General features: G+C 73.9%; 86 protein-coding genes and 2 pseudogenes (2 of these 88 only partly in view). 49 read left to right on the top strand and 39 right to left on the bottom strand.

What is annotated here, in order from left to right; all coding sequences use genetic code 11:
* A protein-coding gene (locus K4S16_RS11260) for a pyridoxal phosphate-dependent aminotransferase (protein WP_149258768.1) crosses the window boundary here: on the bottom strand, nucleotides 1–1,053 show its 5' portion. It extends 285 nt beyond the left edge of the window; the window shows 1,053 of its 1,338 coding nt (coding positions 1–1,053); it begins with the start codon at nucleotides 1,051–1,053; its stop codon lies beyond the left edge, outside the window.
* 144 nt (nucleotides 1,054–1,197) lie between these two features.
* On the opposite strand from K4S16_RS11260, the gene K4S16_RS11255 reads away from it, so the two are divergent.
* The 5 genes from K4S16_RS11255 (at nucleotide 1,198) to K4S16_RS11235 (ending at nucleotide 7,282) form a co-directional block, all read left to right on the top strand.
* Nucleotides 1,198–2,124, top strand: coding sequence for a LysR family transcriptional regulator (locus K4S16_RS11255; protein WP_149258767.1), 927 nt, complete (start codon nucleotides 1,198–1,200; stop codon nucleotides 2,122–2,124).
* 211 nt (nucleotides 2,125–2,335) lie between these two features.
* Complete coding sequence (locus K4S16_RS11250) at nucleotides 2,336–3,130, top strand: VC0807 family protein (protein ID WP_235036714.1); 795 nt, start codon at nucleotides 2,336–2,338, stop codon at nucleotides 3,128–3,130.
* 191 nt (nucleotides 3,131–3,321) lie between these two features.
* Nucleotides 3,322–4,488: an Ig-like domain-containing protein gene (locus K4S16_RS11245; RefSeq protein WP_235036713.1), complete on the top strand. Its 1,167-nt coding sequence runs from the start codon at nucleotides 3,322–3,324 to the stop codon at nucleotides 4,486–4,488.
* A 193-nt stretch (nucleotides 4,489–4,681) separates the two neighbouring features.
* Nucleotides 4,682–5,878, top strand: a complete 1,197-nt coding sequence (locus K4S16_RS11240) for an Ig-like domain-containing protein (protein WP_149258764.1) — start codon at nucleotides 4,682–4,684, stop codon at nucleotides 5,876–5,878.
* 60 nt (nucleotides 5,879–5,938) lie between these two features.
* Nucleotides 5,939–7,282, top strand: a complete 1,344-nt coding sequence (locus K4S16_RS11235) for a glycosyltransferase family 4 protein (RefSeq protein WP_235036712.1) — start codon at nucleotides 5,939–5,941, stop codon at nucleotides 7,280–7,282.
* On the opposite strand, the gene K4S16_RS11230 is transcribed toward K4S16_RS11235, so the two are convergent.
* Nucleotides 7,252–7,761, bottom strand: coding sequence for a DUF664 domain-containing protein (locus K4S16_RS11230; protein ID WP_149258762.1), 510 nt, complete (start codon nucleotides 7,759–7,761; stop codon nucleotides 7,252–7,254). The two genes, K4S16_RS11235 and K4S16_RS11230, sit on opposite strands and share 31 nt — an antisense overlap.
* Nucleotides 7,762–7,892: 131 nt before the next feature.
* Here K4S16_RS11230 and K4S16_RS11225 point away from each other — a divergent pair, with 131 nt between their 5' ends.
* Complete coding sequence (locus K4S16_RS11225) at nucleotides 7,893–8,960, top strand: DUF3533 domain-containing protein (RefSeq protein ID WP_149258761.1); 1,068 nt, start codon at nucleotides 7,893–7,895, stop codon at nucleotides 8,958–8,960.
* On the opposite strand, the gene K4S16_RS11220 is transcribed toward K4S16_RS11225, so the two are convergent.
* A complete protein-coding gene (locus tag K4S16_RS11220; protein WP_149258760.1) occupies nucleotides 8,943–10,220 on the bottom strand; it encodes a HAMP domain-containing sensor histidine kinase in 1,278 nt (425 codons plus the stop codon). The two genes, K4S16_RS11225 and K4S16_RS11220, sit on opposite strands and share 18 nt — an antisense overlap.
* Entirely contained in the window at nucleotides 10,217–10,873 is a 657-nt protein-coding gene (locus tag K4S16_RS11215; RefSeq protein ID WP_200841801.1) for a response regulator transcription factor, read from the bottom strand. Before K4S16_RS11215 ends, K4S16_RS11220 begins: the two co-directional genes overlap by 4 nt.
* A 179-nt stretch (nucleotides 10,874–11,052) precedes the next feature.
* Between K4S16_RS11215 and K4S16_RS11210 the strand changes: the two genes are divergently transcribed.
* From K4S16_RS11210 to K4S16_RS11195, 4 genes are read left to right on the top strand one after another with little or no spacing between them, the layout of a single operon-like run.
* A complete protein-coding gene (locus K4S16_RS11210; protein WP_149258758.1) occupies nucleotides 11,053–11,616 on the top strand; it encodes a hypothetical protein in 564 nt (187 codons plus the stop codon).
* Nucleotides 11,616–12,656 carry a peptidoglycan-binding protein gene (locus tag K4S16_RS11205; RefSeq protein ID WP_149258757.1) on the top strand — a complete coding sequence of 347 codons (1,041 nt, stop codon included), beginning with the start codon at nucleotides 11,616–11,618 and terminating at the stop codon, nucleotides 12,654–12,656. Before K4S16_RS11210 ends, K4S16_RS11205 begins: the two co-directional genes overlap by 1 nt.
* The gene (locus K4S16_RS11200; protein ID WP_149258756.1) at nucleotides 12,653–13,342 is read left to right on the top strand and encodes an ABC transporter ATP-binding protein; all 690 of its coding nucleotides are present in this window, start codon (nucleotides 12,653–12,655) and stop codon (nucleotides 13,340–13,342) included. The genes K4S16_RS11205 and K4S16_RS11200 overlap by 4 nt, the downstream gene beginning before the upstream one ends.
* An 11-nt stretch (nucleotides 13,343–13,353) precedes the next feature.
* Nucleotides 13,354–14,559, top strand: coding sequence for an ABC transporter permease (locus K4S16_RS11195; RefSeq protein WP_235036711.1), 1,206 nt, complete (start codon nucleotides 13,354–13,356; stop codon nucleotides 14,557–14,559).
* Between the two features lie 433 nt (nucleotides 14,560–14,992).
* Here K4S16_RS11195 and xylA read toward each other — a convergent pair whose 3' ends face one another.
* A complete protein-coding gene (xylA, locus tag K4S16_RS11190; protein WP_200841800.1) occupies nucleotides 14,993–16,150 on the bottom strand; it encodes a xylose isomerase in 1,158 nt (385 codons plus the stop codon).
* A gap of 10 nt (nucleotides 16,151–16,160) precedes the next feature.
* Nucleotides 16,161–17,543 carry a xylulokinase gene (gene xylB, locus K4S16_RS11185; RefSeq protein ID WP_149258754.1) on the bottom strand — a complete coding sequence of 461 codons (1,383 nt, stop codon included), beginning with the start codon at nucleotides 17,541–17,543 and terminating at the stop codon, nucleotides 16,161–16,163.
* Between the two features lie 89 nt (nucleotides 17,544–17,632).
* Here xylB and K4S16_RS11180 point away from each other — a divergent pair, with 89 nt between their 5' ends.
* Nucleotides 17,633–18,838, top strand: a complete 1,206-nt coding sequence (locus K4S16_RS11180) for an ROK family transcriptional regulator (protein WP_149258753.1) — start codon at nucleotides 17,633–17,635, stop codon at nucleotides 18,836–18,838.
* On the opposite strand, the gene K4S16_RS11175 is transcribed toward K4S16_RS11180, so the two are convergent.
* Both K4S16_RS11175 and K4S16_RS46785 read right to left on the bottom strand, forming a co-directional pair.
* Nucleotides 18,835–20,358: a glycoside hydrolase family 43 protein gene (locus K4S16_RS11175; protein WP_149258752.1), complete on the bottom strand. Its 1,524-nt coding sequence runs from the start codon at nucleotides 20,356–20,358 to the stop codon at nucleotides 18,835–18,837. The genes K4S16_RS11180 and K4S16_RS11175 overlap by 4 nt on opposite strands.
* A complete protein-coding gene (locus tag K4S16_RS46785; protein WP_149258751.1) occupies nucleotides 20,355–23,801 on the bottom strand; it encodes a glycoside hydrolase family 3 N-terminal domain-containing protein in 3,447 nt (1,148 codons plus the stop codon). The genes K4S16_RS11175 and K4S16_RS46785 overlap by 4 nt, the downstream gene beginning before the upstream one ends.
* Nucleotides 23,802–24,047: 246 nt before the next feature.
* Between K4S16_RS46785 and K4S16_RS11165 the strand changes: the two genes are divergently transcribed.
* The 4 genes from K4S16_RS11165 (at nucleotide 24,048) to K4S16_RS11150 (ending at nucleotide 28,371) form a co-directional block, all read left to right on the top strand.
* Complete coding sequence (locus K4S16_RS11165) at nucleotides 24,048–25,349, top strand: extracellular solute-binding protein (protein WP_149258750.1); 1,302 nt, start codon at nucleotides 24,048–24,050, stop codon at nucleotides 25,347–25,349.
* Nucleotides 25,346–26,335, top strand: a complete 990-nt coding sequence (locus K4S16_RS11160; RefSeq protein ID WP_149258749.1) for a carbohydrate ABC transporter permease — start codon at nucleotides 25,346–25,348, stop codon at nucleotides 26,333–26,335. The genes K4S16_RS11165 and K4S16_RS11160 overlap by 4 nt, the downstream gene beginning before the upstream one ends.
* Entirely contained in the window at nucleotides 26,332–27,159 is an 828-nt protein-coding gene (locus tag K4S16_RS11155) for a carbohydrate ABC transporter permease (protein ID WP_149258748.1), read from the top strand. The genes K4S16_RS11160 and K4S16_RS11155 overlap by 4 nt, the downstream gene beginning before the upstream one ends.
* Before the next feature lie 144 nt (nucleotides 27,160–27,303).
* Complete coding sequence (locus K4S16_RS11150; protein ID WP_149258747.1) at nucleotides 27,304–28,371, top strand: lytic polysaccharide monooxygenase; 1,068 nt, start codon at nucleotides 27,304–27,306, stop codon at nucleotides 28,369–28,371.
* 149 nt (nucleotides 28,372–28,520) lie between these two features.
* On the opposite strand, the gene K4S16_RS11145 is transcribed toward K4S16_RS11150, so the two are convergent.
* Together K4S16_RS11145 and K4S16_RS11140 are read right to left on the bottom strand one after the other, a co-directional pair.
* Nucleotides 28,521–30,248, bottom strand: coding sequence for a glycoside hydrolase family 6 protein (locus tag K4S16_RS11145; RefSeq protein WP_149258746.1), 1,728 nt, complete (start codon nucleotides 30,246–30,248; stop codon nucleotides 28,521–28,523).
* Nucleotides 30,249–30,291: 43 nt separating this feature from the next.
* Nucleotides 30,292–31,785 carry a cellulase family glycosylhydrolase gene (locus K4S16_RS11140; protein ID WP_149258745.1) on the bottom strand — a complete coding sequence of 498 codons (1,494 nt, stop codon included), beginning with the start codon at nucleotides 31,783–31,785 and terminating at the stop codon, nucleotides 30,292–30,294.
* A 295-nt stretch (nucleotides 31,786–32,080) separates the two neighbouring features.
* Between K4S16_RS11140 and K4S16_RS11135 the strand changes: the two genes are divergently transcribed.
* The 7 genes from K4S16_RS11135 to K4S16_RS11105 all read left to right on the top strand — a co-directional run bounded on the left by K4S16_RS11135 (nucleotide 32,081) and on the right by K4S16_RS11105 (nucleotide 42,969).
* Complete coding sequence (locus K4S16_RS11135; protein WP_235036710.1) at nucleotides 32,081–33,118, top strand: LacI family DNA-binding transcriptional regulator; 1,038 nt, start codon at nucleotides 32,081–32,083, stop codon at nucleotides 33,116–33,118.
* Between the two features lie 110 nt (nucleotides 33,119–33,228).
* Nucleotides 33,229–36,153 carry a glycoside hydrolase family 48 protein gene (locus tag K4S16_RS11130; protein WP_235036709.1) on the top strand — a complete coding sequence of 975 codons (2,925 nt, stop codon included), beginning with the start codon at nucleotides 33,229–33,231 and terminating at the stop codon, nucleotides 36,151–36,153.
* A 142-nt stretch (nucleotides 36,154–36,295) separates the two neighbouring features.
* Complete coding sequence (gene dinB / locus K4S16_RS11125) at nucleotides 36,296–37,471, top strand: DNA polymerase IV (RefSeq protein WP_235036708.1); 1,176 nt, start codon at nucleotides 36,296–36,298, stop codon at nucleotides 37,469–37,471.
* A 163-nt stretch (nucleotides 37,472–37,634) separates the two neighbouring features.
* Nucleotides 37,635–38,312, top strand: coding sequence for a GntR family transcriptional regulator (locus tag K4S16_RS11120; RefSeq protein ID WP_149258743.1), 678 nt, complete (start codon nucleotides 37,635–37,637; stop codon nucleotides 38,310–38,312).
* 118 nt (nucleotides 38,313–38,430) lie between these two features.
* Nucleotides 38,431–40,236, top strand: a complete 1,806-nt coding sequence (locus K4S16_RS11115) for a histidine kinase (RefSeq protein ID WP_149258742.1) — start codon at nucleotides 38,431–38,433, stop codon at nucleotides 40,234–40,236.
* Nucleotides 40,227–40,901, top strand: a complete 675-nt coding sequence (locus tag K4S16_RS11110) for a response regulator transcription factor (RefSeq protein ID WP_149258741.1) — start codon at nucleotides 40,227–40,229, stop codon at nucleotides 40,899–40,901. The genes K4S16_RS11115 and K4S16_RS11110 overlap by 10 nt, the downstream gene beginning before the upstream one ends.
* A 301-nt stretch (nucleotides 40,902–41,202) precedes the next feature.
* Nucleotides 41,203–42,969, top strand: coding sequence for an ATP-binding protein (locus tag K4S16_RS11105; protein WP_149258740.1), 1,767 nt, complete (start codon nucleotides 41,203–41,205; stop codon nucleotides 42,967–42,969).
* Between the two features lie 33 nt (nucleotides 42,970–43,002).
* Here K4S16_RS11105 and K4S16_RS11100 read toward each other — a convergent pair whose 3' ends face one another.
* The 6 genes and pseudogenes from K4S16_RS11100 to K4S16_RS11075 form a co-directional block, all read right to left on the bottom strand.
* On the bottom strand, nucleotides 43,003–43,632 hold the full coding sequence (locus K4S16_RS11100) for a TetR/AcrR family transcriptional regulator (RefSeq protein WP_149258739.1): 630 nt from the start codon (nucleotides 43,630–43,632) through the stop codon (nucleotides 43,003–43,005).
* Between the two features lie 13 nt (nucleotides 43,633–43,645).
* Nucleotides 43,646–44,005, bottom strand: a pseudogene (locus K4S16_RS11095) (oxygenase MpaB family protein); the annotation flags it as partial.
* Between the two features lie 77 nt (nucleotides 44,006–44,082).
* Nucleotides 44,083–44,478, bottom strand: coding sequence for an STAS domain-containing protein (locus K4S16_RS11090; protein ID WP_149258737.1), 396 nt, complete (start codon nucleotides 44,476–44,478; stop codon nucleotides 44,083–44,085).
* Between the two features lie 112 nt (nucleotides 44,479–44,590).
* Complete coding sequence (locus tag K4S16_RS11085; protein ID WP_149258736.1) at nucleotides 44,591–46,228, bottom strand: ABC transporter permease; 1,638 nt, start codon at nucleotides 46,226–46,228, stop codon at nucleotides 44,591–44,593.
* Nucleotides 46,225–47,127, bottom strand: coding sequence for an ABC transporter ATP-binding protein (locus tag K4S16_RS11080; protein WP_149258735.1), 903 nt, complete (start codon nucleotides 47,125–47,127; stop codon nucleotides 46,225–46,227). Before K4S16_RS11080 ends, K4S16_RS11085 begins: the two co-directional genes overlap by 4 nt.
* Nucleotides 47,120–47,794 carry a TetR/AcrR family transcriptional regulator gene (locus tag K4S16_RS11075; RefSeq protein WP_235036707.1) on the bottom strand — a complete coding sequence of 225 codons (675 nt, stop codon included), beginning with the start codon at nucleotides 47,792–47,794 and terminating at the stop codon, nucleotides 47,120–47,122. The genes K4S16_RS11080 and K4S16_RS11075 overlap by 8 nt, the downstream gene beginning before the upstream one ends.
* 127 nt (nucleotides 47,795–47,921) lie before the next feature.
* Here K4S16_RS11075 and K4S16_RS11070 point away from each other — a divergent pair, with 127 nt between their 5' ends.
* From K4S16_RS11070 to K4S16_RS11060, 3 genes are read left to right on the top strand one after another with little or no spacing between them, the layout of a single operon-like run.
* Nucleotides 47,922–48,971, top strand: coding sequence for an iron ABC transporter permease (locus K4S16_RS11070; RefSeq protein WP_149258734.1), 1,050 nt, complete (start codon nucleotides 47,922–47,924; stop codon nucleotides 48,969–48,971).
* Nucleotides 48,968–49,984 carry an iron chelate uptake ABC transporter family permease subunit gene (locus K4S16_RS11065; protein WP_235036706.1) on the top strand — a complete coding sequence of 339 codons (1,017 nt, stop codon included), beginning with the start codon at nucleotides 48,968–48,970 and terminating at the stop codon, nucleotides 49,982–49,984. Before K4S16_RS11070 ends, K4S16_RS11065 begins: the two co-directional genes overlap by 4 nt.
* Before the next feature lie 52 nt (nucleotides 49,985–50,036).
* Complete coding sequence (locus K4S16_RS11060; RefSeq protein WP_149258733.1) at nucleotides 50,037–53,399, top strand: non-ribosomal peptide synthetase; 3,363 nt, start codon at nucleotides 50,037–50,039, stop codon at nucleotides 53,397–53,399.
* A gap of 12 nt (nucleotides 53,400–53,411) precedes the next feature.
* Here K4S16_RS11060 and entS read toward each other — a convergent pair whose 3' ends face one another.
* Nucleotides 53,412–54,656 carry an enterobactin transporter EntS gene (entS, locus tag K4S16_RS11055; RefSeq protein ID WP_149258732.1) on the bottom strand — a complete coding sequence of 415 codons (1,245 nt, stop codon included), beginning with the start codon at nucleotides 54,654–54,656 and terminating at the stop codon, nucleotides 53,412–53,414.
* A gap of 72 nt (nucleotides 54,657–54,728) precedes the next feature.
* Here entS and K4S16_RS11050 point away from each other — a divergent pair.
* The 6 genes and pseudogenes from K4S16_RS11050 to K4S16_RS11020 all read left to right on the top strand — a co-directional run.
* Nucleotides 54,729–54,836: pseudogene (locus K4S16_RS11050) on the top strand (aspartate 1-decarboxylase); the annotation flags it as partial.
* Between the two features lie 35 nt (nucleotides 54,837–54,871).
* On the top strand, nucleotides 54,872–56,440 hold the full coding sequence (locus tag K4S16_RS11045) for an AMP-binding protein (protein WP_149258894.1): 1,569 nt from the start codon (nucleotides 54,872–54,874) through the stop codon (nucleotides 56,438–56,440).
* 105 nt (nucleotides 56,441–56,545) lie between these two features.
* Entirely contained in the window at nucleotides 56,546–60,100 is a 3,555-nt protein-coding gene (locus K4S16_RS11040) for a serine/threonine-protein kinase (RefSeq protein WP_149258731.1), read from the top strand.
* Between the two features lie 54 nt (nucleotides 60,101–60,154).
* Complete coding sequence (locus K4S16_RS44270; protein WP_160160880.1) at nucleotides 60,155–63,736, top strand: serine/threonine-protein kinase; 3,582 nt, start codon at nucleotides 60,155–60,157, stop codon at nucleotides 63,734–63,736.
* A gap of 95 nt (nucleotides 63,737–63,831) precedes the next feature.
* Nucleotides 63,832–64,425 (top strand): PadR family transcriptional regulator, encoded by a 594-nt coding sequence (locus K4S16_RS11025; protein WP_149258730.1) that lies wholly within the window; start codon nucleotides 63,832–63,834, stop codon nucleotides 64,423–64,425.
* Nucleotides 64,409–65,032 (top strand): GyrI-like domain-containing protein, encoded by a 624-nt coding sequence (locus K4S16_RS11020; RefSeq protein WP_149258729.1) that lies wholly within the window; start codon nucleotides 64,409–64,411, stop codon nucleotides 65,030–65,032. Before K4S16_RS11025 ends, K4S16_RS11020 begins: the two co-directional genes overlap by 17 nt.
* A gap of 39 nt (nucleotides 65,033–65,071) precedes the next feature.
* Here K4S16_RS11020 and K4S16_RS11015 read toward each other — a convergent pair whose 3' ends face one another.
* Both K4S16_RS11015 and K4S16_RS11010 read right to left on the bottom strand, forming a co-directional pair.
* Nucleotides 65,072–66,733: a TROVE domain-containing protein gene (locus K4S16_RS11015; RefSeq protein ID WP_160160879.1), complete on the bottom strand. Its 1,662-nt coding sequence runs from the start codon at nucleotides 66,731–66,733 to the stop codon at nucleotides 65,072–65,074.
* A gap of 390 nt (nucleotides 66,734–67,123) precedes the next feature.
* Nucleotides 67,124–67,705 carry a DUF6939 family protein gene (locus tag K4S16_RS11010; protein WP_149258727.1) on the bottom strand — a complete coding sequence of 194 codons (582 nt, stop codon included), beginning with the start codon at nucleotides 67,703–67,705 and terminating at the stop codon, nucleotides 67,124–67,126.
* A 310-nt stretch (nucleotides 67,706–68,015) separates the two neighbouring features.
* Between K4S16_RS11010 and K4S16_RS11005 the strand changes: the two genes are divergently transcribed.
* Both K4S16_RS11005 and K4S16_RS11000 read left to right on the top strand, forming a co-directional pair.
* Complete coding sequence (locus tag K4S16_RS11005) at nucleotides 68,016–69,014, top strand: RNA polymerase subunit sigma-70 (RefSeq protein WP_149258726.1); 999 nt, start codon at nucleotides 68,016–68,018, stop codon at nucleotides 69,012–69,014.
* A gap of 5 nt (nucleotides 69,015–69,019) precedes the next feature.
* Entirely contained in the window at nucleotides 69,020–69,799 is a 780-nt protein-coding gene (locus tag K4S16_RS11000) for a DUF6069 family protein (RefSeq protein WP_149258725.1), read from the top strand.
* Nucleotides 69,800–69,845: 46 nt separating this feature from the next.
* Here the strand turns inward: K4S16_RS11000 and K4S16_RS10995 are convergent, their stop codons facing one another.
* The 5 genes from K4S16_RS10995 to K4S16_RS10975 all read right to left on the bottom strand — a co-directional run bounded on the left by K4S16_RS10995 (nucleotide 69,846) and on the right by K4S16_RS10975 (nucleotide 74,031).
* Entirely contained in the window at nucleotides 69,846–70,577 is a 732-nt protein-coding gene (locus K4S16_RS10995) for an isochorismatase family cysteine hydrolase (protein WP_200841799.1), read from the bottom strand.
* A gap of 79 nt (nucleotides 70,578–70,656) precedes the next feature.
* Nucleotides 70,657–71,274, bottom strand: coding sequence for an exonuclease (locus K4S16_RS10990; RefSeq protein WP_149258723.1), 618 nt, complete (start codon nucleotides 71,272–71,274; stop codon nucleotides 70,657–70,659).
* Between the two features lie 105 nt (nucleotides 71,275–71,379).
* Nucleotides 71,380–71,859 (bottom strand): macro domain-containing protein, encoded by a 480-nt coding sequence (locus K4S16_RS10985; RefSeq protein WP_149258722.1) that lies wholly within the window; start codon nucleotides 71,857–71,859, stop codon nucleotides 71,380–71,382.
* 63 nt (nucleotides 71,860–71,922) lie between these two features.
* Complete coding sequence (locus K4S16_RS10980) at nucleotides 71,923–72,705, bottom strand: Fpg/Nei family DNA glycosylase (RefSeq protein WP_149258721.1); 783 nt, start codon at nucleotides 72,703–72,705, stop codon at nucleotides 71,923–71,925.
* 24 nt (nucleotides 72,706–72,729) lie between these two features.
* Nucleotides 72,730–74,031 carry a salicylate synthase gene (locus K4S16_RS10975; RefSeq protein WP_235036705.1) on the bottom strand — a complete coding sequence of 434 codons (1,302 nt, stop codon included), beginning with the start codon at nucleotides 74,029–74,031 and terminating at the stop codon, nucleotides 72,730–72,732.
* An 86-nt stretch (nucleotides 74,032–74,117) separates the two neighbouring features.
* Here K4S16_RS10975 and K4S16_RS10970 point away from each other — a divergent pair, with 86 nt between their 5' ends.
* From K4S16_RS10970 to K4S16_RS10955, 4 genes are all read left to right on the top strand, one after another.
* On the top strand, nucleotides 74,118–86,165 hold the full coding sequence (locus tag K4S16_RS10970; protein ID WP_149258720.1) for a non-ribosomal peptide synthetase: 12,048 nt from the start codon (nucleotides 74,118–74,120) through the stop codon (nucleotides 86,163–86,165).
* A gap of 69 nt (nucleotides 86,166–86,234) precedes the next feature.
* Nucleotides 86,235–87,254: an iron-siderophore ABC transporter substrate-binding protein gene (locus K4S16_RS10965; RefSeq protein ID WP_200841798.1), complete on the top strand. Its 1,020-nt coding sequence runs from the start codon at nucleotides 86,235–86,237 to the stop codon at nucleotides 87,252–87,254.
* A gap of 14 nt (nucleotides 87,255–87,268) precedes the next feature.
* Nucleotides 87,269–88,534, top strand: coding sequence for a lysine N(6)-hydroxylase/L-ornithine N(5)-oxygenase family protein (locus K4S16_RS10960; RefSeq protein ID WP_200841797.1), 1,266 nt, complete (start codon nucleotides 87,269–87,271; stop codon nucleotides 88,532–88,534).
* Nucleotides 88,535–88,549: 15 nt separating this feature from the next.
* Nucleotides 88,550–88,756 (top strand): MbtH family protein, encoded by a 207-nt coding sequence (locus K4S16_RS10955; RefSeq protein ID WP_149258718.1) that lies wholly within the window; start codon nucleotides 88,550–88,552, stop codon nucleotides 88,754–88,756.
* Nucleotides 88,757–88,822: 66 nt separating this feature from the next.
* Here K4S16_RS10955 and K4S16_RS10950 read toward each other — a convergent pair whose 3' ends face one another.
* Nucleotides 88,823–89,686 carry a PHB depolymerase family esterase gene (locus K4S16_RS10950; RefSeq protein WP_149258717.1) on the bottom strand — a complete coding sequence of 288 codons (864 nt, stop codon included), beginning with the start codon at nucleotides 89,684–89,686 and terminating at the stop codon, nucleotides 88,823–88,825.
* A gap of 288 nt (nucleotides 89,687–89,974) precedes the next feature.
* Between K4S16_RS10950 and K4S16_RS10945 the strand changes: the two genes are divergently transcribed.
* The gene (locus K4S16_RS10945; RefSeq protein ID WP_200841796.1) at nucleotides 89,975–90,982 is read left to right on the top strand and encodes a PP2C family protein-serine/threonine phosphatase; all 1,008 of its coding nucleotides are present in this window, start codon (nucleotides 89,975–89,977) and stop codon (nucleotides 90,980–90,982) included.
* Nucleotides 90,983–91,213: 231 nt separating this feature from the next.
* Nucleotides 91,214–92,860, top strand: a complete 1,647-nt coding sequence (locus tag K4S16_RS10940) for a long-chain fatty acid--CoA ligase (protein WP_235036704.1) — start codon at nucleotides 91,214–91,216, stop codon at nucleotides 92,858–92,860.
* Nucleotides 92,861–92,889: 29 nt separating this feature from the next.
* On the opposite strand, the gene K4S16_RS10935 is transcribed toward K4S16_RS10940, so the two are convergent.
* Nucleotides 92,890–93,492, bottom strand: coding sequence for a TetR/AcrR family transcriptional regulator (locus tag K4S16_RS10935; RefSeq protein WP_149258715.1), 603 nt, complete (start codon nucleotides 93,490–93,492; stop codon nucleotides 92,890–92,892).
* Nucleotides 93,493–93,729: 237 nt separating this feature from the next.
* On the opposite strand from K4S16_RS10935, the gene K4S16_RS10930 reads away from it, so the two are divergent.
* The 5 genes from K4S16_RS10930 to K4S16_RS10910 are packed head-to-tail and all read left to right on the top strand — an operon-like array spanning nucleotide 93,730 to nucleotide 98,510.
* Nucleotides 93,730–94,509, top strand: a complete 780-nt coding sequence (locus K4S16_RS10930; RefSeq protein ID WP_149258714.1) for an ABC transporter ATP-binding protein — start codon at nucleotides 93,730–93,732, stop codon at nucleotides 94,507–94,509.
* A complete protein-coding gene (locus K4S16_RS10925) occupies nucleotides 94,502–95,209 on the top strand; it encodes an ABC transporter ATP-binding protein (RefSeq protein ID WP_149258713.1) in 708 nt (235 codons plus the stop codon). Before K4S16_RS10930 ends, K4S16_RS10925 begins: the two co-directional genes overlap by 8 nt.
* Nucleotides 95,209–96,087: a branched-chain amino acid ABC transporter permease gene (locus K4S16_RS10920; RefSeq protein ID WP_149258712.1), complete on the top strand. Its 879-nt coding sequence runs from the start codon at nucleotides 95,209–95,211 to the stop codon at nucleotides 96,085–96,087. Before K4S16_RS10925 ends, K4S16_RS10920 begins: the two co-directional genes overlap by 1 nt.
* A gap of 4 nt (nucleotides 96,088–96,091) precedes the next feature.
* Nucleotides 96,092–97,282: a branched-chain amino acid ABC transporter permease gene (locus tag K4S16_RS10915; protein ID WP_149258711.1), complete on the top strand. Its 1,191-nt coding sequence runs from the start codon at nucleotides 96,092–96,094 to the stop codon at nucleotides 97,280–97,282.
* A complete protein-coding gene (locus K4S16_RS10910) occupies nucleotides 97,200–98,510 on the top strand; it encodes an ABC transporter substrate-binding protein (RefSeq protein ID WP_149258710.1) in 1,311 nt (436 codons plus the stop codon). Before K4S16_RS10915 ends, K4S16_RS10910 begins: the two co-directional genes overlap by 83 nt.
* 73 nt (nucleotides 98,511–98,583) lie before the next feature.
* Here K4S16_RS10910 and K4S16_RS10905 read toward each other — a convergent pair whose 3' ends face one another.
* The 7 genes from K4S16_RS10905 to pfkB form a co-directional block, all read right to left on the bottom strand.
* Nucleotides 98,584–99,345, bottom strand: coding sequence for a DeoR/GlpR family DNA-binding transcription regulator (locus tag K4S16_RS10905; RefSeq protein ID WP_149258709.1), 762 nt, complete (start codon nucleotides 99,343–99,345; stop codon nucleotides 98,584–98,586).
* Nucleotides 99,346–99,411: 66 nt separating this feature from the next.
* Nucleotides 99,412–99,690: an HPr family phosphocarrier protein gene (locus tag K4S16_RS10900; protein ID WP_149258708.1), complete on the bottom strand. Its 279-nt coding sequence runs from the start codon at nucleotides 99,688–99,690 to the stop codon at nucleotides 99,412–99,414.
* 11 nt (nucleotides 99,691–99,701) lie between these two features.
* Nucleotides 99,702–100,742 carry a zinc-dependent dehydrogenase gene (locus K4S16_RS10895; protein WP_149258707.1) on the bottom strand — a complete coding sequence of 347 codons (1,041 nt, stop codon included), beginning with the start codon at nucleotides 100,740–100,742 and terminating at the stop codon, nucleotides 99,702–99,704.
* On the bottom strand, nucleotides 100,739–101,221 hold the full coding sequence (locus K4S16_RS10890; protein ID WP_235036703.1) for a PTS sugar transporter subunit IIA: 483 nt from the start codon (nucleotides 101,219–101,221) through the stop codon (nucleotides 100,739–100,741). The genes K4S16_RS10895 and K4S16_RS10890 overlap by 4 nt, the downstream gene beginning before the upstream one ends.
* Nucleotides 101,214–101,531 (bottom strand): PTS lactose transporter subunit IIB, encoded by a 318-nt coding sequence (locus K4S16_RS10885; protein WP_149258705.1) that lies wholly within the window; start codon nucleotides 101,529–101,531, stop codon nucleotides 101,214–101,216. Before K4S16_RS10885 ends, K4S16_RS10890 begins: the two co-directional genes overlap by 8 nt.
* A complete protein-coding gene (gene mtlA, locus K4S16_RS10880; RefSeq protein ID WP_149258704.1) occupies nucleotides 101,531–102,685 on the bottom strand; it encodes a PTS mannitol transporter subunit IICB in 1,155 nt (384 codons plus the stop codon). Before mtlA ends, K4S16_RS10885 begins: the two co-directional genes overlap by 1 nt.
* A gap of 63 nt (nucleotides 102,686–102,748) precedes the next feature.
* Complete coding sequence (pfkB, locus tag K4S16_RS10875) at nucleotides 102,749–103,687, bottom strand: 1-phosphofructokinase (protein ID WP_149258703.1); 939 nt, start codon at nucleotides 103,685–103,687, stop codon at nucleotides 102,749–102,751.
* Nucleotides 103,688–103,918: 231 nt separating this feature from the next.
* Here pfkB and K4S16_RS10870 point away from each other — a divergent pair, with 231 nt between their 5' ends.
* Genes K4S16_RS10870 through K4S16_RS10860 form a run of 3 tightly spaced genes read left to right on the top strand, consistent with a single transcriptional unit; the run spans nucleotide 103,919 to nucleotide 107,804 of the window.
* Nucleotides 103,919–106,009 carry a phosphatase PAP2 family protein gene (locus K4S16_RS10870; RefSeq protein ID WP_160160878.1) on the top strand — a complete coding sequence of 697 codons (2,091 nt, stop codon included), beginning with the start codon at nucleotides 103,919–103,921 and terminating at the stop codon, nucleotides 106,007–106,009.
* Nucleotides 106,009–106,893 (top strand): DMT family transporter, encoded by an 885-nt coding sequence (locus K4S16_RS10865; protein WP_149258701.1) that lies wholly within the window; start codon nucleotides 106,009–106,011, stop codon nucleotides 106,891–106,893. The genes K4S16_RS10870 and K4S16_RS10865 overlap by 1 nt, the downstream gene beginning before the upstream one ends.
* Before the next feature lie 11 nt (nucleotides 106,894–106,904).
* Nucleotides 106,905–107,804 carry an alpha/beta hydrolase family protein gene (locus tag K4S16_RS10860; protein ID WP_200841795.1) on the top strand — a complete coding sequence of 300 codons (900 nt, stop codon included), beginning with the start codon at nucleotides 106,905–106,907 and terminating at the stop codon, nucleotides 107,802–107,804.
* A 7-nt stretch (nucleotides 107,805–107,811) separates the two neighbouring features.
* Here K4S16_RS10860 and K4S16_RS46420 read toward each other — a convergent pair whose 3' ends face one another.
* From K4S16_RS46420 to K4S16_RS10835, 5 genes are all read right to left on the bottom strand, one after another.
* Nucleotides 107,812–108,975 (bottom strand): helix-turn-helix domain-containing protein, encoded by a 1,164-nt coding sequence (locus K4S16_RS46420; protein WP_160160877.1) that lies wholly within the window; start codon nucleotides 108,973–108,975, stop codon nucleotides 107,812–107,814.
* 119 nt (nucleotides 108,976–109,094) lie between these two features.
* Nucleotides 109,095–110,399 (bottom strand): acyltransferase, encoded by a 1,305-nt coding sequence (locus K4S16_RS10850; protein ID WP_149258699.1) that lies wholly within the window; start codon nucleotides 110,397–110,399, stop codon nucleotides 109,095–109,097.
* 201 nt (nucleotides 110,400–110,600) lie between these two features.
* Nucleotides 110,601–111,377: an SAM-dependent methyltransferase gene (locus K4S16_RS10845; protein WP_149258698.1), complete on the bottom strand. Its 777-nt coding sequence runs from the start codon at nucleotides 111,375–111,377 to the stop codon at nucleotides 110,601–110,603.
* 287 nt (nucleotides 111,378–111,664) lie between these two features.
* Nucleotides 111,665–112,294, bottom strand: a complete 630-nt coding sequence (locus K4S16_RS10840; RefSeq protein WP_149258697.1) for a GNAT family N-acetyltransferase — start codon at nucleotides 112,292–112,294, stop codon at nucleotides 111,665–111,667.
* Between the two features lie 61 nt (nucleotides 112,295–112,355).
* Entirely contained in the window at nucleotides 112,356–112,799 is a 444-nt protein-coding gene (locus tag K4S16_RS10835; protein WP_149258696.1) for a DoxX family membrane protein, read from the bottom strand.
* Between the two features lie 260 nt (nucleotides 112,800–113,059).
* On the opposite strand from K4S16_RS10835, the gene K4S16_RS10830 reads away from it, so the two are divergent.
* The gene (locus K4S16_RS10830) at nucleotides 113,060–113,590 is read left to right on the top strand and encodes a DUF2269 domain-containing protein (RefSeq protein ID WP_149258695.1); all 531 of its coding nucleotides are present in this window, start codon (nucleotides 113,060–113,062) and stop codon (nucleotides 113,588–113,590) included.
* Here the strand turns inward: K4S16_RS10830 and K4S16_RS10825 are convergent.
* Nucleotides 113,585–114,499, bottom strand: a complete 915-nt coding sequence (locus K4S16_RS10825) for a LysR substrate-binding domain-containing protein (protein WP_149258889.1) — start codon at nucleotides 114,497–114,499, stop codon at nucleotides 113,585–113,587. The two genes, K4S16_RS10830 and K4S16_RS10825, sit on opposite strands and share 6 nt — an antisense overlap.
* Before the next feature lie 80 nt (nucleotides 114,500–114,579).
* On the opposite strand from K4S16_RS10825, the gene K4S16_RS10820 reads away from it, so the two are divergent.
* Nucleotides 114,580–115,343, top strand: partial view of a DMT family transporter gene (locus tag K4S16_RS10820; RefSeq protein ID WP_149258694.1) — the 5' portion only. Its footprint extends 184 nt past the window's final position; 764 of the gene's 948 nt are visible here — the first part of the coding sequence; it begins with the start codon at nucleotides 114,580–114,582; the stop codon falls past the right edge of the window.

Genomic DNA, 115,343 nt, shown 5'->3' with positions numbered 1-115,343 from the left:
CTCCAGCGCGTCGCGCATCGGGCCGAAGTCGGGGTAGACGTAGAAGGCCGCTTCCGGACGCGTGACCCGCGCTCCGGCCGCGGCGAACCGGTCGGCCACCGCGCCGGTGACCGCGGCGTGCAGGCGCCTGCTGCGGTCGACGTGCTCGACCAGCTCGGGAGGCTCGGCGAACGCGAACGCGGCGGCGTGCTGCATGGGGGCCGGGGCGCTGGACCAGATCTCGCTGGCCACCCCGAGCAGGCTGTCGCGCAGCGCCCGGCCGAACGGCCCGTCCGGCAGCCGCGCCACCCCGATCCGCCAGCCGCCGGCCGCCAGGCTCTTGCTCAGCGCCGTCGTCACGACGGTCCGCTCGGGCGCGTACCGCGCCGGGCTCGGCACCGCCGCACCCGGCGCGTGCACGAGGTCGCGGTAGATCTCGTCGGAGATGACGACCAGGTCCTGCTCGCGGGCGACCGCGCACAGCCGCCGGACGGTGGCCTCGGACGCGAGGGTCCCCGTCGGGTTGTCCGGCAGCGTCACCACGACGGCGCGCACGTCGCGGCCCCGGGCGCGGGCCCGCACCACCGCGTCGGCCAGCAGGGCGGGGCTCGGGACGCCGCCCTCGCCCGGCGGGGTCGCGACGCGGATCGGGTCCAGGCCCGCCAGCGACGCCTGCGCCGCGTAGCTCACCCAGCTCGGCGCGGCCACGACGACGTCGCCGCCCAGCGCGGTGAGCAGGGCGAACAGCAGCGGCTTGCTGCCGGGGCCCGCGACGACCGCGCCCGGGTCGGTGGGCAGCCCGCGCCGGGCCCAGTACCCGGCCGCGGCGGCGCGCAGCGCGGCGGTCCCGGCGACCGGCCCGTAGCCGCCCCGGCCGGCGGCCGCGCCGAGCTCGCGGGTCAGGGCGGGATGTATCGGGATCCCGGCCTCCCCGAAACCGAGGGGGAGCACGCGTTCGCCCCGTCTGCGCTTGCGGGCTATGGCCTCGTTGACCGCGAGCGTCGCCGAGAGAGGGACCGGGCGCGGCTCGAACGACAGCGGCCGGACGGCTGCGGACTGGTTATGGGCAGGCATGAAGGCTCCAAAAGGGCATGGCTGTTCCACGGTGGGTGACCGTGGAATCCCCGTCTGTGCGACCCGGCCGGGTTCGACTAACTCTTGCCCGCATTTAGCATCATTACAAGCGAGTCTCACCGATGGTGACCGTAAGATGGGCTGATGCTCGAACTGCGCCGCTTGCGGTTGCTCGCCGAATTCGCCCGCCGCGGCAGCATCGCGGCCACCGCCGCGGCCCTCGGGTACACGCCCTCGGCGGTGTCCCAGCAGCTGGCCGCCCTCGAGCGGGAGGCCCGCGTGCCGCTGCTGGACCGCACGGCCCGCAGCGCGGAGCTGACCGACGCCGGGCGCCGCCTCGCCGAGCGCGCCGAGGAGATCCTCGCCCTCGTGGAGACGACCGAGGCCGAGCTGTCCGCCCAGGCCGGCGCCCCCACGGGACGGGTCGTGGTCACCGCGTTCCCGACCGCGGCCGTCGCGTTCGCCCCCGCGCTGGCGCACAGCCTCGGCGACCATCCCGGCCTCACGTTCGTGCTGCGGCAGACCGCGCCCGGCGCCGGGATCCGCCAGGTGCAGAACGGGGAGGTCGACATCGCCCTCATCGACGACTGGACGGGCAAGGTCCCCGACCAGTCGCCCGCCGCGCTGGAGTTCTTCCACCTGCGCCGCGACCCCCTCGTCCTGGTCGTCCCGGACACCCACCCCATGTCCCGGCCGGACCGGCCGGTCGACCTGCAGCAGCTGCGGGAGGAGCCGTGGATGGCGGCGCCGCCGGGGGAGCCGTCGCGGCAGGCCGTCGAGCGGCTCCTCGACACCGTCGGCGGCGCCCGCCCCGTACCGTGGGAGTTCGAAGGCCTCCACACGATCCTGAGCCTGGTGGCCCGCGGTATCGGCATCACCGCGGTGCCGGCGCTGGCGCTCGCGGCCGGCGACCAGGGCGTGGCGGTCCGGCGCATCCCCGAGTGCACGCTGGCCCGCGAGGTCTACGCCGTGACCCGCACCGCCAGCGTGCGCAGGCCCTCGGTGGCGGTCACGCTGCGGGCGATCTACGCGGCCGCGAGGAACGTGCAGCCGACCGCGCCCGAGTCCTGAAAAGCCTTTGGCGATACCCGGAAGAAATCCCTCGTGACGTCTCCGGAAACTCGGAAATAAGCCGGGTGGGACCTGTTCCGACGTGGCCGGATCCGGCCGTGATTCGCACCACAGGGGTCCCGGAGCCGAACTAAGGAGGAAGGGAAGCAAGGTACGAATCCGTTGAAACAGGACGGACGTGCCCGGATCTTCACGTACGGTGGGGCGAATCGTGAGCACATCCGAGTCCATGTACACCGACCGGGGAGCACAACGCTCGATGGAAGGACCGGCGACCATGACCGCGGAACCGCCAGGGCTGGTGCGGGCGCCCAAGCCGCAGGACGGCCAGGGGCACGCGGGCGGCCACCACATCTTCGAACTGCCGCGGGTGACCGCGCTGCTGATGCACGCGCTCCCGCGCTTCATCGAGGGCGTCATCGCCCCTGTCGCGGTCTTCTACGCCGCGCTCATGCTCCTCGGCCTCAACGGCGCGCTCATCGCCGCCGTCGCCTGGGTGTACGGAGGGATCGTCTACCGGTACGTGCGCGGGCACCCGGTGTCGGGGATGCTGATGCTCGCCGCGGTCGGCGTGACCGTGCGCGCGGGCCTGGCCGCCGCCACGCACAGCGCGGTCATCTACTTCCTCCAGCCGACCCTCGGCACGCTCGCGGTCAGCATGGCCTTCCTCGCCTCGGTGCCGCTCCGGCGGCCGCTCGCGATGAAACTCGCCAAGGACATGGCGCCGATCCCCGACGCCTTCTACAAGCACGAGCGGGTCCACCGGTTCTTCCTGCGCATCTCGCTGCTGTGGTCGGGCGTGCTGCTCACGAACGCGGCCGTCAGCCTCTGGATGCTCTTCAACGAGTCGATCGGCATGTACCTGTGGATCCGCACCGGCATCGTCGCGGGACTGGGCGCGATCGGCATCGCAGTCTCCGTCTGGGGCTTCAAGCGGCTGGTGCGCCGCCTCAACGGCGAGCCCCCGCCGGCGCCCCTCGCGATCGCCCCCGCGGTCGGCGCCTGACCGGTCCCCGCTCCCGGCTTGACCGGTCCTAGGCCCCCGCACCCCCGCTTGACCCTCCTTCGACCCCCGCCGAACCCATCTGGCCAGCGAAACTTCGCTGATGTCCGAACCTGTGCCTGATTCAGGGCGTCTCCATCCTTAGATAGATTTCACCTGCACGGGGTGAACACATGGGGTTGGGGGAGCCAGTGGTGGCAAAGGGTCGGTTTGGGCCTGTGGTCGCGGTCGGGACGGGAGCGGTGGCGCTGCTCGTGACCGGCTGCTCGATCGGCGGCGAGGGCAAGCTCGCCTCGGGCGGGTCGGACTCGACCGTGACGATCACGCCGGCGAACGGCACCGCCCAGGTCAAGCCGGACGGGACGATCGAGGTCAAGGCCTCCGGCGCGAAGCTGCGGAACGTCACCGTCCAGGGCGGGGGCGCCGCCATATCCGGCGGCTACGGGGACGGCCGCAAGACGTGGCGGTCCACCCGCACCCTGACGCCCGGGACCTCCTACACCGTCACGGCGCAGGCCGGCGAGGGCGGCAAGGCCCGCACGGCCACCAGCACGTTCACGACGCTGAAGCCCGCCGAGACCCTGTCGATCGCGGACGTCACCCCGAACCTCAGCGGGGAGAAGGTCGGCGTCGGCATGCCGATCTTCGTGCGGTTCGACCGGCCGGTCACCGACAAGGCCGCCGTGGAGCGGACACTGCACGTCACGGCGGAGAAGCCCGTGGAGGGCGCGTGGCGGTGGGTCGGGTCCGACCAGGTCATCTACCGGACGAAGACGTACTGGCAGCCGCACCAGACGGTCCGCTTCCGCGCCGACCTGGCGGGGGTGAACGCGGGCGGCGGCGTCTACGGGGCGAAGGACGCCAAGGCGACCATCAGCATCGGCGCCGCGCAGATCACGACCGGCGACATCGGCGACCACCACATGACGGTGACGCGGGACGGCAAGAAGCTGCGCACCATCCCGTTCAGCGCGGGCAACGGCGAGACCCGGGAGTTCACCACCACCAGCGGCGTCCACCTGCTGATGGAGAAGGGCAACCCGGTCACGATGACGTCCCCCGGGCGTCAGGAGGGCGACCCCGGCTACTACAAGACGGTCGTCAACTACGCGGTCCGCTTCTCCAACAGCGGCGAGTACGTGCATGCGGCGCCCTGGTCGGTCGGCTCGCAGGGCTCGGCGAACGTCAGCCACGGCTGCCTGAACGTCAGCCCGGCCAACGCGAAGTGGTTCTACGACACCATGCAGCGCGGCGACGTCATCGACCTGACCGGAACCGACCGCGAGGTCGAGTGGGACAACGGCTGGAGCGTCTGGCAGCTGTCGTTCGACAAGTGGCGGCAGGGCAGCGCCCTCCGCTGAGACGGCCGCCGCGGCCAGGAGGGGCTGGCGGCCCCGCCTCCGTTGCAACGCTTTGATCTCGGGGGCCTGCAAAAACCCTGAGACATGGCATGATCGCCGAATTTTGTCGCTAATGTCGCTGTGGTACACGGCGGGGTTCTGGAGGTCAGCGGTGCAGCGGAGGTTTTCCGCAGGGGTTCGGGCGGGTGCGGGAATGGCTGGGGCCGTGCTCCTCCTCACGACGGCCTGCAGCGGCGGCGGAGAGAAGGACTCCGGCGTCACCGTCGGAGAGAAGGGCGACGCGAGCGTCCCCCAGGTGACGATCAGCCCGGGCAACGGCAACACCAAGGCCAAGCCGGAGGACGGAGTCGTCGTCACCGCCGCGGGCGGGACGCTGGAGCAGGTCACGGTCACGCTCAAGGGCAAGCCGGTCGACGGCGCGATGGCCGCCGACAAGACCAGCTGGAAGTCGCGGACGCTGCGTCCGGGCGCCAAGTACCAGGTCGTGGCGGTGGCCAAGAGCCCCAAGGGCAAGACGGCCACCGTCAACGCCGCGTTCGCCACGCAGAAGGCGGCGAACGAGCTCAGCATCGTCGACGTCACCCCGAGCAAGAACGAGAAGGTCGGCATCGGCATGCCGATCCAGGTCGTCTTCAACCGGCCGGTCGCCGACAAGAAGGCCGTCGAGAAGGCCCTGGAGGTCAAGTCGACGACGCCCGCCACCGGCGCCTGGTACTGGATGAACGACACCACGGTGATCTTCCGGACGAAGAACGGCACCTGGTGGGCGCCCAACCAGAAGGTGGTGCTGACCGCCAAGCTGGCCGGCGTGAGGTCGGGCAAGAAGACCTACGGCGTGTCGGACTTCGCCCGCCCGTTCCGCATCGGCGACTCGCACCTCGTCACCGTCAGCACCAAGACGCACAAGCTCGTGGTCAAGAAGAACGGCAAGAAGATCCGCAGCTGGGGGATCAGCGCCGGCCGCGGCGGCCGGGTCGTCAACGGCGTCGACACCTACCTCACCACCAGCGGCATCCACCTGACCATGGGCAAGGAGAATCCGGCGATCATGACGTCGGAGTGGATGGGCGTCGACCCGAAGGACAAGAAGAACGGCGGCTACAAGGAGGTCATCCCGCACGCGGTGCGGATCTCCAACAGCGGCGAGTACATCCACTCGATGGCCGCCACCACGTGGGCCCAGGGCCGCCAGAACGTCAGCCACGGCTGCGTCAACTCCCCGCCCGCCGACGCCCGCTGGTACTACCAGTGGTCCTACCGCGGCGACCCGGTGATCATCACCGGCAGCAAGCGGAGGCTGGAGCCGCTCAACGGCTGGAGCTACTACCAGATGTCCTGGGACCGGTGGGTGAAGGGCAGCGCCCTCAACCGAACCGTGACCACCGGATGACCATGACCGTGCCCCGCCCCGGGAACGGGCCGGGCACGGTCATCGGAGATCGGGGGCACGGTGGAGGAGTCGGCCCGCCCGCTGCGGCTGCGGCGCCGCGTCCGGCGCAGGGCGCAGCGCGGTCTGCGCCGCGCGGCGCTCTGGACGCTGCGGCCCCTGCTGAGGCGGCGGCGCGTCCCGCCGCCCGGTGACCGGCTCCGCGTGCGCGTCCTGCTGCAGAACGCGCACGGCACGGGCGGGACGATCCGCACGGTGCTGAACCTGTGCGGCCACCTGGCACGCGACCACGACGTCGAGATCGTCAGCGTGCTCAAGCGGAGCAGGAGGCCGTTCTTCCCCGTCCCCGCCGGTGCGACGCTCACCTACGCCGACGACGGCTTCGCGCCCAAGGGGCGGGCGGCCCGCGTCCTGGCCAGGCTCCCGAGCCTGCTGACACCGGCGGACGAGGCGTCGTTCCGCCACATGAGCCTCTGGACGGACGTGTGCCTGCTGCGGTGCGCGCTGCCGCCGGCGGCGCCGCCCGACGTGCTCATCGGGACCAGGCCGTCCCTCAACCTGCTGGCGGCCGAGCTGGCGCCGGCCGGGACCGCGACGATCGGCCAGGACCACATGCACCTCGGGGCCTACCAGCCCGCCCTCCGGCGCCAGATCCTGCGCTCCTACCGGCGGCTGACCGTCGTCTCCACGCTCACCGAGGCGGCGTGCGCCGAGTACGAGGCCGCGCTCGCGGGGTCCGGTGCGCGCGTCGTGTGCATCCCCAATGCCGCGCCCGCCCTGCCGGACCGGCCGTCCCGGCGGGCCGGCAAGGTCGTCCTGGCCGCCGGGCGGCTCGTCCACACCAAGGGCTTCGACCTGCTCATCCGCGCGTACGCGCCGATCGCCGCCGACCATCCGGACTGGACCCTGCGCGTCTTCGGAGGCGGGCCGCGGCGCGACCGGCTCCAGGCGCTGATCGACGAGCTCGGCCTCGGCGGCAGGGTCGAGCTGCACCCCCGGACCCGCCACCTGTACGCCGAGATGGAGCGGGCGTCGGTCTACGCGCTGTCGTCGCGCCGCGAGGGCATGCCCATGGTCGTCATCGAGGCCATGGGCATGGGCCTGGCGGTCGTGGCGTTCGACTGCCCGGTCGGCCCCGCCGAGATGATCGGCCACGGGCGCGACGGGCTGCTCGTCCCCGCCGGGGACGTGGACGCCATGACCGGGGCGCTCCGCCGGGTGATCGCGGACCGCGGACTGCGGGACCGGCTGGGCGAGGCGGCCCTGCGCTCGGTGCGGTCCCACCACCTGGACCGCATCGGTCCCCGCTGGTCGCTCCTGATCTCCGAGCTCGTGCCGGCCGCCCCGGCGCCGGAGCGGCCCCGGCGGCCCGGAGGTCAGACGCCCCTGAGCAGTCCGCGGACGTAGGCGGCCTGGCCCGCGTGCTGGAGGTCGTCGGAGACCACGCTGACCAGCCGCACCGCCAGCGTGACCGGCGGGTCCCACGCCCGGTCGACGATCCGGGGCAGGTCGGCGTCGGTCAGCCCGGCCACGTACTGGACGGTGCTGTCGTGCACGGCGTCGTGGTATCCCGTCAGCAGGTCCGCCGAGTCCACCCGGACGGCGGCCACCTCGTCCGGGCCGTGGCCGTACCCGGTGTCGGACGCGTCGAACGGCAGCCCGAACCGGTCGGCCCAGCCGTCCCGCGTCCAGACCTGGGCGGTGCCGGCGACCCCGGCGACATGGTCGTCCTGGATGCGGGTGAGATGCCAGACGAGCCACGCGATCGAGTTGGCGCCCTCGGCGGGGCGCTCGGCGAGCCGCGGACCGCCGAGGCCCTCGACCGCCCCGTGGACGGCCTCCTGGATCCGGTCGAACGCGTCGGTGAGCAGTTCAGCACTGGTCATTGGTCCGACGCTACCTTGATCGGGCCGGGGATTCAGGTCCGCGGGCCCCGCCGTCCGGACGCGTCGCCGGCTCGGGTGCCCTGGCCGGCGTTCGCGCAGTTGGCGGGGGGCCGAATGGGTAGACGACCGGCATGAGCACTCGCGCGCCCGACCGGCGGCCGCCCGACCGCGGATTCGGGCCCGAACTCCGCGACGCGGTGACGCTGCGCGGCGTCGCCCTGGTCACCGGCGTCCTGCTGCTGCAGTTCGGGTTCATCCTGTCCTACATCGGCGCGTTCCATTCGCCGACGCCGCACCGCATCCCCGTCGCGGTGGTCGCGCCGCCCGCGGTGGCGGGACAGGTCGCCGAGCAGGTGAACGCGCTGAAGGGCAGGCCGCTGAAGGCCCGCACGGCGGCCGGGGCGGAGCAGGCCCGCCAGGAGATCCTGCGCCGCGAGGTCGACGCCGCGATCATCGTGGAGCCGCGGGGAGGCACCGACACGCTGCTCGTCGCGTCCGCCGCCGGACCGGCGCTGGCCGGCACGGCCACCGACGTCGCGAACCGGTTCGAGACCGTCCGGCACCGGCAGGTGAGGGTCGTCGACATCCGGCCGCCCGACCCCGAGGACGGCCGCGGCCTGTCGTCGTTCTACCTGGTCATCGGCTGGGTCGTGGGCGGGTACCTGGCGGCGGCGATCCTCGGCTTCGCGGGCGGCGCCCGGCCGGCGAACGGGCGCCGCACCGTCATCCGGCTGGGGGCGCTCGCCCTGTACGCGGCCGTGTCGGGGCTCGGCGGCGCGGTCATCGCCGGTCCCGTCCTCGGTGCGCTGCCCGGCCACTTCTTCCAGGTGTGGGGCATCGGGGCGCTCGTGGTCTTCGCCGCGGCGGCCTCCACCGCCGCGTTGCAGACGCTGTTCGGGCTGCTCGGGATAGGCCTGGCGATCCTGCTGTTCGTCGTGCTCGGCAACCCCAGCGCGGGCGGCGCCTACCCGGTCGCGCTGCTGCCGCCGTTCTGGCGCGCCATCGGCGGCTGGCTGCCGACGGGCGCGGCGACGACGGCCGTCCGCAACACCGTCTACTTCGCCGGCAACGCCACGGCGTACCCGCTGTGGGTACTGGCCGGGTGGGCGCTCGGCGGGACGGCCGTCGCCCTGGCCGTGTCCGCGCTGCGGCCGGCGGCGGCCCACACCCAGGGGACCGCCTCAGCCCGGAGCGGATGAGGCGATCCCTCCGGCGGGGGCCGCGAGCGGCGGGCCGTCCACCCGGCCGGGCAGGCGGACGGTCACGACGAGGCCGCCTTCCGGGCGCGGCGCCGCGGTCACCGTGCCGCCGTGGGCCGTCGCGGTGGCCCGGACGATCGACAGCCCGAGCCCCGAGCCCCGGTCGGAGCGCACCCGGTCGTTGCCGAGCCGCCGGAACGGCTCGAAGATCGTCTCGACCTCGTAGGCGGGCACGACGGGACCGGTGTTGGCGACGGTGAGCTCCGCCCAGCCGTCCCGGCCCCGCGTGGCGACGTGCAGTTCGCCGCCGTCGCGGTTGTGCCGGATCGCGTTCTCCACCAGGTTCTGCACGAGCCGCTCCACCAGCACCGGGTCGCCCGACGTGGAGGCCGGGCCGAGCAGGCGGTCGGCGGTCACCCCGCGGGCCCGCGCCTCGGGGGCGGCCTGCCGCAGGACGTGCCCGGCGACGTCCGCGAGGTCGAGCGGCCCGGCGTCGACCACGACGTTCTCCGTCCCGGCGAGGGTGAGCAGCCCGTCGATGAGCCGCTCGTGCCTGCCGTTGACGACCAGCAGCGACTCGCCGAGCCGCTTGACGTCGTCGGTGGCGTCCGGGCGGCGCACCGCCACGTCGATCAGCGTCCGGTTGATGGCGAGGGGGGTGCGCAGCTCGTGCGAGGCGTTCGCGACGAACCGGCGCTGCCCGTCGAAGGCCCGCGCCAGCCGGCCGAGCATGGTGTCGAAGGTGTCGGCCAGCTCCTTGACGTCGTCGCGCGGCCCCTCGTAGGCGATCCGCTCGGTGAGGTCGTGGCTGCGCGCCACCCGCCGCGCGGTCTCGGTGATCGCATGCACGGGCCGCAGCGCCCGGTCGGCGAGCAGCCAGCCGAAGCCGAGTCCGGCCGCGCCCACCAGCCCGAGCGCGATCCCGCCCTGGGTGAGCAGCGCGTTGAGCGTCTCGCGCTGGTAGTCCTCGCGCCCCTTGATCAGCGCGCCCTGCACCTTCTGCACGGTGAGCTGCGAGGCCTCCCCGGGCGGCGGTGCCGCGGCCGCCACTCCGGGGACCACCTCCTTGGGCGCCGCGCTGAAAACGCGGTCCGCCGCGGGTTCGCCTTGCCTCTGCAGGTTGTTCTGCACGAGGAGGTAGGTCAGCCCGAGCAGCACGATGCCCGCGCCGAGGAAGAGGCCCGTGTAGAGGATCGTCAGCCGCAGTCGGATCGTCGGCCGCAGCCGGTCCGTGAACCCTGCGGCACGCGTGGCTCTCATGGAATCCGGTACCCCACTCCCGGGACGGTCTCGATGACCGGGGGATCGCCGAGCTTGCGGCGCAGCTTCATCAGCGTCACCCGGACGGTGTTGGTGAAGGGGTCGGTGTGCTCGTCCCAGACCTTCTCCAGCAGGCGCTCGGCGGACACGATCGTCCCGTCCGCGCGCAGCAGCTCGGCCAGCAGCCCGAACTCCTTGCGCGCCAGGTGCACGTACCGGCCGTCGCGGTACACCTCCTGGCGGGACGGGTCGAGCCGGATCCCGGCGCGCTCCAGCGCCGGCGGCGCCGCCGGGCGGGCCCGCCGGCCGAGCGCCAGGATCCGCGCCACCAGCTCCTCGAACGCGAACGGCTTGGTGAGGTAGTCGTCGGCGCCGAGGCGCAGCCCGTCGACGCGGGCCGGGACGGTGACGGCGGCGGTGAGCATCAGCACCCGGACGAGGGCGCCGGACTCCACCACCGCGCGGCACACGTCGTCGCCGTGCACGACCGGCAGGTCCCGGTCCAGGACGAGCACGTCGTATTCGTGCACGCCGAGCCGTTCGAGCGCGGCGTCCCCGTCGTAGACCACGTCCACGGCGAGGGCCTCCGCCCGGAGCCCCTCGGCGATCGAGTCGGCGAGCATCCGCTCGTCCTCGGCGACCAAAACCCGCACGTCTGCCGTCCCCTGCCGTCGACCGGCGCGCCCTCCGGCGCGTCCTGCCGCCCAAGTCTCGGGAAGGGGGCGTAACGCCGGCATAACGCGATCCGGTTACGCCGGGGTTACCGGCCCGGGGATGGACTTGCGGTCGCCGCCGGCGCTCCGCCCGGCGGAGTCGACAAGGAGACCGACCGATGCGACGACAGACGCTCGCGGTGCTGGCGCTCGTCCCGGCCCTCGCCCTCGGCGTACAGGGCTGCGGGGTCCTGGACAAGGACGCGAAGGCGACGGGCACCGCCAAGAAGGCCAGCGACCTGGAGAAGATGCGGAAGTTCGCCCAGTGCATGCGCGACAACGGGGTGGACATGCAGGATCCGACCGACGACGGCCGGGTGGAGATCCGCTCGTCCGCCCAGCCGGGGCCGCCCGACCCGAAGGGCCCCGGCAAGGCGCCGAAGACGAACGGCAAGGCCGAAGCGGCGCAGAAGAAGTGCGCGCACCTCATGCCGAACGGCGGCAAGCCGCCGAAGGCCAGTCCTGAGGACCTCGCCAAGATGCGCGCGTTCGCCAAGTGCATGCGGGACAACGGCATCAGCAAGTTCCCCGATCCCGAACCGGATGGCGGCATCAAGATCCAGGCAGGCGGGGGCACCGGGCTCGACCCCCGGAGCCAGACGTTCAAGAAGGCGCAGGAGGCGTGCTCGAAGTACTCGCCGGACGGCGGCAAGGGACCCTCCACGACCGTTGGCAGGGGCTAGTGGCCAGGACGCGCACCATCGCGCTCGGCGCGGCCGGGGTGGTCGTGGCGGGCGGCGCCGGGCTCGCCACGGTCGGCCTCGGCGGCGGCGAACCCGCCGCCGACCGCGGCGCGCCACCGCCCGCTACGGCGGCGATCGAGCGGACGACGCTGGTCGAGACCCAGAACGTGGACGGGACGCTCGGCTACGGCGGCGCCCGCACCATCACGGGAACGGGGCACGGCACCCTCACCTGGCTGGCCGGGGCGGGGTCGGTCGTCTCCAGGGGCAGGTCGGTGTACCGGGTCGACAACAAGCCGGTCCCGCTGCTGTACGGAAGGCTGCCGCTGTACCGCACGCTCGCAGATGGGACGGAAGGCGCCGACGTCCTGCAGTTCGAGCGGAACCTGCGAGCACTCGGCTACACCGGCTTCACCGTCGACAAGACCTTCGACGGCTCCACCGCCGCGGCCGTGAAGCGCTGGCAGGACGACCTCGGGGTGACCGAGACCGGCCGGGTCGAGCCGGGCGCCGCCGTCGTCGCGCCGGGGCGGATCAGAGTCGACGAGCGCAAGGCGAGCGTCGGCGACCGCGTCGGCGGCCCCGTCCTCACCTACACCGGAACGAGCCGCGTCGTGACCGTCGACCTGGACGTGGAGTACCGGCGGCTCGCGAAGAAGGGCGGCGCGGTGGAGATCGAGCTGCCGTCCGGTGACACGGTCAAGGGGACGATCACCTCGGTCGGGAAGGTCGCCACGCAGGCGCAGGACGACCAGCCGGCGACCGTCGAGGTGCGGATCGCGGTCGCGGGCGGGAAGGAGATCGGGTCCTACGACAAGGCGCCCGTCGCGGTGCATCTCACCGCCAACCGCCACACCGACGTCCTCGCCGTGCCGATCGCGGCGCTGCTCGCGCAGGGGGACGGCGGTTACGCGGTCCAGGTCGTGGAGGGCGGGCGGGTCCGGACGGTGCCGGTCGAGACAGGCGCCTTCACCGACGGCAAGGTGGAGATCTCCGGATCGGGGCTGTCCGAGGGGATGAAGGTCGGAGTGCCCTCGTGAGCCCGGTCGTCGAACTGCGCGAGGTCACCAAGACCTATCCGGGCGGCGTCACGGCGCTGGACGCGGTGTCGCTGACCGTCGAGGAGCGCGAGCTGGTCGCGATCGTCGGGCCGTCCGGGTCGGGGAAGTCGACGATGCTGCACCTGCTCGGCACGCTCGACCGGCCGAGCGCGGGCACCGTCCTGGTCGAGGGGACGGACGTGTCGCGGCTGCCGGACCGGCGGCTGTCGGCGCTGCGCGCCCGGCGGATCGGCTTCGTGTTCCAGCAGTTCCATCTCGCCGCGGGCGTGAGCGCGCTCGACAACGTCGCGGACGGGCTCCTGTACGGGGGCGTGCCGCTGCCGCAGCGGCGCCGCAGGGCCCGCCGCGCCCTGGAGCGCGTCGGGCTCGGGCACCGGCTCGACCACCGGCCGCACCAGCTGTCCGGCGGCGAGAAGCAGCGGGTCGCGATCGCCCGCGCCGTGGTGGGGGAGCCCGCGATGCTGCTGGCGGACGAGCCGACCGGCGCGCTGGACTCCGCTTCCGGCGCGGGCGTCCTGGACCTGCTGCGGGAGCTGTCCGACGCCGGCACGACGGTCGTGCTCATCACGCACGACCGGGACATCGCCGCCCTGCTCCCACGGCAGGTGCGGATGCGCGACGGCAGGATCGTCCACGACGACGCACGGGTGGAGGCGACACGGTGAAGGGCGGCTCGGTGAAGACGACTCCCCGCGGGGACGGGCCGGTGCGGCTGGGGCCGCGCGACGTGCTGCGCGTCGGCGCCGCCGGCCTGCGATCCCGGCCGATGCGGGTGTTCCTGTCGGCCCTCGGCATCGCGATCGGCATCGCCGCGATGGTCGGCGTGGTCGGCATCTCGACCTCCAGCCGCGCCCAGCTCGAGGCCACCCTCGACCGGCTCGGCACCAACCTGCTCACCGTGGCGCCCGGCCGGGACTTCTTCGGCGAGGACTCGAAGCTGCCGAAGGAGTCGGTCGGCATGGTGGGCCGGATGCCGGACGTGGAGTCGGCGTCCGCGACGGCGAAGCTGGCGGACACCCACGTCTACCGCAACGACCGCATCCCGGAGGGGGAGAGCGGCGGGATCAGCGTCCTGGCGGCCCGTCTCGACCTGCCGAAGACCGTCGGCCTGACGGTCTCGGCGGGCACGTGGCTCAACGCGGGCACGGCCAAGTACCCGGCGGTGGTGCTCGGCGCGGAGACGGCCGGCCGGCTGGGGGTGTCGACGCCGAACGTCCAGGTGTGGCTCGGCTCCCAGTGGTTCACGGTGGTCGGCATCCTGGAACCGAACCAGCTGGCGCCGGAGCTGGACTCGGCCGCGCTGGTCGGCTGGGAGTCGGCGGCGGCGCACCTCGGCTTCGACGGCCACCCGACCACCGTCTACACCCGGGCCCGCAAGGACGCGGTGGTGAAGGTGCGGAACCTGCTGGCGGCGACCGCGAACCCGCAGGCGCCGACCGAGGTGCAGGTGAGCCGCCCCTCGGACGCGCTGACCGCGCAGGACGCCGCCGACAGGACGTTCACCGGGCTGCTCCTCGGCCTCGGCGGCGTTGCGCTGCTGGTCGGCGGCGTCGGCGTCGCCAACACGATGGTGATCTCGGTTCTGGAGCGGCGCGCCGAGATCGGGCTGCGCCGCTCGCTCGGCGCGACCCGCGGCCAGATAAGGCTGCAGTTCCTCACCGAGTCGCAGCTGCTCGCCGCACTCGGCGGCGTCGGCGGCGTGGCCATGGGCGTCGTGGTCACCGCGGTCTTCGCGGTGACGCAGGGCTGGCCGACGGTCGTCCCGGTGTGGGCGATGGCCGGCGGCATCGTCGCCACCCTCCTCATAGGCGGCGCCGCCGGCATCTACCCGGCCCTACGCGCAGCCCGCCTGGCCCCCACCGAGGCCCTGGCAACCCCGTAACCACCAAGGCAGGAACCCCAGCCCCCAAGGCAGGAAGCCCGGCCACCAAAGCAGGTAGCTCAACCATCAAGGAAGGGAGCCCAGCCCCCAAGGCAGAAAACCCAGCTCTCACGGGAGAAGGCTCGACCCCCACAGAAGGAGGCTCGGTCCCCACGGAAGGAGGCTCGGTCCCCCCGGAAGGAGGCTCAGCCCCACGGAAGGAAGCTGAACCCCACGGAAGGAAGCTGAGCCACGGCCGCGGGTCGGGCGGCCGGAAGGCGCTCTAAGCGCCTGGAGGTCGCCCGACCCGCCGAGCCGGGCGACCGCAGCGCCACGCAACAAACCCGCACGGGCACAACACACCGAAACCGTGGCGTGAGGATCGCCCGGCTCGCAACGGGGGTTCCAGGGGGTCGCCCCCCTGGGAAGACACCGCCCCCCTGGGAAGACACAGCTAGCGCACGCCGTAGAGGTGCTCCAGGGCGAGCTGGTCGAGGAGTTCGAAGGCGGTGCGGCGGGCGCCGAGGGCGTCGGCGTCGGCGGTGGCGTCGCGGACCGAGCGCCAGTCCTCGCCGTCGGCCAGGGTGGGCTGGGCGAGTTCCTCCAGCTTGGCCTGGCGCAGGGCGTCCTGGACGTCGGGGTCGGCGCGGAAGGCGCGGGCCTTCTCGCGCAGGATCAGCCAGTTGCGCATGCACGCGGCCGCCGACTCCCACACGCCCTCGTCGTCCTCGGTGCGCGGCGGCTTGAAGTCGAAGTGGATCGGGCCGTCGTAGTCGCTGCGGTCGATGAGGTCGACGACCCAGAACGCGCCGCGCGCGTTGCCGGCGCCGAAGCGCAGGTCCTGGTCGTAGCGGGGGCCGTGCTGCCCGTTCAGGTCGATGTGGAACAGCTTGCCCTGCCACAGCGCCTGCGCGAGGCCGTGCGCGTAGTTCAGCCCGGCCATCTCCTCGTGCCCGACCTCGGGGTTCAGCCCGACGGTGTCGGGGCGCTCCAGGGTCTGGATGAACGCGAGCGCGTGGCCGATGGTGGGCAGCAGGATGTCGCCGCGCGGCTCGTTCGGCTTCGGCTCGATCGCGAAGCGGAGGTCGTAGCCCTGGTCGGCGACGTAGGCGCCGAGGACGTCGAAGGCCTCCTTGTAGCGGTCCAGCGCCGCCTGGACGTCCTTGGCGGCCCCGGACTCGGCGCCCTCCCGCCCGCCCCAGCACACGTAGGTGCGGGCGCCGAGCTCGGCGGCCAGGTCCAGGTTGTCCATGACCTTGCGCAGCGCGAACCGGCGGACCTCGCGGTCGTTGGCGGTGAACGCGCCGTCCTTGAAGATCGGGTGGCCGAACAGGTTCGTGGTGGCGGTGGTGACCACGAGGCCCGTCTCGTCGAGGGCCTTCCTGAACGCGTCGATCGCGCCCTGCCGCTCGGCGGGCGTGGCGTCGAAGTCGAACACGTCGTTGTCGTGGAAGTTGACGCCGTAGGCGCCGATCTCGGCGAGCTTGCGGACGGCGCGGTCGGCGGGCATCGGCGGGCGGGTGCCGGGGCCGAACACGTCGACGCCCTGCCAGCCGACCGTCCAGACGCCGAACGAGAAGCGGTCCTCGGGGGTGGGGGTGTAGTCGCTCACGGGTTCCTCCTCAGATCTCCGGGGCGGCGTCGCGCAGCGCGGCGTAGCGTGCGCGGACCCCGGCATCGGTGCGGTCGGCGGTGTACTCGGTCGCGGGCGGCGCCGGCCAGGCGGGCGGTTCCGGCGTCCCGGCCAGCGCCCAGGCCGCCTGGCGGGCGGCGCCGAGCGCGACGTACTCGGCGGGCTCGGGGACCGTGACCGGCATCCCGAAGATCGCCGGGGCGAGGGTCCGGACGGCGGCGGCGCGGGCGCCGCCGCCGATCAGCAGGACGCGGCGCGGCCGGGCGCCGTGCGCGGCGAGATGGTCGACGGCGTCGGCGAGCGAGCACAGCAGCGCCTCCACGGCGGCCCGCGCGAGGTTCTCCCGCGTCGCGTTGGACGTGGTGAGCCCCGCGAGCACGCCGGTGGCGTCCGGGCGGTCGGGGGTGCGCTCGCCGTCGAGGTAGGGGAGCAGCGTCAGGCCGCCCGCGCCCGGTTCGGCGGCGAGAGCCAGCGCGGACAACTCGTCCAGCGCGGCCCCGGTCAGCGCGGCGGCGGCCGAGAGGATCCGCGCGGCGTTCAGCGTGCAGACGAGTGGAAGGAACCGGCCGGTGGCGTCGGCGAACCCCGCGACGAGCCCGGCCGGGTCGGCCGCGGGCTCGCCGGCGACCGCGAACGCCGTGCCGGAGGTGCCGATCGAGACGACCGCGTCGCCGGGCTCTAGGCCGAGGCCGAGCGCGGCGCCCATGTTGTCGCCGGTGCCGGGGGCGAGGACCGCGCCCCAGGGGGTCTCGCCGACGCGCTCGCCGGGCGCGGCGACGCGGGGCGTCGCGGCGTCGCGGCCGAGCGCGGCGCGCAGCAGGTCCGGCAGGTAGGCGCCGGTCGCGGGGGACCAGTAGCCGGTGCCGGACGCGTCGCCCCGGTCGGTCACCGGCTCGGACGCGCCGAGCCGCAGCGTGAGCCAGTCGTGCGGGAGCATGACCTGCTCGGTGCGGCGCGCGTGGTCCGGCTCGTGCTCGGCCATCCAGCGCAGCTTGGTCACGGTGAACGACGCGAGCGGCACGCTGCCGGTCCGCTCCGCCCAGGCCTTCGCGCCGCCGAACTCCTCGACGAGGGCGCGGGCCTGCGGCGCCGAGCGGGTGTCGTTCCACAGCAGCGCGGGCCGGACGACCTCGCCCGCGCCGTCGAGCGCGACCATGCCGTGCTGCTGCGCGGCGACGGCGACCGCGTCGGCGCGTTCGAGCAGCTCCCGGACCTGCGACAGCGCGCTCCACCAGTGGTCGGGGTGGCACTCGGTACCGTCCGGATGGGGGGCGGAGGCGGTCGCGACCACGGCGCCGTCCTCGGCGCGGCACAGCACGGCCTTCGTCGACTGCGTCGAGGAGTCGACGCCCGCGACCAGGCTCTCGGGCATCGTCCCGCCTTTCGTAAAGAGCTTGGACTAATTAACCTAGCAGAGGGTCTCGGCCCTGCCTATACACGCGATTCATTTAGGGTTTGCCCATGACGAAGTCCGCCAACGCCCCCGTCCGGCACGCGACGATGCGCGAGCGGAACCTCGCCGTCGTCCTGGAGCACGTGGCCCGCCACCAGCCCGTGACGCGGGCGCGCCTGGCCGAGCTGACCGGCTTCACCAAGACGACGGTGTCCAACCTCGTCTCCCTGCTGGAGGGCGCGGGCCTGGTGCGGGACGGCGCGCCGGTGCACGAGGGGGAGCGCGGACGCCCCGGCGTGGGCGTGTCCGTCCACGGCGACGGCGCCGCCGGACTCGGCCTGGAGGTCAACGTCGACTACCTCTCCGCCTGCGTCCTCGACCTCGCCAAGCAGGTCCGCTACCGGCACGTGGTCAGCTCCGACAACCGCGGTCGCGAGCCCGGCGCCGTCCTCGCCGCGCTGTCCGCGCTCGCGGGCGAGGCGGTCGCCGCCGCCGCGGGGCAGGGCCTGACCGTCGCCGGCGCCGCGGTCGCCCTGCCCGGCCTGCTCGACCGCGAGAACGGGGTGGTGCGGCACGCACCGAACCTCGGCTGGACGGACGTCCCCGTCACCGGCGTGCCGGGCCTGGCGACCGCGCTGCCCGCCGAGTACGACAACGAGGCCAACCTGGCGGCCCTCGGCGAGCTGTGGTTCGGCGGCGGTGCCCGGTTCGGCGACTTCGTGCACGTCTCGGGGGAGATCGGGATCGGCGCCGGGATCGTCGTGGACGGGCGGGTGTTCCGCGGCGCGCACGGCTTCGCCGGCGAGCTCGGGCATCTGGTGGCCGACCCGTCCGGCCCCGCCTGCTCCTGCGGCGGGCGCGGCTGCCTGGAGCAGGTCGCCGGGCAGGAGGCGATGCTGCGCGCGGCGGGCCTGCCGGCGACGCGGCCCGCGGCAGGGCCGGAGGGGTCGGTCGGCCGGCTGGTCGACCGCCTCGACGCGGGCGACGCGGCGGCACTGGAGGCGGTGGCCCGGGCGGGGCGCGCGCTCGGCGGCGCCCTGGCCTCGGTCGTCAACCTGATCGACCCGGACACCGTCGTGCTCGGCGGGGTCTTCTCCCCGCTCGCCGCCTGGATCCGGCCCCCGCTGGAGGGCGTCCTCGCGGCGGGGCTGGGCTCGCTGCGGCGCGGCGCGCCGCCGGTCGAGGTCTCCGGCCTGGCCGAGGGCGCCGCGGTCCTCGGCGCCGCGGGCCTCGTCGTGCAGCGCGTGATCGCCGACCCCGCGCTGCTCCTCTAGAGCGGGCGGTACTCGAACCAGTCGAAGTCGGCGCGGCCGCCGCCCGCCCGGCCGTTGGACGTCGCGTAGAGGCCGATGTAGGCGCCGGTGAAGCCGCCCGCGACCTGGCTGCTGAGGATGTCGCCGTCCACCGGGCCGCCGAGCGGCGTCCACTCGCCCGGAGCGATGCCGTAGAACGCCTGGTACCAGCGTCCGTGCGCCTCGAAGCCCAGCCGGACGGCTCCTCGCACGGCGGGCCCCTCGGCGAGCACGGTCTCGACCCCCCGCTCGCGCTTGACCAGGCGAAGCCCCAGTTCCGTCGACACCAGCAGGACGTGGAAGTCGTTGTTCTGGACGAGGGCGAGCCCGGCCCACTCCTCGTCGGCCGGTGCGAAGTCGAGCGAGGTGAAGGCGGCGAAGTCGGGGTGCTGCTGGCGCCGCCCGACGAACGACGGGTTCGCCGCGTCCGCGAGCGTCTCCGGACGGGCGCGCAGCCGCAGATGCCCGGGGCGCTCGGTCAGGTTCCACCAGCGTTCGCGCGGCGTCCGCAGCATGTTCCAGGCGGCGCCGAGTTCGGGCCCGTCGAAGTGGTCGCATGCCGGGGCGGCGGGCCACGGGTGCGGCGGCAGCGACGGGACCGGGTGGCTCGGCTCGATCCGCCCGCCGGTCACCGGCCAGCCGTCCTCCCAGGTGACCGGGGTCAGGAAGGTCTCCCGGCCGAGGACGCACCGGTCGAGGTGGTGCGGGCGCATCGCGAGCAGGACCATCCACCATTCGCCGTCCGGCGTGTCCACGAGGTCGGCGTGCCCCGCCCCGACGACCGGATGCCCGCTCCCGAGGTTGCGGTGGGTCAGCACCGGATTGCGCGGGTTCCCCTCGTAGGGGCCGGTGACGGCGTCGGCGCGGGCGACCATCACCGCGTGGTCGAGCGCGGTGCCGCCCTCGGCCGTGAGCAGGACGTACCGGCCGCCGATCTTGTAGAGGTGGGAGCCCTCGGACCAGATCGCCCCCTTCACCGCACCGTCCCAGATGACGTGCTCCTCGCCGGTCAGCGCGAGGGCCGCCGGGTCGAACTCGCGCAGCCAGATCTCGGTGTGCCCCTCGTACCGCCCCGTCGGCCGGGTGCCGGTGCACCACGCGCGGCCGTCGTCGTCGAAGAACAGGGACGGGTCGATGCCGTCGCCGTCCAGCCGGTGCGCCTCCGACCACGGCCCGGCCGGGTCGGAGGCGGTCATCACGAAGTGCCCGGACCACCGCGTCCCGTCCACGAGCGTGCAGACCAGGTAGAAGGTCCCGTCGTGGTGGCGAAGGGTCGGCGCGTACAGCCCGCCGGACGCCGGGACCCCGTCCAGCGGCAGCTGGCCGGCCCGGTCGAGCGCGTGCCCCACCTGGCGCCAGTGCACGAGGTCGCGGCTGTGGAACACCGGGAGTCCGGGGAACCACTCGAACGTCGAGGTCACGAGGTAGAAGTCGGCGCCCACGCGGCAGACCGTCGGGTCGGGGTGGCAGCCCGGCAGTACGGGGTTGCGGAACGCGGTCACAGCGGCGTCACCTCCACCGGGACGGTGAGGACCCGGTCCGGGCCGAGCTCGCGGACGGGTCCGTCGAGCGTGAACGAGCCGCGCAGCGGCAGGTCGGCGCTCGACCGGCCCACGGCGACCTCGATGGCGCCGGGCTCGACGATGCGCCGCAGGCCGGCGCCGGTGAAGGAGGTCCGGTCGGCGTGCACCCGGAACCCGACCCGCGCCGCCTCTCCCGGCTCCAGCCGCACCCTGGCCCATCCGGCGAGCCAGCGCGCGGGCCGCACCACCGACGCGACCGGGTCGGACAGGTACAGCTGCGCGACCTCCGTCCCGGCCCGCTCCCCGGTGTTCCGGACGACCGCGCTGACCGTCACCGCCCCGTCGGTCGCCGCCCGCTCGTCCGCGCGCAGGTCCTCGTACTCGAACGACGTCCAGGTCAGCCCGTGGCCGAACGGGTAGAGCGGGAGGGGGTCGACCACGCTCCAGTCGTGCCCGCCGTCCATCAGCGACCGCAGGTAGGTGACCGGCGGGCCGGACGCGCGGCGCGGCACGCTGATCGGCATCCGCCCCGACGGCTCGACCCGGCCCGACAGGACCCCCGCGACGGCCCCGCCGCCCTCCTCGCCGGGGAAGAACGCCTGCACGACGGCGGCGGCCCGGTCGGCCAGGGACTCGATCGCGTACGGGCGCCCGGTCAGCATCACCAGGACCGTCGGCGTGCCGGTGTCCAGGACCGCCGCGGCCAGTTCGGCCTGCCGTCCGGGCAGCGCGAGCGTCTCGGCGTCGCAGCCCTCGCCGGACGTGCCGCGGCCGAAGAGCCCGGCCCGGTCGCCGAGGGCGAGGACGCACACCTCGGCGTCGCGCGCCGCCGCCACGGCCGCCTCGATGTCGGCGTCGGTGACGAACACGTCGCCCGAGGCGGCGACCCGCACGTCGGGCAGATCGGCGCGCAGGGCGTCCGCCAGCGTGGGGATCGGCACGCCGAGCGGCAGCTCCGGGTGCTCGCGGCCCACGTGGCTCGGGAACGTGTAGCAGCCCAGCATCGCGAACGGGTCGTCCGCGAGCGGCCCCGCCAGCACCACCCCGGAGCCGGAGCGCAGCGGCAGCACGCCGTCGTTCGCCAGCAGGACGACCGACTCCTCGGCCAGCCGCCGGGCCAGGTCCCTGTGCCCGGGGGGATCGAAGTCCGGGTCCGCCCCGTCGCCTTCGCCGGCGGGCCCGTCCAGCAGGCCGAGTTCGGCCTTGAGGGTCAGGACGCGGCCGGCCGCGCGGTCGAGCAGCTCCTCGGGCAGGGCGCCCCGCCGGATCGTCTCGATCAGCGGCTCGCCGTAGCAGCGGACGGTCGGCAGCTCCATGTCGATCCCGGCGCGCAGCGCGAGCGCGGCGGCCTCGCCGCGCGACCCCGCCACCCGGTGCCGGCTCTGCAGGAACGAGATGCCGAAGTAGTCGGCGACGACGACGCCTGTGAAGCCGAGCTCCTCGCGCAGCAGGCCGGTCATCAGGCGCTCGTCGGCCGCGGCGGGCATCCCGTCCACGTCGGTGTAGGAGTGCATGACCGAGCGGGCGCCGCCGTCGCGCAGCGCCATCACGAACGGCTCCAGCACGACGTCGGTGAACTCGCGCGGGCCGATCGGCGTCGGCGCCATGTTCCGGCCGGCGCGGGACGCGGAGTACCCGGCGAAGTGCTTGAGCGTGGTGACGATGCCGGACCGTTCCAGGGCGCTCACGTAGGCCGTGCCGAGGACGCCGACGAGGTACGGGTCCTCGCCGATGCACTCCTCCGTCCGCCCCCAGCGGGCGTCGCGGACGACGTCCAGCACGGGCGCGAGGCCCTGGTGGACGCCGGCCGCCCGCATGCTCGCCCCGATCGCGGCGGCCATCTCGCCGACCAGCTCGGGGTCGAAGGTGGCGCCCCACGCGGGCGGGCTGGGGAACACCGTGGCGCCCCACGTCATGAAGCCGTTGAGGCATTCCTCGTGCGCGATCGCCCGGATGCCGAACCGGTTGCCCGCGGCGACGCGGGCCTGGAGCTCGCGGAGCCGGGCGGCGCCCTCGGCCGCCGCGACCGGCCCGGTGCCGAACACGCGGGTGAGCTGGCCTAGGCCGCGGTCGAGGATCTCCTCCAGGGGCGGGGCGTCCTCGTGGGAGTCGTCCTCCATCGGCGCCACGGGCTCGCCCGGTTCGGCGGGCATCGCCCAGAAGCCGGCGAGCTGGCCCGCCTTCTCCTCGGGAGTCATCCTGGCCAGCAGGTCGGCGACCCGCTCGGCGACCGGCAGGCCGCGGTCCTGCCAGGGGCCGCGGGTCGTGCTCGGGGCGGGGGCGGCTTCGGTCATCGTTCCTCCGGGTGGGACGACCAGGCGGGGAGGCGGGGGTGATGCGGTGGAGGCGCGGACGCGCAGGTCGGTGGCCGGCTTCACGCGGGCGGGCGGCGGCGCGGTGGAGGCGCGGACGCGCAGGTCGGTGGCCAGCTCCACGCGGGGGGCCAGCGGCGGCCGCCCGTCCAGGAGCTGGAGCAGGGTGCGGGCCGCGACGCGGCCCATCTCCTCCAGCGGCTGCCGGACCGTCGTCAGCGGCGGCGACAGCCACTCGCAGGTCGGCAGGTCGTCGAAGCCGACGACGCTGAGGTCCTCGGGGATGGACAGCCCGGCGAGCCGGGCCGCCTGGTAGGCGCCCATGGCCTGCTCGTCGCTGCCCGCGAAGACCGCGGTGGGCCGCCGGGGCAGCGCCAGCAGCTCGCGGGTGCGGGCGTAGCCGCCGCGGTGGTGGAAGTCGCCGTACCGGACGAGGTCCTTGTCGACCTCGATCCCGGCGCGCTCCAGCGCGGTCCGGTAGCCGTCCACGCGGGCCTTCGTGCAGAGGATGCCGGCCGGTCCGCCGATCATCGCGATGCGGCGGTGGCCGAGCCCGATGAGGTGCTCGGTGGCGGCGAGCCCGCCCGCCCAGTTGGTCGCCCCGACGCTGGCGATCCCGGTGTCCGGGATGTTCACCGGGTCCACCAGGACGAGGCCGACTCCGGCCCGCTCCAGCTGCTGGAGCTGGCGCGGGGTCATCCGGGACGTCACCAGGATGACCCCGTCGCTGTGGTGCAGCGCGGGCAGGTTCTGCCAGCTCGGGGGGCGGGCGTCGTCCTCGCGCACCAGCGAGACGACCACGCCGGCGCCGTGCTCGGCGCACTCGGCCTCCACCCCGCGCAGGATCTCCACCGCCCACGGGCTGTCCAGGCCGGCCAGGACCAGGTCGATCAGGCCGGATCTGCGGGCCCGCCGGGTGCCGCCGGGGCCCGGGTAGTTGTGGCGGCGCAGCAGCGCCTCCACGCGCTCGCGGGTGGCGGCGGCGACGTCGGTGCGGCCGTTCAGGACCTTGGAGACCGTGGCGGGGGAGACGCCCGCCTCGGACGCGATCAGTGCCAGCGTCGGCCGGGACGGCCGGTCCGGCATCTCGTCGGTGGTGCGCACGGGCACGCTTCACTCCTCCCCGGGGAAACGATTGCGAACAGTATCGCAATGTTTCGAACTCTCCTAGCCCCCGTACCGAACCTTCCACCGGTTTCATTCCGGTCTTTCGCCGCGGAAGTCTTGACCCTGGAGAGCCGCTTTCTTAGAGTTCCACGGCAACGGCGAGCTTCGAAGCATTTCGAAAAGTTTCGAACGAGCGTCCTCGCCCCACCCGCTCCAGGCCGAGCCCACCCCCGATCCAGGAGGCCACCCATGGGCATTCCACCGCTGTCGCGCCGTTCCTTCCTCACCGCGGTCTCCGCGGGCGCCGTGCTGGCCACGGCCGCGCCCATGCTCGCCGCCTGCGGCGACGGCGACTCCGGGTCGGGAGGCGGCAAGGTGACCGTCGAGTGGATGGACATCGCGACCACCGAGCCGTCCAAGTCGCTCTATCCGCAGATCGCCAAGGCCTACGAGGCCGCGCACCCGAACGTCAAGATCAAGCTCACCAACCTGGAGAACGAGGCGTACAAGTCGAAGATGACGGCGCTCGTCGCCTCCGGGAAGCTGCCGGACGTCTACGTGACCTGGGGCGGCGGCGTGCTCAAGCAGCAGATCGACGCGGGGCTGGTCAAGAGCCTCGACAAGGACGGGGCGAGCCTGCTGGGCACCATCACCCCGGTCTCGCAGAAGCCGTACCAGTTCGACGGCAAGACCTACGCCGTCCCGTACGACATGGGCATGGTGGGCTTCTGGTACAACAAGCGGCACTTCGAGAAGGCCGGGATCAAGGAGCCCCCGAAGACCTGGGCGGAGTTCCTGGACGCCGTCCGCAAGCTCAAGGGCGCCGGGGTCACCCCCATCGCGCTGGCCGGCAAGGACAAGTGGCCCGGCCACTACTACTGGGCCTACCTGGCGATGCGCGTCGGCGGGATGGCCGCCATGGAGCAGGCCGCGAAGGGCAACGACTTCAACGCGCCGGCGTTCGTCCAGGCCGGGCAGCACCTCAAGGAACTGGTCGACCTGCAGCCCTTCCAGAGCGGATTCCAGAACGCCGGCTACGACACGCCAGGAGGCCAGGCCGCCACCATGGGCTCCGGCAAGGCCGGCATGGAGCTGATGGGGCAGTGGGCGCCCGCGGTGCAGAAGGACGCCTCGGGCAAGGGCATCGGCGACGACCTCGGCTGGTTCCCCTTCCCGACCGTCGACGGGGGACAGGGCTCGGTCACCGACGTGTTCGGCGGCGGTAACGGGCACGCGCTCAGCAAGAACGCCCCCAAGGAGGCGCTGGACTTCCTGGCCTTCCTCATGAACAACGAGAACGAGCGCAAGCTCGTCTCCTCCGGCGCCTTCATGCCGGTCGTCAAGGGCGCCGAGAGCGCGCTCGGCGACGAGAACCGCAAGCAGGTCGCCCAGGCGCTGAACGGTTCCAGCGGGTTCCAGCTCTACCTGGACCAGGCCTTCCCGCCCGCCGTCGGGCAGCAGGTCAACGACAGCGTCGCGGCCCTCGTCGGCGGCAAGAAGACGCCCGACGAGGTGGCGCAGCAGGTGACGAAGGCGGCCAAGAGCCAATGACGTTGTCCGCCACGACCGACGACCGGCCGCGGTTCGCCGCGCGGGCCCCGCGCAAGCGGGCCCGCGGGGCGCCGGCCGGGCGGCTGCGCGGCTGGATGTCCGCCACCTGGTTCCTCCTGCCGGCGCTGCTGCTGTTCTTCTTCTTCGTGCTGATCCCGATCTTCGTCGCGTTCTACACGAGCTTCTTCACCTGGGGCGGCTTCGGCCGGCCCGAGGACTTCGCCGGGCTCGGCAACTACCGGAAGCTCGCCGGCGACCCCGTCTTCCGGGGCGACCTGTGGCGCGGCCTGGTCCTGGTCGTCCTGTCGATCGTCATCCAGCTGCCGATCGCGCTCGGCACCGCCGTGCTGCTGAACCAGCGGATGCGCGGCCGCGCGGTCTACCGGGCGGTCTTCTTCGCGCCCTACATCCTCTCCGAGGTGATCGCCGGCGTCCTGTTCGGCATCATCCTCCTCCCGGAGACCGGTCTCGCCGACCGGCTCGTCGGCGGCCTGCCGGTCGTCGGGAACCTCGCCGGGACGTGGTTCTCCGACCCGAGCACCGCGCTGCCCACCCTGTTCGCCGTCCAGACCTGGAAGTACTTCGGCTTCCACATGATGATCTACCTCGCCGGGCTGCAGGGCATCCCCGGCGAGGTGCTGGAGGCCGCCTCGATCGACGGGGCCGGGCCGTGGCGGCGGTTCCGCAGCGTCACGCTGCCGCTCCTCGGGCCGACGCTGCGGATCAGCGTGTTCCTGTCCGTCATCGGCTCGATCCAGCTGTTCGACCTCGTGTGGGTCACCACGACCGGCGGGCCGACGAATTCCACGGAGACGATGGCCGTCACCATGTTCCAGTTCGGTTTCAAGCGGTACCAGATGGGCTACGCGAGCGCGATCAGCGTGGCCATGTTCCTCATCAGCATGGTCTTCTCCCTGCTCTACCAGCGCTACGCGCTGCGCCGCGACCTGCAGGGCGCCGTCACCTCCGCGGGAGGCCGCCGATGAGGGCGGGCATCGCGCGGAGCGCGTCCCGGCACACCCTGGTGTGGGTGCTCGGCTCCTTCATCGTCGTCCCGCTGCTGTACGCGGTCGTCTCCGGCTTCAAGACCACGGGCGACCTCACCACGGACCCGATCGGGCTGCCCTCGCCGTGGCGGGTGTCGAACTACACCGGCATCCTGTCGTCCGGCGACTTCTGGCGGCAGATCGCCAACAGCGTGATGATCGCCGTGGCCACCACGCTGCTCACCGTCGCGGCGGCGGCGCTGGCGGCGTTCGCGTTCGCCCGCTACGCCTTCCGGGGCCGGGAGTTCTTCTTCACGCTGTTCGCGGCAGGGCTGATGTTCCCGCCCGCCGTGGCGGTGCTCCCGCTGTTCGTCCTGCTGCGCTCGTTCGGCCTGCTGGACAACCCGCTCGGCATCATCCTGCCGCAGGCCGCGTTCGCGCTGCCCATCACGATCATCATCCTGCGCTCGTTCTTCCGGACGATCCCGGCCGAGCTGGAGGAGGCCGCCATCATGGACGGCTGCACCCGCTTCGGGTTCTTCTGGCGCATCCTGCTGCCCATGGCGAGGCCCGCCCTCGGCACCGTGTCGGTCCTCGCCATCGTGACGAGCTGGAACAACTTCTTCCTCCCGCTCCTGGTGCTGGCCGATCCGAAGTGGCAGACGATCCCGGTCGGCATCCAGCAGTTCCAGGGCCAGTACTCGACCAACTACGCGCTCGTCATCGCCTACATCGTGCTCGCGATGGTGCCCGCCATCGCCTTCTACGCCGTGGCCGAGCGCCAGCTGATCGGAGGGCTCACCGCGGGCGCGACGAAGGGCTGAACCCCCGCGGGCGCGCCCGCGGCGCACCCGGCCGGGTCCCGTCCCGGCGGCCGATGAAAGCCTGAAAGGCCCGTTCACGGGCCTTGCGGCGCGGAGTTAGCTTCCGCTGGAAAGCACTCTCCTCGGCCCGGTGACGGGAGGAACATGGGCAAGCGACGACGAAGGGCACTGGCCGCGGGGGCGGTGCTCGGCCCCGCGATGATCGCCGGTGCGCTGCTGACGGCCGCGCCGGCGTCCGCGCACGGCGCGATGATGGTGCCCGGCAGCCGCACCTACCTGTGCTGGAAGGACGGCCTGAGCCCGACCGGGCAGATCGTCCCGCACAACCCGGCCTGCGCGGCGGCGGTCGCGCAGAGCGGGCCCAACTCGCTCTACAACTGGTTCGCCGTGCTGCGCTCGGACGGAGCCGGCCGCACCCGCGGCTTCATCCCGGACGGGAAGCTGTGCAGCGGCGGCGCGGTCGTCTACGACTTCAGCGGCTACGACCTCGCCCGCGACGACTGGCCGGTCACGCACCTGACCTCGGGGGGCGAGATCGAGTTCCGGTACAACAAGTGGGCGGCCCATCCGGGAACGTTCCGCACCTACGTCACGAAGGACAGCTGGAGCCCGACCCGGCCCCTCAGCTGGGACGACCTGGAGGACCAGCCGTTCTACAGCGTCACCGACCCGCCGAGCGTCGGCTCGCCCGGCAACGAGGACGCCTACTACCACTGGAACGCCAGGCTGCCGTCCGGCAAGAGCGGGCGCCACATCCTCTACACCGTGTGGCAGCGCTCGGACAGCAACGAGACGTTCTACGGCTGCTCCGACGTGGTCTTCGACGGCGGCAACGGCGAGGTGACCGGCGTCGGCGAGGACGGCGGCGGCCCGACCGACCCGCCCACGGACCCGCCGGGCGACCCCGGCAAGGTCTGCAAGGCCGGCTACCGCTCCACCGGCAGCTGGAACGGCGGCTACCAGGGAGAGATCACGGTCACCAACACCGGCACGCTCCCGCTCGCCGGCTGGATGGCCCACTTCACCTTCGCCAACGGCGAGACGGTCGACAGCCTGTGGAACGGAAGCTTCACGCAGTCCGGCCCCGACGTCACGGTCAAGAACGCGGCCTACAACGGCTCTCTCGCCGTGGGCGCGTCGACCACGTTCGGGTTCACGGTGAAGGCGCCGACCTCGCCTACCGCACTGGAACCGCACTGCATGACCTCCTGAGGCCCGAGCGGAACGTGGCCCGCGGCGCCGGACAGGGGGCGCCGCGGGCCGCTTCCATTCATGGGACGCGCCAAGAGAGGGAACCGCCCTCCGGACAAGGAGAGGCCCCGTGACAGGAGCGTGTCACGGGGCCGTTTCCCTGGTGGCGGTTACTGGACGGGCGGGTTGGCGTTCTTGAGCAGCTCCTGGAACTGGGCGGAGAACCAGTGCCCGGACAGCGGGGCGTCAGGCAGCGCGCCGCTCATGTTGTTGTTGTTGCGCGGGTTGCCGGTGTACGTGGGGTCGCACATCCGGTCGAAGCCCTTGCCCTCGTCGTTCGGGATCTCCTTGCTGGCGCCGTCCGACTCGCCGGGGGGCTTCATCCACACGTAGGCGTCGATGCCGGCGGCCGGGGCCGCCTTGGGACGCTCGCCGAGTCCCGCGCCGGCCTGGTTGCACCAGTTGCCGAGGTGGATGCGCCGGTCGGTCCGGCTGCCGTCCACGTAGGCGTCCACGCTGGTCTTCGGGCCGGGGCCGGTCGGGCGGTTCGCGCCGCCCCAGCCGTTGCGGCTCGTGTCGATCAGCATCCCGATGCCCGAGTCGAAGCCGTCCTTGACGAGCTCCTGCCGGAACGCCTGCGCGTAGGACAGCTCGTCGACGTAGCGGTTCCAGTCGACCCACTTGGACTGCCGGACGGACGTGCCGTTCACGGTGTCGTCGATGGTGAAGTACGGCTCCTGGAGGGCGCCGTAGTTGGCGGTGTTGGTGATGAACCCGGCGACGTTGCTCTTCGAGCCGGACGCCTGCGCGACGGTGGCGAGTAGCTGGGCGGTCGGGCCGAAGTTGTCGTCCCAGCCGATCCAGCCGTGGTGGCCGACGTCGAGGTAGTTGTAGACGTTGGAGATGGCGCCGAGCTTCTGCAGCGCGTAGGCGACGCCCTTCTCGTAGTTGCCGTTGGCCTTCATCACGTTGCATTCCTCGGTGGCGGTCGGCCGGCTGCCCGCGTTGGTGATCAGGTTCGGCAGCGAGTCGATCTCCACGACCGTGACGATCCGCAGGCCGGCGTACTTGGCGTCGCCGAGGATCTGCGCGATCGGGTCGATGAACTGCGACTTGTACTTGTCGAGGTCGTCCGGTCCGAGCTCGCCGTTGGACGCCAGCGCGGAGCAGTCGCGTCCGGGCAGGTCGTAGATGACGAGCTGGATCACCCCGGCGCCCTGGTCGAGGGCCTTGTCGAGGTGGGCGCGCAGGCCCATGGCGCCGCCCGTGCCCTCGATCGCGGCGATCCGGTCCAGCCACACCCCCGTCGGCTGGTTCGCGACCGCGCTGCCGCCGGGCTCGGCCGCGGCCTTGGACGACCAGTCGGGGTTCACGTACGCCTTCACCCCGGCGTAGGGGTTCTCGACGCGGTCGCCCGGCGGCGGGTCGGTGGGCGGGTCGGTGGGCGGGTCCGTCGGGCCCGTCGACCCGTCGCAGACGGTCCCGTTCAGCTTGAACTGCGCGGGTGCCTGGTTGCTGCCGGAGTAGGTGCCCTGGAAGCCGGGGTTGACGGACGCGTTGGTCGCCAGCGTCTGGGCCCAGCTCGGGTTCTTCACGGTGACGTGCTTGCCGGACTGCGTGAACGTCCCGTTCCAGCCCGAGGTCACCTGCTGGTTGCCGGCGAAGTCCCACTCCAGCGTCCAGCCGCTGGTGATCGGGTCGCCGAGGTTGGTGACCGTCACGGAGGCGGTGAACCCGCTGCCCCAGTCGTTGGTGGTGTAGTCGACCTTGCAGCCGGCGGCCGCGCTGGCCTGGGCCTGGGCCAGCGCGACCGTGCCTGAGGCGAGCAGGACGGCCGCCGAGGCGGCCGCCAGGCCGCGCCTGGCGCCGCGGCCGCTGCGCGCGGAGGGGTGTTTCATTCGGATTCCTCCATCTGGTGGGGGTGGGGTTCTGCCAGTGGGGTCAGGGAGCGGACCGCAGGTGGTCGCGCAGTCCGGCGCCGTACGCGGTCGGGGTGCCGTCGTAGGAGCTGATCAGCGAGGGGCCGCTGGAGCAGTCCCAGGTGTTCCACGTCCAGCCGAGGTAGGAGGCTCCGTGCGCGTCCAGCCAGGCCATCAGCGTGTCGACGTAGGAGTGGCCGCAGGTGTTCTCGCCGATCTCGCCCGCGACGAGCGGGACCTGGGCGGCGACGGGGGCGATCTGCTGGTCCCAGCAGGACGCGTCCTTGCAGTAGTTGAAGTTGTAGGAGTGCCAGGCGGCCGCCAGGTTCCCGGTGGGATCGGACGGCTTCTGGGCGAGCCACTGGCCGAGGTCGTTGGAGTAGCTGCTGCCCGCGGCCATGACGACGTTCTGCGCGCCGGTGGAGCGGACGGCGTCGAGGAGGTCCTGCATCCCGGCCGCCTCGTAGGTCAGGCCCGTGCAGGCCGGGCCGCCGTCGCGCCAGCACTTCCACGACTGGGCGTAGTCCATGGTCTGGAGGTTGTTCGGATACGGCTCGTTGAACAGGTCGAACACGACGGCCGTGTCGCCCTTGTACGCGGCCGCCAGCTGCTTCCAGAATTCCGGCGCGTACTGGGCGTCCGGCATGGGCTTCTGGCATTCCGCGGCGGCGGTCTGGCAATGGCTGTCATATCCGGTCCACGACCCGCGGCTCCAGTGCAGTTCGAGGATGGGCGTGATGCCGTTCTCCTCGAGCACCGCGACGTAATTCCCGACGGCGTTCTGGTAGGCGGTGCCGCGGTAGGCGGGATCGACGTTGTCCAGGCCGAGCCAGCAGTCGGAGTTGAGCGGCACCCGGACGCTGTTGACGTTCCAGGTCTTCATCGCGGCGACGGAGGAGGCGTCCATCGGGCCGTCCCAGATCCCGTTGCCCTGGACGCAGGCGAACTCGCCGCCGGACCGGTTCACCCCGCGAAGGCGCACCGTGTTCCCTCCGGCGTCCACGAACCTGTTCCCGGAGACCTTCAGCTTGGGGGCGGGCCCGCCCGGCGGGGGAGTGGTGGGGGGCTCGGTGGTCGGCTCGCCGCCGCCGTTGCAGGCCGTTCCGTTGACCGCGAAGCCGGTGGGCGCCGCGTTCGCGCCGCTGTAGGAGAACTGCGCGCCGGCCTGGACGGACGCGCCCGTCGCGATGGCCGCGTTCCAGCTCTCGTTGGCGACCGTGACGGACCCGCCCGACTGCGTCCACCGGCCGTTCCAGCCGTTCGTGAGGCGCTGGTTCCCGGTGTAGGAGTACGTCAGCGTCCAGCCGTCCACCGCCGGTCCCCGGTTGGTGATCGTGACGGCGGCGGTGAAGCCGGTGCCCCAGTCGTCGACGGTGTAGCCGACCTCGCAGGCGACGGCGGCGCGGGCCGGCGCCGCGCCGAGCGCCGACCCGGCGCCCGCGACGAGCGAGCCCGCCGCGCAGAGCGCGCCGGCCAGCGCGGCCGCCGCGGCGGTGCGGGGGGAAAGCGATCTCATGGGATCTCCGCCTTCACGTCGGACGTCGTACCTTGGGAGCGCTCCCACTCCTTGGACTGCGGTGAACGTAGAACGCCTCGGACGCGGCGGGGAAGCCTTGTTCCATTCCTTTCACGAAGTTTCACGGCGCTTTGCGTGCGCGGTGAAGGGCGGGTGCGGGCGGCCCGTAATCCGTTCTTCACTCGCCTCTTGACACGATCGGCGTCCGATCGGATTCTTGGGAGCGCTCCCACTACTCCCCGACCCGGTCCACCCCCTCGAAAGGCCGGGAACCCCCGAAGGGAGTGCCATCAGCGTGACCGTCATCCACCCCCCGCACGACCCCGCCCTCCCCGACCGCCCGCCAACCCTCGCCCACGTCGCTCAGCTCGCCGGGGTGTCGCCGGCCACGGCGTCCCGCGTGCTGAACGGCTCGGCGCGGGTCAGCAAGGCGGCCCGCCTCCAGGTCGAGGAGGCGGTCGAGCGGCTCGGCTACGTCCGGCGCCGGAGCGGCTCTCCCGACCGGGAGTCCTCCGGCACCATCGCCGCCGTCGTCTGCGAGGACGGCTGCCGCGTCCTCGGCGACCCGTTCTTCGCGCGCCTGCTCTGGGGTGTGCGCCGCGAGCTCGGGGGCCGCGCCCCGCTCGTCGTCCTCATGGCCGGGCGGGCGGAGGAGTGGCGGGCGACCACCGGCTACCTGCGCGGCGGCCGGGCCGAGGGCGTGCTCCTCGTCGGCGCCCGCCGCGACCAGGTCGCCCCGCTCGTGCAGGCCGCCGCCGGCGCTCCCGTGGTGCTCGCCGGCCGCCCCCTCGACGAGGTGGCGCTGCCGTACGTCGACGTGGACAACCGGGGCGGCGCGCACGCCGCCGTCCGGCACCTGCTCGCCTCGGGCCGCCGCCGGATCGGCACCATCGCCGGACCCGCCGACATGGGCGCCGCCGTCGACCGGCTCGCCGGCTACCGCATCGCGGCGCGCGAGGCCGGGATGGGCGTCAACGGGCTGGTCTGCCAGGGCGACTTCGGCCGGCTGTCCGGCGAGCGGGCGATGCGCCGCTTACTGGAACGCCGGCCGGACGTCGACGCGGTGCTCGCCGCGTCCGACCAGATGGCGGTCGGCGCGCTCAGTGCGCTGCGCCGGGCGGGCCGCCGCGTCCCGGACGACGTGGCGCTCGTCGGGTTCGACGACGCTCCGGTCGCCCAGCAGGTCCGGCCCCGGCTGACGACCGTCCGGCAGCCGGCCGAGGACCTCGGCGCCCGCCTGGCGCGCGAGCTGCGCGCCTGCACCGGCGGCAGGCCGAACACCGAGCGCGGCGTCGTGCTGCGCACCAAGTTGATCATCAGGGAGTCCGGCTGACGGCTCCGGGCTGACGCCGCACCGTCCTCCACGCCACCGCCGCCTCCGCGCTCCGCCGGTGGTGCGGCACGCCATGCCCGGGCACCGGGCGCGACAGGAAGGAACACCAGGTGAGAAGACGTCAACGATGGCGCGCGTTCACGGCCGTGGGCGCGACGCTGGCGCTGCTTTGCGGCGGCCTGGGCGTCATGGCCCCGGCGCACGCCGCCGCCGCATCGTGCAAGGTGGTCTACAAGAAGAACGACTGGGGCAACGGGTTCACGGCCAGCATCGACATCACCAACCAGGGCGACGCTATAGACGGCTGGAAGCTGACGTACTCCTACTCGGGGAACCAGAAGCTGTCGAACGGCTGGTCGGCGAAGTGGTCGCAGTCGGGCCAGCAGGTCACCGTCGAGAACGAGAGCTGGAACCGGACGCTCGCGTCCGGCGCCTCGCTGAACGTGGGCGCGCAGTTCACCTACAGCGGGACGAACACCGACCCCACCGCGTTCAGCCTCAACGGCACCCCGTGCAACCAGAGCTCGTCCGCCCCGACGGTGGCGCTGACGAGCCCGTCCGCCGGCGCGACGTACTCGGTGGGCGCCGCGGTGCCGATCGCCGCCACCGCGGCGGCCGGGTCGGGCGCGACCGTCTCCAAGGTCGAGTTCTTCGACCAGGACGGGTCGCTCGGCGCGGCCGACACCACCGCGCCGTACGGCCTGACCTGGACCCCGACCGCGGCCGGCTCCTACTCGATCTACGCCAAGGTGACCGACAGCAACGGCGGGACGGCCGAGTCCGCGCCGGTGGGCGTCACGGTGACCGCCGCGGCGAGCGTCGTGGCGAGCCCCACCGCGCTGACCGTCGCGCAGGGCGCGAAGGCCACCTACGCGGTGAAGCTGTCCGAAGCCCCCTCCGGCACGGTCACCGTGACGACGACCCGGACGGCGGGCAACTCCGGCCTGTCGGTGACCGGCGGCGGGACGCTGACCTTCACGCCGCAGAACTGGTCCACCGCCCAGAACGTGACGATCAGCGCCGACGCCTCCGGGACGGGCCAGGCGACGTTCACCTCCGCCGCCTCCGGCTACACGGCGGCCAAGGTCACCGCGACCGAGGTGGCGACCTCCGGCGACGTCTACACCCAGCGGTTCCTCGACCAGTACAACAAGATCAAGGACCCGGCGAACGGCTACTTCAGCCCCGAGGGCATCCCGTACCACTCGGTCGAGACGTTCATGGTCGAGGCCCCCGACCACGGGCACGAGACGACGTCCGAGGCCTACAGCTACCTCATCTGGCTGGAGGCCATGTACGGCAAGGTCACGCAGAACTGGGCCCCCTTCAACGCCTCCTGGGCGCTGATGGAGAAGTACATGATCCCGACGCACGCGGACCAGCCGACGAACTCCTTCTACAACGCCTCCAAGCCCGCCACCTACGCCTCCGAGCACCCCGAGGTGAGCGACTACCCGTCGCAGATCGACGGGAGCGTCCCGGTCGGGCAGGACCCGATCGCGAGCGAGCTGAAGTCCGCCTACGGCACCGACGACATCTACGGGATGCACTGGCTGCAGGACGTGGACAACGTCTACGGGTACGGCAACACGCCCGGCGGCGGCTGCGAGAACGGCCCGAGCGCGGACGGCCCCTCCTACATCAACACCTACCAGCGCGGAGCGCAGGAGTCGGTGTTCGAGACCGTCCCGCAGCCGACGTGCGACAAGTTCGCGTTCGGCGGCACCAACGGCTACCTCGACCTGTTCATCAAGGACTCCTCCTACGCCAAGCAGTGGAAGTTCACCGACGCGCCGGACGCCGACGCGCGCGCCATCCAGGCCGCGTACTGGGCGAACGCCTGGGCCAAGGAGCAAGGCAACTCCGGTGACGTCTCGGCCACCGTGGCCAAGGCCGGAAAGATGGGCGACTACCTGCGCTACTCGTTCTTCGACAAGTACTTCAAGAAGATCGGCGACTGCCATTCGCCCACGTCCTGCCCCGCCGGGTCGGGCAAGGACAGCGAGCACTACCTGCTGTCCTGGTACTACGCCTGGGGCGGCGCCACGGACACGAACGCCGGATGGTCGTGGCGCATCGGCGACGGCGCCTCGCACTTCGGCTACCAGAACCCCCTGGCCGCCTACGCCCTGGTGAACGACGCAGCGCTCGCGCCGAAGGGCGCGACGGCCAAGGCCGACTGGGACAAGAGCCTCACCCGGCAGCTCCAGCTCTACAAGTGGCTGCAGTCCGCCGAGGGCGCGATCGCCGGCGGCGTCACCAACAGCTGGGAGGGCAGCTACAGCACGCCCCCGACCGGCCTGACCGAGTTCTTCGGCATGGCCTACGACTGGCAGCCCGTCTACCACGACCCGCCGAGCAACCAGTGGTTCGGCTTCCAGGCGTGGTCGATGGAGCGCGTGGCCGAGTACTACCAGGTCACCGGCGACGCGTCCGCCAAGGCGATCCTCGACAAGTGGGTCTCCTGGGCGCTGTCGCAGACGACGGTCGACCCGTCCACGGGCGGCATCAAGATCCCGTCCACCCTCAAGTGGACGGGGCAGCCCGACGCGAACTGGTCGTCGGCCACCGGGATGCCGGCCGCGAACACCGGCCTGCACGTCTCGGTGCAGGACTACACCGACGACGTCGGCGTGGCCGCCGCGTACGCCAAGACCCTGGCGTACTACGCCGCAAAGTCCGGTGACGCCGACGCCAAGCAGACCGCCAAGGACCTGCTCGACGCCATCTGGAAGCACACCGACGCGAAGGGCGTCTCCGTCCAGGAGAGCAAGTCCGACTACAAGCGCATCGCGGACCCGGTCTACATCCCCTCCGGCTGGAGCGGCAAGATGCCGAACGGCGACCCGATCAACTCCAGTTCGACGTTCATGTCCATCCGCTCCTTCTACAAGAGCGACCCCGACTACGCGCGCGTGTGGGCGTACGCCAGCGGCCAGAGTTCCACGGTGCCGGTGTTCACCTACCACCGCTTCTGGGCCCAGGCGGACATAGCCCTGGCCATGGCCGACTACGGCCGCCTCTTCAACGAGTGACACCCATCGCACGAGGGCCCGTCGCGACGCTTGCCGCGACGGGCCCTCTGCCCGTCCAAAGGGCCCGCCACCAGGAGCGACGGCCGGATCTCCCGCCCACCCCGTATCGCGTGCCGGCGGGCGGGCATGCGAACATATGTTCGTGTCCGGTGGCGCGACGATCCTGCATGCCGACCTGGACGCGTTCTACGCGTCGGTCGAGCAGCGCGACGACCCCGCGCTGCGGGGGCGGCCGGTGATCGTCGGAACGGGCGTGGTGCTGGCGGCGAGCTACGAGGCCAAGGCCTGCGGCGTGCGGACGGCGATGAGCGGCGGCCAGGCGCGCCGGCTGTGCCCGCGGGCCGTCGTCGTCCCGCCGCGCATGAGCGCCTACACCGCGGCGAGCAAGGCGGTCTTCGCGGTGTTCCGGGCCACGACGCCGCTGGTGGAGGGCCTGTCGATCGACGAGGCGTTCCTCGATGCCGACGGGCTGCGCCGCCCGGCGGTGGACGTCGCGGTCCGGCTCCGCCGCGAGATCGCCGAGGAGGTCGGCCTGCCGATCACGGTGGGGGTCGCGCGCACCAAGTTCCTCGCCAAGGTCGCCAGCGGCGTCGCCAAGCCCGACGGGCTGCTGGTGGTGCCGCCGGACGGCGAGCTGGAGTTCCTGCGCCCGCTGCCGGTGCGGCGGCTGTGGGGCGTCGGGCCCGCGACCGCCGCCAAGCTCGCCGGGTTCGGCGTGCGGACGGTCGGGGACGTGGCCGACATGCCGGAGTCCACGCTGGCCTCGATGCTCGGCCCGGGAGCGGGCCGCCACCTGTACGCGCTGGCGCACAACCGCGACCCCCGCCCGGTGCGGACGGGCGTGCGGCGCCGGTCGATCGGGGCGCAGCGGGCGCTCGGGCGGCGCCGGCGCACGGCGGCTGAGCTGGACGTGCTGCTCGTCGGGCTCGTCGACCGGCTCGGCGGACGGCTGCGCAAGGCCCGCCGCGTCTGCCGGACGGTCACCCTCCGGCTGCGGTTCGGCGACTTCGCCCGGGTCACGCGCTCGCACACGCTGGCCCAGGCGACCGCCGAGACGCCCATGGTCCTGGCGGCGGCGCGGGGCCTGCTCGCCGCCGCCACGCCGATGATCGAGGACCGCGGCCTGACGCTGATCGGCCTCTCGCTCGGCAACCTGCACGACGACCGCGCCGTCCAGCTCGTGCTGCCGTTCGACCAGGCGAGGGCGGTGGACGAGGCGGTCGACGGCGTCCGGGACCGGTTCGGCTCGTCCGCCATCACCCGCGGCGTGCTGCTCGGCCGCGACCAGGGCATCGCGGCGCCGCTGCCGCCCGACTGAACGAACGTGAAGGTCTTTCCGGTCTTGGCCGTCGGGGACAATGATGAGCCGACACGAGGAACCCGGACGGCCCGCGCGCCTGCGGCGGGGCGGACGGGCGGGTCGCGGCGACCGGGCCGGCGGGCGCGTCCGGGAGCGCGGCCCGAGGACGAGGAGGACCGGGTTGGCTGCCGCGAAGAAGCAGGACCGGACCAGGGAGAGCAAGGTCGAGTTCTGCTACGGGCTGCTGCGGTCGCGCATCCTCGAAGGCATCTACGTTCCCGGATACCGGCTGGTCATCAACCAGCTCGCCCAGGAGGCCGGGGTCAGCACGATCCCGCTGCGCGAGGCGCTCCGCCGGCTCCAGTCCGACGGGCTGGTGGAGGTGGTGCGCAACGTCGGCGCCCGCGTCGCGGTCTTCGACGCCGAGCAGGTCGAGCACACGCTGCAGGTCCTCGCCCGGCTGGAGGGCTACGCCACCGCGATCTCCGCGCCGCGCATGACGGCCGGGCACGTCGCCGCCTCCCGCGAGATCAACGACAGGATGGCCGAGGCGCTGGAGCAGTTCGACCCGGCGGCGTTCACCGCGCTCAACCGCGAGTTCCACTTCTCGATCTACGAGCACTGCCCGGACCCGCACCTGCGCTCCCTGCTGGAGGCCGAGTGGACGCGGCTGGACCACATGCGCCGCTCGTCCTTCGGTTGCCTCCCCGGCCGCGCCCGCCGCTCCGTCGTCGAGCACGGCCACATCCTGGACCTCATCGTCGAAGGCGGCGACCCGGCCGAGACCGAGCGCGTCGCCCGCGCCCACAGGAACGCCGCCGTCACCCTCCAAGGCGCGCACGCCGCGCCGCACGAGTGACCGGGGGCCGGCGCGCGGCGCGCGGCCGTGCCGGGTCCGGGAAAGCACGGACCGGCGCCCCGTGGGTTCGCGGTGGCAGGATGCGGACCGAGGCACCAGCATGGAAAGGATGGTCGTGGTGATTTCCGCGCCACGCAGGCGCAGGTCGCCGCCGTGGTTCGGGACGGAGACGAGGCGCGCGCTCGTCGCCGGGGCGGCGGTCGCGGGGCTGGCGCTCCTCGCGGGCTGGCCCTACTGGCGGGACCATCCGGCGGCCGCCGCGATCACGCTGGTGAGCTGCGCCGCCATCGCCGTGGTGGGCGTGCTGCTCGCGACCGGGCCGCGCACCCGCCGCACCGGGCTGCTGTTCGCGGCCGCGTCGGTGTTCTGGGCGGTCAACTGGGCCGCGAGCTGGGACGCGACCTTCGGGCCCATCATGTCGCCCTACGCGCAGGCCGACTTCTACCTCGCGCTCGCCGTCGGCGTCCTGCTCTACCCGGGCGGGCGGCTGGAGTACCTGGCCGACCGGATCTGGACCGCCATGGCGTGCGTGATCCTGTGGGGCTGCCCCACGGCGATGTGGGTCACGTCCGAGCCGGAATGGGCCGCGTTCCGGGGCGAGTCGGTCTGGTGGCCCGCCCTCTACCCCGACCTGGAGACCTTCGAGACCGTGCTGCGGGTCTCCGCCGGGCTGTACCTCTTCCTCGCCCTCGCGTTCCTCGTCGTCCTCGCGCTGCGGCTGCCGCGGATGGGGCGGATGCGGCGCCTGCTCGCGCTGCCCGTCACCGTCGCGATCGGGTTCGTCGGCGTCTCGGCGGCGCTCACCCAGAAGCCCACCATGGAGCCGTCGATCCCGCTGGACGACCTGCTGCACGTCTACGTGGTCCAGGGCGCGATCGTCGTCCTGGTCCCGCTGACCCTGCTGGCCTCGGGGCTGCGGCTGCGCATCGCCGAGCTGGCCGTCGCGGGGCGGATGCTCCGGCTGACCGCCCCGGTGTCGGTCGAACGGGTCCGCGACGCGCTGCGCGACGTCCTGCACGACCCGACGCTGGAGCTGTGGTTCTGGGCGCCGACGGAGCAGACCTACGTCGACACCGCGGGGCGTCCCGTCGACCTGGACCCGGAGGCCGACGGCGCGGAGCGCTTGGAGGACGGCGGTCCGGCGGGCGACGGAGGGCGCTGGCGGCACCGGGTGCGGGGCGCCGCCGGGGAGCCGCTCGCGGTCGTCGAGCTCGGCGGCGCGCTCCGCGACCACGGCTCCCTCGTGGAGGCCGCGCTCGTCGCGGGCGGCCGGGCACTGGAGACCGCGCGGCTGCAGGCCGGCGTGCAGGCGGGCCTGGAGCAGGTCAGGGCCGCCTACCGGCGCCTCGTCCGGGCCGAGGCCGCCGAGCGCGAACGCCTCGCCCGCGACCTGCACGACGGCGCGCAGCAGCGGCTGCTGGCGCTCGGCGCGATGCTCGGCACGCTGGAGGCCGTCACCGGCGACCCGGCGGTGAAGGAGCACGCCCGCACGTGCCGCGCCGAGCTGAAGCAGGCCCTCGCCGAGTTGCGCACGCTCGCGCGCGAGGTGCAGCCGGCGCTGCTCGTCCAGGACGGCCTCGGCCCGGCGCTGGAGGTCGTCGCCGAGCGGCTCGGCACCCGGGTGGCGCTCGACGTCACGCCGCGGCGGTTCTCCCGAGAGGTCGAGTCCACGCTTTACACCGCGCTTTGCGAGACGCTGTCGTACGCTGTCGACCTCGCCCGTGCGACCCGGATCCTCGTGCGGGTCGGCGAGGAGGACGGACGCGTCGTCGCCGAGGTCGGACTCGACGGCGCCGGCTCCGCCGATCCCGCCGCCGCACTGGCCGGTACGTCCGGCCGGATCAGGGCCCTGCGCGGTGAGGTGGAAGTCGGCGGCGGCCCCCGCGCGGGCATGACGGTAAGGATGGACCTCCCATGCGAGTAGCCGTGGCGGAGGACAGCGGGATCTTCCGGCAGGCCCTGGTCACCCTGCTCACCACGGTCGGGATCGAGGTCGTGGCGTCCGCCGGGTCCGGCGAGGAGCTGCTGGCCCGCGTCGCCGACGACCCGCCCGACGCCGCGATCCTCGACCTGCACATGCCGCCGACCTTCACCAACGAGGGCGTCGTCGCGGCGCGCCGGCTGCTGGAGCGCCACCCCGGCCTCGGCGTCCTCGTCCTGTCCGCCTTCAACGAGACCCCGCAGGCGATGGAGCTGTTCCGCGGCAGGCCGCGCGGCGTCGGGTACCTGCTGAAGGACCACGTCACGGACGTGGAGAACCTGCGTTCGGCGCTGGAGCGCGTCGTCGGCGGCGAGGTCGTCATCGACCCCGACGTGGTGACCAGGCTGGTCGAGGCGCGGCACCGCGAGCAGGAGCTGGCCCGGCTGTCGGGGCGCGAGCGGGAGGTCCTGGCGCTGATGGCGGAGGGGCACTCCAACGCCGGCATCGGGAGGCGGCTGCACCTGTCCGCCCGCACCGTCGAGGACCACGTGCGGGCCATCTTCGGCAAGCTCAAGATCACCTCGCCCGGCGGGCCGCCCGGCCCCCAGGACAGCAACAAGCGGGTGCTCGCCGTCCTGACCTGGCTGCGCGCCGCCGAGACCCGCTGACCGGTACCGGACACACCCGGCCCGCGTCACTCGCGTGCGCCCGCGTCCCGCGCATCGATCGAATAACGGACCCTCGCGTTTACGCGGCGGCGGTGGGGATACTGTCCGTGCGAGTCCGGTCGCGTCAGGTGACCCCGGTGGTGGCCCCCGCACGCCACCGCGAGACGCCGCGGGCCCGTGCACGGGTCCTCGACGCGGCCGTCCCGCCACGTGCCCATGCTCCCGGTGCCGCCCCGCGCGCACATCCGGGAAAACCCCCGTCCGGGACGGTGGTTTCCCGGGACGACACGGAAGGATCGCGGTGAGGCCCGTCCCCCGGTGGCCGCCGTGGCTCGGCGCGCGGGTCCGCCGCGCCCTCGCCGCGGGCGGGGCGGTCGCGGTCGCGGCGCTGGCCTGCGGCTGGCCGCACTGGCGCGCCCAGCCCGCCGCCGCCGCGGTCACCCTCCTGTGCTGCGGCGGGTTCGCCGTCGCGGGCGGGCTGTTCGCGGCGGGGCGGACGGCCGACCGCACCGGCGCGGCGTTCGTCGCCGCCGCCGCGGCGTGGGCCGTCACCTGGGCGGCGGCCTGGAACACCGGCGCGGCCCCGCTGGTGTCGGTGTTCGCCCAGTCGGCGTTCTTCGTCGCGATCGGCGTCGGCGTCCTGCTGTACCCGGCCGGGCGGCTGGACGGCGCCGCCGCGCGGCTGTGGACCGGCGCCGCCGCCCTGATCATGTTCGGCGGCCAGGCGCTGCTGTGCGCCGTCTCCCGGCCGGCGTGGAACGGGTTCGCGGCGTCGGCGGCGTGGCCGGCGCTGCGTCCCGAGCACGCGGTGTTCCACGACGTCCAGCGCGGGATGACCGCCGCGATGACGGTGCTGGCGGGCGCCCTGGTGTTGATCCTGACGGCCCGCCTGCCGCGCGCGGGGCGGCTGGACCGCGCGCTCGCCGTCCCCGTCGCGGTCGCCGTGACGTTCGGAGTCACCGGCGCTCTCGCGGTCCAGCACAGTCTCGTCGGCAGGGACGTGGACCTGGCGGAGGTACTGGAGGTCTACCTCTTCCAGGGCGTCTTCGCCACGGTGCTGCCGCTCGCGTTCCTCGGTACCGCGCTGCGCGCCCGGCTGGCCGAGCTGACCGTCGCCGAGCGGATGCAGCGGCTGCTCGTCGCCCCCCTCTCGGTGCCGCGCGTCCGCGACGCGCTCCGCACCGTCCTGGGCGACGACGCCCTCGACCTGTGGATGTGGGCCGACGGCGGCTACGTCGACGTGGACGGCCGCCGCATGCGCGACGCGCCCGGAGGCGCGGAGGGCCGCTGGCGGCACGAGGTCCGCACGTCCGGCGGCGAGCCACTCGCCACCGTCGACCTCGCCGCCGCGCTCCGCGACCACGGGGCGCTCGTCGACGCGGCGCTGGTCGCGGGCGGCCGCGCGCTGGAGACCGTCCGGTTGCAGGCCGCCGCGCAGGCCAACCTGGAACGGGCGCGCGAGGCGCGCGAGCGCCTGGTGCGCGTCCAGGCGGCCGAGCGCGAGCGGCTCGCCGCCGACCTGAAGCACAGCGCCCAGCAGCGGCTGCACGCGCTGGAGGAGATGCTCGCCCGGCTGGAGGACGCGGCGGCCGACCCGCGGGCCCGGGAGCAGGCCCGCACCTGCCGCCGGGAGCTGGCCGAGGCGGTCGCCGAACTGGAGGCCTTGGCCCGCGGCATGCACCCGGCCATCCTCGCCGACGCCGGGCTGGGGCCGGCGATGGAGCTGGTCGCGGCCCGCACGCCCCTGCCCGTCCGCCTCGACCTGCCCGCCGGCCGGTTCCCCCCGGAGGTCGAGTCGACCCTCTACTTCGCGCTCTGCGAGGCCCTCGCCAACGCCGTCAAGCACGCCCGCGCCGACGCGATCCACCTGACCGTCCGCCCGGGACCGGACGGGATCGCCGCCGAGGTCCGCGACGACGGCGTCGGCGGTGCCGCCCCGCGCCCGCGCGGAGGCCTGGCGGGCCTCACCGACCGCGTCGGCGCCCTGCGCGGCCGGGTCACCGTCCAGAGCCCGCCCGGCGAGGGCACCACCGTCCGCATCGTCCTCCCGTCCACCGAGACCCCGTGAGCCCTGCCGGCGCCCGCGGGTCTCGCGGCGCGGTCAGGAGGGGGTGTTGCGGACGATCGGGAGGAGGTAGCGGCGGGCGAAGGCGCGGGCGCCGGTGTCGTCGAGGGGGATGTGGCCGTCCGGGGTGAGGACGAGCGAGTGCGTGAGGCGGACCAGGATCTCCGCGACGACCTCGGGGTCGACGTCCGCCGGTGCGTCGCCGAGGCGCTGCGCGGTGCGCAGCCGGCCGGCCAGGTAGCCGCGGGCCGCGGCGAGCAGCGGGCCCGCCTTGACCGTGGCGTGCGGGAGGAACAGCTCGGGCTCGACGACCATGAGGCGGGTCATGAGCCGCTGCTCGCGGCTGATCCGCAGGGTCACCGCGAACCCTTCTACTATGCGCTCCTCCAGGGTGGGAAGCGCCGCGACGGCCTCGTCCAGCTCGGCGAAGAAGCGCCGCGCCTCCCGCAGCAGGACGCCGGTGACGAGGTCGCCCTTGGTGGGGAAGCGGCGGTAGATCGTGGCGCGGCCGAGGCCGGACTCGCGCGCGACGTCGTCCATGGTGGTGCGGCGCGGACCGTAGGTCTCGAAGGACCGCAGTGCGGCGTCCAGGATGCGGTCGGTCTGCGGCTCGCTCTCCGGGCCGCCGGTGAGCAGGCTCCGCAGGAGTTCGTCGTCGCTCGTCATCGTGCGGCCGACTCTAGCCGCCGCGCGCCCGCCGGGCCGCGCGTATGGCGCGGGCGGCGGCGGGGGAACCGTGCGGCGGGGCCGGCGTGGCGGCGTGGGCCAGGCGGACGCCCCGCGCGAAGAGGTCGAAACGGCGCTGGTCGAACGCCGTCCAGCGCAGGCCGAAGCGTTCGCGCAGGAGGGGCGGGAGCGCCGCGATGCCCGTCGCGCGCAGCAGCCGCGTCGGGGGGAGCGCGAGCCCCGTCCACGCGGCCCTCGGGAGCGGCCAGGACGCGGGCGGGGGCAGGGGCACGCGGTCGAGCCGCTTGAGCAGCTCGACGGTCGCGTTGCGCTCGAGCCGGTCCCGGACCATGCCGTCGAAGTAGGCGCGGAAGGCGGCGGGGCCGTCCGGTTCATATCACCGTATGGATCCTGCGGCAAGGGCCCGGCCCGGGGAGGGGACGGGCGGGCTCAGCGGGCGGACAGGGCGGCGAGGGCCTCTTCGGGGGTCCGGTGGGCGATGAGGTGCCGGTCCAGGCCGCTGCGCTCGATGATCGTGCGGAACCGGCGCTCCGGGCGGGCCAGGACGAGTTCGCCCCCGGACCCGTGCGCGGCCTTCCACAGCGTGATCATCGCGTTCAGTCCCGAGGAGTCGCAGAAGCTCACCCGCCCGACGTCCAGCACCACCAGCGGCGGGCCGCCCATGGCCCGCATGTCGGCGAGGACGTGCTCGCGCAGCGTGTCGGACGTCAGGAGGGTGAGCTCCCCCTCCGCCTCGACCAGCAGGCAGGGGCCGCGGATGTCGCTGTGGATCCGCAACGGGTCGATGGGGGTTCCCTCCGGCGTGTCGCCGGGGCCAAGGGGCATAGTGATCACCTTCCGTAGTCGCAAGACTGCGGAGTACCCATGAAAGGGGAGGTCATGCGGGGTTACCGGGCGGGCCTGCCGGGGCCCGCCCGGGAACCGCCGACCGCCGGGATCAGGTGACGTCGCGGCGGCGGAAGGCGGCCAGTCCGGCCGCCGCCAGGGCGGCCGACACCGCGGTGAGCCCGGCGAGGGGGAGCGGGTCGGGGTCGCCGCCGGGCAGCTTCGGGGTGTGGGTGAACGGGGACAGGTCCATGACCGCCTGCGGGAGGCCCAGCAGCGGCCCCACCTGCCCGAGGAGCAGGAAGACGGTGAGGACGCCCCAGGCGGCGGACGTCGCGCGGGGAAGCGCCCCGAACAGCAGCACCGCCGCGGCGGCGACGACCCAGACCGCGGGGAGCTGGGCGAGCGCCGCGCCGATCTGGCGCGGGAGCTGGCCCGCCAGGTCGCCCGACCGGACTCCGTGGACCAGGCCCACGGCCAGGCCGGTGGCGGCGAGCATGACCACCGTCCCCGCGACGGTGCCGGCCAGCCCGGCGAGGGCCCAGCGGGTGCGGCCGACGGCGGTGGCGAGGACGGGCTCCAGGCGCCCGGCGCTCTCCTCCGCGCGCAGCCGCAGGACGCTCTGCACCGCGAAGGCGGCGGTGAACAGCGCCATGAGGCCCATCGCCGTGGCGAGGAACGCGTCCGCGATGTCCTGCTGCCCGCCCATCTTGCGGATGTCGTCCAGCACGGCGTCGCTGCCGTTGACCAGGTCGCCGACGCCGTCCGCGACGCCGCCGATGGCCAGCCCGTACACGAGGACTCCGGCGGACCAGCCGAGCACCGACCCGCGCTGCAGCCGCCACCACAGGGCGAGCGGGCCGCGCAGGGACGGCGGGGCGTGCGCGGGGCCGAGGGAGGGGGCGAGGATCCCGGCGCCGAGGTCGCGCCGCTCGGTCAGCAGGTAGGCGGCGGCGACCAGCACCGCGAACGCCAGGAGGGGCAGCAGGAGCACGGCCCACTGCTCTCCCGCGCACGGGCGCAGGCGCTGCGCCCAGCCGATCGGCGACAGCCACGACAGCCAGTGCGCCGAGCCCGCGTCGGCTGCGCCGCGCAGCAGGTAGGCCGCGCCGAGGACGGCGAACGCCAGGCCGTTCGCCAGCCGGGACGTCTCGGCGAGCTGGGCGGTGAGCGCCGCGACCCCGGAGAACACCAGCCCGGCGCCGAACCAGGACAGGCCGAACGCGACCGCACCGGCCGCCGGCAGTCCGAACAGGACCATGACGAGCGCGACCGCGGCCGCCAGGGTGCCGGCGGCGGTCACGGCGGTCAGGAGCGCCGCCGTGAGCGGCGCGCGGCGTCCGACGGCGGCGGCGCCGACGAGCTCCAGCCGGCCGGCCTCCTCCTCCGCGCGCGTGTGCCGGATGACCAGCAGGACGCACATGACCGCGGTGACCGCGGCGCCGGTCGCGCCGACCCGCCATGCGCTGAGCCCCGCGACGCTGCCGTCGTTCAGGACCGGCCCGTAGAGGATCCGCGTGGAGGGGTTGTCGCCGATGCCGCGCGCGAAGGTCTCGCGTGCGGCCGCCGTGCCGTACTCGTGCTTGAAGCTGTAGACGGTGCTCGCGACGAGCGCGGTCAGCGCGTAGATCCAGGCCGGCATCATGACGCGGTCGCGGCGCAGCCAGATCTTCAGCAGCATGCCGGCGCCGGTGAGCCCGCCGCCGCGGCCGGCGGCGCGCGCGGGGGCGCGCAGGGTCGTGGCGGTCATGACGCGGCCCCCCGGGCGAGGTCGTCCTCGTAGTGGCGCAGGAACAGCTCCTCGAGCGTGGGCGGCCGGCTCGTGAGGGTCCGGACGCCGATCCGGGTGAGCTCCTTGAGCGCGGCGTCCAGCTCGGAGGCGTCGACCTGGAACTCGATGGTGGTGCCGTCGATGCGGACGTCGTGCGCCCCCGGCAGCGGGACGCCGTCCGGCGCGCCGGCGAGCTCGGCGCGGATGGACGTTCGGGTCAGGTGCCGCAGCTCGTCGAGCGTCCCGGTCTCGGCCGTCCTGCCCTTGCGGATGATGGTGACGCGGTCGCAGAGCGCCTCCACCTCGCTGAGGATGTGGCTCGACAGCAGGACGGTGCGCCCGGCGCGCTTCTCGTCCCGCACGCACTCCTGGAAGACCTCCTCCATGAGCGGGTCGAGACCGGAGGTCGGCTCGTCAAGGATGAGGAGTTCCGCGTCGGACGCGAACGCCGCGACGAGGGCGACCTTCTGCCGGTTGCCCTTGGAGTAGGCGCGGCCCTTCTTCTTCGGGTCGAGCTCGAAGCGGTCGAGCAGCTCGTCGCGCCGGCCCCCGTCGAGCCCGCCGCGCAGCCGCCCGAGCAGGTCGATGACCTCGCCGCCGGACAGGTTCGGCCACAGCGTGACGTCGCCCGGGACGTAGGCGATGCGGCGGTGCAGGGCGGTGGCGTCGCGCCAGGGGTCGCCGCCGAGCAGGCTCGCGGCGCCGGAGTCGGCGCGCATCAGGCCGAGCAGGACGCGGATGGTCGTGGACTTCCCGGCGCCGTTCGGGCCGAGGAACCCGTGCACCTCTCCGGGCGCCACGCGCAGGTCGAGGCCGTCGAGCGCGCGCGTCCGGCCGAACGTCTTGACCAGGCCGTCGGCCCGGACCACGTCATTCATCGTCGTCTCCCTTGAGGCCGGCCTCGTACCGGTCCATCGCCGCGTGGGCGCGCGCGGCGAACTCCGGGTCGAGCAGCCGGTCGTCGAAGATCTCCAGGACCGCGCGGCGCAGCCGCACCGATCCCTCGGGGGTGAAGGTGTCGGCGCCGAGGACCCGGGTGAGGTGCTGGTGCAGCACCTCCATCCCGGTCGTCATCGCGACGACGGCGGCGGAGTAGGCGCGCACGTCGCGGGTGGTGGGCGTTGCGACGCCCGGCGGCGGGTCCGCGAAGTACCGCTCGGTCGTGGCGACCAGGTCGTCGAACATCCGGCTCGCCGCCTCCGAGCCGTCGACGAGCGCGCGGGCCAGGTAGCGCCGCACGGGCAGGTCCGCCTGGACGGTCGCGGCCACGAACGCGGGGTCCGCCATCGCCTCGCCGCCGGACGTCGAGCTGAGCTCGCGGACCATGTCGAGCGCGTAGGCGTCGCATGCCTCGCGCAACTCCTCCTTCGATCCGAAGTGGTGCTGGACGAGCCCCACCGAGACGCCCGCGGTCTCGGCGATCCCGCGGAACGTCGCGCCCTTCATGCCGTGCTCGGCGAACTGCAGCAGCGCCGCGTCCCGGATCCGGGCCCGCGCCGTCAGGTCCTCCGGCGCCGGGCCGCCGTCCCGGCCGGTCCTCGCCATCCGCACACCTCCAATACAAGTGTTCAAGTTCCAATATTCATGTATACCATACACGCATATTGTGATTGGCGTCGAGGGAGGCGGAGGGGGCATTGAGAGGCGAGTTAGCTTAGGCTAGCCTTACCTCGTGCCGCCCTCCGTGCTGCGACGCCCGCCGAGAAGTCCGCAACGGCGGGGCCGGGCGCGCGGCGTGCGCCTGTGGTGGACGGTCCTGCTCGCGGCGGCGCTGCCGGTGACGGTCGGGGCGAGCCTCGCGATCGGCGCCGGGCACGTCCCGCTCGCCGACGTGCTCCCCGGCGTGTTCTCCCCGGACGGCGGCTCCCGGGCGCAACTGATCGTCCATGAGCTGCGGCTGCCCCGCACCCTGCTCGGCGTCGCCGTCGGCATGGCGCTCGGGCTGGCGGGCGCGGTGATGCAGGCGCTCACCCGCAACCCGCTCGCCGAGCCGGGCCTGCTCGGCGTGAACGGCGGCGCGGCCCTCGCGGTCGTCCTCGTCATCGGCGCGTTCCGCGCGGACGACGTGCTCGTCTACGTGTGGGCGGCGTTCGCGGGCGCGGCGGGCGCGGCGGGCCTCGTCTACGTGATCGGCGCCCGGGGGCGCGGCGGCGCGTCGCCCGCGCGGCTCGTGCTCGCCGGGGCCGCCGTCAACGCCGTCTTCGGCGCGATGACGGCCGGGGTCATGCTGTTCACCCCGCACACCTTCGGCGGCTTCCGGTTCTGGCAGGTCGGCACCCTCGGCGGCCGCGACGTGCAGGTCCTCCTGCGCGTCCTGCCGTTCGTCCTGGCGGGGACGGTGCTCGCGCTGGCGCTCGCCCGCCCGCTGAACGCCCTCGGCCTGGGCGACGACGCGGGCCGCGCCCTCGGCTCCCGTCCCGGCAGGACCCGGGCGCTCGCGGCGCTCGCGGTGGTGCTGCTGTGCGGCGCCGCGACGGCGGCGGCCGGGCCGATCGCGTTCCTCGGGCTGGCCGTCCCGTTCGCCGTCCGGACGGCGGTCGGCCCGGACCAGCGGCTCGTCCTGCCCTGCTCGCTGCTGCTCGCGCCCGTCCTACTGCTCGGCGCGGACATCATCGGCCGCGTCGTCGCGCCGGGAGAGCTGGAGACCGGCATCGTCACCGCGTTCCTCGGAGCGCCGCTGTTCGCGGTGATGGTACGGAGGGGAAGGACGCGCGAGCTGTGAGGGTCGTGCGTGCGGGCGGGATGTCGCTGCGCTGGGAGCCGCGGACGGCGGCGGTATGCGGGGTCGTCGCGGCGGTCGCGGTCTGCGCCGCCGTTCTCGTCGTCGGCTCGGGGGAGTTCCCCATCGCGCCGCCGGACGTGGTGCGCGTCCTCCTCGGCGAGGGCGACCGGGCCACCGCGTTCATCGTGACGACCCTGCGCCTGCCGCGCGCCGTCACCGGCCTGCTCGCCGGCCTCGCGCTGGGCCTCGCCGGAGCGGTCTTCCAGAGCATCTCCCGCAACCCGCTCGGCAGCCCCGACCTCATCGGCTTCACCACCGGCTCGGCCACTGGCGCGCTGCTGCAGATCCTGGTGTTCGGCGGCGGCGCCTTCGCGATCGCCGCCAGCTCGGTCGCGGGCGCGGTGCTGACCGCGCTGGCGGTGTACCTGGCCGCCTACCGCCGGGGGACCGGCGTGCACGGCATGCGGCTGGTGCTGATCGGCGTCGCGGCGGCGGCGATGCTGGAGGCGCTCAACTCCTACCTCATCACCCGCGCCGAACTGCGCGAGGCGTACGAGGCCGCGTTCTGGCTGACCGGCAGCCTGAACGGGCGCGACTGGGACCAGGCCGTCCCGCTCGCGCTCGCGCTGGCGGTGCTCGTCCCCGCGGCGCTCCTCCTGGCCCGGCCGCTCGGCATGGGGGAGCTCGGCGACGACGCCGCGCGGGCGCTCGGCGTGCCCGTCCAGCGGACCCGGGCGCTGCTGACCGTCGCCGGGGTGGGCCTCGTCGCGGCGGCGACCGCGGCGGCCGGGCCCGTCCCGTTCGTGGCGCTCGCCGCGCCGCAGCTCACCCGGCGGCTGACGCGGCGGCCCGGCGCGCAGCTGCTGCCCGCCGCGCTGACCGGGGCGGCGCTGCTCGCGAGCGCGGACCTGGTCGCGCTGCACCTGCCGGTCGCGGTGCCGGTCGGCGTCGTCACCGGCGTCCTCGGCGGGGGCTACCTGGCCTGGCTGCTGGCCTCCGCCGGCCGGCGTTGACGGAGAGATCCCATTTAATTAGGTTAGCCTTACCTAATTTGAAGGGAGTTCCGTGCTGACCTGGGATGAGCTCCACGCCGCGCTGGCCGAGGTGCTGGGCGAGCGCGCGGAGGCGGACGACAACCTCATCGAGCTGGGCATGGACTCGATCCGGCTCATGCAGCTCACCGGCCGGCTCCGGCGCCGCGGCATCGAGATCCGCTTCGCCGAGCTGGCCGGACGTCCGACGCTCGCCGGGTGGTGGGACCTGCTCGCCGACAAGGGCCAGGTCGAGGCGGCGGCGGGACCCCTCCCGGACGTCGGCGCGGACGCCGTCGAACCGGACGGCCCCTTCCCGCTCGGGCTCATGCAGCACGCGTACTGGATCGGCCGCGACTCCGGCCAGGAGCTCGGCTCCGTCGCCGCCCACCTGTACGTCGAGCTGGACGGGCGCCCGATCGACCCGTCCCGCTTCGAGTCGGCCGTGGGCGCGCTGGCGAGGCGGCACCCGATGCTGCGCGCCGCCGTCCGCGACGACGGCACGCAGCGGATCCTCCCCGAGCGTCCCGGGCCGCTCGTCACCGTCCACGACCTGCGCTCGTCGGACGACCCCGGCGCCGAGCTGGAGCGCGTCCGGGACGAGATGTCGCGGCAGCGGCTCCCCATCGAGGACGGCCGCGTCTTCGACGCCCGGCTGAGCCTCCTCCCCGGCGGCGCCGCGCGCCTCCACCTGGACGTCGACATGGTCGCCGCCGACGCGATGAGCTACCGCGTCATGCTCGCCGACCTCGCGGCGCTGTACGAGGGCGAGGCGCTCGCGCCGATCCGCTACGGCTACGCGCGCTACCTCGCCGACGACCCCCGCGCCGAGGCCCGCGCCGCGGACCGCCGCTGGTGGGCCGACCGGCTCGCCGGCCTGCCCGGGCCGCCGGAGCTGCCGGTCGTCCCGGAGCCGGGGGACCGCGTCGAGCGCCGGCACCACTGGCTGCCGCCGGCGGACAAGGACCGCTTCATCGCCCGCGCGCACGCCGAGGGGGTCACGCCCGCCATGGCGCTGGCCGCCGTGTTCGCCGAGGTGATCGGGGCCTGGTCGGCGGCGCCGCGGTTCCTGCTGAACCTGCCGCTGTTCCACCGCGAGCCCGTCCACCCCGACGTCGACAAGGTCGTCGGCGACTTCACCGGGTCCGTCCTGCTGGAGGCCGACCTCACCGAGGACCTCCCGTTCGTCGCCCGCGCCCGCGCACTGCAGGCGAACCTGCACACGGCGGGCGCGCATGGCGACTACTCGGGTCTGGAGGTGCTGCGCGACCTGTCGCGGCTCCGCGGCGAGCAGGTGCTGGCCCCGATCGTTTACACCAGCGCCCTGAATCTCGGGGAGCTGTTCGGCGACCGCGTCCGCGAGCTGTTCGGCGAACCCGCGTGGATCATCTCGCAGGGCCCGCAGGTGCTGCTGGACGCGCAGGTGACCGAGGTGTCCGGCGGCCTGCTGCTGAACTGGGACGTGCGCCTGCCCGCGTTCCCGGACGGCGTCGCCGAGGCGATGTTCGGCGCCTACACCGCCGCGATCACCCGCCTCGCCGCCCCCGGCGCCGACTGGGACGCGCCCCTCGGCATCGCCGCCCCGCCCGCCCAGCTCCGCGTCAGGCACAGGCTGAACGCCACGCCCGCCCCCCCGCAACGCACGCTGACCGAGGGGTTCTTCGCGCACGCCGCCCGCCGGCGGGGCGCGCCCGCCCTGCACTGGGGCGACGACGGGACGATGACCTACGGCGAGCTCGCCGACCGCGCCCTGCGGATCGCCTCGGCGCTGGCGGCCGAAGGCGTCCGCCCCGGCGACCGGGTCTCGATCGAGCTCCCGAAAGGACCGGACCAGGCGGCCGCCGCGCTCGGGGTGCTCGCGGCCGGCGCCGCCTACGTCCCGATCGGTCCCGAGCAGCCGGACGCGCGGCGCGCCCGGATCCGCGCGGGCGCCCGCGTCGCCGCCTCGCTCACTCCGGGCCGCGTCGCGGGCCGCGAGCCGCCGGCGGCACCGGTCGCCGCGCGCCCCGACCAGGTCGCCTACGTGCTGTTCACCTCCGGGTCGACGGGGGAGCCCAAGGGCGTGGAGGTCTCCCACGGCGCGGCGATGAACACCATCGGCGACCTGGTCGAGCGGTTCGCGATCGGGGAGGACGACGCCACGTTCGCGGTGTCGGCGCTCGACTTCGACCTGTCGGTGTTCGACCTGTTCGCCGCCTGGCACGCGGGCGGCGCGGTCGTCCTCCCGGACGAGGACGAGCGGCGCGACGCCGCCCGGTGGGGCGAGCTGCTGCGGCGCTGGTCGGTGACCGTCCTGAACTGCGTCCCGTCCGTCCTGGAGATGCTGCTCTCCGCCGGCCCGGCGGAGAGCCTGCGGCTCGTCCTGCTCGGCGGGGACTGGGTGGGGACGCACCTGCCCGGGCTCCTGCGGGAACGCGCGCCGGGCTGCCGCTTCGCGGCGCTCGGCGGGACGACCGAGACGGCGATCCACTCGACGGTGCAGGAGGTCCCGGGCGAGGTCCCGGCCGACTGGCACGCCGTCCCGTACGGGGTGCCGCTGCGCGGGGTCGCGTGCCGGGTGGTGGACGTGCTGGGCCGCGACCGCCCCGACCGGGTCGCCGGTGAGCTGTGGATCGGCGGCGCCGGCGTCGCGGACGGCTATGCCGGCGACCCCGACCGGACGGCCGACCGGTTCGTCGTCCACGAGGGGGTGCGCTGGTACCGGACCGGCGACCTGGCCCGCTACCGCCCGGACGGGACCATCGAGTTCCTCGGCCGCCGCGACCACCAGGTCAAGGTGCGCGGCTTCCGGATTGAGCTCGGCGAGGTCGAGGCCGCGCTGCGCGACCATCCCGCCGTGGAGCGCGCCGCCGCGCTCCTCGCCGGCGGCCGACTCGCCGCCGCCGTGGCGGCGCCCGCCGGGACCGACCGGGACGCGGTCCTCGCCCGCGTCCGCGACCTGCTGCCCCCGCACATGGTCCCGGAACTGCTCGTGCGCGTGGACGACCTGCCGCTCACCGCCAATGGCAAGGTCGACCGCGAGGCCCTCACGGCCCTCGCCTCCGCCGAGGCCGGCGAGGCGGCCGCGGACCACGCCGAGCCGGAGACGGCCCTGGAGAAGGTGCTGGCCCGGATCGTCGCCGAGGTGCTGGGGAGGGAACGCGTCGGCGCGGACGCCGACTTCTTCGCACTCGGCGGCGACTCCGTCCTCGCCACCACCGTGCTCGCGCGGCTGCGCGAGGCGCTCGACACGACGGCGCTGCCGGTCCGCGTCCTGTTCGCCGAGCGGACGGTCGCGCGGATCTGCCGCCGGTTCACCGAACTGGAGGAGACGCCGGGACGCCTGGAGGCGGTCGCCGCCATCTGGCTGGAGGTCGAGGCCATGACCGAGGAGGAGCTCACCGCTCGCCTCGGGTGAGCCCGGTCAGGGTCAGCCGGGCTCGGGCTCCGGCCGCAGCGTCGCGGTCCGGAGCCCGGTGAGCGTCAGGGCCAGCGCCAGCGCGAGGACGGCGCTGACCGTCCCGTAGAGGACGATGGCGGCGCCCGGGGCGAGGTACCGGCCGAGCGCTCCCGCGCCGAGCGACCCGACCGCGCCGCCGCCCGTCTCCTGCGCCGACCACAGCGCGTTCACCCGCCCGAGATGCGAGTCGGGCGTATGGGACTGGATCAGCCCGTACCGGAGGATCTCCTCGACCGACTGGACGAACCCGTACACGAACAGGATCGCCACGGCGAGCGCCGGGTGGCGGGCCAGGCCGAGGCACGCGAGCGCGACGAAACCGGAGAGGGAGGCGGCGAGCAGTGCCAGGCCCGGCGTCCGGGCCCGCCCGGCCCAGCCGCTCGTCAGAGAGGCCAGCACGGCGCCGCAGGCCGGCGCCGCGAACAGGAGCCCGACCGTGGTGGCGCCGCCGTCCAGGCTCCGGCTCGCGAACGCCGGCATCAGGACGGGGACACCGCCCGCGACCATGAACAGCAGCCCGAGGAGCATCAGCGAGCCGACGACCCGATGCGAGGCGACGAAGCGAAACCCGTTCCAGACGGCCTTCAGCGGGTCGGCTTCCGTGCTCGCCGCCTCGGGCTTGAGGCGCGGCAGGCCGGTCAGCAGCCCGAGGGTGCCGAGCGTCCCGGCGGCCGCCGCCGCGTAGTTCCAGCCCACGCCGAACGCCGACACCACGAGCCCGCCGAGCGCGGGGGAGGCCATCGACCCGAGCCGGACGGTCAGCGCGTTGAGCGCCCCCGCCGCGACGAGCTTGTCCGGCGCGACCAGCGCCGGCGTCGCGGCCAGCAGCGCGGTGATGCTGACGCCGGTCATCAGCCCGTCCCACGCCGCCAGCGCGTACAAGGCCGCCAGCGAGGGGGAGGGCAGGAAGGCGTTGAGCGCCAGCAGCACGAACCCGATCCCGGCCGCCGCGCGCGCCCGCAGCATCAGCCGGCGCCGGTCGTGCCGGTCGGCCAGCACCCCGCCCCAGAGGAACCCGGCGAGCAGCGCGAACCCCTCGGCGGCGGAGACCCCGCCCACGTGCACGGTGGACCCGGTGAGGTCGTAGACCTGCACCGGAAGGGCGACCGCCAGCATGCCGATGCCGAAGACCGAGACGGTGCGGGCGACGAACACGTTGCGGAACGGCCTGCTGTCGCGCAGCGGCCCGACGTCGATGACCAGTCGCCGGAGCATCCTCGGGGTTCTCCTCTGCCGATCGAGTAGCTAAGGTTAGCCTAGCCTTACTTGATCGTGGAAAGAGGAGCCGTGCAGCGGACGCTGATGAACGGGAAGATCCACCGGGCGACCGTCACCCAGGCGGGCCCGCGCCACGTGGGCTCGCCGACGATCGACGCCGACCCGTCCGAGCCCGCCCCCGGCGCGCCCGCCCAGCTCGCGGGTCGGTGAGCGTGGACGGCTTCACCCCCTGGCCGGCCGACCTCGAAGCCCGCTACACGTCCGAGGGCCACTGGACCGACCGCCTTCTCGGCGACGTCCTGCGCGGCGACCCGGCGGCGCCCGCACTGGTGGCGGGCGGCGACCGCCTCACCTACGCCGACCTGGACGCCCGCGCCGCCCGCACCGCCGCCGGCCTCCTCGCCCTCGGCCTGCGCCGAGGAGATCGCGTCGTCGTCCAGCTTCCGAACACCACGGGCTTCGTCGTCGCGTTCCTCGCCCTCGTCCGGATCGGCGCCGCCCCCGTCCTGGCGCTCCCCGCGCACCGCGAGAGCGAGATCCGCTACCTGTGCGAGCTGTCCGAGGCCCGCGCCTACATCTGCGCCGACCGCGACGGCGACTTCGACTACCGCGACCTGGCCCGCACGCTCCCCGTGGAACACGTGATCGTCGAAGGCGAGGCCGAGGAGTTCGTGCCGCTCGCCTCCGTCGACGCCGAACCGGTGTCGGTGCCTTCTCCCGCGCCGTCCGACGTGGGCGTCCTCCTCCTCTCAGGCGGCACCACCGGCCTCCCCAAGCTGATCCCCCGGACGCACCGCGACTACGTCTACAACCTGGAGGCCAGCGCGGAGCTCTGCGGCTTCGGCCGCGACACCGTCTACCTGGTCGTCCTCCCGGCCGCGCACAACTTCGCCCTGGCCTGCCCCGGCATCCTCGGCGTCTTCGCCACGGGCGGCACGGTCGTCCTCTCGCCCTCCGGCGCCCCGGACGAGGCGTTCCCGCTCATCGAACGCGAGCGCGCCACGGTCTGCGCGGTCGTCCCTCCTATCGCCCTCCTCTGGCTGGACGCGGTGACCTGGTCGGACGAGGACCTGTCGTCCCTCGAACTCCTCCAGGTGGGCGGCGCCAAGTTCGCCGCCGAACGCGCGGCGGAGGTGCCGGACGCGCTCGGCTGCCAGGTCCAGCAGGTCTTCGGCATGGCCGAGGGCCTCCTGAACTACACCCGCCTGGACGACCCCCGCGACCTGATCGAACGAACCCAGGGCCGCCCCCTCTCCCCGGCCGACGAGATCCGCATCGTCGACGAGGACGGCAAGCAGGTCGCCCCCGGGGAAGTGGGCGAACTCCTGACCCGAGGCCCCTACACGCTGCGCGGCTACTACCGCGCCCCCGAACACAACGCCCGCTCCTTCACCCGGGACGGTTTCTACCGCACGGGCGACCTCGTCAGGCGGCTGCCGTCCGGCCACCTCATCGTCGAGGGCCGCGAGAAGGACCAGATCAACCGGGGCGGCGACAAGATCTCCGCCGCGGAGCTGGAGAACCACCTCCTGGTCCACCCGGCGGTCCACGACGCCGCCGTGGTCGGCCTTCCCGATCCGGTCATGGGCGAGCGCACCTGCGCCTTCCTCATCGTCAGGGAGGGGGAGAAGGCCCCCGGGCTGCGCGAGGCCAAGGAGTTCCTGCGCGCCCGCGGCGTCGCCGCCTACAAGTTCCCCGACCGCCTGGAGACCGTCGCCGCGTTCCCCCGGACGCCGGTCGGCAAGATCAGCAAGAAGGCGCTCGCCGCCCGCCTCCGGTGAGACCGTCGCCGTTTCGTCGACGGCTGTTCACCGTTTCCCGCGAACGCGGCCGACCGGCGCGGCATCCTAATAGACGATCATGTTTATTAGGATGAGGAGACGTCTGTGGCCCCCGAACCACTGGGACCCGGTGATCCGACCAGGCTCGGCGACTACCTTCTCGCGGGGCGGCTCGGCACCGGCGGGCAGGGCGTCGTCTACGAGGGGTACGGGCCGGACGGCGCCCGGGTCGCGGTCAAGACGCTGCACGGCGACCACTCCGGCGCGCAGCGCGACCTGTTCGTCCGCGAGATCGAGGCGGTGCGGCGCGTCTCGCAGTTCTGCACGGCGCGGGTCCTCGCCGTCGACCTGGACCATGCGCCCCCGTACGTCGTCAGCGAGTACGTCGCGGGCCCGACCCTCCAGCAGGCGGTGGAGGAGGACGGCCCCTACAAGTCGGACGACCTGTACCGGCTGGCGGTCGGGATCGCGACCGCGCTGACCACCGTCCACCGGGCGGGTGTCGTCCACCGCGACCTGAAGCCCGCGAACGTGCTGCTGGGACCCGACGGCCCCCGCGTCATCGACTTCGGCATCGCCCGCACCGAGGACATGGAGCAGAGCGCGACCGGGATGAAGGGCACGCCCCGGTACATGCCGCCCGAGGTGTTCCGGGGGAAGAGCCCCGGGCCCGCCGTGGACATCTGGGCCTGGGGCGCCACGGTCCTGTTCGCCGCGTCCGGCCGCGCGCCCTTCGGCGGCGAGACCCTCCCCAAGCTCATGCACTCGGTCCTGAACACCGAACCGGACACCTCCGCCGTCCCCGAGCGGCTGCGCTCCATGGTCGAGGCCGCGCTGGCCAAGGACCCCGACCGGCGCCCGGACGCGCCGGGCCTGCTCCTCGGCCTGCTCGGCGGGCGACCCGACGCCGACCTCCTGGAACAGGGCGAACGGGAGGCCCGGGCCGTCCGCATGCCCAAGGCCGCGCCCCCTGCCCTGGGCGAGCGCGCCGAGGCGGAGATGCGGAGCCTCGACCCGGCGGCGCAGCAGGCCGTCCCGCAGATCCTGCTGCGGATGGCGGCGGCCGTGGACGACCTCGTCCGCCCGGCGGCGCGCGCCGAGTTCAGCGACGGCCGCACGCCGGAGCCCGTGATCGACGCCGTCCTGTCCGCCTTCACGGGGGCGGGGCTGCTCACCTGGGACGGGCAGCGCTTCACCCTCGCCTCACCGGCCCTGCTGCGCGCCTGGCCGCGGCTGCGCGACTGGGCCGCCGCCGAACGGCCGGGCCTGGACGTCCACCAGGAGCTCGCCGAGGGCGCGCGGCTGTGGGACGAGCACGGCCGCAAGGCCGGCGACCTCCTCCAGGGGACCCGGCTCGAACGGGCGATGACCTGGGCCGTGGGCGGCGGCCGCGCGCTGCGGCCGAACACGCTGGAGCAGGCGTTCCTGGACGCCGGGCGCGCGGCGGTCCGCCGCCGGTCCACCGCGCGGACGGCGGTCTCCGGGGTCCTCGCCGTCCTGCTGCTGGTGACGCTCGTCGCGGGCGTGCTCGTCTTCCAGCAGGGCCGCACCGTGGCGCGGCAGCGCGACGACGCCGAGGCGCGGCGCCTCGCGGCCGTGGCGATGGCCGTCCGCAAGTCCGACCCGAGGACGGCTCGCAGGCTGGCCATCGCCGCCGGCTCCCTCTCCGACACGAAGGAGACGAGGGAGGCGCTGGTCGCGCTGCGGTACCAGTGGGAGAGCGACGTCTTCATGCCGCCCGGCGTGAGCGCGACGACCCGGCGCCAGCCGTCTCCGAACGGGCGCGTCCTCGCCGTCGTGGACGCCGGAAAGGCCAGCCTCTGGAACATCGACACCCACGCCGAGCTGCACGAATTCGGGATGACCGGAGCCGGCGCCGTGGACCTCGTCGTAACCGACGACGCGCGCACCATGGTCACCTGGGCGGACGACGGAACGGCCCGCGTCTGGGACACCTCGTCCGGCAAGGAGCGAGGCAGGCTGCCCATCGGCAGGATCGGCGCCAACGCGACGGTCTTCGACGGCATCGACCTGAGCCCGTCCGGGCACCTCCTGCTCGCCGGCGACCGCGACGCCCGCACCGTCTGGGACCTGCGCACCCTCCGGCAGGTCCCGCTGAGCTGGACGCGCCCGAAGGGCGGCGCCGAGATCCTCGCGGCCGACGCGGGCGACCAGATCGTCGCGGGCGTCACGCCCCAGGGCGCGGTGCACGTCGACCAGCTGGCGGCCAGGACGGCGATCGCGCTGCCCCGCCTCAACCGGGCGCTCAAGGGCCGGTACGTCAGCGCGGCCAAAGTGAGCCCGGACGGCTCGCTGCTCGCCGTGGCGCACGCCCCGGCCACGGGCAAGGAGACCGAGATCCTGGTCTGGAAGCTGGGCGCGGACGAGCCGTTCGCCAGGCTCGGGCCGGCCAAGACGCTCTCCAGCCTGGCCTTCAGCCAGGACGGCCGCTACCTGGCGCAGGCGAGGACCTTGTGGCGGCTCCAGTACGGCGGCGCCAACCAGTCCGCGCCCGCGCAGCCTGTCGTCCGCTACGCGCCGTCCGCCGACTGCGCCCTGGTCCGCTTCGTCGAGAACCGCGCGCTCCGCTGCATCGAGCCGGCGACCGGCCAGGTGTCGTCCCTTGACATCAGCACATTCGTGAGCACCCAGGTCGTCCAGGGCAGCGGCCTGTTCCAGCAGTTGGCCATGTCCGCGGACGCCTCCACGATGGCGTACCGCAGCGGAGCCAAGGTCCCCTTCTGGGACGTGCGGCGGAAGCGGGCCGCCAACGGCGGATTCGACCTCGCGTCCGACTACGAGTACTCCGGCAACGGCAACGACCTGGCCATCAGCGCGGACGGCGCACGGCTGGCCATCTACAAGAACGCCCGTACGGTCACCGTCACCGACGCCGGGAAGTACACGAAGCTCGGCGATGTGGTGCTGCCGCACCCCGCCGACGCGATCCAGGCCATGGCGCTCTCCCCGGACGGCCGAGGCCTGGCGCTCCTGGTCCGCCGCGGCACCGCCAGAGAACTCCAGTTCTGGGATCTGAAGACATTCCGGCAGATCCGCGCGCTGCCGTCGTCCGCCGACAGCTTCGTCAAACGGATCGTGTTCCGCCCGGACGGAAAGGCCGTGATGACGGACGGCAAGTCCGGCCTGATCGAGTACCCGTCCGGCCGGGTCCTCGCCCGAACCGACGACACGTCCCTCCTCACCGTCCTCGCCATGAGCCGCGACGGACGCACGATCGTGAGCGCCGAGGGAGCCGAGACGGACCAGAAGGTCCTCCTCACCGACGGCAGGACGCTCCGCTCGCGCGGCCTGGTCCTGCGCGGCCACAAGAGCTACGTCAGGGCCGCCGCGCTCTCCCCGGACGGCACCCTGCTCGCCACCGGCGACGAGCTGGGCCAGGTCCGCCTATGGGAGGTCGAATCCGGCCGCCCGTACGCGCTCCCCCTGACCGGCCACCAGACCGCCATCGGCGCCCTGGCGTTCTCCGAAGACGGAAGAACCCTCACCAGCGCCGCCGAGGCCGGCACCGTCCTGACCCACGACCTGGCCCCCGCCCTGACGAAGGCGGCCCTCTGCCAGAACACCACAGGCGGCCTGACAGAAAAGGAATGGCGCCAAGCCCTCCCCGCATTGGACTACCGCCCCACCTGCCCCCGATGAGCCCGCCCACGGTTCCAGGACGCGGACCGCGCGGGAATCGCGCAGACTGACGCCATGGAGGCGACTAGGGAGTGGGTGCCGGGAGAGGTCGTGCTCGGCCTGTACGAGGTGCTCGGCGTGGTGCACAGCGGCGGGATGGGGGTGGTGCATCGGGTGCGTCATCGCGGCTGGCGGGTGGACATGGCCGTGAAGACGCCGCGACCCGAGCTGGTCCGGACCTCGGAGGACCGCGCCTACTTCGAGGCCGAGGCCGGCACGTGGATCGGGCTCGGGTTGCACCCGCACACGGTCGCCTGCGCCTACGTCCGCACGATCGAGGGCGTGCCCCGGGTGTTCGCGGAATGGGTCGACGGCGGCAACCTGGCTCAGGCCGTGAGCAATGGAGAGCTGTACGCGGGCGGCCGGCAGGCGGCGCTGGCCCGCATCCTCGACATAGCCGTGCAGACGGCGTGGGGGCTCGAGCACGCACACGAGGCGGGGCTCATCCACCAGGACGTCAAGTCCGCGAACGTGATGCTGGAAGCGGACGGCACGGCGAAGGTGACCGACTTCGGCCTGGCCAAGGCCCGAGCGGGGAGCGGCGAGGCGGCGCGGCCTGGAGGCCGTCCGGAGACGGTCACCTTCGGCGGGATGACGCCCGCGTACTGCTCCCCGGAGCAGGCGGCCGCGGCCGCGGGGGACCGGGACGTCCGGCTGACCGCGGCGACCGACGTGTGGTCGTGGGCGGTGACCGTGCTGAAGATGTTCGCCGGACGGCTGCCGGCGCGCCGCGGCCAGGCCGCCCGGGAGGCGCTGGAAGCCGTGCTGGACGAGGACACGCCGGTGCCGGTCCCGCCGGCGGTGGTGACCGTGCTGCGCCGGTGCCTCACCAAGGACCCGGCGGCGCGTCCTGCCGATTTCGGGGAGCTGGCGGCGACGCTCGCCGAGGCGTACCGCGAGGTGCTCGGCGTCGACTACGAACGGCCCGCGCCCAAGGCGGCGCGGCTGCTGTCGGACGGCCTGTCGAACCAGGCCCTCTCGCTCCTGGACCTCGGCCGGACCGAGGAGGCCGAGGAGTTGTGGCGGCGGGCGATCGGCACCGACCCGTACCACCTGCCGTCGGTCTACAACTTCGGCCTGCACCGATGGCGGGCGGGCCAGGAGACCGGCGAGGAGGTCGTCTCCAACATCGAGGCCGCGCTGGCCGCGTCCGGAGCCGGCCGGGCGGGCTACGGCGCCCTTCTCCTGGGTGCGGTGCAACTGGAGCGGCACGAGGACGAGCCGACCGGTGAGCTGCTGCGGGAGGCGGTCGCGGCCGATCCCGCCTCCCCGGACGCCGCCGAGGCGCTGGCCGAGTGGGAGCGCCGCCCGCCGCAGATCCGTGCCGACCTCGACCCGCGGGCCCGGAAAGGCCCCCGTCGCGTGGAGGACGACATCTCCGCGGTCGCGATCAGTGCGGACGGCGGCCTCGTCCTGTCCGGCGATCGGACGGGCAGGCTGCTTCTGTGGGCGACGGATTCCGGCCGGCGACAGCGCACACTGGCGAGGCGCGGGCAGCCGGTCGCCGCCCTGGCGATGGACGCGGCCGGGGCGCTCGGGGCCGCCGTCCTGGAGGACGGCACCGTCGACCTGTGGGATCTCAAGCGAGGCCGGCGGCTGCGGAGGCGGCCGGCGGTGAACGATGTCCAGACCGTGGCCGTGAGCGGCGACGGCCGATACGTCGCGACAGGGTCCGCGCAGGGCACGATCCAGGTGTGGGAGACCGGCGAGGCGCGCTGCGTCGCCGCTCTGCGCGGACATGCCGGACCCGTCACATCTCTGGCGCTGAGCCAGGACGGCGGCAGAGCCCTGTCCGCGTCGTTCGGCTCGGACCATGACTGCACCGTCCGCTCGTGGGACGTGGGAAGCGAGCAATGCGCCGGCATGCTGGCCGGGCCCGCCAGAGGGACGTTGTACGGCCGTCCCGTCCACACCAGCGCGATGGACGTCGGCGGCGTGTCCGCCGACGCGCGGTACGCCGTGGCCGCCTGGTGGCAGGGGCCGCTCACCCTGTGGGACGCGCGGCGGTGCGCCGTGGTCAGCGAGGTGCCGCACGCATGGCGGCACGTGGAGGACGTCGCGCTCGCCGCGGCAGGGCCGACCGTGGTGACCTCGGCGGACGGCGGCTCGCAGGTGCAGGTGTGGGAGGCCTCGACCGGCCGCTGCCTGCGCACGATCGACCGGGAACTGCCGTCCGACGCCCGCTGGGCGTGCTCCATCGACGTCAGCGCGGACGGCCGGGCGGCGGTGGTCGGCCTGCCCTGGGGGCGCATCGCGGTGCGTTCGCTTCCCACCGGCGGCTATCAGGCCCCGTGGTACTACGCGCGGCCGCGGTCGGCCGGCGAACTCACCCGCGCGGACGACGTGTTCCGCGATCTGGTGGACCGCGCCGACGAGTTGGCGAACCGGGGCCGGCACTCGGCCGCGGCGGAGGCGCTGAGGTCCGCCCAGCGGATGCCCGGCTTCGGCCTTCACCCGGACCTGCGGGCGGCGTGGGCGAGGGTGGGCGAGCACGGCCGCAGGTCCACCCTGCTCAGCGCGTCGCCGCTGTACTCCTACGACGGGCACAGCGAGTTCACGCAGCCCCCGACGTTGGCCCTGCGCGAGGACGGTCTCATCGCGGCGACCGGCCGCTGGACCGGTGAGGTGGACGTCTGGGACGTCGCCGCAGGGGAGCGGCTGCACACCTTCGACCGAGGCGAGGGCGGAACCGCCAGGGACATCCGGTTCGGCGTGGACGGGATGCTGCTCCTGGTCCTGACGTCCTCGGGCACGATCCGCCAGTTGAGCCTCGAAACCGGCGTCAAGCGCCTGTTCACCGACGAGTTCGGCGCCATCAGCGCGTTCGCGGTGAACCCGGTGGGCGACCGCATCCTGATCGGCGACCGGACCGGCGGCCTCCGCCTCCGCGACCTGCCCGCGGGAAGCATCCTGCACGCGTGGCGGGCGCACGGCGGCAGCGTCCACGCGGCGGCGCTCAGCCCGGACGGCCGGTTCGCGGCCACGCACGGAGGCACGCACCCGGAGGCGAACCGCTTCGGCGGCCCGCTCGACGAGAACGAGATCCATCTGTGGCCGCTGGGGGAGGACCGCCCCGCGTGGACGCTGCGGTCGCGTCCGCGCGACGAGCGCCTGGACTTCAGCGCGGACGGCCGGACCCTGTTCGTCTCCCACGGCCTGTTCGTCGGCGCGTGGGACGTGGGCACCGGCGACCTCCGGTACTCCTTCCGCAGCCAGGGTGCGAGCGGTGGGATGGACACCCCCGTCGCCTTCAGCGCCGACGGCAGGCTGGGCGCGTCTCCCGACCGGAACGCGCTGCACGTGTGGCGGACCGACACCGGCGAGATCGTCACCACCTTGCCGATCCCGAACCTTCTCAGCGTGTTCGCCCTCAGTGCCGACGGGACCTTCGCCGTCACCGGCGAGGACCGGCAGGTCCGGGTGTGGGAGGTCGGCTCCGGGCGCTGCCTGCGCACGCTGGAAGGCCATGGCGCGACGCTCTACAGCGCGGCGCTCAGCCGGGACGGCACCCTGCTGGCCACCACCGACCTCGGGTCGGGCATGTGGGTGTGGGAGATGGCGTGGGACTTCGACTTCCCGCCCGCCGCAGGTGACTGAACAGCGCCCATCGAGGTCTGCGCCCCAGCACGCCTGACGGAGAGCAGCAGAGGGAAGCGACCGATCGCCCTCTATTCTAGTACTAGAGTAAGCAGGTGGCCGCAGACCTGACGCCAGCTGAGTTGACCTTGCTCGGCCTGCTCGTGGAGAAGCCGAGGCACGGCTACGAGCTGGACGAGGTCATCACCGCCCGGGGCATGCGCGAGTGGACCGAGATCGGCTTCAGTTCGATCTACTACCTGCTGACCCGGCTCCGCGACCGCGGGCTGATCACAGAGGTCGACGCGCCGCGTCCCGTCCGGGGGAAGGCGCGCCGCGTGTACGAGCCCACATCCGCGGGCCGCGAGGCGTGCGCGAGGGCGGCCGAGGCCGCGGTGGCCGAACTCCGGCCGGTGTTCCCGCCCCTCCTGGTCGGGCTGGCCAACCAGCCGGTCGTTCCGCCCGAGCGCCTGCGGGCCGCGCTCGACCGGCGCGCCGCCGCCCTGGCGGAGCGGACGGCCGCCATCAGGGCGGCCCGCGACGCACAACCCGGCATGCCTGGTTTCGTCCGCGCCATCTTCGACTACTCGCTGGGCCAGCTGGCCGCCGAACAGCGGTGGCTGGCCGACTACCGGGCGGCCGGAGCCGACGACCGATCCACCACCGAGCCCCCAGCCAGAAAGGCAGACGGCCATGACGACTCGCTATGACATCAAACGAGAACTCAGGCAGTGCTACGCGCCGAAGAACACCGACTGGGCGCTGGTCGACGTCCCCGCGCAGCGGTTCATCGCCGCCGACGGAAGCGGCGACCCCAACACCAGCGCCGGCTACGCCCGCGCCGTCGAGGCGCTCTACGCCGTCGCCTACACGATCAAGTTCGCCAGCAAGGCCGACCTCGGCCGGGACTTCGTCGTCGGGCCGCTCGAAGGGCTGTGGTGGTCCGACGATCCGGAGGTGTTCATCACCCGCGAGAAGGACGCCTGGCAATGGCGCATGCTCATCAGCCAGCCCGACTGGATCAGCGACGACTTCATCGAGGAGGCCAAGCGGGCCGCGCTGGCGAAGAAGGGCCTGCCGGCGATCGCCGAGGTCCGCCGCGAAAGCCTGAAGGAGGGCACCTGCGCCCAACTCCTGCACGTCGGACCCTACGACGATGAGGGCCCTTCACTCGCCAGGCTCCATCACGAGTACCTCGCCGCCCACAACCTGCGGATGTCCGGGCACCATCACGAGGTCTACCTCGGCGACCACCGCCGGACCGAGCCCGCCAAGTTCAAGACCGTCCTCCGGCAGCCCGTTCAGACGGCGGACTGACGCGGGATTCCGGGGCAGATGGTCATCTGCCCCGGAACCTCAACGGAAGTAGCCGTTCACGACCATCGGCAGCGACGCGTCCAGGCCCGCCATGTTCAGCACGCCCTCGTCGCGGGGGTCGCCGGTGGTGTGCCCGTTCGCGGCCATCGCCGCGAGCACGACCCGCACGTCGCCGTTCACGGCCCGGCGGTAGGCGGCGAGCGCCTGCGACGGGTGCTGCCGGCCCGCCCACGTCTCGTTGTCGGTGAAGACCACGACCCCGTCGACGTCGAGGCGCTGCTGCTGCGCCCACTGGAACGGCAGTGACAGGTCGGTGCCGCCGCCGCTGGGCCGCCAGGAGCCGATCTCGCGCAGGTTGGTGCGCGCGGTCACCCTGGAGGCGTGCACGGCGGTGTCGACGTCGATGACGTGGCAGTCGCCGCCCTCGATGCGGTGGAGGATGACCGCCATGGCGTTGCCGACCTCGTAGCAGGATCCCAGCGGCGTCCCGCCGTGGCGCACGCCGCTCCACGACATCGACCCGGACGAGTCGACCGCGATCAGCAGCCGGCGGCCGGACGGCTCCATGTGCCCGAACGCCAGCTCGTACGCCTCGTCGAGCGCGTCGGCGATCGCGGGCACCGGCGACCAGCGCTGGACGTCGGCGCGCGGGTTCGGCTGCGCGTGACCGGCCCCGTACACGCGCAGAGCGAGGAACAGGTCCATGGGGTGGATCCGGGCCTTCGCAAGCGCGCCGGCGTCCGTGAGCCGGGCCGCGGCTCGGCGGGTCGCGTCACCCATCGGGGTCAGCGTCCCGATCCGCGTCATCCGGGACAGGTTCCGGATCAGCGCCGTCATCCCGATCGTGTCGACGAGCTCGTCCCACACGCCAGGGTCGGTGAGAACCGCGTCGGGGAGGAACTCCCACGGCACGCCCCGGTCCTGCACGACGTCGATCGCCTCGACCGGGCCGGTGACGGCCTGCGCCGTGAGGAACGCGTCCACCGAGGGCACCTGCGTCCGTACGTCCTCGTCGGAGACGTTCCCGGCGATCCACCCGAACAGGGCGCGCCGCGCCGGGGAGTCGGCCTTGGGGTGCGCGATGCGGAGCGCGTCCCGAAGCGCGAACGCCTCCCCGGACGGGGTCTTGCGCTGCCGCGCCTTGCACACCCGCCACGCGACCTGGTCGACGTCGCCGTTGAGGAACCACGACGCGAGCGCGGTCCGCATCGCGCGTCCGGTCACCGGCGCGGTCCCGCCGGCGGTGGCCTTGCCGCCGAGGTTCTTCCAGTACCCGAAGAACGTCGCGAAGTGGTCCGTCGTCCGCGCGACCTGCGCCAGCGACGCCTTCACGGCCTGCCGGGTGTCGGCGTCCCCGCGCGCCGCCGCGGCGGCCAGGACGAACAGCGCGGGACGGTTCTTCGGAGCCCGAGGCGGACGCGCAGTAGAGATCTCCGTCGCGAGGTCGACGACCCGGACACCGTCCGCGGCGATCGCGTCGAACACGACCTGCGCGTTGTCGGCGGTGAGCCTGTCCTCACCGACGTAGTAGGTGCCGCCGGTGGTGCCGAGAATGAGGAAGTCCTCCAGCCGGGTCCACAGGTCCTTGGCGAACCCGTAGCCGCCGGCGTTGTTGCGGACCTGCTCGGTCTCGCGGCCGGGAATCGGCCGGCTCTGCGGCGTGTCGACGGTGGACACCGAAGCGAGAGGGTCACGGGCCATTAGGGGCCTCCAGGAGTTTCGACCCGCCGGTGGGGCGGATGTGGGGGAGCGGTCGGCCTGCATAGGGGAGGGCGGATGTGGTTGCGCCCGCCGGGTTTTTGCCCAATGCGCTGCCTGACTGCGCCACCAGCCGACTTCGTCGGCTGGGCAGGATTCGAACCTGCGACCCTTGGATTACGATAACCGGCGGACTTCGACCCGCCCTCCCATATGCGTACAGCCCGACCCGTAGGGCCGGGTGCCGGCACGGATGTGGAAACGACCACCGGATTGCATCTGTTGGAAAGAGATAACCGATGGCCTTCGACCCGTGCGGGCACCGGGCCCGACGCGCTGATCAAAAGGTAGCCCGCCCCGGATCCGTTCGCATTCGAATATCGGCGGGCCCGCTCATCCCGTCGCTGATGCGCCGGCGGCATCCGCGTCGCCTTCTCGCGGCCAGCGCCCCTCTATGTGCAGTTGGATGAGCGCGGCGTGGGAAAGAGGGCTGGCGGGATCGGTGACGTCGCCGTTGGTGGTGTAGTCGAGGAGCACGACATCCTTCTTCTCGCGGAGCCGCTCCACCAGATCGGCGACGCGGTGTTCGAGAACCCACCGGTAAGCCGGCAGGTAGATCCGGCGCCTGGCTGACTCATAGGACAGAAGTGGGTCGCCGTGCAGGCCGGTGCGGTGGCCTTTGACAGGGCCGTGTCGACGCACCGTCCGCTTCAACCCCTTCATCGTGGTGATCTCGAGCTTCGCGGGGTCGACATCGGACCCGTCGAAGACCTTGAGAGCCTGCCAGATCCCTTCCACGGACTGACTGGTCACGCCGTCGCAGTAGGGGACCGGGATGCCGCCGTGCGGGTAGAACGGACTCAACCGCACCCACGGCTCCGGCGCCTTGGAGGTCACATCGATGAACTCCGCGCCTGGAAACTCCGCCCTCAGCGACACCATCCCACGGCGACGGCCGGCAACACGGATCGACAACTGGAGGCTCCCTGTCTCGCTGACATGAGCCGCCAGCATCCCCGATGCCACTGACAAACAGGACCGAGCCCACCCGGCCCGCCGCGTTGTTGTGGGGAGCGGCCGGCTCGTGTGGGGGAGGGCGGATGTGGTTGCGCCCACCGGGTCTAAGTGCTCTCCCGATTGAGCTACCCCCTATCCGCACCCACCGCCGCCAGTGGCGGCCCCGCTGCCGCCGACTCGATCCGCACCGGCAGACCCCGGTGATGAGTTCTCGCGGCCGCACCCGTCACACCTATGACGGAACACGACGAGAGGGAAGGATGACGTGATGAGTGCGGACACGCGGCCGGCGGAGGTGAGCGTGAGCGGGCTGGGCGAGGTCGACGAGCCGGCGTTCTCGGGGCTGGCGGAGCGGCACCGGCGGGAGTTGCACGTCCACTGCTACCGGATGCTCGGATCGTTCGAGGACGCCGAGGACACCGTGCAGGAGACGTTCCTGCGCGCCTGGCGGCGGCGGGAGACCTTCCAGGGGCGGTCGACGTTCCGGGCCTGGCTGTACCGGATCGCCACCAACGCCTGCCTGGACCTGCTCGCCAAGCGCCGCCCGGAGCCGGCGACGGGCGGCGAGGTGCCGTGGCTGCAGCCCTATCCGGACCGGCTGCTCGACGAGCTGCCCGCGGGCGACGCGGACGAGCCGGAGGCCGTCGCCGTCGCGCGGGAGACGATCGAGCTGGCGTACCTGGTCGCCGTCCAGCACCTGGCGCCCCGCCCGCGGGCCGTGCTGATCCTGAGGGACGTGCTCGGCTGGCCGGCCAAGGACGTCGCGGAGCTCCTCGGGGACTCCGTCAACTCCGTCAACAGCGCGCTGCAGCGGGCCCGCGCCGGGATGCGGGAGCACCTGCCCGCCGAGCGGCAGGACTGGACCGGCGGGGAGGGGGACGCCGGGACGCGCGAGCTGGTGCGCCGCTTCACCGACGCCAGCGTGGCCACGGACGTCGACGGGCTCGCCGCGTTGCTTCGGGACGACGTGCGCTTCTCCATGCCGCCCACGCCGGGCCTGCTCGTCGGCCGCGACAAGGTGGTGAACGACTGGATCGAGGACGGCTTCGAGCGCCTGGAGGGCCTGCGCGCCGTCCAGACCTCCGTGAACCGGCAGCCCGCCGTCGCCTTCTACCTCTGGCAGGAGCGGGAGGGCGCGTACCTGCCGCTGACGCTCGACGTGCTGCGCATCACCGGCGGGGCGATCAGCGAGCTCGTCACGTTCCACGGTGACCGGTTCGCGCGGCTCGGCCTGCCCGAGCGCCTGCCGGCGGACGGCACGGAGTAGTCCCGGTGCGGACGCTCACGCTGCGCGGCGGCGCACGTGTCGCGGTGGTCGCAGCGGACTGGCGCGACGCGTTCGGCATCGTCACCCAAGGGCGGGTGCAGCTGGAACTGCGCGGCGGTGAGCCCGGACCGGTGCTCGGACGCGACGCCGGGTTCTGGCTCCGCGGCACCGGCGTCCGCGCCCTGCGGAACCCCGGCCGCCGCACGGCGAGGGTACGCATCGTCACCCCCCAGGCCGGGACCGTCGCATGCCAGTCGACCCACCCCTACACCAGCCACCGAATGACGGAGAATGACATGAACACCATGAATGACACAGGGGCCGTCGCAGACCCGGCACCGGGTCGGACGGGCCACACCCGCGGACTCCGCAGGCTCGCCGTCACCGGCCTCATCGCCACGCTCGCGGCGATGGTGGCCACCACCCTCGCCGCCGCGCTTGCCCAGGCCGCCGGCGTCGACTTCGAGCTCCCCGCCGACGGCGAGTCGATCCCGTTGCCCGGGTTCGCCGTGGTGACCGGCTTCTTCTCGGTCGTGGGCATCGTCATCGCCGCCGCTCTTCTTCGCTGGAGCGCCCGCCCCGCCGAGCGATTCGTGTGGACGGCGGTGTCGCTGACCGCGATCTCGTTGGTCCCGCCCTTCCTCTCCGGGGCGGACACGGCCACCATCACCGCACTCCTGGGGCTGCACCTCGTCGCTGCGACGGTGATGATCCCCACCCTGGCGCGGAGCCTCCGCTCAGCAGGGGCACCCGAGCGGCCGCGCGACGTTCGCGCTCGGCCATGACATGACACCGTCCGACTGCGGGCCCAGAACACCAACGGTCTGCGGACTACGGGCCCCGCCGCCGGTTCGCGCCGTCGGCGGGCACTGATCCGATCATGGTGAGCACCTCGGACGTCGGGCGGACGTCGCCGAAGGAGCGGTAGACGGTGTGCAGGGTGGCGTTGTGGTCCTGGTCGCGGTGCGCCGCGTTCGCGTCGGCGACCATGATGACCCGGAGTCCGAGGGTGCTCGCGTCGCGTGCGGAGGACTCGCAGCACACGTTGGTGACGGTGCCGGTGATGAGCACGGTGTCGATCGCGCGCTGCTCCAGCAGGTCGGGAAGGGGGCAGCGTCCCGGAAAGAAGGCGCTGGCCGCGGACTTCTCCACCAGCAGATCGTCGGCATGGACCGCGAAGTCACGCCACAGGCGCTCGGTCATCGGACCCACGCCGCCGGAAGTACGGTACTTCTCGGCCGTTTCCGGCCCGAAGAACTCGTCGGCCACCGCCGTGCGTTCGCCCACCGCGGGCAGGACCCAGGCGACCGTGCCGCCCGCCGCCCGGAGGGCATCGGCGAGGCGGCCGATGTTGGGCACGATCCCCCGGCAGTAGGGGTTGTCGGAGACGAAGAACGGCACCATGTCGATCACCACCAACGCCGTCCGAGCCGGAACGAGCCGCGTGAACGCGAAGCGACGGCCACGGCGGCGCTCATGCCGGGCGTACTCCCGGGCCTCGATCCGCCACTCGTGCTGCCGCACCCCGACCTCCGACAGCACGGCCTCCTCGATCTCCAGCACGCCCGCGCCATGGAGACGGGCGGGTCCTTCGCCGGCCTCAGCGCGCGTCCGCATTCTCCCTGAGGGGGTCAGGTTCCCATCACTCCGCAAGCTCCTTGCCTTGCCGACGCGGATGCCCGGCCCAGCGGACCAGATTGTGAAAAAGCTCGGCCTGCTCGATCGCGTCGTCCAGCGCATTATGCGTGTGAGGGCGGTCCGACAGCAGCTCGCCGGGCATCTGGCGTTTGGTCGAGCGAATGATCGGACTGCGGGCCTTGGTGGCGTAAGCGGTCTTGAGATCGATGTGCCGGGAGTGTCCGAAAGGGGATCCGGCCTCAGCGAACCGCGTCCAGTACCAGTACAGGAACATCCAGTCGAAGCCGAGCGGATACGCCACCAATACCGGCGACCCACCCGCCGATGCCGCCACCGCGGTCACCCAGTCAGCGGCCGCGTTCATGGCCTCGCCCGGATCGCGCCCCTCGACGGCGAGGCGGTCGCGATCCAGGCCACTGACCGCCAATGCCTCCGGGACGTAGGCGTCGCTGATCGGTTTCAGCTCCGCGTAGAACGTGGTCTCGGCCGGATCCACCGGCCTGAACTCGTCCCCGTCGAAGCTTCCACATGCGCTCATGCCGAAGCTCAACATGGAATACGGCCCCGGAATCGGCCCATCGGCCTCCACATCAACCGAAAAATAAACCTCACACCTGCTCATTGGCGTTCCCCGTCCCGTTCCAGAACAGACTTCTTACCATGTCGAGCAGCGATCCACTCCCTAGGCGGGATGGAGAGCCGGGCTGCCCAAGCCCGACAAGCGGGCCTATGGCATGTCGTAGACGGTGACGGAGATGCCGGGTTCGGTGAGCTGGTTGATGACGAGGGGTTCGATGCGGTCCCATCGTCCGCCGGCCAGGCCGCAGCCGATGCGGGGCATGTGGACGGTCGCTTCGAGGTCGATGGCCCGTGCGGCCAGCCGGTGGAGGCATTGCTCCACTGCCTGGTAGCGGATCGGCGGGCCGGAGCTTCGGCCGGTCTTGATGCCGTGTTGGCCGATCATGTTGGCGACCCAGATGTCGGGTCGGACCTGGACGAGCTGGATCGCGCCCAGTTCGAAGTCGTTGGTGGCGCGGTCGCGGTGCCAGCGCCGGTAGGCCGCTTCGGGCTCCGGCCAGCGTCTGGATATCGCCAGGACGAAGCCCTTGCCCCATCCGCCCCGGTTGTTGCAGATGTGCGCGATGATCTTGGGGCCCTTGGCCTGCGGGGAGGTCGCGTCGCCCTGGAGGTAGCGGATCTGCGCCATGATCGCCACGATATCCGGCATTCCGACGAACCGGCTGGTCAAGCCGCCTGGGCGGCCGGCTCGTCAGGGCTCGATGGGTTGGCAGGTGGGGCACCAGGTTGTTCTGCGGCCGGATAGGCGGCGGGCTTCCAAGGGGGTGCCGCAGCGTGGGCAGACGGGGGGCTTGGCGTCTCGGGCGCCGGTCAGCCAGGTTGGTCGGGGTGGGACGCGTTCCGCCTTGATGGAGTCGCGGAGGACTCGGCGCATTGCTCGGTGGAGAGCGGCGACCTCGGGGGTGGTCAGGGCGCGGGCGGGGCTCAGGGGGTTGATGCGGGCCCGCCAGCAGATCTCGTCGGCCAGGAGGTTGCCGAGGCCGGCGATGACCGATTGGTCGGTGAGGGTCGTCTTGAGACGGCCGCGGTGGTGGGAGAGGGCGGCCGCCAAGGCGTTGCGGGAGAAGTCCAGGGCGTCGGGGCCCAGGTTCTCAAGGGTCTCGTCCGCCTCTCTGGTGCTGGCGGCCAGGTGGACGCCCTGCAGTTTGCGCATGTCGCGGAAGCGCAGTTCGCCGTCGGGGAGCCTCCAGATGACGCGGTCGTGGCGGTGGCGGGGCTCGTCCGGGTGGTGCCACGTGAGCGAGCCCGTCATGCCGAAGTGGAGCAGCAGCACCGGGCCATGAGCCGGGGCCAGCAGCCACTTGCCGTGGCGGTGCGGTTCCTCGAAGCGGTGGCCGCGCAGCGCCGTGTCCAGGCGCCGGGCGGTGACTCCGCGCAGGACTCCGGAGTCGAGCACCGATACCGAGGCGATCCGCTTGCCGGTGTGCTCGGCGAGCACCCGGCGGAAGCCTTCGACGTCTGGAAGTTCCGGCATGGCGGGTCCCTACCCGCCGCCGGCTCAGGTCTGCGCGACGACGTGGGGCGCGATGCTGGAGAGCTTCTCGCAGGTCTCCTCGTACTCGCGGTCGGGGGGCGAGGCGCTGACGATCCCGGCGCCCGCGCGCAGCCACGCGCGGCCGTTCTCGGCGTAGAGGGCGCGCAGGACGAGGGCGGAGTCCAGCGCGCCGTCATGGGAGACGGTGACGACGGCGCCCGAGTACAGGCCGCGGCGCTCCTCCAGGCGGGTGACGGCCTCGATCGCCTCCGGCTTCGGGATGCCGGACGCGGTGACGCCGGGGAAGAGGGCGTCCAGGGCGTCCCATGCGGTGCGGCCGGGGGAGAGGGTGCCGCTGACACTGGAGCCCAGGTGCTGGACGGTCCCGCGCTCCTTCACCGTCATGAAGCCCGTGACACGGACGCTCTCCCGTTCGCACACCCGATACAGCTCCTCTTGGGAGGTGCGGACGGACACGGCGTGCTCGTAGATCTCCTTGGGGTCGGTCTCCAGGTCGCGGCGGGTGCGCGCGTCGGTGTCGGCGCCGAGGCCGAAGGCGCGGGTGCCGGCGAGGGGCTGGGTCATGACGTGCCCCGCCGGGTCGACGCTCGCGAGCACCTCGGGGCTGAACCCGGTGGCCTGGAAGCCGCCCAGGTCGAGCAGGAACGAGCGGGCCGGGGTGTTGGCCTCGCGGCCCCGGACGTAGGTCGAGACGACGTCGACCGGGTGGGGGACGTCCAGGCGGCGCGACACGATGACCTTCTGGTAGCGGCCCGCGTGGATGTCGGCCACGGCCTCGGCGACGCGCGCGCGGTAGGGGTCGCCGCCGACGCGGACGTCGACGGGGGAGGGCTCGCCGACGGGGTGGCCGTCCGGCTTGGCCAGGAGCTTGGTCACCTGCTCGATGTCGGTCCGGTCGACGCCGGTGACGGTGACGCGGCCGTGCTCGGCCCGCACCTCGGTGCGGGGGACGATCAGGTGCGCGAGCCGGCCGGTGGGGCGAGGGGCAGCGGACTCGAACGCGATCCAGCCGTAGGCGTTCCACGCGGGCAGCGGAGCGTCGGCGAAGGTCTCGCGGAGCGCGTCGGCGGGACGGCCCGTCCAGGGTCGGCTGGTGAGGGCCCGGCCCGGCCAGTGGGCGTGGACGGCGTCGGCGTCGAGGACGACCTCGGCGAGCATGCCCCCCGCGAACGTCCATGAGCCTGGCCGCTCGTACACGACGTAGTCGCTGAACAGGCCCGATCCGGCCAGACGGGCCATGAGGGCGAGCGGTGCCGAGGAGTGCTCGACGACCGGCTCGGCGGGGTTCGGCAGAGCAGTGGACAAGGCGGCTCCCTTTCGCGGCCGGAAGGTCAAACTTAGGTAAGGCTAACCTTGCATGATTTTCTTAGGCAAGGCTAACCTAATTCGCTATGGCGGAGCCGACGACGGAAGAGTTGAGCGTGCAGGAGCAGACGACGGCGCGGCGACGCGAACTGATGCGGCGGATGATGGCCGAGGCCGGCCTGGGCGCGGACACCGCCCGGCTCGCCCCTCGCGGAGCGGACGGACCGGCTCCCCTGTCCCACGCGCAGCAGAGCATGTGGCTGCACCACCGCGCCTTCCCGGACAGTCCCGCCTACAACGTCTGCCTGCTCATCCGCATGTCCGGGCCGCTCGACGCAACGGCTCTCCGCGAGGCGCTGCGGGGGCTGATCCGGCGGCACGCCGTCCTCCGCACCGTCTACGCGGACGCGCCCGGCGAGGGTGCCGTGCAGATCGTCACCGAGGACGACTCGCTCGACCTGCCGCCCGTCGCCTGTGCGGACGCCGAGGAGCGGGCGGCGCGGCTGGCCGCGGTCCCGTTCGACCTGCGGGCCGGACGGCCGATCCGGCTGGAGCTGCTCAGGCTCGGCGAGGACGAGCACGCGCTGGTCCTCGTCGTGCATCACATCGCCTGGGACGGCATGACCTGGGGTTCTCTCTCACGCGACCTCTCCGCGCTCTACCGCGCCTCCGTCACCGGTGGGCCCGACGGGCTGCCCTCGCTGGACGTCCAGTACGCCGACTACGCCGACTGGGAGCAGCGGCGGCCCCCCGCCGAGGACGACCTCGCGTACTGGCGCGAGCACCTCGATCCGCCGCCCGCTCCGCTCGACCTGCCCGCCGACCGGCCGCGCGGCGCGGTCGTGTCCGAGCGCGGGGGACGGCGGGCGCGCCGCTTCGACGACGCCGTGACCGAGGGGATGCGGAAGCTCGCCGCCGAGGAGAACCTCACCCCGTACATGGTGATGACCGCCGGCTACGCGGTCCTGCTGCACCGCTACACCGGCGCCGAGGACGTGGCGGTCGGGTCGTCGGCGATGAACCGCGAGCACGCCGAGGTGGAGCGGCTCGTCGGAAACTTCGGCAACACGCTCGTGCTGCGCGCCGACCTGTCCGGGGCGCCGACGTTCCGGGAGGCGCTGCGCCGGGTCGGCCGCACGGTCACCGAGGCGTTCGCGCACCAGGCGCTGCCGTACGACCGGCTCGTCCGGGAACTGCGGCCCGCGCGCGGACGGGGGCGCTCGGCCTTCTTCGACACGATGCTCCTCTTCCTCGCCCAGGAGATCGGCGAGCTGGACCTGCCCGGCATCACGTCGAGCTGGACGCACGTCCACAACGGCACCACGCACGTCGACCTGTCGCTGGAGGCTTTCGTCCGGCCGCAGGGAATGACGGTCGAGGCGACGTTCCGGCGCGAGTTGTTCGAGGACGAGCGCATCGACGCGCTGCTCGCCCACCTGGAGACGCTCCTCCGCGACGCGCTGGCCGACCCCGACCGGCCGATCGGCGCGCTGGAGGTCATGAGCGCGGGGGAGCGCGCCCTGATCGCTGAGGCCAACGCCACCGACCGCGCCCTGCCCGCGACCGACGCCGTCGCGCTGTTCGAGGAGCAGGCGGCACGGACACCCGGTGCCACGGCGGTCGAGGCGGGCGGAACCGCACTCACCTACGCCGACCTGGAGGAACGGGCGTCCGCGCTCGCCGCGGAGTTGCGCGCCCGAGGCGCCGGGCCGGAGACCGTCGTCGCGCTCGCATTGCCGCGCACGCCCGATCTCGTCGCAGCCCTGCTCGGCGTCCTGAAGGCGGGCGCCGCCTACCTGCCGCTCGACCTCGACCACCCCGCCGGCCGGCTCGCCTCCATGCTGGACGACGCCGGGCCGCTCTGCGCGATCGTCACCGGCGAGACCGCGCCGCTCCTCCCGGACGGGACGGACCTCCTCGTCCTCGACGGCTCTCGGCGCAACGCCGGAAACACGCGCACGCCGATCCGGCGCCCGGACGACCTCGCGTACGTCATCTACACCTCCGGCTCCACCGGCCGCCCCAAGGGCGTGGCGATCCCGCACCGCGCGCTCGCGAACTTCCTGCTCACCACCCGCGACCGGCTGAACCTCGGCACCGGTGACCGGCTGGTCGCGGTCACGACCATCGCGTTCGACATCGCCGCCCTTGAGCTGCTCGTTCCCCTGACCAGCGGGGCGACGGTCGTCCTGGCGGCCCGCGACACCGTCCGCGACCCGGCCGCGCTCGCGAGGCTCCTGGCGGGCGCGACGGTCGTCCAGGGAACCCCGTCGCTGCTCGGCACGCTCGACCCGGCCGCGTTCACGGGCCTCCGGGTCCTGGTCGGCGGCGAGGCGCTGCCGCCCGCGCTCGCCGCCTCGCTGGCCGGGTCCGCGTCGCTCGCCACCAACATGTACGGGCCGACCGAGGCGACGATCTGGGCGACCTCCGCGGACCTGCCCGCGGAAGGCATCGGCACCCCCTTCTGGAACACCCGCGCCCACATCCTGGACGCCCGCCTGCGCCCGGTCCCGCCGGGCGTCCCAGGCGAGCTCTATCTGGCGGGCGCGCAGCTCGCCCGCGGCTACGCCGGACGCCCCGACCTCACCGCCGAGCGCTTCGTGGCCGACCCGTTCGGACCGCCCGGATCCCGCATGTACCGGACGGGCGACCTCGCGCGCCGCGCCCGCGACGGGTCCGTGGAGTACCTCGGCCGCACCGACGACCAGGTGAAGATCCGCGGCTTCCGGATCGAGCCCGCCGAGGCGCAGGCCGTGCTCGCCGCGCAGCCCGGCGTCGCGCAGGCCGCGGTCGCCGTCCGGGAGGACCGCCCCGGCGACCCCCGGCTGGTCGGCTACTACGTCCCCGCCGAGGGGCTGGACGAGACCGGATTGCGCGAAGCGCTCGCCAGGGCGCTGCCCGAGTACATGGTGCCCTCCGCCCTCATCGCGCTGGACGGACTGCCCCGGACGGTCAACGGCAAGCTCGACCGCGCCGCGCTGCCCGCCCCCGAGGCCGAGGTGTCGGGACGGGCGCCGCGCGACGCCCGCGAGGCCGCCCTCTGCGCGATCTTCGCCGAGCTGCTCGGCGTCGAGGGGGTCGGCATCGACGACGACTTCTTCGCCCTCGGCGGGCACTCGCTGCTGGCGGCGCGCCTCGCGGCCAGGGCCCAGGCCGTGCTCGGCGCGGAGCCGACCATCGCGGACGTGTTCGAGGCGCCGACCGTCGCCGCGCTCGCGCCCCGCCTGGTCGCGACCGGCGCCGTCCGCGTCCGCGACGTGGCGCGCCCCGAGGTCGTCCCCGCCTCGGCGGCGCAGCGCGGCCTCTGGCTGGAGGAGCGGCTCCGCGGCCCGTCCGCGTCCTACTCGCTGCCGCTCGGCATCCGCCTGCACGGCGCGGTCGACGAGGACGCCCTCGACCAGGCGTTCGCCGATGTCGTCGCCCGCCACGAAGCGCTGCGCACCCTCCTCGTGGAGGGGCCGGACGGCCTGCCCGTGCAACGCGTCCTCGACCCGGACGTCCCCGTGCGCCTCGCCGTGCTCGACGCGCGGGGCGAGACGCCGGAAGGGCGCGCGGCCATCGAGAAGGCCGCCACCGCCCACGTCTTCGACATCGGACGCGACCTCCCCGTCCGCGGCACCCTCGTGAGGACGGGCGACGCCGAATGGTCGCTGATCCTGCTCCTGCACCACGCCGCCGCCGACGAGTGGTCGTTCACCCCGCTGCTGGCCGACCTCGCCCGCGCCTACGAGGCGCGCCGGGACGGACGGGGCCCCGGCTGGGAGCCCCTGCCCGTCCAGTACTCCGACTACGCGGCCTGGCAGCGCGAAGCCGCCCCCGCCACGGCGCCGCAGCTCGACTTCTGGGCGGAGGCGCTCGCCGGGCTGCCCGAGGAGACGGTCCTGCCGCTCGACCGGCCGCGCCCGGCCGAGGCGAGCCGGCGCGGCGGGCTGGTGCCGTTCCGGCTCCCGGCGGCGGGGGCGCGGCGCCTGGCCCGCGAGGCCGGCGCAAGCGTGTTCATGGTGCTGCACGCCGCCGTCGCCGCGCTGCTCCAGCGGTCCGGCGCCGGCGACGACATCGCCCTCGGCTCCCCGATCGCGGGACGCGCGGACGAGGACCTCGCCGGCCTCGTCGGGGTCTTCGTCAACCCGCTGGTGCTGCGCACCGACCTGTCCGGCGACCCGACGTTCGCCGAGCTGCTCCACCGGGTCCGGTCCGCCGACCTCGCCGCGTTCTCCCACGCCGGCGTCCCGTTCGAGCGGGTCGTGGACCGGCTCGCCCCCGAACGCTCCCTCGCCCGCAGCCCGCTGTTCCAGGTCATGATCGTCCACCGGCGGCTGGACGACGTCCGGCTCGCGCTGCCCGGCGTGCGCGCGGAGCCGTTCCTACCGGAGACCGGCGGTGTGAAGTTCGACCTCGACCTGTACTTCGCGGAGGGCGAGGTCGAGGTCGAGGGGTTCGCCGCGTTCGCGGCCGACCTGTTCGACGCCTCGACCGTCGAGCGGCTCATGGACGACCTGGGCGCGCTGCTCGACCGGGTCGCCGCCGATCCCGGCCGCAGGCTGTCCTCGCTCGGCGCGCCCGTCGAGCACCCGGACAACGCGCGCGCCCTCCCGGCCCTGACGGCCGCAGGCCTTATCGAGGCGCAGGTGGCGCGGACCCCGCACAAGACCGCCGTGGTGTTCGGCGACGCCGCCCTCACCTACGCCGAACTCGACCGCCGCGCCGAAGCGCTCGCCGACCGGCTCGCCGCCGCCGGGGCCCGCCCCGAGCAGGTCGTCGCGCTCGCGCTGCCCCGCTCGGACGAGTTCGCCGTCGCGCTCTACGCCGTGCTCAAGACGGGCGCCGCCTACCTGCCGATCGACCTGGCGTACCCGCCCGCCCGCGTCGCGGCGATGCTCGACGCCGTCCGGCCGCTGCTGGTCCTCGGCCGCGACGAGCCGCCGGCGGACGCCCCCCGCCGCGCACGTCCGGACGTCCACCCCGGCCACACCTCCTACGTCGTGTTCACCTCCGGCTCGACAGGAAGGCCGAAGGCCGTCGCCGGAACCCAGCGCGCCCTCGCCAACCGGCTCGCCTGGGGCGCGGGCCTCGCCGCGCCCGGCATCCGCGCCGCCAAGAGCTCGCCCGCCTTCATCGACGGCACGACCGAACTGCTCGGCGGCCTTGCCGCGGGCGACACCGTCGTCATCGCCGACGAGGAGACCGCCGCCGACGCCGTCGCGCTCGCCGGCTTCATCGACCGCCACGGCATCGGCCTCGTCACGCTCGTCCCGAGCCTGCTGGCCGCGCTCGTCGACAACGGCCTGCCGACCTCGGTGACCACGTGGATCAGCAGCGGCGAGGCACTGCCCACCGCGCTCGCGGACCAGGTGCCGGCGCGGCTGGTCGACCTGTACGGGTGCTCGGAGGCCGCCGGGGACAGCCTCGTCGCCGAGGCGGGCGGGCTGCGTCCCATCGACAACACCCGCGCCCACGTCCTCGACGCCGCGCTCCGCGAGGTCCCCGTCGGTGAGCTGTACCTCGCGGGCGACGGGCTGGCGCGCGGCTACCTCGGCGACCCCGCCCGCACCGCCGAGCGCTTCGTCGCCGACCCCTTCGGCCCGCCCGGCTCCCGCCTCTACCGCACCGGGGACCGCGTCCGGCGCCGCCCGGACGGCGGACTGGACTTCCTCGGCCGCGCCGACGACCAGATCACGATCCGCGGCTTCCGGATCGAGCCGGGGGAGGTGGAGGCCGCGCTCGCCGCGCTGCCGGGCGTGCGGCGGGCCGCCGTCACCGCGCACGGATCCCGCCTGATCGGCTACGTCACGGGCGATGTCGAGGCAGAGGCGCTCGACGCCCCGCTGCGCGCCCTGCTGCCCGACTACCTCGTCCCCGCCGAACTGGTGGTCCTGGACGAGCTCCCCCTCAACCCGAACGGCAAGGTCGACCGGCGAGCCCTCCCCGAGCCCGGCCGCCCGCCCGGCGGACGCGCCCCCGCCACCGAGCCCGAACGCGTCCTCGCCCGGCTCGCGGCGAGCGTCCTCGGCCGCGACGCCGTGAGCGCCGACGACGACTTCTTCCGCACCGGAGGCGACAGCATCAGCGCGGCGCTCCTCGTCGCCCGAGCACGCCGCGCCGACCTGTCGTTCACCGTGCGGGACGTCTTCCGGCTGCGGACCGTGGAAGCCCTCGCCCGGGCCGCCGCGCCCTCCGAAGGGAAGAAGACGGCCCAGGCGGCGGGCCCGGCGGGCGAGCTTCCGCTCTCGCCGCTCCAGGAAGGCCTGCTCTACCACCTGATGCTGGCGGGCGAGGGCCGCGACATCTACGTGCAGCAGGCCGTGGTGGCGCTGTCCGGCCCGGTCGACCCCGAGCGGATGGCGCGGGCGGCGCGCGCCACGCTGGAGAAGTTCCCCAACCTCCGCGCCGGGTTCCGGACGGACGGCGACCGCGCGGTCCAGTTCGTCCCGGACGACTTCGAGACCCCGTGGACGCACGCCGACGTGCCCCCGCGGGACCTGGAGGCGTTCGTCGACGCGCAGCGCGCCGAGCCGTTCGACCCCGCCGCGCCGCCGCTGATCCGGTTCGCCCTCGCCCGCCTCGCCGAGGACGACCACCGGCTGGTCCTCACCTCCGAGCTGATCCTGCTGGACGGCTGGTCCGGCGGCCTGCTCGTCACCTCGCTGCTCGACGCCTACACCGACGCCGCCGCCGAGGCCCGCCGGCCTGTCGCGCCCTTCCGCGCGTTCCTCGACTGGGTGAACGGCCGCGACAGGGACGCCGCGACCGGCGCCTGGCACCGCGCGCTCGACGGCTTCGACGAGCCCGCCCTCGTCCGGCCGGGCCTGGTCGGCGCGCCCGCCGACCTCGCGGGCGCCGGCGAGGTGCGCCGCGAGCTGCCCGCCGGGCTCGCCGAAAGGCTGGACGAGGTCGCCCGGGACAGGGGCGTCACCACCGGCACCGTCTTCCAGGCCGCCTGGGGCCTCGTCCTGATGGGCCTCACCGGACGCGACGACGTCGTGTTCGGCGCCTCGGTGTCCGGACGCCACCCCGACGTGGACGGCGTCGAGTCGATGGTCGGCCTGCTGTTCAACACCGTCCCCGTCCGCGTGCAGGCGGGCCCGGCGGACGCCCTCGCCACGGTCCTCGACCGGGTCCAGGCGGCGCAGTCCGACCTGTTCGACCACTCCTTCGTCGCGCTCGCCGACGTCCAGCGCGCCACCGGGCTCGGCACCCTCTTCGACACGCTGTTCGTCTTCCAGAACTTCCCGGGCATGCCGACCGACCGCGCCTTCGGCCCGGACGGCGGCCTGCGGGTCCTCGGACGCGAGGTCCGCGACGCCACCCACTACCCGATCACCATGGTCGTGGAGCCGGACGCCGGGCTGCGCGTCATGTACCGGGGCGACGCGTTCACCGAGGCCGAGGCCGAGCGCGTCACCGACCGCTACGTCCAGGTGTTGCGGCGGCTCGCCGAGGCGCCCGGATCCCCGTGCAGCCGACTCGACCTGCTCGTCCCGCAGGAGCACGACCGGCTCCGGCGCGACTGGGACGACGCGCGCCATCCCGTCCCCGAGCTGACGGTCGCGGAACTGCTCGCCCAGCGCGCGGCCGAGCGGCCCGGCGACCCCGCGCTCGTCTCCCTTCCGGACGTCCGCCTCACCTACGGCGAGCTGAACGCCGAGGTGAACCGGCTCGCCAGGCTCCTGCTCGCCCACGGCGCGGGTCCTGAGAAGGTCGTCGCGCTGGCCATGCCGCGCTCGGCGCAGATGGTCGTCGCCCTGTTCGCCGTCCTGCGCACGGGTGCCGCCTACCTGCCGCTGGAGTTCGACTACCCGGCCGACCGGCTCGACTACATGCTCCAGGACGCGGCACCGGTCTGCCTGGTCTCGCACCGCGACATCGCCGCGGGCCTCACCCGCTCCGGCGCCACCCTCGCGCTGGACGACCCCGCGACCGCGCAGGCCCTAGCCGCGCAGCCCGGCCACGACCTGGCGCCAGACGAAGTCCCCGGGTTCGCGCCCGGCACGCCCGGCAGGCTCGACCACCCCGCCTACGTCATCTACACCTCGGGCTCCACCGGGCGGCCCAAGGGCGTGGTGACGCCCTACCGCGGCCTCACCAACATGCAGTTCAACCACCGCGCCAACATCTTCGACCCGGTGGTCGCGTCGGCGGGGCGCCGCCTCCGCATCGCCCACACCGTCTCCTTCTCCTTCGACATGTCCTGGGAGGAGCTTCTCTGGCTCATCGAAGGCCACGAGGTCCACGTCTGCGACGAGGACCTCCGCCGCGACGCCCAGGCCCTCACCGCCTACCTGCGGCAGCACGAGATCGACGTCATCAACGTGACGCCGACCTACGCCCAGCAGCTCCTGGAGGAGGGCCTCCTGGACGGCGGGCACCGGCCGCCCCTCGTCCTCCTCGGCGGCGAGGCCGTCCCGGCGGCGGTGTGGGAGCGCCTCGCGCGCGCCGAGGGCGTCCTCGGCTACAACCTCTACGGCCCGACCGAGTACACGATCAACACCCTCGGCGGCGGCACCGAGGACAGCGCCACACCGACCGTCGGCAAGCCGATCTGGAACACCCGCGGGTACGTCCTGGACGCCTGGCTGCGGCACGTCCCGCCAGGCGCCCCCGGCGAGCTGTACATCGCGGGCGCCGGACTGGCGCGCGGCTACCTCGGCCGCGCCGACCTGACCGCCGAGCGCTTCGTCGCCGACCCGTTCGGCCCGCCCGGATCCCGCATGTACCGGACGGGCGACCTCGTGCGCGTGCGCGACGGCGGCGACATCGACTTCCTCGGCCGCACCGACGACCAGGTGAAGATCCGCGGCTACCGGGTCGAACCGGGAGAGATCGAGACCGCGCTCGCCGCCGAGCCCGGCGTCGGGCAGGCCGCCGTCGTCGCGGCCGAGACCGGTGTCCCCGGCGTGAAGCGCCTCATCGGCTACATCGTCCCCGACGGCTCCCGCGAAGGCGCCGCCGAAGAGCAGCTCGCCGAGTGGCGGCAGATCTACGACACCGAGTACACCGAGGTCGGCACGGTCGTCCACGCCGAGGAGTTCGCGGGGTGGGACAGCAGCTACGACGGCGCGCCCATCCCGCTGGACGACATGCGCGAGTGGCGGGAGACCACCGTCGAGCGCGTCCGCGCGCTCGGTCCCCGCCGCGTCCTGGAGATCGGCGTCGGCGCGGGCCTTCTCCTCACCCGGCTGGCCCCCCGGAGCGAGGAGTACTGGGGCACCGACTTCTCCGAGCCGGTCATCGCCAAGCTCCACGCCGACCTCGGCGGAGGCACCCGAGGGCCGGCGTCCCGTGACTGGCAGGATGCGGGCCCGGGCTCGCCCGTCCGCCTCAGCTGCCGGCCCGCCCACGACACCGACGGCCTGCCTGAGGGGTACTTCGACACCATCGTGATCAACTCGGTGGTCCAGTACTTCCCCGGCGGCGCCTACCTGGAGGACGTCGTCGCCAAGGCGATGCGCCTGCTCGCCCCGGGCGGCGCGCTGTTCGTCGGAGACGTCCGCGACCTGCGCACGGTCCGCTGCCTGCATGCCGCAGTTCAACTCAGGCGCGGCGGAGGCGACCTGGACTCGATCGAACGCGCCGTCCGCCTGGAGAAGGAGCTCCTCCTCGACCCCGCGTTCTTCGCAGCGCTCGACGTCCCGGCCCGCGTGGACGTCCTCATCAAGCGCGGCACCCACCACAACGAACTGACCCGCCACCGCTACGACGTCGTCCTGCGCAAGGACGCGGCCCCCGCCCCGCCGACGCCGGCCGTCGACTGGACCACCCTCGACGACCTCCGGGACAGGCCCGCCGGGCCGCTGCGGGTGAGAGGGATCCCCGACCCGAGGTCGTCGGGCGAGGCCGCGGCGCTGCGGGCGCTGCGGGAGGGGGCCTCCGCGGACGAGGCGCGCGCGGCGCTGACCTCGGCGCCCGAAGGGATCGAGCCCGAGACGCTGCACGGACTGTTCCCGGACGCCGTCCTCACGCCGTCCGACGAGCCCGGCCGCTACGACGCCGTGTTCGGCGGGGGAGCGGCGTGCCCGCCGGCCGAGCCCGGCCGCGCGCCCGCCTCGTACGCGAACGACCCGGTCGCCGCGCGCGACCACGGCGTGCTGGCCGCGCGGGTCCGCGAGAGCCTCCGGGCGCGCCTGCCCGGACACATGGTCCCGAGCGCGATCATGACGCTGGACGCGCTGCCGCTCACGGTGAACGGCAAGCTCGACCGGCGCGCCCTCCCCGACCCCGGGCAGGACGCCCCGCGCCGCGCGGGACGGGCCCCGCGCACCCCCGTCGAGCGCCTGCTGTGCACGCTGTTCGCCGAGGTCCTGGACGCGCCCGGCGCCGGGATCGACGACGACTTCTTCGACCTCGGCGGCCACTCGCTGCTCGCGACGAGGCTCGTCGGCAGGGCGCGGGCGGTGCTCGGCGCCGAACTGGCCATCCGCGACCTGTTCGAGGCGCCGACCGTGGCGGAACTGGCCGGGCGCCTGCACCGCGGCGCCGAGTCGCGGGCCCGGCCCGTCCTGGAACCGCGGGAGCGGCCCGAGCGGGTGCCGCTGTCGTCCGCCCAGCGGCGGCTGTGGATGCTCGACCAGCTGCTCCGCGAGGACGACGGGCCCCGCGACGCCTACCACCTGCCCCTCGCGGTCCGGCTGCGGGGCGGCCTCGACCTCGCGGCCCTGGAGGCGGCGATCGGGGACGTCACCGCCCGGCACGAGAGCCTCCGGACGGTCTTCGCCGAACACGACGGCGTGCCTTACCAGCGGATCCTCGCCCCCGACGAGGCGAAACCCGTCCTGGAGGTGGCGACCTGTGCGCCCGAGGACGTCATCGCCAGGCCGTTCGACCTCGCCGAACAGACCCCCCTACGGGTGGCGGTGTTCCCGGAGGGCGAGCGGGAGCATCTGCTGCTCGCCGTCTTCCACCACATCGCGTTCGACGAATGGTCGTTCGGGCCGTTCGCGCGCGACGTGGCCGAGGCCTACGCGGCCCGGCTGGACGGCAAGGAGCCCGCCTGGGCCCCGCCGCCCGTCCAGTACGCCGACCACGCCCTCTGGCAGCGCGAGCTCCTCGGCGACCCGGCCGACCCCGGCAGCGTCCACGCCCGGCAGCTGGACCACTGGGCGCGGACCCTCGCGGACCTGCCCGAGGAGATCCCGCTGCCGGTGGACCGGGCGCGCCCCGCCACGGCCGGGCAGCGCGGCGGTACCCTCACCGCCGACCTGCCGCCCGGCCTCACCGGCCGGCTCAGGCGCGTCGCGCGGGAGGCGAACGCCAGCGTGTTCATGGTCTGCCAGGCCGCCGTCGCCGCGCTGCTGCACCGCATGGGCGCGGGAGACGACATCCCCCTCGGCAGCCCCGTCGCCGGGCGCACGGAGGAGGCCGCGCGGGACCTCGTCGGCTTCTTCGTGAACACGCTCGTCCTGCGCGCCGACGTGTCCGGCGACCCGACGTTCGCGGAGCTGCTCGCCCGCGTCCGGGAGGCCGGCCTCGCCGGCCTCGCCCACCAGGACCTGCCGTTCGAGGCGGTCGTGGAGGCGCTGCGCCCGCGCCGCGTGCCCGGCCGCAACCCCCTGTTCCAGGTGATGGTCGGGTACGAGAACCAGGGCGCCGGCGACGTGCGGTTCCCGGGACTGGAGCAGCGGGAGGCGCTGTTCGGGCCGGGCGCGGCGAAGTTCGACCTCGACTTCATCTTCCGGGAGGGACCGGACGGGCTCCGGCTGGTCCTCGACCACTCCGCCGACCTGTTCGACCGCGCCACGGCGGCCGCGCTGGCGGACGGCCTGATCGCGCTGCTCGGGGCCGTCGCCGACGATCCCGGCGTCAGGGTCGGATCGCTGCCGGCCGTCCTGACCGCCCGCACCGTGACCGCCGAGGCGGCCCCGGAGGCGGCGCGCCGGGACGACGGACGGGAGGCGGTCCTGTGCCGGATCTTCGCCGAAGAACTCGGCGTTCCCGAGGTCGCCCCGGACGACGACTTCTTCGACCTCGGCGGGCACTCGCTGCTCGCGATGAAGCTGGTGCGGCGCATCAGGCGCGAGCCCGGCTGCGCGGACCTGAGGATCGCGGACCTGATGGCCGCCCCGACCGCGGCGGGGCTGCTCGCCCGGCTCGGACCCGCCGGAAGTGAGGCGGCTCATACCGGCCCGGGCATTGTCTAGTTAGGTAAGGCTAACCTAAAATTCTTGATCAACGCCCTCCCGCCTCCCCTCGAACATGGAAGGTCCGCTATGCGCACCCTGATGCGGCGCCTGGCCGTCGCCGCCGCGCTCGTCCTGGGTCTCGCCACGGCCGCCGCCTGCGGCGACGACGAGCCCGCCGGCGGCCCCGGCGGCTCCGGCGGCGCGGCCGGGGCGTTCCCCGTCACCGTCACCCACAAGCTCGGCTCCGCGGAGGTCGAGTCCGCGCCGAAGCGGATCGTCGCGCTCGGCGAGGTCGACCAGGACGCGCTGCTCGCCCTCGGCGTCACGCCCGTCGGCATGGCCGAGCTGACCGGCGTCCAGCCCGACGGACTCGCCCCCTGGAGCGCGCCCAGGCTGACCGGTGAGAAGCCCAAGCTGCTCAAGGCCGGTGAGGCGGGATTCAACCTGGAGGAGATCGCCGCGCTGCGGCCCGACCTGATCCTCGCCGCCGGCGACTTCGCCATCGACAAGGAGTACGGCAAGCTCTCCAAGCTCGCCCCGACGCTCGCCTACCAGACCGGCCCCGCCGAGGACTCCTGGCAGCAGATCACCCGGCAGGTCGCCGCCGCGATCGGCCGCCCCCAGGACGGAACGAGGCTCGTCGCCGACGTGGAGTCGAAGATCGCCCAGGTGAAGACGAGGCACCCCGAGCTGAAAGGCAAGGAGTTCGCGTTCACCAGCGTCTTCCCCAACGGCAACATCGGCGTGATGAAGTCCGGCGCCGACACGAGCGTGAAACTGCTCCAGCAGTTCGGCATGACGCTCCCGGAGTCGCTGAGGAGGCTGCCCGGCGACGGGTTCGCCGCCGAGCTGAGCCTGGAGAAGGTCTCCGTCCTGGACGTGGACGTCCTGATCAGCCACTACAACGACGACCCCGCCACCCAGAAGAAGATCGAGGCCAACCGGCTGTTCGCCGGCCTCGGCGCCGTCGAGCGCGGCTCCTACGTGCCGCTCGACCTGAAGTCGTTCTGGCCGCTGCGCACCCCCACCCCGCTCGCCGTCCCCTACGTGGTCGACCAGGTCGTCCCGAAGATCGCCAAGGCCGCGAGCGCGGCGAAGCCCGCCTGATGCCGGAGGAGCGCATGCACACCCCCGTCCGCGACGTGGTCGGCATCGGGTTCGGCCCGTCCAACCTGGCGCTCGCCGCCGCGCTGGAGGAGGAGCACGGCGGCGCCGACGCGGTGTTCTTCGAGAAGCAGCCCGCGTTCGGCTGGCACCGCGGGATGCTGATCGACGGCGCCACGATGCAGGTCCACTTCCTCAAGGACCTGGTGTCGCTGCGCAACCCCGCCAGCCCTTACTCGTTCCTGGCCTACCTGCACGCCCGGGGCCGGCTCGTCGACTTCGTCAACCACAAGACGATGTTCCCGACGCGGCTGGAGTTCCACGACTACCTCGAATGGGCCGCCGCCGCGTTCGAGGAGCGCGTCCGCTACGGGGCGGAGGTCGTCTCCCTGCGCCCCCACGACGACGAGGCCCTGGAGGTCGTCGTGCGGCAGGGCGACGAGCTGGAGACGCACCTCGCCCGCGACGTCGTCATCGGCGCGGGGCTCGAACCCGTCCTGCCGGAGGGCGTCCGGCCGGGGGAGCGGATCTGGCACACCGAGGACCTGCTCACCCGGCTCGGCGAGCGCGGGGACTGGGAGCCCCGCCGGATCGTCGTGGTCGGCGCCGGGCAGAGCGCCGCCGAGGCCGTCGAGTACCTGCACCGCACGCTCGCCCGCGCCGAGGTGTGCGCGGTCTTCGCGCGGTACGGGTACTCGCCCGCCGACGACAGCCCCTTCGCCAACCGCGTCTTCGACCCCGAGGCCGTCGACCACTACTACGCGGCGCCCGGCGACGTGAAGCGGATGCTGTTCGAGTACTCGCGCAACACCAACTACTCCGTGGTGGACCTCGACCTCATCGACGAGCTGTACCGGCGCGCCTACGCCGAGAAGGTCGCGGGCGCCGAGCGGCTGCGCATCCTCAACGCCTCCCGCGTCCTGGACGTCGCCGACGGCCCCGGCGGACTGCGGGTCCGGGTCGCGTTCCTGCCCACCGGCGAGGTCACGGCCCTGGACGCCGACGCCGTCGTCTACGCCACCGGCTACCGCGAACGCGACCCGTTCGACCTGCTCGGCGAGGCGGGCGCGCACTGCCGCACCGGCCCGGACGGGCGCCCGGTCGTCGGGCGCGACTACCGCATCGCCACCGAGCCCGGCCCCGCCTGGGGCGTCTATCTGCAGGGGGCCACCGAGCACAGCCACGGGATCGCCTCCTCGCTGCTGTCCATGACCGCCGTCCGCACCGGGGAGATCGTCCGGTCCATGGCGCGGCGCTCCGCCCGCGTCGCCCCCGGCGTCTAGAGAAAGGGAAAGCCGATGACGAACCCGTTCGACGACCCCGACGGGGCGTTCCTCGTCCTCGCCAACGCCGAGGGCCAGCACTCCCTGTGGCCGGCGTTCGCCGACGTCCCCGCCGGGTGGACAACGGTCCACGGCCCCGAGTCGCGGTCCGACTGCATCGGGTACGTCGTGGACAACTGGAAGGACATCCGCCCGCGGAGCCTGGCGGCCGAGACGCCGTGACCTCCCCACAGGTCACGGCGTCTCGGCCCCGGGCTCTGGAGCGGGACGCCCGCGTTCAGCCCGGGCTCACGGCTTCGGCAGGGACGGCCGGTCCGCGAAGAACCCGGCCATGAGCTCGCTGGCGTAGTCCGGCCACTCGTGCCCTCCGCGCTGCCTGGTGCAGAGCGCGACGACGACCGGGCCGGGGCCCGTGCCGACGCAGTCGTCCGGCCCGTCCGGCACCGGCTGCGACAGCGCGGGCAGCTTGTCCACCCACCGCCAGTACTCCATGAGGAGCCGGACGGGGATGAACGGGAAATGGACGTCCGCGTCCATGTTCCCGCCGCCGTCATAGGGGACGGACGGGTCCCACGTCCCGTGGAACGCCAGCACCGACACCGGTTTCTTCGGCGTGCAGCCGATGGCCAGAGCGCCCGACACCACGGCGATGCCGGCGACCTTCTCCGCGCGCTCGCACGCGTACCGGTACGCCATGCCGCCGCCGTTGGAGAAGCCGGTGACGAAGACGCGGCGGGGGTCGGCGACGCCCTGCCGCACCAGCGTGTCGATGAGCTTGTCGAGGAACGCGACGTCGTCGACGCCGGTCCACCGGGCGAACCAGCAGCAGGCGCCCGCGTTCCAGGTGCCGAGGAGCCCGTCGGGATAGGCGACGGCGTAGCCGTGCCGGTCGGCGACCTCGTCGAGCCCGCTCTGCTTGCGGACGTACTCGGAGTCGTTCAGGCCGCCGTGCAGCGCCACGATGAGCGGCAGCGGCGTGCGGGACTCGGAGCCCGGCGGGACGTGCAGCAGGTAGGGGCGGTTCCAGTCGCCCATGGGAATGGTGTGCCTCGATGTTCCCGGGGCGTCCTCGAACGCTCCGGCGGGCAGGGGGTGGGCGATGAGCGCCGCGAGAACCGCCACGATCATCGCCGCCCGCGCGGCGATCTTCATAGCGTGATCCAACCCCGCCGCGCCCCGCCCGGCTACGCACCTCCGCGCAGAAAAGACCGGCGTTTTTTGGCGTCTGCCGCGCAGGTCGTCGCCCGGCGCCGGGCGGGACGCGCCGCCGCGCCCTCGGCGGCGCGCTCCCGCGCGCCGGTGTCATCGCCGGAGTCCGGGGGATGAGGTGGTGGGTGCCTTCGCGACCGTGGGGACCGACTTTGGACTGCGCCGACCGGAACGGGAATGACAAGGATGCGACCTGGGGCCGATCGCGCTGGCCGAGTCTTTCTCGACTCCTTGCCGTTCGCCATGATGGCCATCGTCGCGATCGTCGACGTCCTGGCAGGTCCGAGCGTGGGCTACCTGCCGCTCCTGTCTCTCGGGCCTGCGTTCGCGAGTCTGTCGGCGAGTGTGCGCCGCACCGCGGCCGTGGGCGTGCTCGCGCTGACCCTCTGCACGGTCCTGGGGCTGTACGACCGAGTGCTGGGGACCCGGAGCAACAACCTCACGTTCGCCTCGATCAGCGGAGTCATCGCGGCGAGCATGCTCGCCAGCGCGTACCGCGTGCGCCGTGAACGGGAACTGGCGGATGTGCGCTCGGTCGCCGAGGCGGCTCAGCGCGTCCTGCTGCGGCCCGTTCCGCGGCGTGTCGGCCCGTTCCGCATGGCGGTCCGCTATGTCTCGGCGTCGGCGCAGGCGACGATCGGGGGCGACCTGTACGAGGTTGCGATGACGCCCGAGGCCGTCCGCGTCATCGTCGGCGACGTCCAGGGAAAGGGGCTGGACGCCGTGGAGACGGCGGCGGTGGTCCTGGGGGCCTTCCGGGAGGCCGCGTACGACGAGCCCGACCTGCCCGGTGTGACGGCGCGGATCGAGAAGGCGCTGACCCGGCACCTGACGAGCGAGCAGTTCGTCACCGCGGTGCTCGCCGAACTCCAGGACAACGGCGTCATACTGCTCAACCGGGGCCACCCCGCGCCCCTGCTCGTCCGTCCCGACGGGGTCGTCCGGACGCTCGACCCGCCGGTGGCCGCTCCACCGCTCGGGCTGGGCGCCCTGGTCGACGAGCCCGATTCCGTCCACTGCCTGACCATGGCCCCCGAAGATCAGATCCTTTTCTACACCGACGGCGTGGTGGAGGCGCGGGACTCCGGTGGCGTGTTCTTCCCACTGCTCGAGCGAGCGGGCGTCCTCGCCGCGCCCGATCCCGAAACGGCTCTCGACGAGCTGCAGGACGACCTGACCCGGTACGTCGGCGGCCCGATCGCCGACGACGCCGCGATGCTCCTGCTGCGGCGCCGCTGACCCGGGGCGGTGTTCGGAGGGGGACCGGAAGCGTGCGGCCCGCGGGGGCGCTCAGGCCGGCGCCCGCGTGGCCGCGGAACCGCCCGGCCTCGCGGGCCTCCTGCCCCGGACGGCGGGTCGTTGACGGCGGGGCGGTGGTGAAAATATGGTGAACCGACCGGTCGGTATGTGCGGAAATTCGTGCGGTCCGGCCGTTCCTCTCGCCGTCGCGGGCCCTCTCGGAGAATTGCCATGATGCTCAGCACGATGCAGGACTTTCCGCTGTCCGTCGCCGCGATCCTGCGGCACGGAGCGCGCGTCTACGGCCGCAGCGAGTGCGTGACGTGGACGGGCGGCGGCCCGCCCCGGCGGGCGACCTTCGCCGAGGTCGCCCGCAACGCCGAGCGGCTCGCGTCCGCCCTGGCCAGGCTGGGCGTCCGTCCCGGCGACCGGGTGGCGACGTTCTGCTGGAACAACCAGGAGCACCTGGAGGCCTACTTCGCGGTGCCCGCCATGGGGGCGGTGCTGCACACGCTGAACATCCGGCTGTTCCCCGAGCAGCTCTCGCACATCATCAACCACGCCGACGACCAGGTCGTCATCGTCGACGACAGCCTCGTCCCGCTCCTGGCGCGCGTCGTGGGCGAGCTCCCCGCCGTCGAGGCGTTCGTGGTCGTCGGGGACGGCGACGCCTCGCCCCTGGAGGCCAACGGCAACGGCGCACCCGTCCTGCGCTACCACGAGCTGCTCGCCGCGGAGGAGCCCGGCTACGCCTGGCCCGAGGTGGACGAGCGGTCCGCGGCATCCATGTGCTACACCAGCGGCACCACAGGCGACCCCAAGGGCGTGGTGTACTCGCACCGCTCCACGTTCCTGCACGCGATGGCCGTCCAGTCGGCGTCGATGGTGGGCATCACCGAGGCCGACCGCGTCCTCACCATCGTCCCGATGTTCCACGTCAACGCCTGGGGACTGCCGTACGGGGCGTTCCTGTCCGGGGCCACGCTGCACATGCCGGGCCCGTTCATGCAGCCGGAGCACCTCACGCGGTTCATCGCCGCGGAGCGCAGCACGCTGGCGTCCGCCGTCCCGACGATCTGGAACGCGATCCTGGCCCTCGGGGAGCGGGAGGAGATCGACCTGTCGTCGCTGCGGGCGGGCACCTCCGGCGGGGCCGCCGCCCCCCGGGTCCTGCTGGAGCGCTTCGAGCAGCGGTACGGGCTGCGCATCATCCAGGGCTGGGGCATGACGGAGACGAGCCCGCTCGGCGGCATGGCGTTCCCGCCGCCCGGCGTCGAGCCCGGGACCGAGGAGGACATGGACTGGCGGCTGAAGTCCGGCCGCGTCGCCGCCGGCGTGGAGATGCGCATCGTGGACGACTCCGGCGCCGAGCTGCCCTGGGACGGCGAGTCCGTCGGCGAGATCGAGGTGCGCGGGCCGTGGATCACCGGCGCCTACCACCGCGACCCGGCGCCCGCGAAGTTCGACGACGGCTGGCTGCGCACCGGCGACATCGGCACCATCGACGACCGCGGCTTCTTCCAGATCACCGACCGCGCCAAGGACGTCATCAAGTCGGGCGGGGAGTGGATCTCCTCGGTGGAACTGGAGAACCACCTGATGGCCCATCCCGCCGTGGCGGAGGCCGCCGTCATCGGCATCCCCGACGCCCGCTGGGACGAGCGCCCCCTCGCCTGCGTCGTCCTGCGCGAGGGCGCCGAGGCCGACGCCGGGGAGCTGGCGTCGTTCCTCGCGGACAAGGTCGCCCGCTGGCAGGTCCCGGAGTACTGGACGTTCCTGGAGGAGATCCCGAAGACCACGGTCGGCAAGTTCGACAAGAAGCCCCTGCGCGCCCGGCACCGGGACGCGGCGCTCAAGATCCACCACGTGGACCGCTGACGCCCGCGGGCCGCCCGCCGGTCCCGCGGCTACTTTTCCAGGCCGCGCAGGAACAGGTCCACGTAGTGCTCGCTGATGGCGGCCGTCTTGAGGCGGCCGCCCGGGCGGTACCAGGCGCCGATCTGGTGGACGGTCCCGAAGAAGAAGTGGACGGCGATGTCGGCGGGCGTCTCGGTGCGGAACGTGCCCTCGCGCTGGCCCTCCTCGACCAGGGCGCGGAACCGCTCGTGGTAGCGGCGCCGCTCGGCGCGGACGGCCTCGCGGCGGTCGCGGGAGAGCAGGTGCGTCGAGCGGAAGAAGACGGTGAAGTCGTCCAGGTAGAGGAACGAGGTGTTGAGGACGTCGACGGCGGCGGCGCGGAGCCTCTCGGCGGCCGTGCCGGGACCGTCCGCGATCTGCTCCAGCCGGGACATCTGCAGGCCGAGGAGCCGGTGGTAGATCTCGTAGAGGAGGTCGTCCTTGGAGCCGAAGTAGTGGTACATCGCCCCCTTGGTCACGCCGGCGGCGTTCACGATCTCCTGGACCGAGGTGCTCTCGAAGCCCTTCTCGGCGAACATCCGGACCGCCACGGCCAGCAGCCGGTCGGGCAGCGGCAGGGTGCCGGAGATCCGGCCCGCGGGCGCCTGCGTCATCACTCCACCTCCGCCGTCCGGGAGTCCCCCGGGGTCTCGTGCCGCCCCGGCGCGGCCGCCCGCAGAACGCCGATCAGCCTACCGCCGGGCGGGGATTCGCCGCGGCGGGCCTCGGACGAGTGCGAATCGCCTGTTGACCGGAGCGCCCGGTGATTCTATCTTCATGGAACCGACCAGTCGGTATGTGCATTTCGGCCTCGGGGGATTCGCGCTGATTCATCGGCGAGGTGAGGCGACATGTCCGGCTCTTCTACGATCCTGGAACTGCGAGAGGTGACCGTCCGCTTCGCCGGGCTGGTCGCATTGGACGGCGTGTCGCTCACGGCGACCGAGGGCCGCGTCACCGGGGTGATCGGCCCGAACGGCGCAGGCAAGACGACGCTCTTCAACGTCGTGTGCGGTTTCGTCCGCCCGGACGCGGGCGAGGTCCGCTGGCGGGGCCGCGCGCTCCGCCGGCACCGCCCCCACGACCTGACCCGGCTCGGCATCGCGCGCACCCTGCAGGGGCTCGGCCTGTTCCCGGGGCTGACCGTGCTGGAGAACGTGATGGTCGGCGCGGAACCGCACGCGCGGGCCGGGTTCTGGTCCGGTCTGTTCGCGCTGCCGCGCGCCGACCGCGACGAGGCGGCCCTGCGCGAGCGGGCCATGGCCCGGCTGGCGGAGCTGGGCGTGGCGGGCGAGGCCGCGCGGCCGCCGGGGGAGCTGCCCTACGGCGTGCAGAAGCGGGTCGCGCTGGCCCGCGCGCTCGTGGCCGAGCCCGACCTGCTGCTGCTGGACGAGCCCGCCGCCGGGCTGTCGGCCGCCGAGATGGACGAGCTGGCCGAGCTGATCCGCGGGCTGCGCGGCGGGCCCGCCGTCGTCCTCGTCGAGCACCACATGGACCTCGTGATGAGCGTGTGCGACCAGGTGGTCGTGCTCGACTTCGGCAAGGTCATCGCGAGCGGGCCGCCCGACCGGGTCCGCGACGACCCGGCCGTCCTCGACGCCTACCTCGGCGAGGAGGTCGCCGGTGCTTGAGGTGAAGGACCTCACCGTCTCCTACGGCGCCGTCCGCGCGCTCGGCGGCGTGGACCTGTCGGTCGCGGAGGGCTCGGTCACCGCCGTGCTCGGCGCCAACGGCGCGGGGAAGACCACGCTGCTGCGCGCGGTCTCCGGGCTGCTGCGGCCCCGCTCGGGGCGGGTCGAGCTGGACGGCGCGGACATCACCGGGCTGCCGGTCGAGGAGGTCGTCCGGCTCGGCGTCGCGCACGTCCCGCAGAACGGCGGCGTCATCACCGAGCTGACCGTGCAGGAGAACCTGCGGCTCGGCGGGCTGTGGCGGCGCGACCGGGCGGCGCTCGCGCGGCGGATCGCCGACATGTACGAGCTGTTCCCGCCGCTCGCGCAGCGGCGGTCCCGCACCGCCGCCACCCTGTCCGGCGGCGAGCGGCAGATGCTCGCGCTCGCCCGGGCGCTGACCGGCGCGCCGCGGCTGCTGCTGGTGGACGAGCCGTCTCTCGGCCTCGCGCCGCGGGTGGTCGCCCAGCTGATGGCCGTGCTGCGGAGGCTGTGCGACGAGGACGGCCGGACCGTGCTGCTCGTGGAGCAGAACGCGCGCAGCGCGCTGTCGGTCGCCGACCGCGCCGTCGTCCTCGACCTCGGCTCCGTGGTGGCGGACGAGGCCGCCGCCGTCCTCGCCGCCGACGACCGTCTCCGCCACGCCTACCTGGGGTTCTGATGGTGCGCTTCATCAATCTCACGCTCGTCGGCATCACCTCCGGGGCGGTGTTCGCGGCCGTCGCGCTCGCGCTGGTGCTGATCTGGCGCTCCACCCGCGTCGTGAACTTCGCCCAGGGCGGCATGCTGATGTTCACGACGTTCCTCGCCTGGAGCGTCATCGACGCCGGCGGCTCCTACTGGCTCGCGCTCGGCGCCGCCCTCGCGTCCGGGCTGGTGCTGGGCGCGGTCGTCGAGCGGGTCGTGGTACGCCCCGTCGAGAACAAGCCGCCGCTGAACGCCGTCATCGTCACGCTCGGCCTGCTCGTGCTGCTGCAGGCGGCCGCGGGCATGATCTGGGGCGACACGCCTCACTCCTACCCGCCCGCCCTCACCATCAAGGGCCTGTCCGTCGGCGGGACGCGGCTCCAGCTGTCCCCGTTCGACCTGTTCGTCATCGGCGCCGTCGCCGCGGTCATGGTGCTGCTGACGCTGCTGTTCGTCCGCACCGACCTCGGGCTGCGGCTGCGCGCCTCGGCCTTCGCGCCCGAGATCGCCCGCCTGCAGGGCGTGCGCGTCGGCCGGATGCTGACCCTCGGATGGGCGCTCGCCGCGCTCGTCGGCTCGCTCGCCGGGGTGCTGATCGCCCCGTCGGTGTTCGTCGGGCCCTCCCAGTTCGACGCGATGCTCGTCTTCGGGTTCACCGCCGCCGTGATCGGCGGGCTGGACAGCCCCGCGGGCGCCGTCACCGGCGGGCTGCTGCTCGGCTGCGCGCTCAGCTACGTGTCCGGCTACCTCAGCTCCGACCTGGTGGCCTTCGGGGCGCTCGCCGCCCTCATCACCGTCCTGATGATCAGACCGAACGGCCTGTTCGCCGCGAGCACCGGACGGAGGGTGTGATCCCATGACCGCGCCTGTGCGCGGCGTCCTGCGCCGCTCGACCCTGGCCCGGCACACGTCCGGCGCCCTGCTCGCGATCGCCGTCCTGTACCTGCTGACCACGGCCGCCGGCCCCTACCGGGACCTGCAGATCGCGCAGGCCGCCTACCTCACCTGCGCGGTCGCCGGCCTGACGGTGCTGACCGGGCTCGGCGGCCAGATCTCCCTCGGGCACGGCGCGTTCATGGCGGTCGGCGCCTACACCGCCGCGCTGGTCATCGGGCACTGGGGCTGGCCGCTCGCGGCGGTCCTCGCGGCGGCGGCCGGCGTCACCGCGGTCGCGGGCACGGTGGTCGGCGCCGTCGCCGCGCGGCTGCACGGCCCCTACCTGGCCGGCGCCACCCTCGCCTTCGCCGTCGGGCTGCCCGGCCTCGCCAACTACAAGCCGCTCGCCGGCGCGCTCGGCGGCCAGAACGGGCTGACGATCGCTCCGCCGGTCCCGCCCGCGGCGCTCGGCGCCGCGTTCCCGCTGGAGCGCTGGCAGGCGTGGATCTGCTGCCTCGGCGCCGTCGCCACCCTGTTCCTGCTCGCCAACCTGACCGGCGGCCGGTTCGGGCGGACGCTGCGCGCCGGCCGCGACGACGAGATCGCCGCCGCGCTGAGCGGGGTCCGCGTGGCCCGGACGCGGATCGCCGCGACCGTCGTCTCGGCGGCCTGCGCCGGGCTCGCCGGCGGGCTGCTCGCCCTGGTCGCCACGCTGGCGGCGCCTGGCGCGTTCCCGCTCACGCTGTCCCTCCAGCTCATCGCCGCCATCATCATCGGCGGGCTCGGCACCCTGCCGGGCGCCGTGTGGGGCGCGCTGATCCTGGTCTACGTGCCGACCTGGGCGGCGGACCTGTCGTCCTCGTCCGGCCTCTCGCACAACATCGCGTCGAATCTGCCCCTCGCCATCTACGGCCTCGTCCTCATCGCGGTGACGCTGGCCTTCCCGCGCGGCGTCCAGGGAGGGCTCCGCGACATCGGCGGCGCCGTCCGGCGCCGTGCACGCGCGAGGCGCGACCTGGCTCCCGGGTCGCACGGTCCCGCGCCAAGGGACACATCGGGGCCCACCACAACGCACTCAGGAGGAGCAGATGAAGCGACCCCGGACCAGGCGGGCGCTCGCCCTGATGACCGCGGCGACGCTGGCGGTCGCGGCGAGCGGCTGCGGCGGTGACGGAGGCGGCGGCGGGTCGGCGCCCGGCGTGACCGCCACCACCGTCACGATCGGCAGCCACCAGCCGCTGACCGGGCCGGCCGCGCCCGGCTACAGTGCCAACTCCGCGGCGTCCAAGGCGTTCTTCGACTACGTCAACGCGAACGGCGGCGTGCACGGGCGCAAGATCGTCTACAAGTACGTGGACGACGGCTACAACCCGACGCAGACCGTCAGCGTGACGCAGAAGCTCGTCCTCCAGGACAAGGTGTTCGCGATCTTCAACGGGCTGGGCACGCCCACGCACTCCAAGGTCGTCGACTACCTGAACGCCCAGCGCGTCCCGGACCTTTTCGTCGCGTCCGGCTGCGGCTGCTGGGACCAGCCGGACAAGCACCCGCAGACGTTCGGCTGGCAGGTCGACTACATCCGCGAGGGCAAGATCCTCGGCGACCACGTCAAGAAGACCTTCGCGGGGAAGAAGGTCGCCTACTTCTTCCAGAACGACGACTTCGGCCAGGACGGGGTGAAGGGCCTCGACAAGTACATCCCGAAGGACCAGGTCGTGTCCCGGCAGTCCTACCAGCCGGGCGGCACCGACATCGGCGCGCAGGCGCAGGCGATCGCCCAGTCCAAGGCGGACGTCGTCGTGCTGTTCAGCATCCCCACCTACACGGCGCTGTTCCGGCTCGCCGCGCTGAAGCTGAACTACAAGCCGACGTTCGTCGTCAGCAACGTCGGGTCCGACCCGATCACCCTCACCGGGCTGCTGGAGAGCTTCGCCAAGAAGGGCGGCAGCGAGGTCGAGGGCAGTCCGCTCATCCAGGGCATGGTCACCGACGGCTACCTGGCGGCGCCCGGCGACACCGCCAACAGCTGGACGGCGCTGTTCAAGAAGATCCACGACCAGTACATCCCGAAGCTGCCGTTCAACGGCAACATCGTCTACGGCATGTCGGTCGCCTACACCTTCGTGCAGGCGCTCCAGGCGGCGGGCGAGAACCCGACCCGCAAGGGCGTCGTCGAGGCGCTGGAGAAGTCGCACTTCACCGGGCCGGGCGTCGTCCCGTTCGCCTACAGCGCGCAGTCGCACGCCGGGTACACCGGGGCGGTGATCGGCACGATCAAGGGCCAGAACGTCGTGCCGCAGGGGCAGCCGCTCACGACCGACGACGGTGACGGGCCGATCCAGCCCTACACGGCCCCGCAGCCGCAGGCGCCCGCGAACGGCGTCCCCGCCGCGGGCTGACGCGCCCCCGCCGCCGTCCCGCGCCCCTCCCGCGCGGGACGGCGGCCGGACGCCGGCGAGGGCTCCGGCCCCCTCAGGCGCGGACGACCTCCGGCCCGGCGGCGGCGAGGTCGGCGGCGAGGTCGGTGTCCAGCCCGGTGTCGGTGATCAGCACGTCGATGTCGGCGAGGCCGCCGAACCGTACGAGGTGGTCATGGCCGATCTTGGTGCGGTCGGCGAGCAGCACCCGCCGCCGCGACGAGGCGATCATCGCCCGCTTCACCGCGGCCTCGGCCTGGTCGGAGGTCGTCAGCCCGCGCTCGACCGAGCAGCCGTTCGTGGCCATGAACGCCACGTCCACCCACAGGTCGGCGAGCGGGCGCAGCACCCAGTCGTCCACCGTGGCGAGCGTGCGGCCGCGCACCCGCCCGCCGAGGATGATCACGGTGAGGTTGGGGCGGGTCGCCAGCACCGCGGCGTGCGGCGGTGAGTTCACGATCACGGTCAGCTCGCGGTCGGTCGGCAGCAGCTGGACGAACCGGGCGGTGGTCGTGCCGGCGTCCACGATGATCGACCCGTCGGCGGGCAGCTCCTCCAGCGCCGCCTTGGCGATGCGCTGCTTCTCCTCGGTCATCACCGCGTCCCGCGCCGCCAGCTCCGGCTCGAACCCGAGCCGCTCGACGGGCATCGCGCCGCCGTGCACGCGCCTGACCGTCCCGGCCCGCTCCAGCACGGTCAGGTCGCGGCGGATCGTCTCGGTCGTGACCGAGAACTCCTCGGCGAGCGCGACGACGTCCACCCGGCCCTTCGAGCGCGCCAGCGCAAGGATCGCCTGCTGCCGTTCCTCGGCGTACATGATGGTCGTCCCATCCGTTCCGTCTGCGTTCCGGTGCGCGTTCATTCTGCCGGGTCCCCGGGACGGTCAAGCGGGCTGTTCGGCATCCAGGTCGCGGGCGAGCAGGCCGGCGAGCTCGTCGAGCGCGGTTCCCGCCCCGTCGCCCTCGGCGGCCAGGATCACCTCGGTGCCCTGGCGCGCGCCGAGCGAAAGCACGCCGAGGATGCTGTTCGCCGGGACGGGCGCGCCGTTCCCGACCCGGATGGACACCGGCACCGGCTGCCGCGCCGCCGCCTGGACGAAGAGCTGCGCCGGGCGGGCGTGCAGTCCCTGCGCCGCGGCGATGACGACGTTCCGTTCGGCCATGGCCGTCTCCCTCACGGTTCGATGGTGACCTTGATCGCGGCGCCCCGGACGACCAGGTCCAGGGCGTCGTGCAGAGCGTCCAGCGGAAGCCGGTGGGTGATCAGGTCCTCCACGGGCACCCGGCCGGACCCGATCAGCTCCAGCGCGCGGGCGTTGTGCGCGGGACTCGACCCGTTCGCGCCCACCAGGGACAGTTCCCGGTAGTGGACGCGGTTGGCGTCGACGGAGATGACCGGGGCGTCCTTGGGCAGCCCGCCGAACAGGCTCACCCGGCCGCCGGGCGCCACCAGCCGCTGCGCCTGCTCCTGCGCGGCGCCGGACGCGGCGGCGGTGATCGCGACGTCCGCGCCGCGCCCGCCGGTCCGTTCGAGGATCTCCTCGACGGCGTCGGCGGCGCTCCCGTCGATCGCCGCGTCCGGCTTCACGATCGCGGCGGCCTGGTGCAGCCGCTCGGCGTTGACCTCCACGAGGAACACCCGGGCGGCGCCGCGGGCCCGGGCGACCCGCACGTGCAGGCAGCCGACCGGGCCGGAGCCGAACACGACCACGTCGTCGCCCTCGCCGACCCGCGCCAGCTCCTGGCCGTTGAGGACGCAGGCGAGCGGCTCGGCCACCGACGCCTCGGCGAACGACACGCCGTCCGGGATCCGGTTCACCCCGTCCACCGCGAGCACCTTCGCCGGGACGACCATGTACTCGGCGAACGCGCCGTCGTAGTGGTATCCCATCGACTCCTGCGCGGTGCAGACCGTCATCCGGCCGCGGCGGCACTCCGAGCACGTCCCGTCCGGGATCGCGGCGATGACCTGGACGCGGTCGCCCGCCGCCCAGCCCTCCACGCCCGGCCCGGTCTCGGTGACCTCGCCGGCGATCTCGTGGCCCATCACCCGCGGCGGGACGATGTGGTGGTGGCCGAACCGGGAGATCTTGACGTCGGTCCCGCAGGTGGAGCAGTTGCGGACGCGGATCTTCAGCTCGCCGGGCCCGGGCGCCGGTTCGGGCGCGTCCTCCAGGCGGATGTCGCCGGGAGCGTAGAAACGGGCGACCTTCATACGGGATGTTCCTGTTCTGTCGGTTGCGGTTCTTGCGTTTCCTGCGGTGCGAGCAGGGCGAGGACCTGCCCGGGCTCGGTGGCCTCGCGGAGCGTCCGTGCCCGGACCGGGTCCATGAGCACCTGGGCCAGCTCGGCGAGGATCTCCATGTGCCCGTCGCCGCGCGCGGCGATCGCGATGCAGACGGTGACGGGGTGGCCGTCCCAGTCCGTCCCGTCCGGGAACCTCACCACGGCGAGCGCGTCGCGGTGGATGAGGTCGCGGCCCACGGACGTGCCGTGCGGGATCGCGACCCCTTCGCCGAGATAGGTGGAGATCGAGCGTTCTCTCTCCAGCATCGCCTCGATGTAGGCGGGTTCGACGGCGCCGGTGTCGACGAGTACCTGCCCGCAGACGCGGATGGCGTGGTCGCGGCCGCGGGCCCGCGCGTCCAGCCGGATCGCCTCGGGAGCGAGCAGGCCGGCGGCGCCGTCAGACACCGATCTCGCCGCCGTCCTTGATCGCCTTGACCAGCCGGTCGACGGCGGGGTCGCCGAGATAGACATCGAACGCGACCACCGGGGTGCCGCCGGCGCCGCGGCGGGCGCGGGCGGCGAGGCCGGTGTGGCAGACGACCACGTCGGCGTCGGCGGGGATCTTGTCGACGGGCGTGTGCTCGACCGTCACGTCGTTCTTCTTCAGCGCCTTGCGGAGCTGCCCGGCCAGCATGACGCTGCTGCCCATCCCGGCGTCGCAGGCGATGACGAGCTTGCGGATGTCCTTGCCGTTCATCGTGGGTGTGCCTTCCATCAGTGGGCGGTCGTTTCCCTGGCGTCCGCGGCCTCCTCGCCGGCCTCCGCGTCCGGGGCGGTCTCCGCATCCTCGCCGTCCGCGCCCTCGGTGCGCGGCTCGGCGAGCTTTCCGAAGCCGAGCAGTGCGGCGCCGACGCCGAAGGAGACGGCGGCGGAGGCGAACAGGCCGGTGTAAACGCCGATCCACGTCCCGACGCCGCGGGGCGTCTCCGCGAGGTAGGCGAAGATGCTGCCGGGCGACGGCACCGCGACCAGCCCGGCGCCGGTCGCGACGAAGATCGACACACCGGTGACACCGCCCGCCATCGCGGCGAGGATCATCCGCGGCTTCATCAGGATGTAGGGGAAGTAGATCTCGTGGATGCCGCCGAAGAAGTGGATGATGATGGCCGCCGGGGCGGAGGGGCGCAGCCGCCGCGGCCCGAAGAACCAGTAGGCGAGCAGCACGCCGAGGCCGGGGCCTGGGTTGGACTCCAGCATGAACAGCACGGACTTGCCGTGCTCGGCGGCCTGCTGCACACCGAGGGGGCTGAGCACGCCGTGGTTGATGGCGTTGTTCAGGAACAGCACCTTCGCGGGCTCGATGACCAGCGAGGTGAGGGGGAGCACGTCGTGGTCGACCAGCCGGCTGACGCCGTCGCCCGCCCACTCGGTGAAGGTGTTCATCACCGGGCCGATGACCCGGTTGCCCGCGACCGCCATGGCGCCGCCGATGATCCCGGCGGAGAAGTTGTCGACCAGCATCTCGAACCCGGCCCGGACCCGGTCCTGGACGAGGCCGTCGAAAAGCTTGAGCAGGTACGCGGCGAGCGGGCCGATGATCATCGCGCCGAGGAACATCGGCACGTCGGCGCCGACGATGATGCCGACGGTGGCGACCGCGCCGACGACGGCGCCGCGCTGGCCGTGCACCATCCGGCCGCCGGTGTAGCCGATCAGCAGTGGCAGCAAAAACTTGATCATCGGGTCGACCAGCTCGCCGAGATCCTTGTTCGGCAGCCAGCCGGTCGGGATGAACAGGGCGGTGATCAGGCCCCAGGCGATGAACGCGCCGATGTTCGGCATCACCATCCCGGCCATCTTGCCGCCGAGCCGCTGGACGTGCGCTCGGAGCCCGCTTCCGGCGGGCTCGGGGGTGTAGGTGGTGGCCATCTCGGCCTCCTGTCGATCGAGGGTGGGGTGGGTCCTGCTCGTAGGGGGCGGGGGGAGGAGGCGTCAGGTGAGGAGGGGCCGGGCGAGGTCGGGGCGCGCGTGGATGCGGACGATGTCGCGCCGCACGTCGTCCGCGCCGGGCATCCGGCTCGCCGGCATCCGCACCGCGGCCGCGCCCCAGGCGAGGCCCTCGGCGAGGGCGCGGGGGCCCCGGGCTCCGGCGGCGAGGAACCCGGCGAGCAGGGCGTCGCCCGCGCCGACGGTGCTGCGCGGGCGGGCGACGGGCGCCTCGCCGGTGAGCACGCCGTCGCCGTCGACGAGCACCGCGCCCTGCGGGCCCAGGCTGACCAGGACGGCGCGGGCCCCCCACGCCCGCAACTGCTCCGCCGCCTCGACCGCGTCGGCCACGGTGTCGACCGGGCCGCCCGCGGCCTCCGCGAGCTCCTCCCGGTTCGGTTTGACCAGGTCGGGCGCGGCGGCGACGGCGGCGCGCAGCGCCGGGCCGCTGGTGTCGACCGCGACGCGGACGCCGCCCGCCGCGAACCGGCGGCACATCCGCGCGTAGGTGCCGTCCGGCACGCCCGGCGGCAGGCTGCCGCAGCCGACGATCCAGCTGGCGGAGCCGGCCGCGGCCGCCACCGCGGCGCCGACCTCGTCCAGCTCCCCGGGCGACAGGGGGCCGCCGGGCTCGTTCAGCTTGGTGACGACGCCGCCGGGCTCGACGATCGTGACGTTGGACCGGGTCCGCCCGCCGACGCGGACGGCGTGCACCCGCAGGCCCTCGGTCTCCAGCAGCCGGCGCAGCTGGTCGCCGTCCGCGCCGCCCACCGCGACCACGGCGGCGGACCCGACGCCGTTGGCCAGCAGCGCGCGGGACACGTTGACGCCCTTGCCGCCCGGGTCCAGCCGTGCGGACCGGGCCCGGATGACCGCGCCGCGGGTCAGCACGTCCACCTCGATCGTGCGGTCGAGGCTGGGGTTGAGCGTCACCGTCACGATCATGCGCCGCCCGCTCCCGGCTCCATGTGGATTCCCTTCTGTTTGAGTTTGATTTTCTTTGTTTTAGTTCTGTTTGCCGCCGGGGTCAAGAGGGGGCGGGGCCCGAAATCCGGCGAGCGGGGCCGAGGGCGGGGGCGGACGCGGGAAGAACCGGCCGGGTCATGGTCGTCTTGTCCGTCGGTGGGCAGGATGATCTGTGGTGGGCGGAGCGATGCGCGAGGCGGAAGGGGCGTCGTGGTCCGGAGCGAGGCGGTCGCGTCCGGGACGGGGGGCGAGCGGGACGGGGGACGTGCCGCGTCGGCCGCGCGGGAGATCGCCGCGGCGCTGGCCGTCCTGGTGGTGTACCTGGTGTTCACGCACGCGTTCAGCGGGGACCGCGCCGCCAGCGACGCGCACGGGCGCGCGCTGCTCGACTTCGAGCGTTGGGCGCGCCTGGACGCCGAGCGCGCGCTCAACGACCTGCTCGCCCGGCACGGGCGGCTCGGGGCCGTCGCCGCGTGGGAGTACGCCACGACATACGTGATCGGCACCTTCGGATTCCTCGCCTACCTGTGGTGGAGGCGGGACCCGGCGTACGCGTGGGCGCGCAACACGCTGATCTGGGTGACGCTGATCGCGATCTGCTGCTTCGCGCTGTGGCCCACGACCCCGCCGCGGCTGCTGCCGGGCGAGGGCTACACCGACGTCATCGCGATGCACCACCCGCCCGCCACCTGGGGCACCGAGATGGTGTCCGCGGGGGCGAACCCCTACGCGGCGATGCCGAGCCTGCACATCGGCTGGGTCGCCTGGATCGGGGCCGCCGCGCTGCGGGCCCGGTGCGGCGCCGTCCTCACCTGGCTCTGCGCGCTGCACCTGGTCGTGACCGGACTGGTGATCGTCTCCACCGCCGCGCACTACGTCGTGGACATCCCCGGCGGGCTCGTGCTCATCCCGGCCGCCGCCGGCGCGGAGCGGCTGCGCGCCGGCCTCGCGGGCGCGCGCCGCCCGCCGGACGCCGGCACCGGGCGGGCCCCCGGGACGCGGCAGCGGATCGCCGCCGCCGACTCCTTCTTCCTGTACGTCGAGAGCGAGAACGTCCCGCAGGTCGTGGGCGGCGTCGCCGAGTTCGACGGCCCGGGCCCCTCGGCCGAGCGGGTGCGCGCGCTGATGCGCGAGCGGCTGCCCCATCTGCCGCGCCTCACCCAGCGGGTGCGGTCCGGCGGCGTCCTGCGGCGTCCGCGCTGGGTGGAGGCCGGCGCCGTCGACCTGGGCCGGCACGTCCAGGAGGTGGACCTCCCGCCGCCCGGCGGGCGCGCCGCCCTGAACGGCCTCGTCGCCCGGCTGATCGCCGAGCCCCTCGACCGCGACCTGCCGCTGTGGCGGTTCTGGCTCGTCCGCGGCGGACCCGGCGGCCGGGACGCCGTCGTGGTGCTGTTCCACCACGCCGTCGCGGACGGGATCGGCGTCGTCGACATCCTGCGCGGCATCCTCGAACCCCGCCTCCCGGAGGCGGTGCCGGAGCGCGGCCCCCGGGGGCTCGCGCGCGCCGCCGCCGTCCTGCCGGGGCTGGTCCTGCTCGGCCTCGACGGGACCGCCCCGACCGTGTCCGTCACCGGCGCCCTCGGCCCCGAGCGCGTCTTCGGCACCGCCTCGCTGCCGCTCGACCGCGTCCGGGACGTCGCCCGCGCGGCCGGCGTCCGGGTCACCGACGTGCTCCTCGCGCTCGTCGGCGAGACCTTCGCGGACGTGCTGGACGGGCGCGGCGAGCGGCCCGGCGGCCGCCCCCTGCGCGCCGCCGTGCCGATGACCCTGCGCGTGCCCGCGCCGCCCGGCCGGGGCCGAACGGCCGTGCCCGGCAACCTGACCGCCGCGCTGCGGCTGGACGTCCCGGTCGGGCCGATGCCCGCCCGCGACCGCCTCGCGGCCGTGCACGCGGCGGCCGAACGGCGCCGCAGATCCGGCCGGGCGCCCGCGAGCACCGCCGCGATGCGCCTGATGGGCGCGCTGCCGCCGCCGCTGCACGCCCGCGCGGCCCGCCGGACCTACCGCGCCCGCTTCTTCGGCGGCATCGTGTCCAACATGCCGGGACCGCCGCTGCCGATGTCGCTCGCGGGCGCGCCGCTCGGGGACGTCCACCCGATCCTGCCGCTCGCCGACGGGGTGCCGTTCGCCGTGGGCGCGCTGAGCTGGAACGGGGCGCTGCACGTCTCGGTCACCGGCGAGCCCGGGATCCTGCCCGAGTCGGCGCGGCTGCCGGACGGACTGGAGCGGGCGTTCGCGCGGCTGGCCGCGGCCGTGGAGGCGGCGGGCGCCGGCAGCGGCGCGCAGAGCGGGACGGCCTGATGGCCTGGGCGATCGGCTTCAGCCTGCTCGCGGCGCTGCTGTTCGCCGCCGCGGCGGCGCTGCAGTACCGCGCCGCGAGGCGGGCGGTGCACGGCGGATCGGACGCGTCCGCCGCCCACGGGCTGATCCGCCGGCTGGTCCGCGACCCGGTGTGGCTGACCGGGTGGGGGGTCAACCTCGCCGGGTTCTGCGCGCAGGCCGTCGCGCTGCACTTCGGGTCGACCGCCGTCGTCCAGCCGCTGCTGGTCACCCAGCTGGTCTTCACGATCGCGCTCGGCACGATCGGCACGGGGCGCCGCCCCGCGCGGCTGGACCTGCTCGGCGGCATCGCGGTGTCCGCGGGCCTCGCCGTCCTGTTCACGGTGCCGGGCGCGATCCCGCCCCAGGGCGAGCCCTCCAGGCCGCGGATCCTCCTCGCCGGGCTCGTCGCCGCGCCCGTCGTCCTCCTGCTGTCCCGGGCGGCGTGGCTGCGCAAGGGCCCGGTGCGGGCCGCGCTGCTCGGCGTCTGCGCCGGCCTGTGCTTCGCGGCGACCGCCGTGCTGATCAAGCTCACCACCGCCGACCTGGTCGATCGCGGCGTCGCGGCCACCGCGGTGGACTGGCCCGGCTACGCGCTGGCGGGCAGCACGCTGCTCGGCCTGGTCCTCGAGCAGCGGGCGTTCGCGGCCGGGTCGCTGCCCGCCGCGATGACCGCGATGACGATGACGAACCCCATCGCCTCCTACCTGGTGGCCGCCTTCGCCTTCCAGACGCTGCCGCCCCGGACGGCCGCCGCGTTCACGGCCCTGTCGTGCAGCGTGCTCCTGCTCACCGGAGGCGTCGCGCTGCTGTCGCGGTCCGCGCACGCGGCGCGGGAGGGCGATACGGTGCCCGAACCCTCCTGAAAGGACATCCCTTGATCACCCGACGCGCCCTCGTCCTCGGCGGGCTCGGCGGCATCGGCGCCGTCGCGGCCACGGGCGGCACCGCCTACGCGCTGGTGGAGAACGAGGTCCTCCCCGGAAAGGTCCGGCTCGACCGCGCGCTCGGCAGGTGCGGCGACGCGCCCGCGCCGCCCGCCGCGTCCGTCGAAGTCGAACCGGTGACGTGGCGCTCCGCCCGCCGCGGCACGACCGTCACCGCGACCATCGTCCCGCCCGCCGCGAACCGGCCGCTGCGCGGCCTGCCGGTGGTCGTCGCGCTGCACGGCACCGGTGAGACCGGCTCGTCCCTCGTGCGGAACCTGGCACTGGACCACTACCTGCCCGACGCCGTCGCGCGCGGCGGGGTCCCCCCGTTCGCCCTGGTGAGCGTCGACGGCGGGCGCGACACCTACTGGCACCCCCGCGCCGGCGGCGACGACCCCCTCGGCATGGTCGTGGACGAGCTGCTGCCGCGGCTGCGCGAGCGCGGCGCCCGGACCGACCGCGTCGGCGCCATCGGCTGGTCGATGGGCGGCTACGGCGCCCTCCTGCTGGCCCGCCGCCTCGGCCCCGCGCGCACGGCCGCCGTGGTCGCCGCGTCCCCGGCCCTGTTCGGCTCCTACGAGGACGCGATCGCCGCCAACCGCCGCTCGTTCGACGGAGCCGCCGACTACGACCGCAACGACGTCTTCCGCGCGCTGGACGAGCTGAAGGGCGTTCCGCTGCGCGTCGACTGCGGGACGAGCGACCCGTTCGCCGACCGGGTGCGCGAGTTCCGCGAGCGGGTCCGACCCGAGGGCGGGCTGGAGGGCGGCTGCCACGACGCGGCGTACTGGCGGCGGCGGCTCCGCCCCCAACTGGCGTTCCTCGGGCACCGCCTGGCCGCCCGCTGACCGCCGGTCACGCCGTCCGCTCGGCGCGGCCCGTCCGCACCAGCCAGCTCAGCAGCAGCATGAGGTCGAGGCGGCCGTCCGGCTCGGTGAACCGGCCGCCGGTCAGCTCGGTGATGCGGCGCAGCCGGTACCGGACGGTCTGCTCGTGGATGTGCAGCCGCTCGGCGGCGATCACCGCGTTGTCGCCGCACTGCAGGTAGGTCAGCAGCGTCTCGGCGAGCGGCTGCCGGCGCGCGGGCGGCAGCTCCAGCAGCGGCCCGAGCACGGCTCCGGCGGTCGCGCCGACGAGCTCGTCCGCCGTGAGGGTGGCCAGCGACGCGATGTGGTCCACGCACCGGACGGGGCCGCCGGCCGGAAGCAGGCCCCGCTCCGCCAGCGTCAGGGCGTGCCGGGCCCAGCGCAGCGAGACCGCGCCCTGCCCGACCGGGACGGTCGGGCCGACCGCCGCCGTGCCGAGCCTGCGCAGTGCCGGCCACAGCCGGTCCTGGCCGGGGCCCTCCGGGTCGGGCACCACGAGGAAGGGGACGGGCGCCTCCCAGTCGGCGAGCACGGCGGGCGGCAGGATCCGGGCCCCGGCGGGCGCCCCCGAGGGCAGCGCCACGAGCGCGATGCTCTTCGGCAGCTCCCACCGGGCCGCGACCGCCAGGTCGGCGATCGCCTCGTGCCCGGGCGGCGGTTCGGCGACCAGCAGGTCGCGGAGCCGGTCGCGGCGGCGCTCCCGCTCGGTCGCCAGCTGCCCCTGCTCGCGGGCGTAGCCCTGTGCGGCGGCGTCGGCGACCCGCGCCAGCAGCATGAACAGCGAGTCGGTCAGCCGGCCCAGCGTCTCGCGCGACCAGCCGAGCCGGTAGGCGTCCTTGATGAACCGGCGGCAGGCGACCTGGCTGCTCACGCGCATCGCGTTCTGCAGCGCCGCCAGGCTCCGGCCCTGCCGCGCCTCCTCCTCGCCGAGCCGCATGTACATCTCGGTGATCTTCCGCGCGTCCGCGGTCGGGTGGTCGACGGAGTCCACGAAGAACGCGACGGTGTCGCTGACCGTCCGCTCCACCCTCCGGGCGTACTCGCCCCCGTCGGCGCCGGCGTACTCGGGGACCTGGTCGCGGATCTCCCGCTCCATCTCGTCCACGGCGGCCTGGAGGTGCTGCCGCAGCACGTCGGGCAGCTCGGCGGGCATCGGCCCTTCTGTCATCCGTTGTCCGATCGGCGGGGTGGGCTCGGGCGAATCACCCTAGGCAAGAAAGCGCACCCTGTCATCACCCGTGCCGCCCCCGACCGGGCGGTCAGGGCCGGCGGTCAGGACGTGGCCGGCTGCGGCGCCGGGGCGGGGGCGGGGGCGGGGGAGCGCCGCCGCGCCGTCAGGCGGCGTCCGAGGTCCTGGGCGGGGCGCTCGACGTAGCGGTGGGCCAGCGCCGCCGAGGTGAGGACGGTCGCCAGCAGCACCACGCCCCACGCCGCCCGGACCGGCGCCGACAGGCCCCAGGTCTCGCGTCCGGCGGCGTGCCAGACCGCCTGGATGACCAGCGGGTGCAGCAGGTAGACCGAGTAGCTGACGAGGCCGAGCCACACGAGGACCCGCGGCATGGCGAGGTTCCGCAGGGCGAGGCCGGCCAGGAACGTCAGCCACGCGGCGCCCACGGCGATGGACCAGTCCAGGCCGAGGGGGTTCGGGTTGGCGTGCAGGGCCCAGCTGGTCGGCGCGCGCATGCCCGCCGCCAGCGTCAGGACGGGGACGATCGCCACCATCGCGGCGGCGCGGCCGGGCCGGAGGCGCCCGTCCTGGATGCCGCGGATCGCGGTCCCGGCGAACATGGTGGCGATGATGCACAGGCTCTCGATGGCGCCGATGCGGCTGTTCAGCACCAGCAGGACGAGGGCCAGCGCGGCCACCACGGCGACGCCCGCCCGCCGCAGCCCGCGGTTCCGGCTGACCATGGCGGCCAGCCCGCCGGCGAGCAGGAGCGCGGCGGCCAGGACCGTCCCGCCCGGCCATCGGGAGGCCAGCAGCCCGGACGGCAGCGCGACCCCCAGGATCGCCGCCCCCACCCCGAAGCCGAGGGCCACCCGGGCGCTGGCGCGGTGCACGCCGGCGACGAACATTGCCGTCACGAGGAGGTAGAAGACCATCTCGTAGGACAGCGTCCAGAAGACGTTGACGACGTTCGGCACGCCCAGCAGGTCCTGCAGCATCGTCAGGTGCGCCAGCGCGGACGCCCAGGGCCGGTCGCCGATCGGCGCGGGCAGCCCGTAGGAGAGGCCGGCCGCCCCGAGCACCAGCGCGAGCGCCACCGCCACGCCCCATGCCGGATACAGCCGGAAGAACCGCCCGGCCCAGAACTGCCGGACGCTGCCGCGCCGCTCCAGCGAGAACGGCACCACGTAGCCGCTGACGAGGAAGAACACGAACACCCCGTACCGGCCGAAGTCGAACCACGGCCCGGTGGCCTGGCGGACCTCGGGCAGCAGCACGTCCAGGGAATGCTCGAACACCACCACCAGTGCGGCGAGGCCGCGCAGCGCGTCCAGCCAGCCCATGCGGGGCGCCCGCGCCGGGGGAGCGCCGATCGTCTTGTCCGGAGGGGTGAGGGTGTTCGTCGGCATCCGGGCCACGATAGGGGCCGAACCGTTACCGTTTCTAACGGGCAAATGAGATTTCTCTGAATCGCGGTTCCTCTCGCTGACACAGCGTCACGGCGTCCGGACGCCGGAGGAGCGTCGGGAGCAGGGCGGCCGCGGCGAACCGGAGGCGGCCGCCGGGCCGGACGGCGGACCGAATGGGTGTGAGCAACCCCACAACCGTGCTCAGCGGATGCCGACGGCGCCGTACATGACCGGTTCGCTCGCGGGCCCGTCGGCGGCGAGCGGCGTCACTCCGGGCGGCAGCGGGCGGAACGGCCCGAGGAGCCGCGCGACCTCGGCGCCGCCCCGCGGACGCACCGGGAGGGAGGTCGCCTCGCGGTAGAGCCGCGCGGCCTCGCCGACCGCGCCGGGGGCGAAGTCGGCCGTGGCGTGCGAGACGACCAGCGCGCTGCCGGGCGCGGTCGCCGCCGCGAGCCCGGCGACGATGTCCTCCGCGCCGGGGACGAAGTGCAGGACGCTGGAGAACACCAGCGCGACCGGCTCGGCGGGGTCGATCAGCCGCCGGACCTCGGGGCTGTCCATGATCGCGCCGGGGTCGCGGATGTCGGCCGGCAGCGCCGCGAGGTTCCCGCCGTCGATGAGCAGGGCGCGGGCGTGCGCGATGACGAGCGGGTCGTGGTCGACGTAGACGACGCGGGTGCCGCCGGTGCGGCGCGCCGCCATCTGGTGCACGTTGTCGGCCTTCGGCAGGCCGCAGCCCAGGTCGACGAACTGCCGCACGCCGCGTCCGGCGAGCAGCGCCACGGAGTCCGCGAGGAAGGCGCGGGCGGCGCGGGCGGCGCCCGCGGCCTGCGGCAGGACCCGCAGGATCCGCTGCGCGAGGTCCCGGTCGGACGCGTAGTTGTCCTTGCCGCCGAGGAGGTAGTCGTGTACGCGTGCCGGACCCGGCCTGTGCAGGGCGAGCGGCGTCTCCGGCGCCCTCGCGCGGACCATGGGCATGGTGCTTCACCTGTCGCCTTCACCAGAGGGGGTCGGTGCAATGGCTCACTTGCGACGGTAGGCCCGCGGGCCGGGTCCGGGGCCGCCGCGTCCGGTGGTCGGGCCGAAACCCGCCGCGCGCGTGGCCGCATCGGGCCAACCGGGTTTGGCGCGCGCCCGCGCGGGGTCTGCGGCGGACTGCCGCGGGGCGGGCCTTTCTCGCCGCATGGACATTCCTGACAATGGCCTTTTCTGGCCATGACAACCACTTAACCGGAGATGCCGGGCCGCGGTGGAGAGCCCCGGGGTCAGCGCTCGGGGTCGCGCCACATGAGCCAGACCGGCGGGCACCCCTTGCCCGGCAGCGGCAGCTCGCGCGTCACCCGGAAGCCGAACCGCTCGTAGTAGGGGACGTTCAGCTCCTTCGAGGACTCCAGGTAGGCGGGCAGGCCCTCGGCGTCGCAGCGGTCGAGCCGCGAGCGCAGCAGGGCGGCGCCGAGGCCGTTGCCCTGCGCCGGGGGATCGGTGCCGAGCACCGCCAGGTACCAGTGCGGCTCGGGCGGGTGGTGCTTCTCCATGGCGCCGAGCGTGCGGAGGGTGGCGGGCGTCCTCGCGCCGAGGATGCGCAGCAGCGGCACCGCGTGGGCCGCCTGCAGCCGCAGGGGCACGCTCCACCGGCCGGGCGGGTCCCACAGCGCGGCGGCCTCCGGCGCGTCCCCGCGCCCGGCGGCCTCGGTGGCGCCGTGGGGGAGGTGCACCCGGCGCAGCAGGATCCCGAACAGCGCGGTCATCCGCCGCACGCGGGTGGCGTCGTCCGGCAGGAGCCAGCGCCAGACCGGGTCGTCGTCGAAGGCGCGTCCGAGGACGGCCGCGAGCGTGTCGGCGTCGGCGTCGGCCGCCGTGCGGACGGCGGGTGACGGGCGGGGCTCGGTCGTCATGCGCGGCCTCCTCGGGGACGCGCTGATCCTCACCGGCGCGCGGCCCCGCGTCAAGGAGGCGTCACGCGCGGGCGCAGTGCTCCGCCCGCGCCGCCGCCAGGTCGTCCAGGACGAGCGAGACGCCGATCCCGACCAGCCAGGTGTCCTTCGCGAGCGGGATGCCCTGCGGGGAGGGTCGCAGCCCGCGCCCCTGCCGCATGCCGGGCAGCCGCAGGTACAGGCCGGCCAGCCCAGAGGAGAAAGCAGTGAGCGCGGCCCCCGCGAGCAGGGAGGGCACGAGCGGGACCAGCAGCGCGGTGCCGAGGGCGACCTCCGCCCTGCCGAGCATGCGGGTGAAGTCCTTCGGGTCCTTCGACTCCAGGAACGGGTAGGCGGTCTTCGCCGTCCCGTGGGTCTGTTCGGCGGCCCCCTCCAGGTCCTGGAGCTTCGACAGGCCGGAGTTCAGGACGAACGCGCCGACGGCCAGCCGGACGGGCATCTGGTGAGCGCGGGCTAGAAGACGCATCGTTCCCCATTAGCGATCGGAAGACCGGGCGCAGGGCATCATTCCCGCCGGCCGCCCCCTCCACCTGATGGCCGGGTCAAGTCTCGGCCTGCCTTCGCGCGGAGGCGAGCCGCCGCGCGGGGCGGGCTACCACGCGGGGAGCAGGCGCCCGCCCGCGGATGCTCCGCGCGGGGCAGCGGGGAAGCCTCCGGGCGGCCGACGACGGCGCCGGTGCCGCCGTCGCACGATCGGTGCGTCGTCGAGAGAGCCGGGAGCGTTCAATGTCCACCGTCCAGTCGCGGCCGGCGGCCGCGGGGCAGCTGTGGCGGCCGGGGCCGCCGGTCCGCAAGACCGTCACCGTCGTGCACGTGGTCGCCTCCGTCGCGCTGCTGGGGGAGGTGTGGGGCCTCGTGCTGCTGAACCTGACCGCGACGCTGACCTCGGACGGGACGCTCGCCCATTCCGCTTACCGCCTGATGAGCGTGCTGGTGTTCGGGGGAGGCATCCCGCTCAGCCTCACCTCCCTCGCCACCGGCGTCGCGCTCGCCACCGGCAGCGCCTGGGGCCTGGCACGGCACTACTGGGTGCTGGCCAAGCTGGTGCTGCTGATCGCGGTGATCCTCGCCGGGATGCTGCTGTTCACGCCCGAGGCCATGGCGGACGCCGCCGCGGGCGGGGCGGACCCGTCCGCCGGACGGCAGTGGTGGCAGGTGGCGGTCGTCTCCTGCCAGGTCGTCATGCTGCTCACCGCCACCGCCCTCTCGGTGTTCAAGCCCCGCGGCCGGGTCGGCGGGCGGCGCGCCCGCTCATGAGGCCGCCCGCCCGTCCGGCAGCCGCTCGGCGACCGTCCGCAGCGCCTCCACGCACGCCCGGACCGCCGGGCGGTCCGACCCGGTCCGCCACGCCGCGAGGACCTTGCGGCGGACGGCGGGCCGGGTCGCGACGATGCGGACCCCGTCCGGGACGGGGTCGCGGCCGAGCCGGGGGACGAGCGCGGCGGCGAGGCCGGCGGAGACGAAGGCCAGCTGGGTGGGGTAGTCGGCGACGTTGCAGGCGATGTCGGGCTCCACGTTGTGCTCGCGCAGCGTCTGGACGAGCTGCCGCTCGCAGGTCCCGCCCGCCGTCCACGCGGCCCAGCGCGTCCCGCCCAGCTCGTCCAGGCCGACCGCGCGGCGCCGGGCCAGCGGGTGGCCCGCCGGGAGCGCCACGTCGATGACGTCGGACGCCAGCAGGACGTTGGACACCGACGCGGGGAACGGCGTGACGAAGGTGTCCCAGCTCTCGACGACCGCGACGTCGATGTCGCCGCGCGCGAGGGCGGGCAGGATGTGCTCGCTCTCCCCCTCCAGCAGGGTCGGGGCGATGCCGGGATGCCGCTCGCGCAGCGCGGTGAGCGCGGCGGGCAGCACCGAGCGCGCCGCCGTCACGAACGAGCCGAGCCGCAGCGGCCCGACGACGGCCTCGCGCAGCCCGTCGAGCTCGGCCGCGGCGGCCGCCAGCTGGGCCATGACGCGCTCGGCGTGCCCTGCCAGGACGTGCCCGGCCCGGGTGAGCCGGACGCCCCGCCCCCGCGGTTCGAGCAGGCGGTGGCCCGTCTCGCGCTCCAGCTTGGCGAGCTGCTGCGACACCCCCGAGGGCGTCACGTGCATGGCCTCCGCGGCGGCCGCGATCGAGCCGTGCACGGACACCGCGTGCAGGGCGCGCAGCCGCTCCAGGTTCATCGTCACGGTAGCGATGCTACCGATCTTCGCTTACGAACATTCGCTTGTGCTAACTGATCGAGTGACGGCAGCGTGGGGGCGTGCGAAGGACCGATCCGCGGCTGCTCGTGATCGCCGGAGCCGCGTTCATCTCGTTGTCGGCGATCCTGTTCCGGCTGTCCGGCGTCTCGTCCGGCACGGCGGGGTTCTTCCGGTGCGCGCTCGCGCTGCCGGTGCTGGCGCCGCTCGCCCTCCGCGAGCGGCGCCGGGCGGGGCCGCGGCGCCGGGGCGGCGTCGACGTGCTCGCGGGAGTGCTGCTCGGCGCCGACTTCGTGCTGTGGGGCGCGTCGATCGACGGCGTCGGCGCGGGGATCGCGACGGTCCTGGTGAACGTGCAGGTCGTCGTGGTGCCGCTGCTGGCGCTCGCGGTGTTCGGGGAGCGGCCCTCGCGCGCCTTCGCCCCGGCCGTGCCGGTGATGCTGACCGGCGTCGCGCTGGCCGGCGGTCTCGCGGGGCACGGCACGGGAGGGACGGACCCGGTCCTCGGATCGCTGTTCGGGTTGGGCGCCGGGCTGGCCTACGGCGGCTACCTCTTCCTCACCCGCGTCGCCGGGCGCGGCCAGGAGCACCGGGCGCAGCCCGTCCTGCTGTCGACGCTCGGCGCGGGAGCGGCCGCGCTCGCGGTCGGCGGGCCGTGGCAGGGCGTCGACCCCGCGCCGGGCTGGCCCGCGCTCGGCTGGCTCGCCGCGCTGGCCATGACGGGGCAGGTGTGCGGCTGGGTGCTCATCGGCGCGGCGCTTCCCCGGCTCGGCGCCGACGTCGCCGGGACCCTCCTGCTCCTCCAGCCGGTGCTGGCGGTCGCCCT

This window comes from Actinomadura sp. K4S16 (assembly GCF_008327685.1).
Taxonomy (GTDB): domain Bacteria; phylum Actinomycetota; class Actinomycetes; order Streptosporangiales; family Streptosporangiaceae; genus Spirillospora.
This window is presented reverse-complemented; position numbering and strand designations above follow the sequence as displayed.

Excerpts from the sequence above, each read along its gene's own strand:
- K4S16_RS10905 (WP_149258709.1), bottom strand. The coding sequence starts at position 99,345 with ATGTACGCCGAGGAACGGCAGCAGGCGATCCTTGCGCTGGCGCGCTCG.
- K4S16_RS10840 (WP_149258697.1), bottom strand. The coding sequence starts at position 112,294 with ATGACGACCGAGCCCCGCCCGTCACCCGCCGTCCGCACGGCGGCCGAC.
- K4S16_RS11015 (WP_160160879.1), bottom strand. The coding sequence starts at position 66,733 with ATGGCCCGTGACCCTCTCGCTTCGGTGTCCACCGTCGACACGCCGCAG.
- K4S16_RS11085 (WP_149258736.1), bottom strand. The coding sequence starts at position 46,228 with ATGACCGCCACGACCCTGCGCGCCCCCGCGCGCGCCGCCGGCCGCGGC.
- K4S16_RS10965 (WP_200841798.1), top strand. The coding sequence starts at position 86,235 with ATGCGCACCCTGATGCGGCGCCTGGCCGTCGCCGCCGCGCTCGTCCTG.
- K4S16_RS11160 (WP_149258749.1), top strand. The coding sequence starts at position 25,346 with ATGACGTTGTCCGCCACGACCGACGACCGGCCGCGGTTCGCCGCGCGG.
- K4S16_RS10845 (WP_149258698.1), bottom strand. The coding sequence starts at position 111,377 with ATGCCCATGGTCCGCGCGAGGGCGCCGGAGACGCCGCTCGCCCTGCAC.
- entS (WP_149258732.1), bottom strand. The coding sequence starts at position 54,656 with ATGCTCCGGCGACTGGTCATCGACGTCGGGCCGCTGCGCGACAGCAGG.
- K4S16_RS11225 (WP_149258761.1), top strand. The coding sequence starts at position 7,893 with ATGAGCACTCGCGCGCCCGACCGGCGGCCGCCCGACCGCGGATTCGGG.
- K4S16_RS11240 (WP_149258764.1), top strand. The coding sequence starts at position 4,682 with ATGGCTGGGGCCGTGCTCCTCCTCACGACGGCCTGCAGCGGCGGCGGA.
- K4S16_RS10930 (WP_149258714.1), top strand. The coding sequence starts at position 93,730 with ATGTCCGGCTCTTCTACGATCCTGGAACTGCGAGAGGTGACCGTCCGC.
- K4S16_RS10910 (WP_149258710.1), top strand. The coding sequence starts at position 97,200 with ATGAAGCGACCCCGGACCAGGCGGGCGCTCGCCCTGATGACCGCGGCG.
- K4S16_RS11080 (WP_149258735.1), bottom strand. The coding sequence starts at position 47,127 with ATGAATGACGTGGTCCGGGCCGACGGCCTGGTCAAGACGTTCGGCCGG.
- K4S16_RS11075 (WP_235036707.1), bottom strand. The coding sequence starts at position 47,794 with ATGGCGAGGACCGGCCGGGACGGCGGCCCGGCGCCGGAGGACCTGACG.
- K4S16_RS11255 (WP_149258767.1), top strand. The coding sequence starts at position 1,198 with ATGCTCGAACTGCGCCGCTTGCGGTTGCTCGCCGAATTCGCCCGCCGC.
- K4S16_RS10970 (WP_149258720.1), top strand. The coding sequence starts at position 74,118 with ATGGCGGAGCCGACGACGGAAGAGTTGAGCGTGCAGGAGCAGACGACG.
- K4S16_RS11210 (WP_149258758.1), top strand. The coding sequence starts at position 11,053 with ATGCGACGACAGACGCTCGCGGTGCTGGCGCTCGTCCCGGCCCTCGCC.
- K4S16_RS11100 (WP_149258739.1), bottom strand. The coding sequence starts at position 43,632 with ATGACGAGCGACGACGAACTCCTGCGGAGCCTGCTCACCGGCGGCCCG.
- K4S16_RS10955 (WP_149258718.1), top strand. The coding sequence starts at position 88,550 with ATGACGAACCCGTTCGACGACCCCGACGGGGCGTTCCTCGTCCTCGCC.
- K4S16_RS10850 (WP_149258699.1), bottom strand. The coding sequence starts at position 110,399 with ATGCCGACGAACACCCTCACCCCTCCGGACAAGACGATCGGCGCTCCC.
- K4S16_RS10950 (WP_149258717.1), bottom strand. The coding sequence starts at position 89,686 with ATGAAGATCGCCGCGCGGGCGGCGATGATCGTGGCGGTTCTCGCGGCG.
- K4S16_RS10830 (WP_149258695.1), top strand. The coding sequence starts at position 113,060 with ATGTCCACCGTCCAGTCGCGGCCGGCGGCCGCGGGGCAGCTGTGGCGG.
- K4S16_RS11140 (WP_149258745.1), bottom strand. The coding sequence starts at position 31,785 with ATGAGATCGCTTTCCCCCCGCACCGCCGCGGCGGCCGCGCTGGCCGGC.
- K4S16_RS10915 (WP_149258711.1), top strand. The coding sequence starts at position 96,092 with ATGACCGCGCCTGTGCGCGGCGTCCTGCGCCGCTCGACCCTGGCCCGG.
- K4S16_RS11020 (WP_149258729.1), top strand. The coding sequence starts at position 64,409 with ATGACGACTCGCTATGACATCAAACGAGAACTCAGGCAGTGCTACGCG.
- K4S16_RS10940 (WP_235036704.1), top strand. The coding sequence starts at position 91,214 with ATGATGCTCAGCACGATGCAGGACTTTCCGCTGTCCGTCGCCGCGATC.
- K4S16_RS10960 (WP_200841797.1), top strand. The coding sequence starts at position 87,269 with ATGCACACCCCCGTCCGCGACGTGGTCGGCATCGGGTTCGGCCCGTCC.
- K4S16_RS46420 (WP_160160877.1), bottom strand. The coding sequence starts at position 108,975 with ATGCCCGCCGAGCTGCCCGACGTGCTGCGGCAGCACCTCCAGGCCGCC.
- K4S16_RS44270 (WP_160160880.1), top strand. The coding sequence starts at position 60,155 with ATGGAGGCGACTAGGGAGTGGGTGCCGGGAGAGGTCGTGCTCGGCCTG.
- K4S16_RS11150 (WP_149258747.1), top strand. The coding sequence starts at position 27,304 with ATGGGCAAGCGACGACGAAGGGCACTGGCCGCGGGGGCGGTGCTCGGC.
- K4S16_RS10825 (WP_149258889.1), bottom strand. The coding sequence starts at position 114,499 with ATGAACCTGGAGCGGCTGCGCGCCCTGCACGCGGTGTCCGTGCACGGC.
- K4S16_RS11230 (WP_149258762.1), bottom strand. The coding sequence starts at position 7,761 with ATGACCAGTGCTGAACTGCTCACCGACGCGTTCGACCGGATCCAGGAG.
- K4S16_RS11180 (WP_149258753.1), top strand. The coding sequence starts at position 17,633 with ATGACGAAGTCCGCCAACGCCCCCGTCCGGCACGCGACGATGCGCGAG.
- mtlA (WP_149258704.1), bottom strand. The coding sequence starts at position 102,685 with ATGGCCACCACCTACACCCCCGAGCCCGCCGGAAGCGGGCTCCGAGCG.
- K4S16_RS10865 (WP_149258701.1), top strand. The coding sequence starts at position 106,009 with ATGGCCTGGGCGATCGGCTTCAGCCTGCTCGCGGCGCTGCTGTTCGCC.
- K4S16_RS10900 (WP_149258708.1), bottom strand. The coding sequence starts at position 99,690 with ATGGCCGAACGGAACGTCGTCATCGCCGCGGCGCAGGGACTGCACGCC.
- K4S16_RS11165 (WP_149258750.1), top strand. The coding sequence starts at position 24,048 with ATGGGCATTCCACCGCTGTCGCGCCGTTCCTTCCTCACCGCGGTCTCC.
- K4S16_RS10835 (WP_149258696.1), bottom strand. The coding sequence starts at position 112,799 with ATGCGTCTTCTAGCCCGCGCTCACCAGATGCCCGTCCGGCTGGCCGTC.
- K4S16_RS11090 (WP_149258737.1), bottom strand. The coding sequence starts at position 44,478 with ATGCCCCTTGGCCCCGGCGACACGCCGGAGGGAACCCCCATCGACCCG.
- K4S16_RS10895 (WP_149258707.1), bottom strand. The coding sequence starts at position 100,742 with ATGAAGGTCGCCCGTTTCTACGCTCCCGGCGACATCCGCCTGGAGGAC.
- K4S16_RS11145 (WP_149258746.1), bottom strand. The coding sequence starts at position 30,248 with ATGAAACACCCCTCCGCGCGCAGCGGCCGCGGCGCCAGGCGCGGCCTG.
- K4S16_RS10935 (WP_149258715.1), bottom strand. The coding sequence starts at position 93,492 with ATGACGCAGGCGCCCGCGGGCCGGATCTCCGGCACCCTGCCGCTGCCC.
- K4S16_RS11110 (WP_149258741.1), top strand. The coding sequence starts at position 40,227 with ATGCGAGTAGCCGTGGCGGAGGACAGCGGGATCTTCCGGCAGGCCCTG.
- pfkB (WP_149258703.1), bottom strand. The coding sequence starts at position 103,687 with ATGATCGTGACGGTGACGCTCAACCCCAGCCTCGACCGCACGATCGAG.
- K4S16_RS10985 (WP_149258722.1), bottom strand. The coding sequence starts at position 71,859 with ATGGCGCAGATCCGCTACCTCCAGGGCGACGCGACCTCCCCGCAGGCC.
- K4S16_RS10885 (WP_149258705.1), bottom strand. The coding sequence starts at position 101,531 with ATGGAAGGCACACCCACGATGAACGGCAAGGACATCCGCAAGCTCGTC.
- K4S16_RS10990 (WP_149258723.1), bottom strand. The coding sequence starts at position 71,274 with ATGAGCAGGTGTGAGGTTTATTTTTCGGTTGATGTGGAGGCCGATGGG.
- xylB (WP_149258754.1), bottom strand. The coding sequence starts at position 17,543 with ATGCCCGAGAGCCTGGTCGCGGGCGTCGACTCCTCGACGCAGTCGACG.
- K4S16_RS11005 (WP_149258726.1), top strand. The coding sequence starts at position 68,016 with ATGAGTGCGGACACGCGGCCGGCGGAGGTGAGCGTGAGCGGGCTGGGC.
- K4S16_RS11220 (WP_149258760.1), bottom strand. The coding sequence starts at position 10,220 with ATGAGAGCCACGCGTGCCGCAGGGTTCACGGACCGGCTGCGGCCGACG.
- K4S16_RS10980 (WP_149258721.1), bottom strand. The coding sequence starts at position 72,705 with ATGCCGGAACTTCCAGACGTCGAAGGCTTCCGCCGGGTGCTCGCCGAG.
- K4S16_RS11155 (WP_149258748.1), top strand. The coding sequence starts at position 26,332 with ATGAGGGCGGGCATCGCGCGGAGCGCGTCCCGGCACACCCTGGTGTGG.
- K4S16_RS10920 (WP_149258712.1), top strand. The coding sequence starts at position 95,209 with ATGGTGCGCTTCATCAATCTCACGCTCGTCGGCATCACCTCCGGGGCG.